A 115,343-nucleotide genomic window follows, 5' to 3' on the forward strand; every position below is an offset into this window, starting at 1 on the left:
TCATAACTTCCCTTGCCTCATAAGAGAAGTTATGATAGGCTAGTTTATCTTAATTAGTAACTCAAGTTATTTTAGCGTTGCCGATATGGTTTGGGAATTGTGCCAAAATTGTCATTGCGAACGACTACAAGGAGCGTGGCAATCCAGCAAAACAATACTACTCCTATTATTATCCTTTCTCTTCTTTTCAAATCCGGCTATTGCTGATTCTGAAATAGCTGAATCCTTTAAATGTTCAAAACTTTTTCCTTACTTTGAAAAAAAATTTAATATCCCATCTAATATGTTACATTCAATAGCTTTAAAAGAATCAGGAAAAAAACATACAACCCGTAAAATTAGAGTAGTATGGCCTTGGACGGTAAATGTTGAAGGAAAAGGCTATTATTTTAACACGAAAAGAGAAGCCGTAAGTTTTGTTAGAATAGAGCTTATAAAAGGGCGAGAGAGTATTGATGTCGGATGTATGCAGATTAACTTAAGACATCATTTAGGGGCTTTTAATTCCCTTGAACAGGCATTCGATCCAAATAATAATGTTCGTTATGGTGCAGAATTTTTACGTTCAAAATACGATCAGCTAGGAAGCTGGTACAAAGCTATAGCACATTACCACTCAGCCACTCATTCTTTAGGGTTTAAATATAAGCAAGATGTAGTTAAAATAGCAAGTAATATGGCTCTTTATAAAGCATCCTTACATAGTTATCTAAATAATAATGAAGAGGCTTTAGAAGATACAATTCCGGTAAATAATAACAAAATTCAAAAAAAATCACTTTTTAGTGGCAATAAAAGATACAGAAGTAGTATTATGGTACCGATTCCTGCTAAAATTAATTAAATTTTATGAGTATACTCGTTGAACTTAAAAAATTGGCTACGTCATCCTACAATTACTGCGGTACTCACGTATTAAGTATACGCTGCGTTCCTCGTCTTGTGGATTCCTTGCTCTTTTTCAAGTTGAACTTCGTATACCAGCTTTTCATTTACTTTTTAATATTAGTAAGTGCGGTAAAAGTAAATGCCGATCTTAACAATATTCAAGATAATTTTGAATATCAGGAAGAGCAGCTAACAATAGAATTACCTTGGAGCGACTGTACCGAAATTCATAAATTATTAGAGGAAAAATTATCTTTTTCAGAACAACAAATAAAAAAAGAAAATAAAATTCATGAGAAATATAAGCAATTTTATTTAAAACATAATAATCCTACTAATTTTTCTATGCAATTTCTTGAGAAAAAATCTGAGACTAATGGAGTAGAAACTTTAATATCAGGTTTTTTAAAATTTTGTGAAGATAATTTCCAAACTAGTAAAAGTAAATCTAATTCCCTAAATTATTATATTAAAAAACAACAAGATCAATGGTTTAATGATATAAGAAACGAGAATTACAAAATATATTATAGAAAAAAATACGAAGATAATATCTTTAGAAATAATTAATTTATTTCAGCACTTGATTCATATATTATTTAATTTATATTAACTATAATAATATACAGGGTTATTTATGTTAAAGAAATTTATATTAGTATTGTTGTGTATAAGTAGTTATAAATCTCTAGGAGAATCTAATAAGACCGAGAACAATATTTCAGGGATAGAAAGAAAAAAAGTTTCTAGTAATGATAAACAACTAAAACCTGTCTGCTTAGAGCATTTGGATCTAACTTCGGATTTAAATCCTTTAGAAAAAAGCCTGTTGAGTTTAGAACCTTTATCGCCTAATAATAAAAATACGAAACCTATAGTTGTAGGTATTCAAGAGAATTTTGAAGGGCTAGATAGAATTAAAGGGGATGATATTCGCACTGCAAAACAGAGAGAACTTATTCAAAATAGTTGGTTAAGAGGAGATCTTATTTCTCGATTCCCGACTAACACTTTAGGTCAAAAGATAGAAGATAAATGGAAGGGATTATATATTCAACAGACTAAAGCTAAAAAATCATCGAAATAATGCAGTAGAGGGGATAAGTAACAGCTTATTTATCAAGTATGCAGCTAATGATATAATAAGTCGATTAGGGATGATTGATAAGGATTTTTCGGATATTCTAGAAATATCGGCTAAATGCGGTTACCTTACAAAATTGTTAAAAACTACCTACCGAAATGCCAACATTACTGCAACGGATATGTCACCTTTATTGCTTGATTCATTTAAGCATGATCGTAAATTATTAATTAGACATCTTTCCAAACCAGCTTATAGAGAGGAATTTAAAGGATACACGGAACGCAGCACCGCAGCGTACACGCTAGTACGTGAGGATGCGAGTACCGGATCGACGTCTAAATTACCTCTAGAAGCGAAGTTTGGAAAGATGTCTATTGATGATGAAGATTTAGAATTTCCAAACGACTCCTTTGATTTAATTATTTATTCATTAGGATTACATTGGATAAACGATGTGCAGAGTTTTCTATCTAATATAAGAAAATTTTTAAAACCTGAGGGTATTTTCATAGGTAACTTTGTCGGCGGAAATAGCTTAAAGAATTTACGGAAATCCTTAATAGATGCCGAAATAGCAAGTGGTTTTAAACATTCTCCTCATATTTCTCCATTTATTCATTTTGACCATGTCCCAATGCTATTATCACAAGCAGGATTTGCCGAAGTAATTGTTGATTATGAAAATATAGAGCTAAAATTTGATAATCCTTTAGCTTTAATGAGAGAAGTAAAAAATATCGGTGAGTCAAATTCACTAAATGCTAGCCATAATTACGCTATTTCTAAAAGGATGTTTTCTTTACTGCAAAATTATACAAACGGTTTTGAAGATAATATTACTTTAATTAGTTTTATTGCTTCGCCAAATAAGAATAATATAAGATTAAAGTTGTTATAAAGGCGATAGTGGTGTATGGTTTATGTCATTCCTAGCTAAAAGCAGGAATCTAGGCTTTTTTGTTGTCACCCCGTGGCTTGACCACGGGGTCCAGTTAAAAATGCTAAATTATTAGTATTTTAAGTTGTTTTCTGGATACCGTGGTCAAGCCACGGTATGACAACAAGAGGATAATATAAGGTAAAAATATGCAAGAATTTGATTTAGTGGTAATAGGTAGCGGTCCGGCCGGTTATACAGGTAGTATTAGAGCTGCTCAGCTAGGTATGAAAGTAGCGTGTATCGAGAAAAATGATACTCTCGGCGGTACTTGTTTAAATATAGGATGTATACCGTCGAAAGCTTTGCTTAATTCCTCCGAAAAATATGAGGAAGCTTTAAAGCATTTTGAGAGTATAGGTATTACTACAGATGTAAAATTAGACTTACAAAAAATGCTCGCTAATAAAGATAAAGTAGTTTCTGACCTTACAAAAGGGATAGAAAGCTTATTTGTTAAGAATAAGATTACTAGGATTAAGGGGGAAGCTAAAATTATCTCTAGCAATCTTGTTGAGGTAAATAAAGAGCAAATTAAAGCTAAAAATATCCTCATTACTACAGGTTCTAGCGTGATAGAAATACCGAATATTAAAATAGACGAAGAGTTTATAGTTTCATCTACCGGAGCTTTGAAGCTTTCTAAAGTACCTGAGAACTTAATAGTTGTCGGGGGGGGATATATAGGCTTAGAACTCGGTTCGGTTTGGCGTCGTTTAGGTGCTAAAGTAACGGTTATTGAGTATGCACCGAGCATTGTGCCTATGCTTGATAAGGAAATTGCTACGCAGTTTATGAAGCTACAGCAAAAGCAAGGGATAGAGTTTAAGCTGAATACCAAAGTGTTATTGGCTGAAGTAAAGTCAGGAAAAGTAAATCTGACAATAGAGGAGGGCGGTAAGAGTTCGGTAGTAACTAGCGATGTGGTATTAATGGCAGTAGGCAGAAAAGCCTATACGCAAAATCTAGGGCTTGAGTCTGTCGGCATTATTACAGATAAGCAAGGTAGAATAGAGATTAATGAACAGTTCCAAACAGCAATTTCAAATATTTACGCAGTCGGTGATGTGGTAAAAGGAGCTATGCTTGCTCACAAAGCCGAAGAAGAGGCTGTAGCTGCCGTGGAAATTATGGCAGGGCAAGCAGGGCATGTTAACTATAACTTGATTCCAAGCGTAATATATACTTATCCTGAAGTAGCAAGCGTCGGTGAAACGGAAGAGCAGCTAAAAGAAAAAGGCATTAATTATAAAGTAGGTAAGTTTCCGTTTTTAGCAAATAGTAGAGCAAGAGCAATCGGTAGTACGGAAGGGATGGTTAAAATTCTTGCCGATAGTAAAACCGATAGGGTTTTAGGAGCTCATATTATAGGAGCTGATGCAGGTACGCTTATTGCCGAGCTTACCGCTTATATGGAATTCGGAGCAGCTTCGGAAGATATAGCAAGAACCTGCCACGCCCACCCGACTTTAAGCGAAGCTATAAAAGAAGCAGCACTTAGTGTGGATAAAAGGACGATTAATATGTGATTATACTCGGTTAATTTCAAAAATTGGCGTCGTCGTCTAGCAAGTTCTGCGGTACTCACGTATTAAGTATACGCTCCGTTCCTCGCCTTGCAGACTCCTTGCTCTTTTTGAAATTAACCTTCGTATAACTATAAAACTACTTAATAATGAACAAACAAGAGCTGCGGCTTTATTTCAAAGATCTTTTAATAAAAAACCAAGATAAGATTAATTCCGACTTAGTCAAAAACTCCCTAATCAATAAAATTAGCCGATTATTACAGGAGTTAAAAGTGCAAAATGTCGGTCTCTATTATCCTCTAAAATACGAAATTAACTTACTTGAAATAACAAATTTACATCCTGAAATAAAATTCTTCCTACCTAAAATTATAAAAAATGAGATAAAATATTGTCCTTATAATTATAACGATCAGTTGGCTTTAGGGGCTTTTAAAACCTATGAGCCTATAAATAATGATTTTTTTATTCCTGAGTTAGTTATTATCCCAGGGCGTGCGTTTAGCAATGAGGGTTACAGACTTGGATACGGCAAAGGACATTTTGACCGATATCTTAATAATAACCGAAATATATTGGCTGTCGGAGTTTGTTTAAAAGAGCAGTTAATAGATAATTTTCCTGTTGAACCTCATGATCGTAAACTTGATTTTATTCTATGTCATTCCTGCGAAAGCAGGAATCCAGGAAAATAACTTCAATATTGATACAGAGGTTACATAATTTGATAAAATAAATATATAAAAAACTTGTTTTTATATATTTATTACTGGATTCCCGCCTCCGCGGGAATGACATACAACGAGCCACGCAACAAATACCACGCGAGAATGACATAGGATAAGATATGGTTGATATAATAAAAAAAATTGTCGTATTGTTCGGTGTACCTCTTGCTTTTTTTGCACAAGCAGTTGGAAATTGGCTAGAAACAGGACAAGTATCCGGCGATACTCAGACTAGAGATATTTGCTTTCAATTAGCATTGATAGGAGTAGGGACACTTATCCTCGATCAGGCATTTAGTAACTTGGCTGATGATGTATACAATGAATATGTCAAAGTAGTACAAGATAGTGAGATACAAGTTACATTAGTTGGCTAATTTTTTTCTATTCATATATAGGCTACAAATTATTTGATTTGTAGCTTTTTTCTTATAAGTTATTACACAAACTTATTATTCCATCTTTATATTTTTGTTTGTGTAAATATTTGCTTTTTAAATTTAGATTTTTAAAATCCTTGTGATTCAATGGCGGGTATTTACTAAGCTTTATTAAATCTTCATCTAAAATAAAATGCTTACGAGGAATATTTATAGTTTGTGCATTCTCTTCACGATAAGCTGCAAGCATTTGAATTTTACGGTTAAAACTCTCATCATCACTTCTATATTTTATTTTTTTCCACGCATTTTTCGGCTCAACCTTATAATTTTTAACATCTAATAAAGAGCTAAGAGTAGTTTGATATTTATTAGTTAAATTATTTCTAATAATTATATTATTTAGCTCTTTATATATCTTATACAAATACTCCACATCTAACATTGCATAATTTAACATATCTACTGTGATAGGGCGTTTTAGCCAGTTAGATTTTTGGTGGGTTTTATCGATAGTAATACCAATTAGCTTATAACAAAGGTCATCATAGCTTAGCTGTTTACCGAATCCGCAAATATTTGCTGCAATTTGTATATCAAAAACATTAGAAGGTAGTGTTTTAAATAAATTATAGAAAATCTCTAAATCTTCACGAGGAGCATGAAATATTTTAGTAATATTATTATCTGCAAGCAACTTATTAAAAATATTCAGATCTAAATTGCTTAATCCATCAATTATTCCGCAATATTCTTCTGCTTTAACTTGAATTATACTAAGCTGAGCATAATAGGTATAGCGACGCTCAAATTCCGTATCTATGCTTAAGCATGTCTTATTTGCTAACCTGTTACAAAATTCTTCTAATGTTTTTTGATTATCAATAATTTGCATAAAAGTTATAGTAAATTAAATAGTATTAGGTGCAATTTCTACATCATCTTTTAATTTTTTAAAAACATATCTCATACCGTAAATGGGTTAGCATTAGCGGTATTCGTTATATCCTTAAAAAAATAAAATATTTCCTATAAATCACACCTAATACTATTTAATTTACTATATATTATAAAGCTCCGATAATTTTTAAGAAAAGATTAGTGTGAGATAACGACAAGACTACTTCAAGACCGATTAAAATAATAATAATCCACTCAAGCTTAGTAGAATGTTTATAATTAAGGTCGTTTGATAGAATGTCTAAAAGCTCGTGAATCATATTAAGACGATGATTCATTATATTTTGTCGTATTTCTATATCTTGAAACGCTGCCGTCATGAGATATAGAGGCTCATAGCTTGGACGACGCCAAAAGAATTCTGGAGTATCGAATATATCGCTATGCAAACTGATTGAATAACGTTCGCTAAATAATATACCTATTTGTTGCAATATCTCTTTTTTAGAAAGCGATACGCTACCGGTTCTAGCTAACTCCTGCTGTATAGGAGTAGTTTGAGAAATTAAATTACTAACAGATTGCTCAAGAACGCTAAGTTTAACCGACTGTGCAAGAGCATGAGAAATAGAGAGCTTAACAAAAACCGATTTATCCGCTAAAATTATTTTGTTTTTCTCTTCATCAATAAAGGTCTTTTCGACTTCCGTATTATATTCAAAATAAATATAATCGGATACCGGCTCTTTAAGCTTGTTCACGGTTACTAAATCGGTATCGCTTAAAACTATTTTTTCTTGAATTTCATCGCCGCCCCAAATAGTTACGCAGCCAAAGGGAAAGAAAAATATCTCTATAAAATCAGAATCTTTATTTATCTCTTTCCGAATATATAAAACATCGTCAAAATGTTGAGGCTCAAGACCAATCTTTTTTAAATTAGTAACTAGATCACTTATCTTATATTCGGAAGAAGTACAGTAAGATGAACATCTCATGATTATTAAGTTTAATTTATATAAATTTAGAGTATAGTAGTTAGGCACCTATAAAGTCAATAATATTATAATTATGTATGAAATATTAAGTAATAGAGAGATTATCAAAATAATAGGCGTGGATTCGGGAAAATTCTTACAAAATCTTGTGACTAATGATATTTGTAAGAGTAAGTATTGCTATACCTATTTGCTTAATAATCAAGGAAGGTATCTATTTGATTTTTTTGTGTATGTTCTAAGTCTTGAAGAAATTTACCTTGATATTGATAAAAGTAGTAAAGCAGCTTTGATAGATCATTTAAACTTCTATAAATTTCGTGCTAAAATACAAATAATAGATTGTAGTGAAGAATATGAAATTGTCTACTCACCTCAAAAATTAGATATAGACACGCTAGTCACAGCTCGTGATCCGAGATATGCTAAGCTTGGTTTTCGTTCTATAAGTGAGGTCGGTGTCATACCGCGGCTTGACCGCGGTATCCATAGTAATATTTACGAGATCCCGTGGTCAAGCCACGGGATGACAATATACCTTGAAGATAAATATAATTTCGCAATAATAGACGGTGTAGAAGATTTAATCATGGATAAATCTATTCCAAATATGTATGGTGCTGAGGAGTTAAATGCAGTTAGTTTTGACAAAGGCTGTTATGTTGGACAGGAAGTAATTTCAAGAGCTAAATATCAAGGGGTTATAAGAAGAAAGATATATAAAGTTACGTCGGAAGAAGATTTATTCTCATTAGTTAAAGATGAAGAAATACTCGCAGATAACGAGAAAATAGGCGTAATATGCTCAAGTTATCGTAATAAAGCAATCGCCTTAATCAGAGAAGAAAAATATCTTGCCTGTAAAAAATCTGATATCACAGTTAAAGGAATTAAAATAAACTTATCTCTCGCACCTTGGTATTAAATAATAGTTAATTTTTTAATAATTACTTGACGCTCATTAAGTTTTCACGTATTATATCTATTATAACTAGACGCAAACCATATTTCATGGTATTTTTTATAAAAAATTAATATAAATTGGATACTTTTATGACTACACCTTTTCAACTTATACAAGAATTTAAATTTACTGAGGCTGTTGGGTTATTAGCATCAACTAATGTAAATGAGCGAGGAAATATAATATTTCAGCTAAAAAAAGCTGATGGTACCCTACTTCCTTACGCGGCAATTAGTGTTAATGCTTTAGAAGCTTTATGCTTTATGAACTCTGTATTATCTCTAACTTCTAATTCTTTAGAACAATTAAACGGTAGAGGGATGATATTAAAAAATTGTATTAAAGCTGCATATAATAAAATGAAAAATTATGATAATACGATTTGGGATGGAAGAGACAATAATGGTAATACTACAGCTCAGTGGCTTGCTTGGGGCGGAGCTGCAAGAGAGCTTAAAGATTTGTTAAATATATATCCTGATCTTATAGAAGACGAGAAAAATCTTCCACGTAATGCTTTTAATGTAACAATGGAAGTAGGACATTTAACTGCTAATCAGAAAGAAAAAATATATGAAGTTTTAAGTGATATGGGGCTGGCTACGCCACATAAAGCAATAAGATTAGGAAAGTTAGATGCTGCATATAATGTATTAAATGCAAATAATGTAAATGATATAACTACAGAAGCTTTAAAGATTAATAATGTGCAAGTAATGAGTAATACAAAACTTACCCCATTTACTGCAATTTGTGCGTTATCTCACATAGAGAATTTGCAAAGTAGTATCCAAAAATATGCTTTAGAAATGTTTGAGAAAATGAAAAATTTTTCTATTACTGACTGGAAACTAAAGGATTCTGCGAATTGTACTTTGTTTCAATGGGGAGCTTGGACAAACAGTCCAAAACTAGTTGAGGCTTTTGGCAATCTTGAAAATTCGCAAGAACTTATTAAAATAGAACAACAGGTTCCTAGAAATGTTTTTGATGTAGTTATGGAACAACCCCATATAACTGAGAAAGAAGCAATAAGTCACATTTTAATTTCTAAAGGAATATTTTTGAACAATATAGACAAATTTTTTACTGCACTTAGCAATGCTAAATTGAAAGATATAATATTAAAAGAAATAAACAAACATCCTAAGGAAATATTTTCTCAAGTTGCAGATAAAATAATTACTAAATATGGCGAATTACTCACTGCTCTTAAGAATGCCAATGTTCGTGATAATAATATGATTGCAAAATACATGCAAGAAGCTAATGAAGTAATTACTGAGATATTTAAGAAAGAAAAAATAGATGTTAAATTATTATTACAAAAAGAAATTGCACCAAATACTAACTATGAATCTACGTTTTTACACTGGTTACTAGAGCTGGGTAACAAAAATTTAGAAAATCTTGTAAAACAGTATGATCAAGAAAAGCAATTCAATTTTTACGTAAAAGATAGTAGTAATATTACCGTAGCAGAATGGATTGCTAATTATAGAATGGATTTGTTAAAATATTTAGCGGATAATGGGTATTTGAATTCAGATAATAAAGATGAGAATATCAAAATATTAACTGCATTAATAACAAATACTAGTAAAGTTAATCTTTCAAAGGAAATTGCTCCTTTAGTTAAAAGTTTAACGGAGCATGAGCCTCCTTTATTTTATGATAGGCTTGATTCGGTAAAAGACGCTATTAATAATAAATCAACTACTTTATCAGGTTTTCCATTAGTCGATTTTCAGTTATGCTTAGGTTACATAAATAACTATGAGTCTAAAATGGAAACCCTAGGAAATGACTTTAATCCTTATGATTAGAAGAATTTGATAATAGTCTTATATGTCGTTCCTGCATCGTCATTGCGAGGAGCGATGCGATGCGGCAATCTCATCAAATATCCTGAGATTGCTTCGTCAAAACTACAGTTTTTCCTCACAATGACGGAAAAACCAAGCCATACAACAACACCATACTTTTTTAACTCCACAAAAATATTGTTTGTTTCTTTTTTTATCTTTATTATTATTTGCATAGAAAATCCCTATAACTTAACTCTATGTCAAATATAGATCTCCTCATTTTTACTAGCTTTTTAGCGATTAATTTGCTAGTTGGACTTCTAAATATCAAAAATATAAAAAATATTCGTGAATATGCGATAGGAAAAAGGAATTTTTCTACAGGGACGATAGTCGCAACTCTTATTGCTACTTGGATCGGTACTAGTACTTTTTTAATCGATAATTCAAGAATATATACGGACGGGTTATTTTACTTATTACCTAGTATATTCGGTAGCGTCGTTAGTTGGTTATTAATTAGTTACTTTATAGCTCCTCGTTTTGAGAATTTTTTGGGTAGCGTGTCAGCAGCAGAAATAATAGGGGAGGCGTATGGCAATAAAGTTCGTATTCTTACGTCGATAGTTAGTATATTAATGTCTATAGGTAGGATTGCCATGCAATTCCACGTAGCAAGTTTAATATTACAGCTATTCTTTAATATTTCAAATTTTTACATAGATTTATGTATCGCAACCATAATAATAAGCTATTCTGCTTTTGGCGGGGTAAAATCGGTTACTTTTACCGAAGCCGTACAGTTTTTTACCTATAGTGCAATTATTCCGGTAATAGGAATTGTCGTATGGAATGTTTTTAGCGATCCGCAGATAGTTATAGACTCAAACGTACAAACTCGTTTGACTGATTTACAAGGATTATTTCACTATACTAGTCCTAAATTTTGGATTTCTTTAAATATTTTTATATATTTTGCAATTCCGTCGCTTGGTCCTTCAATCTTTCAAAGAATATTGATGGCAAAAGACACAAAGCAAATATCAAAAACATTTTTTATTTCGGCAATTATTTGTCTTTGCTTATCTGCCTTATTTATTTGGATTGTAATATTATTATTATCTCAAGATCCAAGTGTTAACACTAATGAACTGTTTTTACGGATTATTAAAAGTTATATAGGATTTAAGGGGTTAATTGTCGGTGTTATTATGGCAATGATAATCTCAAGTACTAACTCTTATATTAACGTTGCAGCAGTAACTTTTACCAATGACATCATTAAAAAGACTTCTCTAAAGTATAATTATATAACCGCAATTACTATAGGATTAATAGGTTTTATTATATCACTCTATACGAAAGATTTAATAAATCTATTTCTATTGTTAACTAGTATATATTTGCCGCTAATCACTTTGCAGTTAATTTTGTTAATATATGGTTTTAAATCAAGTGCCAAAAGTTTTTTTATCGGTATGATTGCTGCAATATTAACTATTATATTGTGGCAGATATTTTCTTTAAGAGCGGTTTTAGGTATTTATCCGATATTGCCCGCAACTATCGTAAATTTAATCTTTTTCCTTGGAAGCCATTATATTTTAAAGCAACCAGGAGGGTTTAATTCTTTAAAAGAGCCGCTAGCCGTTAAAATAATCAAGCAAGAGAGAAAAAGAAAATTTTTGACTTTATTTCGTGATCTTAAGAATTTTAATATCTTTAAATATTGGGAAAGTACCCTACCAAATCAAGAAATTACTTATAGTTATGTCGGTATATTTATTTTAATATCGATGTTCTCATCTTTATATACCACCTCAGGTAGTAAAATAATGAACCATTTGGAGATATATAATATTATTTACCATACCACCCTTATCACTGCTGCAATATTAATCACTTACCCTTTATGGTCTTTAAAATTTAAAAAGAATTATATTATATCTTTATCTTGGTTTATTGCTACTTTCGTTATATTAATATTTTTCGGTAGTTTACTTGTTATATCAAATAGTTTTGATCAGCTGCAATTAATGTGTTCGATAATTAACTTACTTATAATTGCAACGATATTCAGGTGGCAAGCTACTTTACTTATGACCGTTACAGGCGTGTTTGCTAGTATAGAGTTTTATAAATATTTTATGGATGAGAAGTTATTAATTAGCATAGATAGTTTTCAATTCAAAGTAATATATTTCCTAACCTTATTTAGTAGCCTTTTAATAGTATTCTTAAAACCAAGGCAGGAGCAAGAAAGATTAGTTAACCTAAAAAATACTCATTTAGGTAATAGAGTTAATTATAGAGAACAGGAATTAGAGAAGTTACTTGATTTGAAACATGAGTTCTTACGTAATATAAACCATGAAATCAATACGCCGCTAACCGGTATTATTAGCCTTGGTGAAACCTTATGGGCTAATTATGATAAATTTAATGAAGCTCAGCGTCGTGGTGCCGTAGAGATTATAGCTAAAAGCTCTATTAGATTAAATAGCTTGATAAATAATATTCTAGATTTTTCAAAATTATCCAGTCTTAATTATGAACTAAATAAAGAAAATATAAACTTAAGTGAATTGCTACATGAAAGGATTAAAATATGTAAGAAATTATATCTAAACGGCAAAACCTTAAATTTTATATCTGATATTGAAGAGAATATAATATTTAACTGTGATCCTCATTATATTAAACACACATTCGATAATCTAATAATTAACGCTATTAGCTATTGTAGGGAGGGAATAATAAAAATTGATTTACAAAAGCAGAAAGACAGTATTGTATTCAGTATAAAAGACGATGGAGTAGGAGTGCTGAAAGAGGAATTGCAGAGTATATTCGGTGTATTTGTCGTAGGCTCTAAAACACGCACACCGGCAGGCGGCAGAGGAGTAGGGCTTGCATTATGTAAGAAAGTAATAGAACTGCACGCCGGAAAAATTTGGGCAGAAAACGATAAACAGGGTAAGACTCAGTTTATTTTCACGATGCCTTATACTTAGATAGAACTTCAAAAATTGGCTACATTTTTTTTAATCTTGAAAGTTTTTAATATATGTGCTACAATGTAGCTACATTATTAAAAGAGAATTTTATGTCTGTTGGTTCTATTGTTCGAGCTCGCATTAATGAAGACGTGAAAGAAGAAGCAACTGTAGTGCTTGCTGCTATGGGACTTACTGTATCCGATGCTGTTCGTATGCTTCTATTTCGTGTTGCTCGTGAAAAAGCATTACCGTTTGAGCCTCTTATCCCAAATGATGAAACAATTAAAGCTATGAAAGCTGCAAGAAGCGGCAAATTAGTTCATGTTGGTAATATAAATAATTTGTTATCTGATTTAAATGAGAACGATTAAACGTACTGCACAGTTTAAACGTGACTATAAACGTGAAAAACGTAGAAAACACGGAATAAATTTGGATGATATTTTACTGAAAGCAGTTAAGTATTTAGTTGCTGATATAACATTACCTGTACATATGAGAGATCATGCTCTTATAGGTAATTGGAAAGATTGTAGAGATTGTCATATTAAGCCGGATTTAGTATTAATTTATAGAAAACCTAATACTGACACATTAGAATTAATACGACTAGGTTCACACAGTGAACTTGGTTTTTAATTATTTTGGAATAAAATAATTCTATATAAAAATCCTTATCTATGAAAAAAATTATTTTTAACAAACAACGAGATTTGATATCAATTATAGCACCGGCGTCAGGTTGTCCGGATGCTAGCGATAAACTAAAAGAAGCTATTAAAATACTAACTTTGCATGGTTTTAAAACTTTAATAGATGATAAGATTTTTTTAGGTGATGAATTGCCCTTTTTCGCGGCTCCTAAAGAGGAAAGGCTAAGAATGTTTAAAGAAGCTATGGAAAATGAGCAGGTTAAAATAATTTGGGCTTTTCGCGGTGGATATGGATGCAGTGAATTTGTAGAAGATTGTTTTAATATAAAGCAAAAAGGGGATAAAATCCTGATAGGCTATAGCGATATTACCGTTTTGCATTTATTACTAAATAACCATTATAATATCCCAACTATACACGGTTCAGTATTAACCTCGTTACTACCGCCTACTAATCAGGCTATTATGCCTATAATAGATATTCTTGAAGGGAAAAAGAGTGAAATACAACTTATACCTATAAATAAAATTAGCGAAGAAAATATAACAGGCAAGATAACAGGCGGCAATTTAACGGTTTTTAGCAAATTGATAGGAACTTCTATTGACCTAAAAAAGGGTAATATATTACTGCTTGAAGATATTAATGAAAAAGCCTATGCCGTGCATCGTAATCTAGTTCAATTAAAAAATGTTGGTATATTTGAGGGCATAAAGGCAATAATTTTTGGTGATTTTACTAAAGGGGATGAGTTTGTAGAACAAGCTATAAAAAGTTTTTGTTTAAATCATATTCCGCATATAGAAGCTTATAAAGTAGTAGGAATAGGGCATGGAGAGGTAAATCATCCGGTTATTATGAATCATGAAGTAATTATAAACAGTAATGTTTTAAGCTTTACTACCCCTTTTGAAATAGTAGAAAACAAATGATAAATTCTATCAGAATAGGTACAAGAAAAAGTCCCCTTGCTTTAATACAAACTAATTTAGTTATTCAGCGAATCAAACAATATTTTCCTGATATTAATTGTGAAATAGTACCAATTATTACTAGCGGGGATTTAATCCAAAATAAACCATTATACGATATAGGAGGTAAAGCTTTATTTTTAAAGGAAATAGAGCAAGCCTTGTTTGATAAAAAAATTGACTTAGCCGTTCATTCTTTAAAAGACGTACCCGGTAGAATACCTGAAGAGCTAGTAATTGCCGCTGTTTTAGAGCGTGAAGACCCTAGAGATGTTTTTGTATGTTTAAATTATAAATCCATAGAAGAACTGCCGCAAAATGCCGTAATAGGTAGCTCGGCAGTACGAAGAAAAGCATTCATCCAAAAAATAAGACCGGATTTAAAGGTAACGTTTTTTAGGGGGAATGTTGATTCAAGAATAAAAAAGTTAATGACTGCCGAAGTTGACGCAACGATTTTAGCATATGCAGGGCTTAAAAGGCTAGGGGCGTTTAATCCGGAGTATTGTCACCTTATAGATTATGCTCAGATGCTGCCGTGTATAGGGCAGGGAGTCATTGCAGTTGAAATACGACAAGATGATAATGCTATGCTTGAGATATGCAACCAAATTAATCACCTTCCTACCTTTGAGCTAATAAAACCTGAAAGAGCTTTTTTAGAATATCTATATGCTAATTGCCGTACACCGATTGCTGCTTACTCTAAATATTTAGATGCAGATAATATAAAAACCGATTTCATGTTAAGTAACCTTGACGGTAGTAAAATAACCTTCCATACTGAAACCACAAATACAAAAACCTCAAAAGAAGCAGCTATAAAAGCCGCTAAGGTGATGTTAAATCAGCTAGACGAATAGACTTCTTAAATATCTAAATTTGAAAGGTATTATCATGACAATACAAATAAAATTTTAGTTATTACCTAATATCTCAGTATCAGTTTGATTTATTGATTCATTGAATTCTATAAGCGAACTTTCTGCTGAAATTTGTTTTTCATCAGTAAATTTTTTATTAAAAATATACTAAAAAGGAATTTTAAAAATGCAATAGAAATTCAGCTAAGAATATAAATTAAGTAACGTATAATTAATAATTGTAATGAGTAGGGTTTGGTGGTAATGATATAGTAAAAAAATTAATTGAGGTATTATATGAAAACGATTTTACTTGTAGCACTACTTAGTTCTCAATATATAGGTGATAACAGTAATGCATTAGGAATTAGAGCAGCATTAAATGAGGGTTATAAGAACAAAGGTTTTGAAGTTGAGAATGTTGATATAAAGATTGAAGAATTAAAGAATACTCAAATAAATACTAATCAGGCAGAAAAGCAAGTTATCTTTATAGGTGCAGGACTTGATGGGATCAAAGGATTTGATATCTTAAAATCAATGAAAAATAATAGTAAATTTATTTGGAGCGGGCATCAGCTACCGGTAGAAGTAAAGGATAATTTAGAAGTTTTAGATACGATATCATTACCTTTTTATGCTTTAAACGAAGAGCAAAAAACACATATTAAGCAAGCAAATCCTGAAATTAAATTAATAGAAACTATAGGCATACCTCATAACCTTACACGAGAAGAATGCATAAATGATTATAATGATTTTAAAAATAACGGAAAGATCCCTGCTTCTCCTAACGGTTATATAATTACTTGTTTAGCAGGCGATGCACAGGATTCCCAAAGAAATATAAAATTTTATACAGAAGATGAAGCATATGAGTTAGGAAAGCAGTTGGCTAAAATTGCGAAAGATAAAAATATGATACTTTTAGCAACTAACGGTCCTAGAACCGGTCAATATAATCCGGAAACTAAAGCAAAACTTTCAGTACACAAACAAGAAGATCAATTAGATAAAGTTAGTCAAAAATTCTTAGAGGGAGTTAAATCCGAAAAAATAGAACCAATATTTGAAAATTTTGTATTTGGAGTAAAAAGTGTATTTAACGGGTATTTAGGGGCAGCTTTAGAAAATCCACAAAGCATCGTAATTATTCCAGGCGAATTTTCAACCCAAGTGACCATAGGTACAAATTTATTGCCAGGGCAAGTATATATTAAGCCTAATCAGGCAATGAATGATATACATGAATTACAAGTAAATAAATTATTGGAAAAAGGAATAAAAATATTTAATGGTGATGAAAAAGCATTAACTCCATATCCCTTTACTATAATTCCTAATGATGCGAATATAATAGCAGAGCAGTTTATCGAATCTAATGATACTAAACTAATGGGCGATATAGAGTGAGAATAAGTTAGTAAACCTCTTTGGAAATTATCCTTCTATAGGGGCGATTTGTACGTTGATCCGGTACTCGAATCCTCACGCACTAGAGGTGCACTGAGGTTCGAGGTGAAGTATTTTCTTCAAATTCCTCTCTAAATCCTCGTTTCTGAAGAGGTTTATTACATGGTACAAAAATAGACTTTAGATAATTAGATATATACTCCATGAAAACGATTATAGAGATAAAAAAAGATTATTTAAGAGATATGGACTTATATCCTCTTTCTCTTGGGCAAGAGGGAGAAACTACAAACCCTCAACCGGATAAATGTAATAATTTTAACTATAGAAAAAATGATGGAAGCCCAACGTATTTAATGCAGCATTACACGTTTGTTGATTTTAATGAGACGATAAAAATATTTACTACTAATGAGTCACTATCAGCTCATTATGTTATAACAAGCGATGGTACGATTCAAGAATTTGTTGCTCCGCAGTATAGAGCTTACCATGCAGGACCGGGTAATTTGTCTATAGGTTCTAAATTAAATCCTAATTTAGCTTCTAATATAATAAAAGACGATCTGAATAGTTGGAGTATAGGAATTGAGAATGTTAATAACGGAAACGAAGAATTTACACCAGAACAGATAGAAGCTAATGTCCTGTTGTGTGAGCATTTATGCAATATGTATTCTTCTCTTAATCCTAAGCTTATGCTAAGCCATGCAGATTGGCTTTATGACAAAATTGATCCAGGTCCATATTTTCCTTACGAATTATTAGCAAATTCTAGCGAGAAATATGAGGTAACACGAAATTTTGGTATATATCCTAGAAAAGCTGAATTACAGTTAAAACAAAAACCAGAAGAGGTTTTATCTTATAAAGAGCAAGCAGCTAGAGAAGATATAGAACATTATCAATCTTTATTAAGAGAATATGGTTATGATATAGATGAAGAAGAAAACGGAGTATTGGGTACAAAAACCTTACAAGCTGTATTAGCGTATAACCTTCATTTTAATGGACCTGAAATACTAAATGATGAGTTAAAAAAACAAGCATGGAATGATTTATGGTGTAATTTCAGTAATTATGAGACACGAATGTTATTAAGTCAATTAACTGAGAATGATGTAAAATGTTTGGCGGATATTTTAGATCAGTACTAAGAGCTCATTTATCTTAAATATCCGATATTTAGGGATTTTAAATCAATATGTGATCATAATCTTATTAACTTATAATAAGCCTAATTCATTTATATCTTTTGTCAGCCCTGACAATTCTTCATTAATTCGATCAAAGCAACTTAACCAAGGAAAATGTCCTGTACCATGTAGCTCAATTATTTTGATGTTAGGACGAGACCATTCTGTATTTCCCAAAAATAATTTAATAGGAAGTAATCTATCGTCATGACTTCCAATAATTAACGTCGGTAATTTTTCAGGTATCCAGCTATGTTGATACCAGTTATGAAACTCTTGATCACCCCATATTCTCGTTTTTATATTATACGGACTCAATTCTAGTATCTTCGTTCCTTCTGTGATTTCGTGTTCACAAAATATATATGGGATATTTGCATAAAAAAACTTCTTTAATTGATGATCCGTTGGGTTTGTATATAACTCCTTTAGATCATTGCTTATATCCGGTAAATTATATTTAGTAGCAGCTTCTTTTATTAATCCAATCCAACTATTATCCGGAGCACTATTCATTATAACTAAGCCTACTAATAATTTTTCTAAACTATCTATGGTTAACGCAAACATACCGCTAAAAGAATGGGTAACAAGTATACAAGGGTGTAATTTAGTTACTACTTCTATTAAACCGGACTTCCAATCTTCATAACTTATTTCTTCAGTATTACGATTATCACCATCTCCAGGAAAATCTCCTATAAATAATGAGCCTTGTAAATCCAATCTTGCCACGAAATCAATCAAATAATTAGCTCCCATACCAGGACCACCAGGAAGAAAAAGCCAATTAAGTTTATGGACATTGTCTTCTTTTAATTTATTTAGCCTATAATTTTTTATAAATGAATAATCAGTTTTTATTTCTTCCTCTTTCATATAAATCCCTTATATTGTTTTAACAAAAATAACTATGTATACTAAAAGTATATATAATTCGTTATATAAATTCAACTTATATACCTTGTTTATCTAAGAAAGGTTGCAAAAGAATATTATAACTAGAGAACATTTTTATAAAGACAAGCACAATTAAAAGAGCACCAAGACAGTATAGACGATAGATTATTTAGAAAGCTCCTAGACTTTATTTGTGTAACGACAAATGCGTATAAAACTTTTAAAGGTTCGACAACTACCGAAAAAAAGGAATTTTTAAATTCTGTATTTACGAACCTAAATTTGAAAGGCGGAAACCTTGATTACTTCTTGGCTTTCCCGTTCGATAAGCTACAAGAATTGGCTAGTTGTCCAGACTGGCGGATAGGGTGGGATTCGAACCCACGGTACGGTTGCCCGTACGCCAGTTTTCAAGACTAGTGCCTTAAACCGCTCGGCCACCTATCCAAGAAGATTCATACCAAATAATCTTATATATTTCAAGGGAAATCTTGAAATATATAAATTTAAATTACAAATCCGAATTGCTCTTTAACTTCGTTAACCGTTTCAGAAGCCCTAATTCTTGCTTTTTCTGCTCCAATGCGTAGTATTTTTAATAAATATTCTTTATCATTCATTAATTCTAAATATTTATCACGTATCGGTTGTAGATTTGTAATAATAATTTCTGTCAAATCTTCTTTAAATTTTGCAAAACCTTGGTTCTGATAATTATTGATTATTTTTTCTAAACTTTCTTCGGATAAACTTCTATAAATATCTAATAAATTACTAATTTCCGGTCTTGTTTCTTTATCATAGCTAACAAAGCTTAAATGATCGGTTTTGGCTTTTTTTATTTTTTGATGAATAAGATCGTTATCGTCTTTTAAATTGATACGGGAAAAATCCGAAATATCAGATTTACTCATTTTCTTTAATCCATCCCGTAAGCTCATGATTCTTGTACCTGTTTCACTAATTAAAACCTCAGGAACTTTTAGAATTTCTTTATCAAATCTCCTATTTATCACCCCTGCAATATCTCTTGTTAGTTCTAGATGCTGTTTTTGGTCTTCACCGACAGGCACTATATCGGCTTTATATATCAATATATCGGCTGCCATAAGTACCGGATAAGAAAATAATCCAAGGCATGCTTTCTCTTGATCGCTTCCGGCTTTATCTTTAAATTGCGTCATTCGCTTTAACCATCCAAGCGGTGTAACACAATTTAGTAGCCAAGCAAGTTCTGCATGCTCTTTTACCATACTCTGGGCAAAAATCGTTACTTTGTCGGGGTTAAGCCCTGCTGCTAAATAAACGGCAAGAACCCCCATAATTGAATTATTAAGTTCTAAGGGCTTAATATCAACCGTGATAGCATGCAAATCCGCTAAGAAGAAAAAACAATTATATTCTTCCTGCATTTTAACCCAATTTCTAATTGAACCTAAATAGTTACCGAGATGTAAAGAACCGGTTGCTTGCACACCGGAAAGAACAGTTTTTTTCATTATAATACCTTAATTTATTTTACTCGCTATAAATTTATGTTATATATACTCGATGAACTTGAAAAATTGGCTACGTTGTTTTTCATTTTTAATCTTCACGTAAATTTAACTACGCTGCGGTTAAAAATCTCAAAACGCCTTGCTCTTTTTCAAGTTGATCTTCGTATACTAATTATATTAATTTTTTGTTAAATTATGCTTTGGCGTTTAAGAATTTTATCATTTTACGGATTATTATCATTATTCACATTTATTTTTTTTCTTATATGTTACATACCCGTAACATTTTTCAATGTCAACTATCAAATAAGATACAGAATTGCCATTATTTTTTCTTATGCTTTTGTGTGGCTTGCAAAAATTTGTTGCGGTCTTAAATATGAAGTAGAGGGGCTTGAGAAATTACCGAAAACAATCTCAGTAGTCGTGTCTAATCACCAATCCTTTTGGGATCAAATGTTTATGCAGCTAATTATCCCTAAACATTCTTGGGTATTAAAGCGTGAATTATTTAACATACCTTTGCTTGGTTGGGGGCTTCGGATGGTTAAACCTATTGCGGTTGACCGTGGTACTAATAGCTCGGTTGCTCAGATTTTAAGAGAAGGTCAGGAAAAAATAAAAGAAGGGCTATGGTTAATAATATTTCCGGAATCAACCAAAGTCCCACCTGATAGAACAGTAAAATTTAAGCCAAGTGCCGTAAAGCTTGCTTCAATTACTAAAGTTCCAATTGTAATGATGGCTCATAATGCCGGTTTATTTTGGCCTAGAGGGTTTTGGTTTAAGCAGCCTGGAACTATAAAGGTAAAGATTATAGGTGTAATAGAAAAAGAAGAAATAGAACAAACAGACGTACGTATACTTAATGACAAGGTTGAGCAAATTATTAACAGTGAAAAGCAAAAATTATTAAATTAATATTAGGTTTTAAAAATAATTAGTATTATCATAAAATTACAACCTAGTTCTTATGGAGGTATTTATGGTAAGTACAGCACCGTTAAAATTAATTGCAGTTATCGATAGTAAGCAAATGATGCTTTACGACGCGTTGGGGATTAAAATTACTACTAATAAACCTTTAAAATTATCTTTGGATTTAGAGGAGCATCACCACCATAGAGAAAAAAGACAAAGCCTTTACCAAAATAAATCTACACCGGCTTCGTTATTTGAGCCGCATACTTCGCTAAAAGATATAGAACATAAAGAAGCAGCAAGGAGCGTTATTAAACATCTAGAGAAAGTAACTACCGCTGATCAAGCTAAATATAAGGAATTGATTATTGTAGCAGAACCGCAAATGCTTGGATGTATTAGACAAGAGCTTAAAAACGGTTTAAAAAAGATGATTACTAAAGAAATTGCTAAGGATTTAGTGCAACATAGTGCAGATGCAATAGAGCGAGCAGTATTCTCTTAGATAATAATGAATAGCAAATTACAAAAGTAATTTGCTATTGGTCTTAAAATAAATCGGAATGAGTGCCGGTACGATATAAAATAATTATATCTTTTTTTATTTCATATATTAATAGCCAATCAGGTTCAATATGACATTCCCATTTTGGGTAATGATCACCTGTGAGTTTATGAGGTCTATATTTTTGTGGTAAAGTAATATTGTTTATAAGCATATTCACTATTGCTTGTATTTTTTTGATATTTTTACCTCTTTTAACCAATCGTTTTTAATCGCGATTAAAAATTACTGTAGAGTGAATTTGTTTCATTTAGCTATGTCGTCTAAAAATTTTTCAAATTGTTTTAAATTATAGCTTTCAAACTCACCGTTTTCTGCCTGCTTAAATGATTCTAATGTTTCTTTATTAGGAATCTTAATATGTGGTTTGAAAGGCAAACCACCGCTATTTATACATTGATTTAGGAATATCCTCATAGCTTCCGACATAGTCATCCCCATTTGCTTAAATATTTCTTCTGCTTCTGTCTTTGTATCTGCTGAAATACGTAATCTAATATCTACCGTATTCATAATATAACTCTATTCAATTATTATCCGCTATTCTAGCATATATGGCGGCATGCGTCAATACAATCGATTATTTAGTGATAGTGTTTTAAAATATAAGAATAGTTGCACTAATAAGAAAAAGTGGTAAAATATCATATCAAACAAATTAAATATTATGAATAATTATGCCGCAAATTTATTTTAACGGTCCGAAAGGACGAATTGAAGGAAGATATGCAAAAGCTACCTCACCTAATGCTCCTATTGCATTAGTTCTTCATCCTCATCCTTTATATGAGGGTAATATGAATAATAAAGTAGTTTATAATGCCTATAAAATTTTAGCAGATAACGGTTATACCGTCTTACGTATTAATTTTAGAGGAGTAGGGGGATCGCAAGGTAAATTTGATAATGGAGTCGGTGAAGTTGTGGATGCTGGGGCAGCTCTCGACTGGTTACAGCAGAATAACCCAAATGCTCAGTCTAATCTGATATTAGGATTTTCTTTCGGAGCATGGATAGCTATGCAGCTTGTAATGAGACGTCCGGAAATAAATCATTTTATTGCTATTTCGCCGCCGGTTAATACAATTCATAAATATGACTTCTCATTCCTTTCACCTTGTCCCATCCCGGGATTTATATTACAAGGAGATAATGATAGTATAGTATCGGCAGATGATGTAAAAGACCTAGCAAATAGATTATCTAAGCAACAATCCCATATTAAAGTTGATTATAAAATTATCAATGGGGCTGACCATTTCTTTCGTTATAAAACTGAAGAATTTTCTAAAGCAATAAATGATTATTTAATAACGATCCAATCTAATTATCATCACCATAATAACAATGTAAATGAAGAAATTAGTAAGAGCCAAAAGAAACTATTTTTATATTAGGTTTTGTCTTATCCGTCATTGCTAGAAGACGTTGTTGTGTAGGTACCCAAGTCGTCATTGCGAGGAAGTTACGTAAGTAATTGACGAAGCAATCCAGTTATTATTTTTCTGGATTGCCATGCAGCCTACGGCTGCTCGCAATGACGATTTGCTATCCACATGGGAATGACATAAAAGAATCCATACAACAACCCCTATAATTCTAAATAAGCTTCTATTGCCAAAATTAATATTTCATCTTTTTTAGCATCTAACTCTTGAGTTAATTCTTCGTAAATTTGCCTATCTGATAGAGAAGTAAATTTTTTAAATAGCTGCACTAATTTTAAAGATGGAGTAATACGAAAAGCATCTTTTAATATTTTGGTCTTTTTATTAATATTAAGCTTATCATTTAAATTAAAGTAAAATTCTAGTAATTCGTCATTATAAAAATTTAAATCTATAGCTGTTTCCAAATAATCTATAGCATTAGCTGTATTATTACTTTCTACTTCTTGCTTTGCTGCTAATAAATAATACTCAGCAATTTCCGGCATAGACTCATGTTTGTGAAATTTTGCGAGCTTATTTGTTATAAAAGTAAATTTTGTCCATAGAGAAAGTCTAGCGTAACAACGCATTAAAGTAATTAAATTGTCACTATCAAGTTCATTGAAATTATAAGCCTTTGTTGCGTAATTTTCTGCTTTCTCATACAAGGATTTATCATAATAAAGTTTTGCTAGGTTTTTGCTACCGTAAAAAACAAATTCTTTAGATGTAATAAGTTTTTGAAAATAGGAAATTTTTCTATCTACATCCTCTTCAGTTACGGCTAAGATTAAATTATGGAATTCTTGTGAATCTTTTAGATCTTCAGAAGATAAATTTTTGCGGGCAATAGAAGCAGATTTAGCTTTATTATTCATAATATATTCGGCAAAAGCTAAAATTAAAGTATATCTATCATGATTAATTTTTCGTTTATTAAAAATATTATGTATTTTAGACGGTAAATCGATAATTAATATTAAAAATCTAATTACAATAAAACAAGAAACTAATGTTAATAATCCTAAAATAAGACTAAAGAATAAAGTAGTTTCAATATTATAATCGTATAAACTAATAAAAACTTTTGAATCAAAGCTCTCTATTAAAGTAAATCCGAAATAAAGCAATAAAAAAGCAGCACATATTAGCAATAACCTAAACATCTTTATTTACAAACTCCTGCATAAATTTTTCTGAATAAAGAAAATCGATTAGATAGTTTAATTTCTCTAAAATTAGAGCTTTATCCTGTTCTTTTGTCGTTATATCGGAAGGTTTTTTCTCAATTTTGATAAATTTCTCTAGCCATTTATGATTAATGGGGGAAATTACTTTCGTACTACTTGATTTTGAGAAAAGATAATTATTATTATATGCTTCTAAGTTCGTTAAAATATTCTTTATATCTATAGGTAACCAGTTGAAATATACTGTTTTTAGTTCTTTACTATAATCCTTATCTTGCATGAAATTATATACTAATAAATTTACGTTTAATAAGTAATTAATATAATCTAGAGTAGATATTTTTGAAGTATCTGCGGTATAATCAAGTGATTTGAATATGATTACTTTATCATTTATCGCTTTCCTATTAGCTATAGGCTTTGCTTCTTGCTCTTTATCTCTGGATGAAACTGAAATAGTTTCTAGTTTCTGTTCAGGCAACGCTTCAGGAAACTTTAAAGAACTTACGTAATTTAAAAGCGACTTAGTAGATAATAGAGGGGCTACTTCCTTTTCTTCTGCAGTATTTTCTTTATTTTCTACTGCTTGATCAGGAATTTGACTTAAATCTTTATTTTCACTTTTAAACAGTTTTAAAATATCGGCTCTATTATGATAAAAAGTAAAAGAAGATAAGACAAATATTACTATTGCTATAAAAAAGATGTTTTTGCTTTTAAATAAACTATCAAATTTTTGCATTTTCGGATAATAACTTGATTATATCGTTATGGTTTTGATCATCACAATAAACCACATTTTTTATAAAAGGTCTAACTATATTTGCGACTTTCAAACTTATAGCTACAACTAAACTATCTTGTAAGTATTCTAGTAAATTATTTTGAAGTAATAATCTTAAAAAAGTTTTAGCACTATTCTGAGAATAAAGAAGTATAAAGTCAATATTGTTTTCAAATTCTTTTACAATAGATACGGGCAACTCATTCAAATATTCTACATTATAAATGATATGTCTAGCTATTTTATTAGGCAAATCTTTAGTAATTTCATTTGAAGATAAATATATAGCCTGCTCATATAAATCAGGAGGAAAATGCTTAATCAAATCTTCCACGTTTTTAGCGGTATAGACTACTTTCTTGCCTAATAATCGTTTTGACTTACTACCTACTACCCAAATATCTTGCTTTAAGTCATATACCTTTGATACTTCAAGATTTGGTACGTCAAATTTCGGGATTCGCCTGTGCTCACGTATTTTTATACGCTGTGCAGACTCACCGCTTATTTGACTTCCAACGTTTGAAGTATCTGCGGTATACTTAGCTAGGATATTTGCCGCATATTTACTAGTAATTATTATATTTGAATAATCGTTTAAAATATCAATATTAAAATCTAGGGGTTCATATTTAATTAAAGGACAATGAATATAACGTAAATCTAAATTATATTGATTTATTTCCTTTATAGTTTCATTATTTTCTTTAATGCTTCTAGTTAATAAAACCGATTTCATACAATATTTGTACCCCAATATAAAAAGCAACCGCCCAAATAATAATAGCAGCTATTTTATTAATTATGGTTAAAATCGTACTACTTTTATTTAGCTTTCTGATATTATAACCTGCAACTGCTAAAGAAAAAAACCATATCCAAGATATAAGTATACAAGTTAAGTAAACATAATTTTTGCAATACCGTTATACTTTAAAGCACTAGTACCTATTACTATAATCGTATCCATAATTGCATGCGGATTTAATATTGACACCGATATAGCAAATAATATTTGTTTTTTAGCTGAAAAAGCCCCGGAATTCGTTGTAAGATCAATAGGCGGTTGATTCCAAGTATTATATCCCATATAGAGTAAAAAAATAAATCCAACAATAAATATAGTTAATTTTAATGTAGGAATTTCAAAAATTATCAAAGATAGACCAAGAACGGCAATACATATAAGGACAGTATCACACACCGAAGCAGCTATTATACTAGGTAAAGCTTTTTGAAACTTTGGCTGTGTAGCCCCTTGGTTGAATATAAAAATATTTTGTACTCCAAGCGGTATAATCAAACCTAGAGCTAAAATTATTCCATGTAAAAAAGCATTTAATATGTCGTTCATTGTAATTTATTTTTTATTTTTAATAATATCAACAAAGAGGGGATAGTTATAATAGTAGTAAATAAAAAGAAATTTTGCCAGCCGAAATTTACTACCATATAGCCTGAAATTATAGGAAAAATTGAGCGCGAAATCCCCATCATTGATGAAAGAAAAGAATATTGGGTAGCTCGGAACTTACCTTGACAGAGTGAAGAAATAAAAGCAATGTAAGCTGTCATTGTCATACCGCCGGTAATACTTTCTATTCCTATCGTAATAAATAATAATAAAAAGTTTTTACCGTTTATTTCAAGAAAAATAAATAAAATATGTCCTAAAGCGTGAATAATCCCAAATAAAAATATACTATTTAATATATTTTTATGTTTCATAATAAAGCCGCCAAGTAGTCCGCCGATTATCGCTCCTACAACACCCCAAAACTTTCCAACACTTGCTATTTCAAAAGCATCATACTCTAGATGAAGTAAAAACGGATTAATCATAACATTGATTAAGTTATCCGGTAATCTATATAATACTAAGAAAATTAATATAAGAATAATGAAATAAACAGAACCTATAGGTTTTAACGCATTATATATAAAATTTATTATGTTTTTTTTATTTTGATTATTTTTTATATCATTCTTGATTATCTGTATATGTATGTTCTCGTTTAAATAACAATACTTAATTCCTACAATCAATAAAATTAAATAAATAAATATTAAGCCGGCAAAGATTTTATATATTTCATTAAATGTAAAATAAATAGATAAATAAATAGCTCCGGAACCGGCTAAAAGCATACCGACCCGATAACCGAATATATATATTCCTGAAGTAAAACCAAGCGACTCTTTAGGTACTATTTCCGTTCTTAAAGCACTTAATATAGTATCTTGGGCGGCACTAAAAAAAGAAATAATTAAAGCCGTAAAGGTAAATAATACTAGATTAGTACGAGGATCTAGAAAGCTGAAAATATATATAAGAAATATTAACGCAGTACTAGTTAAGCAAATCCAAGCTAATCTATGACCGAATATTTTGTTTAAATATTTAATTTGCAGAGAATCAAATATTGGTGCTAACAAGAAATTAATAGAGTAGGGGAGAGTTATAAATGATAATATACCGATTGTTTGCAGTGCTATATCTTCTTTAGCAAGCCAATAATTTAAAGTATTACCGGTAATCATTAGATTAAAACCGCTAATAAGCCCAAACAACCAAATAATAAGTAAATGAGAGTTATTTAACATGAATTTTATATATGTATTAATTTTATGATGTGGGTCTTATTGCATGATTCGGAAAACCTACTCGATGTCATCCCCGCATAGGCGGGGATCCAAAAAAATAACTTCAATAAGTTTTTTATAGATTTTACTGGATTCCCGTCTACGCAGGAATGACATAAAACGAGCCATATAACAAAGCTTATGATGTGCGACCATGACAATTGTTGTGACACTGTCACAACAATTTGTTGAGAAGGATATAATTTGGAGAATTTAACCATACGTGAAAGGTTAGCAAAATCAAAACCATTGCCGTATAAAATTGTTAATCTTTTAGCTATTTGTGATAATATTTGCTCTCCATACTCAGCTTTATTATTAGGTGTAAGCTGTTTTTTAGAAGGCATTGTTATTTGATAAAATTAAAATGAATAGTTTAAAGTATATACGATTTAAGTTAAGAAGAGAAAGAAAAAATAGTTATAATCTTTTAGTTAAATTGATAATACGCCTTTAATATAAGCATCGCCACTTGTAATAATTATTGCTCTTTTTGTTATTAATTGTTAAAATCCGTACATTAATTTTTTATAAATATAAATGTCTCGTACGAATTTAATATTATCCTTTTTTATTTTTCTACTGATAATAGTTATTACTACTTTTTTCATAAGTAATTACAGAATGCATAAAAATACAAGTTGTGTTATGGATATTGGGACTTATAGTTATAAAAAGTTCTATAGTATAATACGTGAAGATCAATTAAATTTTGATCTAGTACTTGAGCAATTAGAAGATAGCGAAACTTTAAACTCAAGAAATAAAGCAAGGTTAGAAAAAATTTGCTCTTTTCAAGTAGAAGACGGAATGGTACGTTTAGAGGTAGCAAAGGGTTATGATTGCTTATTATCTAGACAAAAATGCTACTCTAGTTCAGCAATATAAAGCGATTAAAAACGGTAGTTACGGTTTAGATACTTTATATACTAAAAAAGCTGCGATTAATTTAGCTAAACTCATTATTTTAGGTCACGAAGGAAAAGTAAAAGAAATATTAAAAATAATGATGATTTCCTAAAATATTATAGCGGTTATACAGCGGATGAGATTCCTTTTTTAAATAGTTTAATCTCTCTTAATATACCGGAACTTACTGCTAGATGCTTATATAGGCTTAGCTTAATTCACTTACTAGGCAGGTCATCTTTTAATGAAAAAACTATACAAACTGATTATAAGCTTGCTATAGAAGAAATACAAAATGTAATTAAGTTAACCGGTATAAGACAAAATAACATACTCGATATAGCATTAACTATTAATGATAAGTTTGCTATTCATGCCGGTGCAGTAATAGCCTCTAGTTTACTAAATAGCGATTTAGATAGTTTCTATAGATTTCATATTGTTATGGATTCTAATGACCATGTTAGTCAAGAATCAATGGAAAAATTAGCTTCCATGAAATATATCCGAGATTATTCTATAGATTTTACTACTTTTCCTGAAAATATATTAAATCAAGCTTTAAAAGATAAGAAAATAAAATTTTCGGATAATTGGCCTAGTTTAGTAATGTATAGGTTATATTTTGATCAAATCTTTCCTCATCTAGACTCTATATTATATCTTGATGCGGATATTGTAGTGTTGCATGATTTGAATTCTCTTAAAAAAATAGATATGAGTAATTATATTGCCGCAGGTAGCATCGATACAGGTATTACATATTGTAATCATAAATTGATAAAAGAATGTAAAAGAAATATGGCTCATTCTTACAAAAATAGCGGGATAGTATTTTTAAACTTAAAAAATATGCGAGAAAAACAAACTGAATCTGCGATATTAGAAACTATAAAAAAATCAGAATGTGACTTTTCCCTTCCTGATCAAGATGTGTTAAATATAGCTTTTCATGATTACATTTATCCTTTGTCGATGAGATGGAACTTTTGTACATATTTTGAGAATCAAAGCCCTTATTTTTCTTACTTCATTTTACACTATGCAGGACCTAAGCCATGGACTACCGATAAGCATGAACTATGGAAGACAAATCAGGACAAATTAGATAAAATCACAAAATATTACTGGCAATATAGAGAAATAACACCTTGGAGTAGTATAAATTAATTATTTTAATTGACTTTAGCACTTAAGAGATTTAAAAGTTAACTTTAATATGTAAGGTTACAATAAAAATGTTACCGCCTAAAATTTTCTTTGAAAAAGTTAAAGAAATAATTTGGCCTATAGAAAGGAAAGAATTAAAGCTATTTATACCTATGGCTTTAATGATGTTATGTATCCTTTTTAATTTTGGGGCTTTAAGATCTATCAAAGATAGTTTAGTAGTACCCTCTATGGGGGCCGAAATTATTAGTTTCTTAAAATTATGGTTAGTATTACCCTCGTGCGTAATTTTTACCGTACTTTATGTTAAGCTTAGTAATAAATTAAATTTTGAATATATTTTCTACATTATAGTCGGCAGTTTTTTACTATTTTTCTTATTATTTGCCTATATTATTTATCCCAATCAAGATATTTATCATCCTAATGATGAAATGATAAATAATTTAATTGCTTCATACCCTAATTTTAAATGGTTCATTAAAATAGGTAGTAAATGGAGTTATGCACTGATGTATATTTTCTCGGAATTATGGAGTGCAGTAGTCATAAACTTAATGTTTTGGCAGTTTGCCAATCACATTTTTGATACCTCTAAAGCTAAAAGATTCTATCCAGTTCTTGGAATGGTCGGTAATATAGGTCTTATAATAGCAGGCAGCGTACTTGTCTTTTTCTCAAGCGGGCAGGATGTCATTGATTCAGAATTATTACCGGATTCTTTTAATTCATCTGCCGGAAATGCTATAATGCTTCAGCCAATCATGTCAATTATTGTTGCTGCAGGAATAGTTGCTATGCTTCTATTTAGAATAATAAATAGATTTATTTTAACGGATTCCATAAATGTTTTAGATACAAAAAAAGTTACGGCTAAAACGAAAACAAAACTTTCGGTAATTGAAAGTATCAAATTAGTAATTCACTCAAAATATATAGGTCGTATTGCTTTACTAATAATTTGTTATGGATTATTAATAAATATAGTCGAAGGACCTTGGAAAGCAAAAATAAAAGAATTACATCCAAACACTATAGACTATGTTAACTTTATGGGCAGGTTTAATATTTGGATGGGGATATCATGCGTTACTTTCATGGTAATAGGCAGCAATATCCTTAGAAGGCTCGGTTGGCTCATTTCTGCATTATTAACTCCTATTATGTTGTCTATTACCGGCTTGATGTTTTTTATCTTTATAATTTTTATTGAAGAAATAGGGGCATGTTTCGGTGATTTTAATCTTCTATATGCAGCGATTATTGTTGGAGCTATTCAGAACATACTTAGTAAATCGTCCAAATATTCATTATTCGATTCAACAAAAGAAATGGCGTATATTCCTTTATCTTTAGAGCTTAGAACTAAGGGAAAAGCTGCCGTAGAGGTAATAGGTACTAAATTCGGTAAATCGCTTGGAGCATTTATCCAGTCTTTGATATTTATTATTATTCCGACTGCTACCTTTGATTCTATTATAATATATTTATTAGTAATTTTTATAGTTATGATGAGTTTATGGATTTGGAACGTTATAAAATTGAATAAGGAATATATAGAGCTGTGTAAATAAAAGTCATTGCTGGGTGTCATACCGTGGCTTGTCCACGGTATCCAGTAAAACAACTAAAAATACTAATAATATTAGTATTTTTAACTGGATCCCGTGAATAAATCACGGGATGACAACTGAAACAATTTAAAGATGAAAAAAATTCTTAAAATAATATTATTTATAACTATCTTTATTATACTCGCATATAGTGGGCTATGGTTTGCTATTATGTTCTCTTTATCACACTCTATAAATCAAAAATATGCCGATACTAACCTTAATATAGAAGAGGCTGATAATAATCCTAATCAGCAATATCTTATTAAATTTTCTAAAGTTCAGCCATATGGTTTTCCTTTTAAATTAGGTATTTCGGTAATTAATTGGCAAGAAGAGAGTATTAATAGAGCAATTGAATTCACCACACCGATAAATATCGGTTATGATTTACTTAAGCAGAAATTATTTATAAATTTTTCCGGAGAAGCATTCGGAAAATTTAAGCCGGTTCAAAGAGGCTTTGGAGTAAGATTTTATAATGAGAACTGTATATTATCAACAAAAATACCGTTAAATTTTAAATTATTTGAAATAGTACGATCAAAAAAAGATTTATTTGAAGTTATAAATTTAATAGAAAATATTAAATTTACTTCCGGTAAAACAGAAATTTTTGACTTAGTCGATAATCAAAAATTATATGAAGAAGATCATACTATACTTACTATGTTATTTGACAAAAGTAAGTATTATATAAGTAAACAGGATTTCCTTGATAATATACCGCAAAAATTAGAAATTTATTATGAAACCGAAATAGTAAAAAGTAACCTTGAAGATAGAATAATACCTGCCGGCTTATTATTATATAGACCCGCTTGGAATAATAATTTCAAATTTTCCGGTAATTTCTTGATTAGTACTAGTAGTTTGAATTTTAAAAATATTGCTAAAGATTTAACAATTGAAGTTACTAATGCAAAAATAAATAGTAATAACTTTGAAAATAATATTAATTTATTATATAAAGGTAAGTTAAACGATTTCGGCAATAATAATATTGATCTTTTGATAGATTCGCAATTTAAGCTAAAACCGGGTTTTATAATAGGTTCATTAGAATTTATAAAGAAATATTACGATAGGCAAACCTATCTGTTTAAACTTTCCGATAATAATCTATATAAAGATTTTAATAATGAACTAAGCTATATTTTAAATAATAATAAACAATATAATTTTAGTATTTTTGAAGATAGGCAATATAATTTTAATTTAAATATTAATTTAGTTACTGAATTAAATAAATTAACTAGAGCACAGATAAATGCTTTAAGTCTATATTCAAACGCATCGGGATTTAATATAACAAATGAAACTATAGTAAATGCTCTTAAAGATTCTTACAGTAAAGGTACGATAGTAATTAATGATTACTCCAAAATAATAGATGTTTTAAGTCTATATGTATATAGCGTAGGTGATTTTAAAAACTTATCCAACGAGAGCAAAGAAGTATACGGAGATGCTCTAAAATCATTTTTAAAAACCATTTCCGATCACCCGAATTCATATAATTTAATTGATGCTAGCATTGAGTATGAGTTTAATTTATCCGATTTAAACAAAGCTAAAATAGGTAATATAGATGATATAAATAAAATTATACCTTTATATTATTTATCTTTATATCAAGCAGCAGTAAAAAAAGTGAAACCCGGTGAAAATGTAAAAGAAAAAATTATGGAGTTAATTCCTAATATCAATCAAAAAATATTAGAGGAATGTATACTCGATGAATTTTAAGTGTCATACCGTGGCTTGTCCACGGGATGACAGCGATGAAATTGATCCACGCAATAATACCTTCTCGCAATGACGAAAAAATTTATAAAAATACCATGAACATTATAGTAAAAATACAGCAAGATTTAAAAGATGAAGTAACTAAGTTAAACGATTTAATCATTAGCTGTTTAAAAAGTGATGAAGAGTTAATAGAAAAGGTCGGTAAATATTTACTAGAGGCGGGTGGTAAAAGAATTCGTCCGCTTTTAACTATAATAACCGCTAAAATGTTTGATTATAAAGGTGATAACCATATAAAGCTTGCAAGTGCCGTTGAATTTATTCATACCGCTACATTACTTCATGATGATGTAGTAGATGAAAGTACCTTAAGAAGATTCAAGCCCACGGCTAATGTTATTTGGGGGAGTAAAACAAGTATTTTAGTGGGTGATTTCCTCTTCAGCCAATCTTTCAAATTAATGGTAGCTTCCGGCTCTATTAAAGCTATGAATGTTCTAGCTAAAGCTTCGGCAATTATTTCCGAAGGGGAGGTAGTACAGCTAGTTAAGCTAAATGAGCGACGCATTATAACTATCGAAGAATATCAGCAAATAGTTAAATCTAAAACCGCCGAACTATTTGGAGCTTCTTGTGAAGTTGGAGCTATTATAGCAGAGCAGGCGGATCATATTTCTAAAGATATGCAAGACTTTGGGAAATTACTCGGAACGATATTTCAGGTTATAGATGATGTACTTGATTATTTGGGTAATGATAAACAGGTCGGTAAAAATATCGGTGATGATTTCTTAGAAGGAAAAGTTACATTACCGCTGATTTTTTTATATAATAAGCTAGAGCAAGATAAGCAGCTTTGGCTTGAAAATATAATTAAATGCGATAAGCGTACTAATGATGAGTTTATACAAATACGTGACTTAATGATAAAGCATGAAATCTACAATGAAACAGTTAATTATTTGAGTAACTTAGAAAATGAAGCAAATAAATTATTAAATAAAATTCCGGTTCAGAATATTTATAAAGATTATTTGTTTTCGATTATTAGATTTATTTTGGATCGCTCTTATTAATCGTTGTTGCGTATAGGTTGTCTACATAGATATTCAAGACGTCATTGCGAGGAAAAACTGTAAGTTTTGACGAAGCAATCTCAGGAGCATTATTTCATGAGATTGCCACGTCGCTTCGCTCCTCGCAATGACGATTTGGTATCCGCACACAATAACGAATAACAACATTTGCATTCGTAGCTCAGCTGGATAGAGCATTGCCCTCCGAAGGCAAAGGTCGTTGGTTCAAATCCAATCGAATGCACCATCACTATAATAAAGCAATGAATCTAGATAACAATAAATTTGAAAATGTTTTAATTAGTGAACATATAAAAGAACATTTACCAATAAAAGAACATTTACCAATATATTCATTTTCCATAATATAGATTATGGAACTTTTATAATTGCACTAATATATATATTAATGCCCTTTCATGCGATGCTCAAATTTAGTCCTGTCGAAACTTCTTTCAGCTTTACCCTCTTTATATTTACTTTTTTGATTTAACTTCAGTAATCATAAAGCTTTCAATTTTTTGTCTTTTGCAATAAATTCTTCAATACCAAAAATTGGTGTGTGCTTTGGTGGCCAAATAATTGCAAGATCGTTAGTTGAGCCGTAAGCACCTCCTGTACCGGTTTTATTGCCAACTATCCAACCATTTGGAATACTTGAACGAAAATCTCTTTGAGGTCTATCTAAAGTTTTATCTGCTGGCCAATCATTATCCTGTCTAAACGAGGTATCGCCTATAGAGCGGGCAAAATCATTCATGCCCTGAATGCCACCAATTGTTTTTAATAAAAGATTCATAGCTGTATTATCAGAAAAACTTATTGCAGCAGAACACAGTTCTTTAACTGTCATTCCCTCAGAAACATGTTTTTCCGTGATAGGACTCCATCCACCTAATTCAAAATCTTTTTTTGAATAGGTAATTCTCTGTAAAAGCAACGAAGGATCTGACATGCTCTTTTTTAAAACTGCAGCAACACCTATTGTTTTAGATGTACATTGAGTGGGGAAAATTTCATCAGCACGATATTTTATAATATGCCCATTTTCTGTATTAATAGCAAAAACACCTAAACGCCCTTCAGTATTAGATTCAATGTTTTTTAATTTATCTGAAACAGAAGAGTTAGTTTCAGCGAATGCGTTTAAAGTAACTCCAAAGAAAGGTAGCATTACCAACAGAATTAGCTTTGTTATATTTAATAAGGATGATTTAAGCATTTTTTTTTATAATTAAAATATTGAAAATTGACGAATGGCTGGGACGGGAGGATTCGAACCTCCGAATGACGATACCAAAAACCGTTGCCTTACCACTTGGCGACGTCCCAATGTAGAAATTAGAAATGTATAGACTTTATACCAATAAATAGCGGAAACGTCAATTACAATAATGATTGTAAAAATAAATTTATTTCATTATTAAGCCAATCCCTCGCTTGCGGAGATAATAAATCATAAATTTTAGCTCTAATTTTGTTATAATATTCCTTAATATAATTTATTTCATCAATATTAAGTAGTTTCACATCAATCAATTTACTAGCATAAGGTGCTAGGCTTAAGGTCTCAAACTCAAGCCAACCATTATTTTCTTTTACATACATTAAATTCTCGATTCTAATTCCGTATTTTCCCGGAATATAAAAACCTGGTTCGTTAGATAAAATCATACCTGCTTTAAGTATTGTTTTATTACGAATATTTATGCTTTGCGGTCCTTCATGCACACTTAAGAAGGTCCCTACCCCATGACCAGTACCGTGTGGATAATCTAGCATTTCTTGCCATAAATATTGCCGAGCTAGTATATCAAGATTAGCTCCTGCGATGATATTTTTTGGGAATATTGCTTTAGCTAAAGCAATATGTCCTTTTAGTACTTGCGTATAACGCTTTTTCTGCTCATCAGTCGGCGTACCTATCACGATTGTCCTTGTTATATCGGTAGTAGCACCTTGGTACTGACCCCCAGAATCTATTAGTAATATCCCCTGCCCTATAATTTTTTTAGCACTTTCCAGAACAGCTCTATAATGAATAATGGCACTATTCTTCTGAAATCCGCAAATAGCAGAAAAACTATCCGAAACATACCCCTCTTGTTTAGCTCTATATTCGGTAAGTTTTAAACCGAGGGTGTGTTCGGTCAATTCGTCATTGTGAGCATTCATAGAATGCGTAGCAATCTCATTATCCCTTTCTGAGATTGCCACGTCGACACTTTGTGTCTCCTCGCAATGACGGATATTTTTATCCAAATCAGCAAAAAACTCGCATAGAGCTACTGCATCTTTAATATGAAAATCAATTGCATGTTTAATTTCTACATCATTCTTACACGCTTTAAGCGTTAAGCATGGATCGGTAATTTTTCGTACTTTTTTATCAGCTATTAAATCCATTATATGAATAGATGCTATAGTATCATCAATAAAAATATTGTTATGACTCTTTAAAATATTTTCAAATTCTTCTTCCGGTAAAATTGTTATTTCAGGACGTGCATTAATAATTTTGGCATCGATTCTTGTAGGATTTATAAACAAATATAGTTGTGTAGAAGTGAGTATAACTTTTGCAAACATTAAAGGCGTATAAACAACGTCACTAGCCCGCAAATTTAGTAACCAACATATGGAGGAGCTGTCTAGAATGATTAGGGCATATTGCTCGGTGTCATCCTGCGGCTTGACTGCGGGATCCAATGACAAAGATAAAATTTCACGACATTTACTTATTTTATCAGTATAACTAACACCCGCAAATTTAATATCATGTAAATAAACTTTAGAGTTTGGCTCTGATGGCTGATTATGCCAAATCTTATCAACTAAATTTCCGTTAATCTTCTGAAAATTGAACTTTAAATTTGATATGGCGGGATAAGTAAATAATTCAGGATCGTAACCTATTTTTATGTCTTTACTAAAATTAGATATATCTTTTAAATCAAAAACCTTAAAGACCTCTAAATCAAGTTCTTTGTTTGCTTGCTCTAAATAACGCCCGTCGGTAAAAAATAATGCTGAATCCTTATATATGATAACCATGCCGTTTGAACCGGTAAAACCTGTGATATATTCAAGCCTTTTAGCATAATCGGGTACATATTCACTCATATATTTATCGTTAGACGGTATTATATAACCGTCTATATTATATTCCGTGAATAAGTTTCTAAGTAGATTAATGCGGATTTTTGTCATGTTTATTAGTTCTCTTATGTCGTTCTCTTGCTTGCGAATCGTCATTGCGAGGAAATTACGTAAGTAATTGACGAAGCAATCTCAGGATGTTTAACTAGATTGCAGCAAAGCTTCGCTCCTCGCAATGACGGTTCAATAGACAACGCTCATAGACGGGAATGACATTTATACCATAAATAATATAGAGGTATCCCTGCCACTGTAAAGGAGCTAGCTATAATCAGAGTTTTAATAGGTGTTTCATAGATAACCCATACACAAAAGATAATCGATATTATGGCTATAAGTAAATAATAATAAGAAAAATTTTCTTTTGAACTAAAAATCACCTTTAAGAAAGCTAAGCTACAAATTAAATAGACGAATAAGAATGTTATTGCCGAAAAATCTATTATTTGTGTAATCTGTTTTGCAAAATTATCATTTGCCGTAAAGACTAAGAAAGGCACAATGCCAAGGCAGCTTACAATAATTCCGTAAGTTGGAGCGTTATTGCTATTTTTCTTAGCAAAAAATTTCGGTAATAATCCGTCTTCTGCAAGCCCAAGAGCTATCTGTCCGCTAGTTAGCACCCAAGCATTGAGTGTACCTATACATATAATCGAGGCTATAACCGTAATTACGCTTGACCATTTACCCCCAAATAATAATGTAGCGGCATCGGCATAAGGAGCTTTAGAGCTAATAAGTTCAGAAGCAGGGATTAATCCCATTATACCTATGCTATTGATAATATATAACACCGCCACGCAGAAAGTTCCAACTATTATGGCTCTTGGAATGGTTTTTGCTGGATCTTTTACCGCTCCTGCCGTAGTAGTTGCACACTCAACACCGATAAATCCCCAAAAAGTGAGAAGTGCAACTCTTCCCATAATAGTTGGAATGCTTAAAACTTCTACTTCCTCGGCAATAGCTATATTATCTATATTAAAATGAGATAATGCACATAAACCTACTATTAACAAAGGTACAAACTTCAGTAATGTTAAATAAAACTCTGCTTTTCCTGCTACTTCAGGACCTTTTAAATTTAAGACCGTAATAGCAGCTAATAATATTATCTGTAATATTAAATCTAAAATCGCTTGTGATTTAAAAAAAGGTGTTAGATAACCTATCGCTGAAATAACAACTATACTAGTACTGACAAAGGATATAACCCAGTAAGTCCAACCGGTGAAGAAAGCTATCTTATCCCCGAAACTCTCCCGTACATAAACGTGCGGACCACCTGTTTTAGGAAATTTTGCACAAAGGGTAGAAAACACGAGTGCTATACTCATAGCACCGAATAATGAAAGTACCCAACCCCAAATGCTGTATATACCGAACGGTGCTAAACTTAACGGCAATATAAAAACGCTAGTACCGATTTGACTGCCAGTCACTAAGGCAAAAACTGCCCAGAAACCTAATTTTTTTGACATATAACCTAATTTAAAGAAACAGCTTTAAAATAGCTGAAATAATGATTTTTAGCAATAGATAAAAAATCGGCTTTTTATGGGTGTGCTGTAATTGCTAGAATAGTGATGTTATCAAAGAATTTTAAAGGTCATCATCTAAATATTTACTGAAATCTTCTATAAATTTAACTTGTCCTTTAGCAGAATCTTTAATACCGTTATTTTAATTGTGTTAAGGGCTTTTTATTATTAAAGAGCCAATTTTCTTTAAAGGTACAGCGTCATTCACAAAGCTTGATACAGGCGAATTTTTCGAGTTAAGTCTGTGCTCACGTACTATTGTACGCTCCGCAGACTTACTATTAAATTCATCCTGTCTGAAGCTTTGTGAATTTAGCTGTATTTCTGTATATGGTTCGACCGGTTTTAATATACATGTTTGAGTCATACAAATTATATTTTAATCAAGTGGGATTCGTAATCTACACAATCATTCCATCTAATAATTTACCTAATATTTCTGGCTGATTACCTAAAAAACAATTACCATTCGGATTTTCATAGAATACAATTTCATTATCCTGAAACTTATCTAAATGTCCGGTTGTGTTTGTATTATTAACATATTCATAATGCCCGCTAGTATCTTTTCCACCTGTAATATGACTGTTTTTTAAATCATATATTTTCATAGAAAAGCAAAAATATGAAAATATTTTTGCGAATATCTCTTGAAAGGTAGAGGCTGCTCTTAAATCAAAACCTATATTTTCTATATTCTCTGCAATAATGGAAAAAGGGACTCCTTGATTATTAAATTTAAGATTTCCTCCAACAACGGCAGCATTAGAATCTAGAGCTTTAATATTGCTGACATTTAAAACATATTCAGCAGATTCTAATCCGTCAACTTTAATATTGTAAACCGAATATCCATATTCTTGCTCAATCTTTATTCCCTCCATATTATCAAGGTCATGTACTTTATTACCTTGAATTATTTTGATTCCATGCTCATTTTTATTAAATAATATAAACCGTCCTTGGTGAAATTTAGACAAGGTTAAAAACATCCGAAGTAGCAAATCAGATGAAAAATTAGAAAACATCATATTACCTAGATGGATCTGTTTATAATACTGAAGATCAAGGAGAATGTAAGGGGCATTTGCTTTAATATCTTGTAGTGATTTTACTATTGCTTCTAGAATAGAGCTTTTATCAACTTCGATATCAGCATCTCTCATCAGTTTAATTTTAGCCCTGTTTTCTTTTTCTTCTTTACTAAGCGTAGGAAAGAGTACAATTCTTTTTTCTAGTTCTTTTTGTAAGCTTTCAATATTAGGTGAAAGATAAGAGAATATTTTATTATAAATCCAGTTTAACATATTTTAATTATATAATTGTTATGTACTAAAAGATTTGCCGCAGCCGCAACCTGCTTTTTATGGATGTGCCGTAATTGCTAGAATAGTTATGTTATCTTTGTTTGGTCCGTAATGCCAAAAAATTCTATAAGCAGCAGGAGTATTATTTTCAGCATAAGCTTCAAATATTTCCTCTCCGTTATTTCCTTTAACAGATTTATATTTATGGGTATTTAAACTAGGATGGCGAGGATTTACTTGTAGATATGCCAGTGTTTTTTTCACTGCTTTTAAACGTTTTTCTAATCCCTTATTATTTTCAAGTTCTTCCAAATCTTTACTAGCCTGAATAGTAAAAAGAATTTTAAAGGTCATCATCTAAATATTTACTAAAGTCTTCTATAAATTTAACTTGTCCTTTACCAGAATCTTTAATACCGTTGTTTAATTGTGTTAAAGCCTTTTTATTATTAAATAACCAACTTTCTTTTAAAGGTATTTCCGTATAGGGTTCTAAAATAATTTGTCCTTTTTTACTATTAACAATAACATGAAAGCTACTTACCCCTTTAGCTAATTTACCAAGTGTTATTCTTCCTTTAGTATCCGGTTTTAATATACATGCTTGTGTCATATAAATTACTTTTTATATCATATATATACTCAAATGATTTAGAGAATTGGAATGTAAAACGAGAAGCAAGTACGCACAGCCTATATTTAATAGGTGAGCATGCGAGAGTCCTCCGAAGTTTTACAGAAACAATTCTAGAGAGCAGCAGAGTATACTTATAGAATAATACATAGTGGGTAATTAATCAAGTGGGATTATACACTAAAAGATTTGCCGCAGCCGCAATTAGCTTTTTCGTTGGGATTGGTGAAAGTGAATTGGGATTTGAATTTAGTCTCTACATAGTCCATTTCAGAACCTAGAATATACATTAATGCCTTTGGGTCGATTAGTATCCGTACGCCCTTTTCTTCAACTACTTCATCGAATTGATTTTTACTATCGGCATATTCAACATAATAAGTCTGACCGGCACAACCGCCTGACTTAACCCCTACCCTAATACCAAAGGTAGGCTTGGCTCGTTTTTCTATTAGCAATTTTACTTGCTTTGCAGCAGAATCAGTTAATGAAATAACATTTTTCATGTTTTAAAAGTCTTTTTTGCTTTCTTTTTTCTGTTTGTAATCGGCTATAGCTGCTTTTATTGCATCTTCAGCAAGTAGTGAGCAATGTAATTTTACCGGTGGAAGCGACAATTCTTTTGCTATTTCGGTATTTTTAATCTCTCCAGCATCATCTATCGATCTTCCTTTAACCCATTCAGTTACTAAAGAACTTGAAGCAATAGCCGAACCGCAGCCGAATGTCTTAAATTTAGCATCCGTAATAATACCATCATCATCAACTTCGATTTGTAACTTCATAACGTCACCGCAAGCAGGAGCTCCAACTAGTCCCGTTCCGACGTTTTTTTTCTCTTTATCAAGTGACCCAACATTACGAGGATTTTCATAATGATCTATCACTTTTTTGCTATAAGCCATTGTTATTCTCTTTTTATTTTTATAGGGCGTCATACCGTGGCTTGTCCACGGTATCCAGAAAAAAGCGAGATAAATCGAGCTTTTAACTTTAAAAATTATTTTTTAATTACTGGATACCGTGGACAAGCCACGGTATGACAGCGTTAATGTGCAGCCCACTTAATCTTCTTCAAATCAATACCCTCTTGCATCATTTCCCAAAGAGGACTTAATTCTCTTAATTTATCGATTTTTGAACATATTAAATCTACTGCGTAGTCAACTTCCTGCTCGGTAGTAAATCTACCTATGCCAAACCTGATCGAAGTATGGGCAAGCTCTTCACCGATTCCCATGGAACGCAAAACATATGACGGCTCTAGAGAGGCAGAAGTACAAGCAGAACCGGAGGAAACCGCCAAATCTTTAATAGCAAGGATAATTGACTCTCCCTCTACTCCGGCAAAGCTTAGATTTAGATTGCCTTTATATCTTTGATCTTTATCGCCGTTTAAATAAACTTCTGAAATTCGGTTGTGTATATTATTCAAAAACCTATCAAATAAGTAATTTACGTGCTTAGTATCTTTTTCCATCTCACTATACGCTATTTCAGCAGCCATGCCAAGCCCTACGATTAAAGGAGTCGGTAATGTACCCGAACGCATCCCTCTCTCCTGCCCACCGCCGTTTATCAGCGGCGTAACACGCACACGAGGTTTTTTCCTTACATATAAGGCACCTATTCCTTTCGGACCGTAAATTTTATGCCCTGAGATACTAGCAAGATCAATATTAAACTCGTTAACATCAATTGGAATTTTACCGAATCCTTGAGCAATATCGGAATGAAAAAAAACGGCTCTTTCACGGCAAATTTTCCCAATTTCCTTTAAAGGCTGAACAACACCTATTTCATTATTAACCGCCATAACTGAAACTAACATAGTCTGATCAGTAATGGCATTTTTTAGAGTTTCTAAATCGATTATTCCATTTGGTTTAATTGGTAAGTATGTGATTTTTATACCTTCTTGCTCTAAGTGCCTGCAAGCGTCAAGTACGCATTTATGTTCACTGACTATAGTAATAATGTGATTCTTTTTATTGCCGTAAAATTTTGCTATTCCCTTTATTGCAAGGTTATTGGATTCGGTTGCACCGGAGGTAAAAATAATTTCTTTAGCATCCGCTCCTATTAACTTTGCTACTCTACTCCTTGCCTCTTCAACGGCGTTTTCTGCTTCCCAGCCGAAAGAATGACTACGTGAATGAGGATTCCCGAATTTGGTAGTGAAATACGGCAGCATCTCATCCATTACCCTTGGATCTAGTGGGGTTGTTGCCTGATAATCCATATATATCGGCAAGGTTAAATTGTTTAATTGTTGGTTCATATGGTTTATTAAATTAATTTTTTTTTGTCATTGCGAACGACTGTAAGGAGCGTGGCAATCTCGTCAAATATCCTGAGATTGCTTTGTCAATTACTTCGTAATTTTCCTCGTAATGACGGAGTTGGAAAGTTCATATTCGTAAATTTCTTCAAAAGCTTCTATAAAAGCCTCTATATCACTTACCGTATTAGTATGGCTCAAAGATACTCTAATAGAGGAGTTTGCCTCTTCTTCTCCTATACCCATATTGGTTAATACGTGTGATTTAGATATTTTTCCTGATGAGCAAGCAGAGCCGGAACTTATGCAAATATTACGTAAATCAAACCCGATTAATTTCACTTGTGCATCCGTATTCGGTATAGTAATTAAGGTAGTATTAGGTAATCTCGCTACGCTATTACTAACAATATTTACGTTTGGATATTCTTTTAATTTTTTCTCTAAAATTTCTTGTAAGCTTTTGATTTTTATATATTTTTCTGAGATATCTTTTGTTATTAATTCAGCTACTAAACCAAAACCTGCAATAGCTAAAACATTTTCAGTACCTGAGCGTACTGACTTTTCCTGCCCTCCTCCTATAATTATTGGAGTAACTTGAAAGTTAGAGTTAGAGATTAAAGCAGCACCACCCTGCCCCCCTCCTATTTTATGCCCTGAAATTGTCACAAAATTTAATCCTAATTCTTTGATATTTATAGGTATTCTACCAAAACCTTGCACTAAATCGCTATGAAATCTAGCATCATATTTTTTAGTTATTTTGCCTATCTCCGCTATATCTTGTAAAACTCCGCTTTCATTATTAGCCATCATTACAGAAACTAGTTTTTTACTAGTATTACTTTGAGCTAACAACTCTTCTAAATGTTCTAAATCAACTAGCCCTTGCGTATTAACTCTTATAATTTTAATATTTGGAGCATGCTTTATATGGTTATATATCGATAAATGTTCAATAGCTGAAATAAAAATATCGCCGTCGTAAAAATTTTTCATTATTAAATTATTACTCTCAGTCCCTGATGAGGTAAAAGTAATATCATATTCTCTAGATGATAGGGTTATACCAAGAGCTGTCGCTATTTGCGAACGTGCCGTTTCTATAACATTCTTAGCAAATCTACCTGAGCTATGTGCTGATGAAGGGTTAAGCTCCTTGTCCATTAAACTTATGATATATTCTTTAATCTTAGGATCGATGAAGGTAGTAGCATTATGGTCTAAATATATCATATATTTAAATAATACTTAGCTCTAAAGCATCTTTAATTGAGATATTTTCAAAATAATCTCTAATATGCTTACCAAGACCTTTCCATAATTTATGCGAATTACATTTTATTGTATCAGGTACACAAGTTTTAACTGACTTCTTATAGCAAGTAGTCATTATAAAATTTTCGTTAACAGCATCCATAATATCGGAAATTTTTATTTCTTCTAGGTTACCTATTAAAACATATCCCCCTTTCGAGCCTCTAATAGCCTTAACTAAATCAGCTTTTTTAAGTTTAGAAAATATCTGCTCTAAATAGTTAAGCGATATATTTTGTTTTACGGAAATTTCATTCAAAGTGACCGGTTCGGCACTTGATTTTGCAGCCATTTCAAGTATTGCCATTACGGCATATCTTCCTTTCGTCGTCAGCATCATATAACCAACCTATTAAAACTTAAAATTGTTTTATATCTACAATACCCAAGTAATTTAGTCAAGTATATAATTATATTATTTAATAAAAAATTAGCTTGTTAATATAAACTATTATAATTATGACTAAAAACATCTATATTTTAGAAAAATTAAAGGTTTTATTATATTTAATTTTTTGTTTTGAATTAACTTCATGTATAATAACTCCTGAATCTCCTCGCTATCATCCAACAGTAATAAGTTTCACGCCGGCAAGCTGTAGTTATAAATTACTCTTTAAATGATTTACAAGAAGCTACAAACCTTGCTCAACAATTTTGTAGCACGATAAATAAAGATGCACAATATACAGGAACACAGTATATAAAAATTGCTGAAGCTGGATTTTTTTCAAATGAAATTCAAGCTCGTCATGCTTTCTTTAATTGTGTAGAGTCAAGTAGAAGTGGAAAAGATGGTCAGAATATCATAAATAACTTTAAATGAATTCTTCCTTATATATAACTCGACAGGCTCTTGTTAATTTGCCAAATAGCGACAAATACTAAACAAGTTGTAAACATTTGTAGTAGCTGTAATAATATGCTTAATTCCGGTATTAATATAATAATAACCGGTTGTAATATTATCGGGACTCCGCTTGAAAACATTACTAACCTTATAGAAGTTTGTATTGAAGTTTTAGTAGTAAGTAAATTAGCTAAGCTATATACTAATAAAACTATAATACTTCTCTCTAATAAGAATGTTACAAACCAAAATAATATAATAGCCGGCATACCGAAATAAATAAATAAATTTGGTGCATATAATAAATTATCGGCAAAATATTTTTTTATTATTTCAGGAGTTAAAATTACTTCATTTTGTTTGAATATCTCAGAATAGTTAACGGTACTTGGGAAATTTTTCTTAGTATTGGCTACAATTAAATTTATCTTCAGCTTATTCTCTTCAAGTACAAACGGTATTTTGCTTTTTTCTTTGTTAGAAACTTGATTTTTTGTATCAATGACAACTATTTTATTGTTATTCTTGCTATATAGATATATAGGCCCTACTTCTTCAACTGAAATTTTTGAATTATTATATTTAATTTCCGGTAATTGATTGATAATATATTCAATGTTGTCTGTAACTTTTGATGATTGTATTCCGTTAAAATAATCTTTTAAAGTTATTATGTAATTTAATATAAAAATACAATAAATTATTGATGGGATAAAAGATAAGGTAAATAAATATCTTATTCCGTACCCTTGATAGTTTTTATATACGTCTTTATAAAACTCTATAGAGCTAATTGATAAACGTAATTGACGGAGTAATGCACTTAATCCTCCTAATATAAATGATAATAAATACATGTATAAGTAATTTATTTAAGTTTCTCATCCTCTTCCTTCTTTAATCCGGTTGAGGTAGCTATTAAGTCAGTTCTTGCACAGGCTTTGATTAAATTTTTGGCTATATTAATTGTGATTTAAGTATTTTTTCTATTTCTATTATATCATTTTGACCAAATTTGGTCAAAGTGTAGAATAAAATTAACTCTATTTTGTATGCCATTATAAAACACTAAAGGATATATGAAAGGAAATTTTTTGTTTTTTATTACTTTTATATGATATTCATAAATATTTAACATATATCTAAATAACCGAAAAGCCATATAATAGTGTGTGACACGAGGTTATATCAAAGAGTTATTTCCGCTAGGCAGGAAACCATCTATGTCACTAGATGAACCTAAGGGTACGAAAAAGAGCTACCCTGATGATGTGATGAAATACCGTTAAGCATAGGGAAAATCTCGTGAGAGTAATTCCCATGATAAAGATATCTGATCCTTATGCACGATTCTTAGGAGAGTTACAATTGCTGCTTATGGCTTTGCATTTATTGGGTGTCAGAAGAGATTAACATTAAACAATATTACTATTTTCACCCTTCTCATCCTGCACGTAAAAATCATTTTTTTTATTCAATATATCATCACGGTTTTTGTATAGATATTCAATAAACAAAATAGAGTCCTTTAAAGCTAGTTGCACGGCTACATTGTCCTTATCATCTCTTTCTATAGGACCTACAAGTTCTTTAACCTTATTAAATGTTTTTTCTATATTAGCTCGAAATTTCGAAGAATAAGAATTTGATATATGTATTTCTTGCATTTTTTTGGGATTTATTATTTCGTTTTTACGTTCTTGGGTTTTATTAATAGCTATTTTCTTTAAGTTATCGTCTAAATCTTCCATTCCGATTGTATTGCGAATAATATCGTTTATACTAATTACTTTATTTTCCTCTTTTCTCTCACGCCTTGCTTCTACTATACTGCAAGCCAAATTTTTTAACTCATCTATTAAGAGATTTTTCATTATTAAATCTAGACTTTTCGATAATATTTTTATTATACCCTCTTTCTCATTAATATTATTTTTAAATATTTTAGTTTCAGCAATACAGCAAGCATTTATGATATTTTTTATATTCCAATAAAATGTATTACAGTAATCGTATAATAATGGGTTTTCTTGTGCTAAACTTTCAACTTCTCTAAAGATTTCTGCTTTTTGTATTGTTCCACTATCTTTTAGTGTTTTATCGTGGCTATCTATCTTAATTTCATGGGCATCTAATCTTTTATTTGCTCCAGCATCTAGTAATTTAAAATTACTGGTTTCCAACCTTATTTTCGCATCTTGAATTATTTCGGTTGCAAACTTAAGCTTACTACTATGTTTAAATATCCGCTTTTCTTCTTCAAGCTTAAGCTTTTCATTCTTAATAAAGCAGTTAAATTGTTCTTGGGATTCTAATTCGTTAAATAGTTGCCCTCTTAGTTCTTTGTTAATTTCTGCTGGATAAATGGTTGCTATTTTCTTTAAATTATCCTCACCAAATTTATATATTAGATGTTCACCGAAAATACTTCTTTTTTCTAAGAACATTACGAACTTATCTTTATTATCACCTGCATAAGATAAAAGATATTTTTCAGTAGAAAGTTTGGTGTTGTCATTTGCAATACTACTTACGTAATTAATATCACTTGCCGCTATTTTAAGAGCTAAACCTTTATTCAGGAATAAAGGTTTATGCGTTTTATACTGCTCTACTAGCGGATCATCTGTTTCCGCAAGTAATTTAGTTGCAAACTCTTCTAAACTTACTATTTTGCTTGCTGAATTATCGGTTGTAAATATTTCATAACTTCTATCTTCGAATATTATCTGACCTTCTATTCCCGATTCTTTACTAACCGATACCGTAAAAGTAAAATTATATTTCTTTATACAATTTAAAATAAACCTACTCTCGTACTCATTTATAACACCGCTTTTTAATATGCTTTTACATATTTCTTTTAAAAATATTCGTGTTTCACTTATATTCGGTAGTTCGTTAAAACTCTCAGTAAACCATTCTATCACTTCAGGGTTTTTACTTTTTTCGTACTCTTGAGTAAGGTGGTGGGTTATTTTGTGTAGGGTGGTTTGGGCTTCTAGGTATAGTTCTTTGTAATGGTCTTTTGTTTTAGTTAAATCAATTATTGTTAATAATTCATTAATTGGCTTATAACTAGCTTTATTAAGTGGTATTACATTCACTACTTCAATTAAGCTTATAGCAGCTGCATAATTAATATCATCTTTATGATCTATAATTCTATTTTTTATGAAAGCAAAGGCTTTTTGAGTTAAATTTGATTTTATTTTTACTATCTTTGCAATACTCCTAGTGGCCTCATACTCAACGTTATAAGTGTTATGAGTTGCAATTATCTCTCTCAAAAAAGTAAAGACTTGCTGGGCTAAACTTGGTGCTCCCTTTACTACCAATGCTATATTTCTAATAAATTCAGACCTGATATTATATCCGGTATCAGGATTTGTAATTACTAATTTCAAGAAAACAAATGCTTCTTCGGCTAAACTTGACGTCTTTCTTACTATTTCTATTATGCTTCTAGTAACTGTGGGCTTAATATACTGGTTAGTTTTAGGATTTATAATCACTATTTTTAAAAAAGTAAATGCTTCTTGGGTAGGCATTACTTTTGCTATTTCCGCTATACTTCTAGTCGTTTCAAATTTGACATCGCTGTTAGCTTTAGGATTTGTAAATAGCTCTTTCAAGAAAGTAAATGCTTCTGGTACCAAGCTTGGCATCATTATTACTATTTTCGATATGTTTTGAGCAGCTATGGATTGGGTATATGGATCAATTTTAGAATTTGTAATTACCCCTTTCAAGAAAGTAAATGCTTCTAAGGCTAAATTTGGGTTTATTTTTACCATCATCGCTATACTTTCAATAGCACTAGGCTTAATATCATAGTCATTGTCAGGATTTATATTTATAATTATCACTTTCAAAAAAGTAAACGCTTTTTGTGCCAAACTTGATGCCGCTCTTGTTATTTCAACCATACTTTCAATAGCTCTAGCCTTAATCTCATATTCATTACCGGAATTCGTAATTATTACTTTTAAGAAAATAAATGCTTCTTGGACTAAATCTAACTTTACATTTGCTATCTTTGCTATGCCTTTAGTAGCTTCAGACTTGCCCTCATAGTTAATTTTAGGATTCGTAATTATTCCTTTCAAGAAAGTAAATGCTTCCGAAGCTAAATTTGGGCTTGTTTCTACTATCTCTACTATGCCTTCAGTAGCTACAGATTTAAGATTATTTCCAGCATTAGGATTCATAATTTCCTCTCTCAAGAAAATAAATGCTTCTCGTGCTAAACTTGGTGTCAATTTTATTATCTCAGGCAAATTATTAGCGATTACATGCTTAACCGCACTATTAGGATTTACAAGTAGCTCTTTTAAAATAATAATTGCTTCTTGAGTAGGTATTGTTTTTACTGCCCAAAACAAGCCAGAGGCAGCTGCAAACTTAAGCTCATAGTTAGGTTTTATAAGTAGCTTTTTTGAGATAGTAATTGCTTTTTGAGTAGGCATTACTATTAATATTTTAACCAAACTACTAGTAATTAAAGTTTCATTTAAGAATTTATTATTTAGTTTGTGTACTTGATTTAATACTTCCTCGCCCAAATCAGGTACAATAGTTATTATTTTGGCTAATATTATTTTTATATATTTATTTAATATCTCTTTATTTAATAACGGTACTATTTTTTTTAAACTTTCTCGTACTACTTTTTCATCTATTGTCTCATCTAATATTTGTGCTAATTTTTGTAATACTAACTCCTTTAATTGCTTATTTTTAATTTTTAACAAGCCGATTAATCTTGTATAAACTTTAGTTTTACTACCCCATTCATTTCTATTTGCTAAGCCTGTGATTATTTCTGTAGATGTTTTAAATTCTTGAAATACAGCTTCTTTATTTTGTAATTTTTCATTTACTGTTTTAATTATTTTTTCCGATAAATAGCCGCTGTCTATTATATGTTGTTCCCAAATTGTAATATCTTTTAGTACAATATCATCTATTAAATTTTGGATTTGTGTTAGATTTGGTATCCTGTTGTCAAATTTCCCATTAATTTTGCTTTGAGCTAACAAGTGCATTAATAATATAATCTTTCTTTCAATTCCTAGCTCTAATATTCCGTTAACGTTACATGTTATGGCTTCCCAAAATATTTCTATTAACTCTTGATTATCATCATTATTTACTATTCCGGCTAAAAACTTTAAAGTCATTAGATATTTGGGGTCGTTTCGATGCTCACCTATAAAAGCTGCTTTTTCGTTTTTAGTATGATTATCTAATAATTGATTTTTTAAACGGAGTGCGGCTAAAAATTCTTGAAATGTTAAATGAATAAATTGATAATTTATTCCTTCTCTTTTTAATAATCCTTGTTCTATAACTTCATCTATATCTAATGTATCTCTCTTATCTTCTACTAATTTCCTTTCAACTAATTTACCTGTTGCAACGAGTGACTCATAGGCTATCTGCTCTAAAAATCTCATTATGTTTTTTAAGTGATTATTAGCTTCTGTTTTATTCTTATATTTATGCTGGGTTTTTGCTAGATGCCTATTATTAAGCCAACTTACTACTTCATGATATAGTTGACTTATATTAAAATCTTCATCACTGTTTTTTTGAAATTTATCCCTTATATCTTTATCGCTCCAAACCAAACATATTAATGCAGTATTGATAGGAACTACGCATATTTCTTTTATTTGGCTATGAGTATCCAAAAAGCTTTTTAATTGCACTCCTAACTCTTTATCATACTCAAAATTTTTATTTACATATTGCTCTATTCCCTCACTATCCCAGCCTGTATTTTCTACTTTCCGCTCAAACCTGTTACTCATTTCTTCTACAACCGCATTAGGTCTAGAAGTCATTATTACGTTTTTATATTCTAATATTTTATCTATTAACTTTTTAAATTCATCTCGAATATTTAAATGTGCTACTTCGTCATACCCGTCAAGTAATAACAATATCTTATCTTTATTTTGGATATCCATTATTTCTTTAACGCTTAACGTACTTTCACTACCGCCTAAACAATAATGGATAAAACAATTAAGCTTACTTTGAGATAAATTATTAATATCAAAATACCCACTATAACCGTCTTTCCAACTTTCATTTAACAATTCCTTTAACTTAACTCTAAATACGTACTCAAATTTATTATTCCATAAATTTCCTTTTCCCCATTTATAAGATAGATAATGCATTAACGTGGTTTTACCTATTCCTGCACTACCGAGTAATAATACTTTACCTATATCTGATTGAATTCTGCTTATTGATTCAGCTATATTTTTTATTTCCGATTCACTTTTATTAGGTAGATTCCTGCGAAGTATATCAAACTTTTTTTTCTCATTTTTTTCTTCGTTTAGTAATTCAACTATATTATCAATCTCATCATACTTATTAGGTAGCTCTTTCTTAAGCAGCTCCCTTATCTTTTTTCCCGTATTTATAGCTTTAAAAATTTTCTCTATTTCTACCGGTTTCTTTTCTCCGACAACTTTATCGCGTAATGCTGCTTTATCTGCTTCATCGCTTTCACTCAGTAATATCTGTAATTTTACATAATATTCCTCTAACGATTGAGCTTTGATTTTCTCATCTTCTATTAGCTTTGGTAAAGTATTGTGAGAGCTATATAAGGTTCTTAACTTGTCAGTTAATGATTTTGAAGTAGAAAGCTTCATATTTTTACTTAATGGTAGAAAATATATTTGTATTAGAAAACCTAATTAGATTAAAACAATTATAGGTATGAGTTTAAGAATTTAAATTTGTTTAAGCAATTTAAAATTGATTAACCAAAATAATTTATTTTTTTATTTATTGCAACTAATAATTATCAAGTTGCAATAATTATTATGGGATTAGAGCTAAGTAAAATTTTACGAAGAAAATAATTTTAATTAGGGGTAGTATTAAAGTTCAATATTATATATAAGTTTGTTGATAAAAAATGATTTATTTACTAATATCTATATTTCCATAAATAATATTAGTTTTATATGCTACTGCTACTTCCTGAAATAACTTTGACTTTAATAGCACTTTTAGGGCAGTTTTTTGCCGTAATGATCCCAAATAAAAATAGAATTATTTCTAATATCATTATTTTATTATGTATATTATCAATTTTTCTTACCTTTAAGTACTCAAGCTATGAAGGAGTATGGTACTCATTTGCTACCGGAATAAATATCGGTATTAGTAAAAGCATAGTACTGCTATTCACTATTATATCCATGATTATATACCGTGATTACTCTATTCTTGTTGCTGAGGAATTAAAATTTGAATTTATCACTTTAATATTATTATCGGTCGTAGGTATTTTTGTTGCAATTTCATCACGGAATTTTCTATTATTATTCTGTGGTATGGAGCTTACTGCTTTAACTTCATATGCACTTGCAGGATTCAAATTAAATGATATTAAATCATCGGAAGGTGCTTTAAAATACTTTATCTTAGGTAGTTTAGTTAGTTGTTTATCATTATTCGGGATTTCTTTTATATACGGATTCGGCGGAAGCCTACAATTTGAGGATATCTTATATAAACTAAATGATAATTCTGGGATGAATCTTGGTTTAATAATCGGTATTGTATTATTTTTAAGTAGTATTTTCTTTAAACTCTCAAGCGTTCCACTCCATTTTTGGGTTCCTGACGTATATGAAGGATCACCGATTAGTTCGGTTACTTATTTCACCGCTGCCTCAAAAATAGGTATGGTTATTGTTTTATTAAATATTAGCAAATTAATTATAGGTAATTACTATCCTATTAATTATAATTTAATAAAGATAATTGCTATATTATCTATGCTGTTTGGAGCTTTTGGAGCTATTCGTCAAACTTCTCTAAAAAGATTAATGGCTTATAGTACTATTTTAAATATCGGTTATGTATTAATTGGCGTTCTTCTGCATAATCAAGAAGGGTATAAAGCAGCTTTACTATATATTCTAATATATGCGGTAGGAAGTATAGGATTTTTTACTTGCTTAATCATGCTAATCGGTAAAGACGCCGATAAAGCTAGTTTTAAAACTATACAAGGAATTGCAGAGAACCATAAAACTATAGCTGCCGTAATTAGCATAGTTATGTTCTCGATGATCGGAATTCCTCCTCTCACAGGATTTTTTGGTAAATATTACCTTTTTTACCAAGCAATTAATCAAGAAGAATTCGTATTAGCTTATTGTGGTATTTTTACCAGCGTAGTTGCTGCTTTTTATTATCTTAAAGTAGTAAAAGCCATGTATTTTTCTAAAAAGATTGAGATAATTAAGCTTCCTATGCAATATGGGCTTTTACTGATTAATTACTTAGTTGTAGGCTTCTTGTTGCTCGGTTCATTTATTATCTCGTTTTAGCCGGTGTAGACTTTTTATTAACAACATTAGACGAAGTAATTTTTGTAGGCTTCATAACCTTTTCTTTTAGATTCTTTATATGTTTTAGATCTTCTTCATCTAATTTTAATAAATCTTGGTCTTTCTGTTTAGCTTTTCTAACCAAACCTAATTGACTTGGAGTAACACTAACAATATCATCCGTTCCGACTTCTTTCTTAAATTTTTCTAGAGCGTCTACATATTCTCTATTTGTATCTATATTTGTCTTTACAGATTTTTGTTTTGGTTCTTTCTTTATTTTATCAGAAGAATCAGCTAAATTTCTTTCATCTTTAATATCTTCATTTAAACTTTTTATTGTCTTTATTAAATGTTTTTTCGCACTATCCCTAATACCGAGTATTTCTAAAATTCTTGCAAAACTAGTAGTAATTTTATTTCTTAATTTAAGTTTTTGTCCTCCTTTTTTTCTTTCTTCATAATTAAGAATTTTCTCAAAATAATCAGGATAATCTTTCATTAATGTTTTTAATCCTTGCTCTTTCACTTCGTAATAAGGAAAACTATATTTTTTAGAAATTAAACTATTTACTTTAATTTCTAAGCCGTATTCCTTTAAGGATTCTTGCCTTTTTTTCATTGTATCTATTAAACTAGCCTTAATTTCTTCAGGCGTTATTTCTTTAGACTTTTTATTATTAAATTTCTTTGGCATTGCTTGTTTTGCAAATTCTGCAATTGCTTCATTACTATAATATTTAGTTAATTCATCAAAACTTTTATCAATGGTTTTGCTTAAATCAATTTTAGAAGCTGCAAGTAAGCTATCGGCAAAATTAGGATTTTTTGTTCTTAAATTAGAAGGGAATTCTCTAAAATGATTAGTGGAACCGAATCCAGGCAAATGTTTGGCTCTTGAATGCGGGTAGATATTATTTGTTAAATTATCAAAACTACCGGCAAAATCAATTCTTACTAATTTAGGTAAAGTTTTTGGATTTTTTTGATCTCTGATAACTCCTATATTTCCAACATGTATATCAAAATCGCCGATCAATAAACTTGCCGGCATAATGTTTTCAAAGTTCTGATACTTAATTTCCTTAAAAGCATTTTCTAAGGTTCTAAATAATTTATTTCTAGCTCCCATAAAAAGCGGTCTACCACCGTCCTTTCTAAACCAAGAACTCGGTTTAGTTTTAGCAGACATATGTTTATCCATGTCCACATACATATCACTACTATAATTCTCAAAAAATTCAGATTTGACATATATTTGTGAATCAACGGCTTTAGATTTATTAAAATCATCAGGAGCAATTAAATTAACCTTTGCTCCATTTCCGGGACTTATAGCTTCAAAAATTTGGGATCCTAAAAACTCGGCTATATTTTTTGAGCTTGAAGCCTCTTTTTTTATCATCGCCGTAATTTTACCGTCTGAGCTTTGATATACGCCGCCATGCTCTCCTGCTTCATTAGCTCCGCCTCCTTTAGGCTTTAAAAAATTCCAACCTTTAAATACTGATTTTTTATCTTTAGTCATTTTTTTCTCTCCATAATACAAAATTTGGATTTAAGTATATTTAATTCCAATTAAATAAAATATATATTATATATACGAAGATCAACTTCAAAAAGAGCAAGGAATCCACAAGACGAGGAGCGGAGCGTATACTTAATAAGTGAGCACCGCAGTACTTGTAGGATGACGTAGCCAATTTTTGAAGTTCATCGAGTATTATTTAATATTTCAGCTACTTCAAGAGCAGCATAGGTAAATATACCTGTTGCACCGGCACGTTTAAAACTAATTAATGACTCCATCAAAGCTTTCTCCCAATCAATTGCCCCTGCTTCTGCTGCAAATTTTAACATTGCATATTCTCCACTAACCTGATATGCAAAAATTTTAGCATTAAAATTATTTGCCGCTTCACGAATAACATCCAAAAACATCATACCGGGCTTCACCATAACCATATCGGCTCCCTCTGCTATATCATGCTCAATCTCAAGCATTGCTTCCTTAATATTACGTACATCCATTTGATAGCTTGATTTATCTAAATAATTCTTTTTATTACTCTTAACAGCATCACGAAACGGACCGTAAAAGCTTGAAGCATATTTAGCGGCATAAGCAAGAATTCCAACATTTATAAACCCCTCTTTGTCAAGATATTCCCTTATAGCCCCGATTCTTCCATCCATCATATCGGAAGGTGCAACAATATCTACTCCGGCTTTTGCTAGCACTAATGCTTGATTACATAAAGCTCTTACCGATCTATCATTATCAACTTCCCCATGATGCACAATACCATCATGACCGCTTGTAGTATAAGGATCAAGTGCTACATCGCATATTATACCAATATCGATATTAGCGTTTTTAATGCTTCTAATAGTTCTACATATTAAATTATCTAAATTATAAGCTTCATCGGCATTTTCACTTTTTAGACTTTGATCAATACTAGGAAATAATGCAATAGCATTAATACCTAGCTCTGCTGCTTTTTTTGCCGTCTCTACTATTTGATCTATAGAGTAGCGATATATACCGGGCATAGTTTTAATTTCTTGTCTTTCATTATGTCCTTCAACAACAAATAAAGGCAACACTAAATCATTAACCGATAAGCTACTTTCGGCTATTAATTCTCTAAGCCAAAAAGCTTTTCTATTTCTTCTAAGTCTAATAAGGGGGTACATAAAATTCACATCTCATTTTAGTTAATAACTTGGATTCTAATATATAAAATATATAACCTAATTATCTTATAGTAAAAATATTGCATTACAAAAAGAAATTTTGCTTGCAATTTATAAAAAATTTAAGCAAACTAACGAAAATAAAAATATGGTTTAATTATGTAAATAAATATAGGAGCTTAATATGGCAGAAGATAATATTCCAAAATCAGTAAAAGATAGAATAAAAGAGTGGGAAAACAAAACAAATATGTCAGATACCCCACCAAAAAATACAAAACCGGCTGTTCCTCCAAAACCTACTCCTGAGAAAATAAAGGAATGGAACGAGACACATAAAAAAGAGACTGACTTAACTACACATTCCCAAGCACTTGATATATTTGTTGATAATCCATCTCCACAAGTGGAAACCCAAAAGCCTATTATTTTTTCAAAACCCGCTCCGGAACAAACAAAAGTATCGGAAGAAACACCTAAAAAACAATCTAATTTAAGCATACAAGAAAAAATAGAGAAATTTTTTAAAGATCATAATATTGATACCAAAGATGCTTTTATTCCGGAATTTAGCCGCTATATAGAATTAAGCAATTCTATGGCAGGAAAGCGTCTTGACGTTACTGTTAAAGCTTATGAACAATCATTAGGTCGACTAATAAATCAAGTAGGAGTACCTCAAAAAGAGTTTGTTTCTTTTATAGAAGATGATCTAATAAAGAATCATCCGCACAAAGATAAATTTGAGAAAATCAATCAACATTATAAATTACCTGAGCCACCTAAATTACCTGATATAATTGATAATCTTAGAGAATTAGTAAACAATGATGATATAATAGGTCATTTAAAACAAAGTAGAAAACACATTGAATTTAAAGAAAAAGTAAATAACCTTATTCAAATTTATGATGATAATAAACATAATCCAGCTGCTATAACTAAAGTTGAAGCAAAACTGAAAGAGGTAGGTAAATGGTGTGAAGAAACTACAAAAATGGATAATAATCCTATTTGGAAAAATATTGGTAATTTTATAAAATATTCATTTACCGGAGATAAAGCTAAAGCTGCTTTTTATAAAGATGCTATAAAAAATTCTACTCAAAATACTAAAAAAGCTATAGCAGAAATACAAAAATCTCTTACTAATCCTTCCCCTCATTCATCTAATGTACCACCATCGAAGAATAAAGGAGAAAGATATAGAAGCTAATAAAAACTTTTAGGATCAATATCTATTTTTAGATGGCAAAAAGAAGGAATTTTTATAAGGCTTAGCCAAAATTTTAAATATTTCTGCAAATTAAATTTCTTATCGGCTATAATAAGTATCCGGTAACGATATTTACCGGCGAGCTTTGACATTAATGAGCTTGCCGGTCCTAAAATTTTCACGTTTGCTTTTGGTGCAATTCGGACCATAGCTCTAGCAATCTCTAAAATTTTAGACTCATTGGAACCTGATAAAATTATCGATGCTGTTTTAGAAAATGGCGGCATATCTGCTGATTTTCTTATTTCAAGTTCATTTGCAAAAAAACTATCTTCATCGCCGGCTTTAACATAACTAAAAATTATATTATCAGGATAATAGCTTTGTAAATATACTACACCTTTACCATCACCCCTACCCGCTCTACCGCCTACTTGATGCAGTAGCTGAAAAGTTCGCTCAGATGCTCTAAGATCGGCATTATTACTACCAAGGTCAGCATCTATTACTCCAACTAAAGTAAGATTCGGAAAATGATAGCCTTTCGTTATCATTTGCGTTCCTATTAATATATCAATTTCTAGATTTTCCATTTGATGTAGAAGCTGTGCTATTTTTTCAGGGTTTTTAGCATGATCTTTACTTATCACCGCAATTTTATTCTCAGGAAAGAGTGCTTTCGCTTCTTCCTCTATTCTTTCTATACCTGGACCACAGATAGTTAATGTTTCATCCTCTAGACATTCAGGACAAGAACTAAAAATTTTACTTTGATAACCGCAATGATGACATTCAAGTTTTTTAGTCGCTTTATGTACTACCATCCAAGAAGAGCAGAATTTACAGGTAAATCTGTGACCGCAAGCTTTACATAGCATGAGCGGAGCATAACCACGCCTATTAAGAAATAATAATACTTGCTTTTTATTATCTAAATTATCTTTGATAGCTTCTATAAGAAGCTTGGATAAATAGGAATTCTTAGCTAGCTTTTCTTTAGTCATGTCGATTATTTCTATATTTGGCAAATCGACATCTTTATATCTATTAACCAATGTAACCAGTTGATATTTACCTGTTTCTATATTATATATCGTTTCAATAGACGGTGTTGCCGAACACAAAACGATTTGTGCTTTATCAAATTTACCTCTTACGATGGTCGTATCCCGAGCATTATATAATATACCGTCATCTTGTTTATAGGAATCGTCATGCTCCTCATCTATAACTATTAAACCAAGATTTTTAAAAGGTAAAAACAAACTACTTCTAGCCCCAATTACTACTTTAACTTTATCGCTTAATATACCTCTTAAAATCATTTTCTTTTGAGCTTTGGTAACGCTTGAGTTCCATATGATAGGCTCAAAACCGAATCGCTCTATAAAACGATTAATAATTTGTGTACTTAAAGCAATTTCAGGCAGCATAATAAGCACTTGTTTACCTTTTACTAAGTAATCTGCTATTAGATGAAAATATATTTCTGTTTTACCTGATCCCGTAACACCTTTAATAAGTGTTGGCTTATTACTTTCATTCAAAATTGTTACTGCTTGTTTCTGCTCTTCCGACAAATCAGGTAGCACAAAGCTATTATTTACTTTCTGCTCTTTAACTTTAATCGGTTTTTCAGCAATATCTATAGGTAATACTAACTTGGCTATACTCCCAAGTTCTGACATATAGTAGCTACTCATCCATTTAATTAATTCTAAAACTTCTGAAGTAATACTTAAATCTAGCGGTACTTTTTCTTTTACGGTTTTTAGTCTCGATGCTTCAGGAATAGTAGCAAACTCCCATACTATGCCGGTTAATTCTTTACTTCTAAAAGGCACGATGACAAGATCGCCGATATTTAAAACTAAACTTTCAGGGATTAAATAATCTAGAGGGAATAATTTTGCTGCCGGTAATAATATTTTTGCTATTCGCATATATAATGTATTTTATAATTTTTTTTTTATTATATACTAAACTGATAAATTATAGAAACCTAGATGAATAAAGATAAAAAAATTATTATAGCAATTTCCGGAGCATCAGGTGCTATATACGGTATTCGTTTGCTTGAAGTACTAAAAGAACAAAATATCGAAACTCATTTAGTTATTTCAGAGGGAGCAGCTCTTACTATAAAGCTTGAAACTAAATATTCTATAGATGAAGTTAAGCTACTTACAAATTATTATTATGACGATAAAGATTTAGGTGCTACTATTTCAAGCGGCTCTTTTAAAACTTCAGGCATGATAATAGCCCCTTGTAGTATGAAAACCTTAGCAAGTATCGCTCACTCAATGGAAGATAGTTTAATTAGTAGAGCGGCAGGTGTTGTACTTAAAGATAGACGAAAACTTATTTTAATGATCCGTGAAACGCCTTTGCATATTGGACATTTAGAAAATATGTTAAAAGTAGCGAATTACGGCGGTATCATAGCACCGCCCGTACCGGCTTTTTATAATAACCCTAAAGCAATAGATGATATAGTAAATCATTCTATTACTAGAGTTTTAGATTTTTTCGATATTGAAACTAATTTAATTAAACGCTGGGGGAGTGTTTAATTAAAAATTGGTTACTAAAAATAATAATAGTACTATTATTATTTTTAGTATAATATATAGTTATATATTATTTTATGGTTATGGTATATATATGATAAATAGTGCTAAAATAACTAAAGGCGGTAAAATTTCTCTTCCAGCCTCATATCGGAAACAATTACATTTAAAAGAAGGTGATAAAGTAATATTTACTCTCAAAGAAAATGAAGTAGTAATTTCTCCATTAAGTTTTATGTTAAAGAAATCTCGTAATATTATTAATAAATATTATTCACCCGAAGAAAGTTTAGTAGATAAACTAATTGCTGAACGCAAACAGGAAGCAAAAAATGAATAATGTAATATTTGATGCTTCCACTCTCTTAGCTCTAATTAAAAACGAAACTGTTAATCTAGAATTAGAAAAATTCTTAGGAAATATATACATGTCTTCTGTTAATGTTTCCGAAGTAGCAGGAATTTTGTTAAAATCTGAAATGTCACTTCACGAATGTAAAAATGCTATAGAACCGTTGATTAATTCCGTTATTAACTTCGATCAAGAACAATCTTTTCTTGCTGCCTCGATTAAAAAGCAAACCAATCACTTAGGCTTATCACTTGGAGATCGAGCTTGTATTACACTTGGTTTAACTACTGGCTATCCTATATATACTGCTGATAAAGCATGGGCTAATGTGCAATTAAATTGTAAAATTATACTTATTCGTTAATTACTATAAATAAACAACAATGGCACGTAATAAAATAAATAATGACAAAAACATAGCTGCTAACGAAGAAGCAGATATTCCTATACCAAGGGTTTTACCTTCAAATATTCAAGCAGAGCAAATGCTAATTGGGGCGATTTTAACCAACAACGAATTACTAAATTACGTATCGGAATTTTTACGTGATGAACATTTTTTTGAGCCTATTCATCAAAAAATCTATAACGCAATTGAAAAAATTACCGAAAAAGGTTTGATAGCTACACCTATTACTTTACGTAGTATGTTAACTCAAGATGAACTATTTCAAGAAATAGAAGGAGCGGAATATTTAGCAAAATTGATAACTATGTCAATGATGGTAATAAATCCGATTGATTACGGTAAAATAATATATGATTTAGCAATAAAGCGTAATTTAATAAATATCGGTGAAGAAGTAGTAAATAATGCCTATAATTCTTCATTAGAAGTTGAAGCAAAGGAACAGATTGAACATGCCGAAGCTAAACTTTACGATTTAGCTAGCGAAGGCTTAAATGAAAAAAGTTTTACCAAAATCGGTATATCTATTTCAGAATCCCTTGCTAGCATCAATAGAGCTATGAAAAATAACGATCACGTAATCGGTATATCTACCGGTTTGCTTGATCTAGATAATAAATTATTCGGCTTTCATAATTCCGATCTTATAATTCTTGCAGGACGTCCATCGATGGGTAAAACAGCATTTGCTATAAACCTTGCACTTAACGCCTGTAATAATATGCGTCTTAAAAATATTAGGGATAATCAAGAAGTTCAGTCGGTAGGTTTTTTCTCTTTAGAAATGTCCTCAGAACAGCTAACCACACGTCTACTTTCAATGTGTGCAGAAATTGATTCTACCTCTCTTCGTACGGGGATTCTAGGTGAAGAAAAATATAACCGTCTTCGCAAAGAAGCAAATACTTTATCGGAATTACAGTTTTTTATCGATGATACCCCTGCTCTATCTATTTCCGCTATAAGAACAAGAGCTAGAAGAATGAAACGCAAGCATAATCTCGGTATATTATTTATCGATTATTTACAATTAATTAGAGGAGTAAGTAAATCTGAAAATAGAGTTAGCGAGATTTCAGAAATAACCCAAGGTTTAAAGGCAATAGCAAAAGAGTTAAATATTCCGGTTATTGCGTTATCTCAGCTTTCGAGAGCGGTAGAACTACGTGAGGATAAAAAACCTATGCTATCCGACCTTAGAGAATCAGGAACTATAGAACAGGATGCTGATATAGTAATGTTTATTTACCGTGAAGAATATTATTTAACAAGAAAAGAACCGGCAGCAGGCGATGCTAAACATGCCGAATGGTTAGATAAGCTCAATAAAGTATATAATATTGCCGATATAATTGTTGCAAAACATCGTAACGGACCGGTTGGAAATGTTCCGCTTTATTATGATAGTCAATTTTCTAAATTTGGTAATTTGGAGAAAAGAACTTTTAATTCTGTTTAATTATAAGCACTATCGTGATCTGTAAATATTGCCAGTAACACAAGATAGTTTCCATCTCTATAAGCAGTACCACGATATTTTTGAGAAAATCTAAATGAATAAATATTATTATCTTTTGAAGTTATTTTAGAAGTAATCAACTCCCATTTTATACCTTTATCCTTATATAATTGATCCCAACTTAATTGTTTGATTTTTTTTAAAGCAGAAAGTAATGCATGTTGTTCTATCTTTTCTAAACTAAATAACTGTTCTTGAAAAGCAGGGTAGTTCATATCTAATAATATTTTAGTCATGCTTTATAGACTCTAATATTTCATCAAAATTTTCACGTCGTTTATTTTTTTCTACCCATTTTATTGCTTTATCAAGCACCTCATTATTATTGTTCTTATAAAGCCACATCTCATTATCAGGAATAAACTTACCAGGCTTTATTATTATAGTACCATCACTTAAGGTTAAAACTTGTATCTGTTTTCCTGCGTATTTTTTTCCTAATGAGATTTGCCCGTTATTTCCCACCTGTTTAATTGTTTCTATATTATTTCCTATTATCATAATATTTATATTTACAAAATTCCTATTTTTCAATATTACAATATTTGTATTTATAAAGCAATAATAAATAGCTTTATTATTATTTAGCTAATATGTTAACAAGTTCATAGCCCATTATAAGCATTCCGACAATTACGCATATAATAATTAGATATTGTTTTTGCAATTCAGGATAATAAAAATTCTTTATCTTTGCTTTATATAACAGATAAACCGGTAATAAAATTGCAATTATTACAAGAATCATACCGGCAAACCCTAAAATTGTAATAAAAGCATTAGGTACTACTACTGCTACAATATAAGCCGGTAATATAGTAACAATAGAAGCAGTCATATTACGAATTACTACATTCGGTATCGAATTCATAAACATAGTTTTAAGGGAATCACATAGCCCTACTCCTACTCCGAGTATTGAGGTAGCGATAGCAAGAGTTGAAATTATCCAAACTAATAATTGCACGGACTGCCATTTTGCTATATTACTTAATTCCTTAATTAAATCTCCGACTTCTACATTGCTTGTGATCATTTGTTGGTAAAATGTTGGATTACTATGATTTACTACAATAAGAATACTACAAGTCCAAATTATATATACTATGGCAGGAATTAAGCTTCCAAACAAAAACGCCGTCTTTAGCATTTTAGCATTTTTGTTACAATAATTAGTTAAGGTATGGAAGATTACTTGGAAACCAAATGAAGTAAAAACTACCGGAGTTACTACGCCCCATATAGATATTTCTTTATAATTTGGTGAGAATAAAGGTAAATTATCCCACTGAATCATGGAAACAAGTCCAATAACTAAAATTGCAATTATTATAAGTAACCCGATAAATAGCACTCGATTTATATAATCTACTAACTTTAGAGGTAATAATAATATTAGAATGCTAATAATAACATACCATGCTCCTATATAAGTTATACTTGTATCTAAAGCTAATAACTTCTGTAATATTGAAGAACCTCCATATATAAATACTGCAAGTAAAGCATATGAAAGGAGCTTAAGGCTTACCGTACCAATGATTTGAGCAGTATGTCCTGAAAAATATTTTCCAAGTGTCCCAAGTGTTAAGCCTTTACCAGCTTGAAGATTAAGCTCTAGATTAATTAAAGAAGTATAATACATTATAAACCAAATTATAAACATCAATATTATACTAGGTATTATACCTAATTTTGCTAATACCATCGGCAGTGCTATCATACCGCTACCTATACAAGTACCTGAAATTAACAGGATTGAACCAATAAGTTTTTGCATAATTTAATGAAAGTTAGGTTGAAGAAAAAAGTATGTAATTTTTGCTAAAAAGAAAATCAGCTAAAAAAAGAAGATAAGATTTTAAAGAAAAAAGTTTTGATAAGTAAAATTAACATTCGTATAATTTTGTTAAATCATATGTAACGATGTAGTATAATTATATTAATAATTTATGTCAAATTATTAATATTGCTTTTTAGAGGTATTTTTATATATTCTTATTAGACATCTTCCCAAACCACTGTCATCCCGTGGCTTGACCACGGGATCCAGTTAAAAATACTAAAATTATTAGTATTTTTTATTGTTTTTATGGACCTAGTTAGCAAGCCACGGGGTGACAGAGTAGGTTTTACCGGTCCACGCAACAATGCCATGCGAGTCTAGGCTCGACGTATAAATCACCTCAGAAGCTGGTTTGGAAAGATGTCTATGAAATTTACTATATTTAAAAATGCAGAGATTAGCCAAAATAATTAGTAATGCAGGAATATGTTCTAGGCGTGATGCTGAAAAGCTGATACTCGAAGGGCAAGTAAAAGTAGACGGCATTACAATTTTATCACCGGCTACAAATGTTGATATTAGTAATCAAATTGAAGTATCAGGCATATTAATCAATCAATCGCAAAAACCAAGGCTTTGGATTTATTACAAGCCTGTCGGTTTAATTACCACTCATAAAGACCCTTTATCTCGTAAAACGGTGTTTGAACAACTAACCGGTTTACCTCGTGTTATTTCAATAGGTAGACTGGATTTAAATAGCGAAGGTTTGTTATTACTAACTAATAGCGGTGACTTAGCTCGTCAGTTTGAGCTACCCTCAAATAGGTTAAAGCGAGTATATCATGTTAGGGCATATGGGAAGTCTGATATTCTACTAAAAAGCGATTATAAAAATTTAGAAATTGACGGGATATTTTATAATCCTCATTCGATAAAGTTACTTAAGCAAAATAAGAGTAATTCTTGGTTTGAAGTAGTTTTATTTGAAGGAAAAAATCGGGAAATTAGAAGAATATTCGAGTATTTTGGACTAAAAGTTAACAAATTAATTAGGATTCAATATGGTAGTTTTACAATAGATAATCTAAAACCCGGAGCTTATAAAGAAATAAATAATAAAATACTGGAAAAATAATTAGTAATGTGTTATTATTAACGCATTTTATAATCATATAGAAAACATATGACAAATCTTAATATATATAAATGTGAAGAAAAAGACTTAAACGATTATCTTGGTTATATAAAAGATAACCCTAGTGTCTCATTAAATGATTTTATCAAAAATAAATATTTCGCTGAAGATAATGATAAAATTATTATTACTAGCTTAGAAAATATGGAAATTAACGCAGATTTAGTCAATGCTAATTTCCAAGGTACAATATTAACAGATGCCGTATTTAATAATTGTGACTTAACAAATACCATATTATGTGATTCAGATTTAACAAATGTAAAATTTAATGATTGTACATTTATCGGTACCGACTTTAGAGGAGCAAATCTTCATTACACAGACTTTAATTATAAAGATTATGATTATGATAACTATAAAATCCCCAATCTAAAAGATAAAATACGAGATATAAAACTATCTTTTTCAGATCTTGAAAGATTAAATAAATATATAGATAAGGATTTAGAAAAAGAACGCATTAAAGAAGTAGTTATAGATGAAACTACAAATAAAAAGAAATATATTTTAGCTACGGAAGACGAAGAAACTTTACATACAGTTAAATCAAAAGAGCTAAAGACTAAGCAAGAAGAGTTAGAAACTCTAAAGCAAAACCTAGATAATCCTGGGATTGCTACCAATCTTTTAAATGCTTTTTGGAATAGTGCAGAAACTATTGCTCAAAACCGACAAAATGAACTAGCAAGAATCAATAAGTTACAGCATGAAGTAAATAAATTAGAAACTGAAATATATGCTTTAGATAATCTTAGAATGTTCTGCGGTAACGGTCTTGCAGATATTTTTGAGCAGCTAAAAAATGAAGAAATACAAATAAAACTAGACCCATCATATATTATAGGTTCGACTGCCAAAGAGCGTGATATACCGAAAGAATATATAAAATTAACTTCTGCCGAATTTGATCTATATTTAGCTGAAGCAGCAAAACAATCTGACACAAAATTATCTCTTACCGATTTTGTTAGAAAACAAAAAAATCTTTCAAAAGATACACATATAATCCCTGATCTTTCAGAAATTAATTTATCAGGTAAAACCCTTACTAATCTTAACCTGAAGAATACATTATTTGCTTCAGCTAATTTAGAAAATATTAAAATTTCGGATTGTAATTTAGATTTTACTAATTTTGAAGGAGCTAATTTACAAAATGCCGTTTTTCAAAATGTTACGGCTCGTAACGCAGGATTTCTTTTTGCTGATCTTAAAAATAGCAAAATTGAAAATAGCGATATGTCGAGAGCTTACATGCCTAAAGTAGATTTATCTGAAGCAGAGGTAACAAATAGCAAATTTAATGCTGTTATGATGGTTAATGCCGATGCCGAAAAGTTAATTATTAAAGATTCAGAATGGAAAAATTCTAATCTTACCGGTATATCACTTGCTTATGCAGATATGCAAAGAGTTCAAATGCAGGGAGTAGTTTTAAATAATGCACTTCTAGATCAAGCAAATATCGTTTCTACTGATCTTGAAAATGCTTTTATGAATAATGCACGTGCGTTAGAAGCAAAATTCAAAGAGCAATGTAACATGCAAGGCATAACTGCAAGGAATGCCTATTTTAGCGATGCTGAATTTGAAAATATACTATCTTTAAAAGAAGCTGACTTAAGAGAAGCTATAATGCAGCGTGTTAAACTTAAGAACGCTGATTTAACAAAAGCAAACCTTGATAAAGCAAATCTTGAATATGCCGATCTTACAAACGCTACGCTTACTAATGCAACCGCACAATTTGCTAAGTTAAGTAATGCTACTTTAGAAAAAGCAGAAGCTGAAGGATTAAATATTTCTGATGCTATTGCTAAAAATATTAATGCTAAGGAAGCTAACTTTAAAAATGCAATTATGCAGCGTGCCGATCTTACTAAAGCCGATTTCACTAAAGCGGTGCTTGAAAATGCCGATATGCAAGCAGTAGAAGCAGCCGAGGCTATATTTAAAGAAGCAAATCTAAAACAAGCAAATCTAAAAGCAGCAAATCTAGCTGGAATTAATAAAGAAGGAGCAGATTTTGATAAAGCAAAAATCAACGATGCTACAAAGATGCATGATACTAAAGGTGAGGCTAAAGGGAATTTAGATCATCAAGATAAAGACGGTAAAAAAACATCTGTCAATGTTAACGAACATGCTAAATTACAAGATAAAATTCATGCAAGAGAAAAAAGCGGTTGGTTTCTGAAAACCGGAGTAGGACAGCTTTGTACAAAAATTGCTAAAACTACTACATCAGGAATTAGCAGCGTAACAAATTTTTTAGCAAGTAAGAAATTTTTAGTAGGGCTTGCCGTAGTAGCGGGTCTTGCAGTAGCAGCTGCACCTTTTGTAGCGATGCCTGTATTATTGGTCACCGGCACGGCCCTTGCTACTAAAGCTGTTATTCTAGGAGCAGGTATTTTAGCCGGAGGTCTAGTCGCTACCGGAACTTATAAACTTACTCAAAAACCTTTACGCAATCTTCAGAAATCATTTGAAAATTTGACTAGCAGTATAGATAAATATATCTCACCGCCTCCTGAAAATATTGATGAATTAGTAACAGAAAAACAACAAGCAAGACAAAAAGCTGAAACAGAAAAATCTAAAGAAAGGGAAGAAAATTTAAATAATGTAAATAATAATATTGATAAAGCTAAAGAACAAGATATTTTAAAACAAGCACAAAATAATTTAAACCAAGAAACACCAAAAGTAGAAATAAAAGAAAAGAAAGATAAAACTGTAGAAAAACAACAAACAGAGCCTGGTAAATTTGCAGCAAAATTTAAGCCTAACACTAAAGGCAAAGGATTTGTCGAAAAAATAAAAGACAAAAAAAAAACCAAATTCAACAAAAGAAGCATATAACTAAATAAGTGTTAAAAATAATATCCGGTAAATATAGAAACCAAATTATACCTACCGCTAAAAATATCAAATATCGACCTTCCACCGGTAAGCTCAAAGAGGCAATATTTAGTATATTAACCTCCGGTGAGTTTACCGGTAATAAATTATTTAACGAAACTACTCACATTCTCGATTTATTTGCCGGTAGCGGTAGCCTTGCTTTTGAAAGCCTATCAAGAGGAGCAGGTTTTGCTACCTTAATTGATATTGATACATCCTCATTAAAAATAGCAGAAGGATTTGCTAAATCTCTAAACATTGAAAATAATGTTAATTTGGTTAATATTAATGCTTTAAATCTACCGAAAGCTGCCAGACATCTTTTTAAACCAGCTTATAGAGAGGAATTTAAAGGAGACACGGAACGCAGCACCACAGCGTACACAAGCGTACGTGAGGATTCGAGTACCGGATCGACGTCTAAATTACCTCTAGAAGCGAAGTTTGGGAAGATGTCTAATGAATCATTTGATCTTGTATTTATAGACCCTCCTTATCATAAGGATATAGTGCCTAAAGTAATGAAATTGCTGATAAAAAATAACTGGCTTAGAGACGGTACTATCATAGTTATTGAGATGGCTAAACTAGATGATTATGTTTTAGATGAAAATATTGAAATTTTACGTGAAAAACTATATGGTAAGAGTAAGCTATTGGTTTTAAGATATTCCCTTGCAAAATGAAAGTTTGGTAGACGAAGATCAACTTCAAAAAGAGCAAGGAGTTCACAAGACGAGGAACGGAGCGTATACTTAATACGTGAGTACCGCAGTACTTGTAGAACGACGTAGCCAATTTTTGAAGTTCATCGAGTATACAATGACCAAAGACAAAAAGCATTATATCTGTTCTAACTGTGGAAATACTAGTCCTAAATGGTCGGGGCAGTGCTTTGACTGCGGTGTATGGGGTAGTATTGTCGAAGAGATAGTAAGTACAAATAAAGCAATTGTTAAAACAGGTAGCAAACAAGATTTCGATAAGCTTTCAGGTCACGTAGCCGAACAGTTACGCATCCCTACCCCTATAGGTGAATTAAATAGAGTACTAGGCGGCGGTTTAGTGCTTGGTTCTGCTATATTAATAGGAGGAGACCCTGGCATAGGCAAATCTACTTTGTTATTACAACTAGCAGCAAGTAACTTTGCATCAAAGATGAATTGCTTATATATAACGGGCGAAGAATCATTAGACCAAATAAAATTAAGGGCCATAAGGTTAAATCTAACTAACTATAATACCGATATTTTAGCAGCCACTAATTTGGAAGATATTATTGCGAGTATAGAAGCTAATAAAAATAATATTGATTTAGTAGTGATTGATTCTATTCAAACAATTACCACAAAAGAATTATCCTCGCCTCCAGGCACTGTTTCGCAAATTCGTACATGTGCGAATGAGCTTGTCAATTATGCTAAGCAAAATAATATAATTATTTTATTAAGCTGTCACGTAACTAAAGACGGTCAGCTAGCAGGTCCTAAGATACTTGAGCATCTAGTTGATACGGTGTTATATTTTGAGGGAGATCATAATAATCATTTCCGTATTTTACGCTCATATAAAAATCGTTTTGGCGGTGTGGGTGAAATAGGAGTATTTGAGATGAGCGGCAGCGGGCTTATTGAAGTAACAAATCCGTCTGAACTATTTTTAATGAAGCGAGAGCAGAACGTTATAGGTACATCTATTTTTGCAGGAATTGAAGGTTCAAGACCGTTACTTATGGAAGTACAAGCCCTTATAGTACCTTCAAATATGGTAACTCCTAGACGCTCTGCGGTGGGCTGGGATGCTAACAGGCTATCAATGATACTTGCCGTACTTAGTAGTAGGATAGGACTTAACCTTGCTAATTATGAGGTATATTTAAGCATCGCTGGAGGGCTTAAAATTGCCGATCCTGCTTCTGATTTAGCAGTAGCAGCGAGCTTAATATCTGCTGCAACCGGCAAAGCTGTACCCGAACATAGCGTCTTTTTCGGTGAAATAAGCTTATCGGGTGAAATAAGAAAAACCGCAAAAGCAGAAACAAGAATAAAAGAAGCCGTAAAACTTGGATTTAATAAGATTATCTGCTCTAAACTTGAAAATTTAAACTATGATTTTATATCTTCCGTCTCACATTTAAAGGATTTAAAAGAGATAATTAAATGAGTATAGTTTATGAAATAAGAAACTTGGAAGAAACACGTAATTTTTTATCTAATGTAGAAGAGCAGATAATATTAACAAATCCTGCCTCTAGCATAAAATATTACGGTATGCTAGTAATTGATTATATGTTTAAAACTTTAAGTAAAGAATTTCCAAAAAAAGTTTTAGAGCTTACTGTAAATGTAGGAGAGAATCACGCCGCTTTATTTACTGCAATCAAACTAGGCTATAAGAATATAGTATATACAGGGGATTCGAAGGAGGCTAGAAGGGTGTTGGGCGGTTTTGATGTCATTCCTGCGAAAGCAGGAATCCAGTAAAACCTATAAAAACTTGTTTTTATAGGTTTGTTTTATCAAGTATTATTTGTTTATTTTGGATTCCTGCTTTCGCAGGAATGACAACCGAGTTGGATATGACATAGAACCATGAATATCAAAGATATAGGGGTAATAATTGCTAAAAAACCTTTGAAAGAAAATACATTTATTATTACGGTTTTTACTAAAAATCACGGTTTATATTCGGGAGTTGTAAAAGAATCTTCTAAAAAAAGCAAATTTATATATCAAGAAGGAAATATTGTAGATTTTCTTTGGCAGGCAAGACTACACGAACATATCGGCATGGCTAAATGTGAACTCATCAAATCTTACACCGGTTATTTTATCATAAATAAAGCTAAATTATATGCCTTTAATTCCGTTATATCTTTAATCAAAGAGTTATTTCATGAAAGAGAAGAACATTCTAATTTTTTCTCCGTGCTAGTAAATTATCTGGATAGTTTATCAAAGAGTTTTTGTTTCCGTGATTATATTAATTTTGAGCTAGCTTTACTTGCCGAGACCGGCTATAAGCTTGATCTTACACAATGCGGCGTGAGTCATGTTACGACTGATTTAACTTATGTATCCCCTAAATCAGCTAGAGCACTATCATATGAAGTAGGGAAACCCTACAAAGATAAATTATTGATTTTACCAAAATTTTTACTATCAGAGAATAGTGAGATTACATTAGAAGAAAAAAGACAAGCTTTAACCCTAACAAACTATTTTTTTAATAGATATTTATTTCATAATAATAGACAAGTTGAAGCACACCAAATTTTTATGGAATTTACTATAAATAATTCTTAAAGATTCTATATTTTTACTTTTATTTTTCTTATTTGATCATATACTTATTTAAGTAATCACTTAAATAAGTATATGACATGACTAGATTAAGCATAGATATACCAAACGAATTACATCACTTTCTTAAAGTTCATACTGCACATAAAAACGATACTATTATGAATTTTGTAAGAGAAGCGATATATCATAAAATAGAACAGGAAAAAGAATTAAATGCAGAATCAATAAAAATATTAGAAGAATCAGCAAAAGATTTAAATATTAATAAATATTCTTCATATAAAGAAATGTATAAAAAGCTTAATTTAATATGATTCTGCAAACTTCTGGTATTTTATTCTATGTCATTCCCACGAAAGCGGGAATCCAGTTGAGTAAAGCTTCTTAAAAGCTTTACTCAAAAAGAAAACAATATAATAAAAAGACTTTTTTAGCCTAGATTCCTGTTTTCGCAGGAATGACATAAGAGATTTTTCAAAAATTTTCCGGTACACTACACATGTACCGGCACCCATAGTGACTTATTTAAATAATAATCTATGAAAATACTAGCATTTGACACAGCCAATAATACTGCATCGGTAGCAATATCTGAAAATGAGAATATTCTGGCATATATAGAAGAATTACGTCCTTCTATGCAAGCAGAAAATCTAATGCCAATGATAGAAGACGTGATAAAATCAGCTAAATGTTCATATGATGATTTAGATTATTTAGCGGTAACTAACGGACCCGGTAGCTTTACCGGCATTAGAATAGGACTTGCTAGTGCTAAAGGTATATTATTTGCCAAGGAAAATATTAAAGCAGTAGCAGTTAGCAATTTTGAATATGCCTACTTTAGAGCTATAACTCAAGTTAAAGACTATGATAAAATATATGTCTTTTTAAATGCTTATCGCTCACAGCTTTATATGCAAGTTTTTCATAAATCAGAAGAAATAGAAGAGCCGTTATTGATAGATTTCGAGTATGCTATAAAACTACTTGCAAATGAGAAAGGTAATATAGTTTGCTGCGGTAGTGGACTTGAATTTATACATCACCAAATTATACATTTACCGAATATAATAACCTTGCCACGTTTTGCACGAGTTAAAGCATGGGTTATTTGTAGATATATTGCTAATAGATTATCGAGCGGTATGAAGTTAAATAGCTCTATCGAACCGCTTTATATACGCCCGCCTGATGCTAAAATAGCAATAAATTATGTCGCTCCTACTCCTAGTTAAAAGCAACCTTGTTGCATGGCTCAGTTTTTTTGTCATCCCGTGGACAAGCCGGCGTTGTTGCATGGCTCAGTCTTGCCTTTGTCATCCCGTGATTTATTCACGGGATCTAGTTAAAAATACTAATATTATTAGTATTTTTAGTTGTTTTACTGGATACCGTGGACAAGCCACGGTATGACACCCAGTAGGTTTTTTGATCCATGCAACAAAACTGCTAAAAACAGGAATCCATTTTTTGTCTACCATAAGATAGGTTGACATAAGAGCTTTATTATAAATATACTACATCATCACTTTCATAATCAAAGAATCCAAAATCATTACCTGATAACTTCGTAGTAAAATCACTATTAGAGAACCCTACTTGATTGCCTGATACTTCTATTTCATCTTCATAATCAGAGAACCCGGAATCACTATCAGATACTTCATCTGATTCTTGCTTTGCACACTTCTTGTTATATATAAGGGTTATTATTTGTTGAATTAACGATCCTGATAAACTATGACTATCAACAATTCTTTCTAAATCCTCATCCGAAGTATTATTAATTAATTTTGCCAATTTTTCATATGTAATCTTAATTTTATCTAATTCACTATCAGGCGTATTTATAATTTCTTCTAATAATTGTTGATTTTCAAGCTGCTCTACAACCTCTGCACCATGAATTAAGATCATTATTTGTTTAAATTTTTCTTCAGGTAATAAAGATGATATCTCTGACAATGTCTTTGATAAGTTTTGATCTGATATACTATCAACGATTCTTTCTAAATCTTCATCTAAGGCGATATTAATTATCACTGCTAATTTATCATTTGGAATACTATCAATTATTCTTTCTAAACTTTCATCTGAAGTATTATGAATTAATTCTGCTAATTTTTTGGTCTTAATTTTATCCAATTCATTTTCAGAAATATTTAAAATTTCTTCTAATAATTGCTGTTTTTCAAGCTGCTCTACAATTTCTTCATCGTCCATTAAGGTTGGTATTTGTGTAATTTTTTCAAAAGGAAGCAAAGGCAATATCTTTGGTAAGTTAATATTAATGATTCTTACTATACTTTCATCTGAGGCGTGAGAAATTATTGTTGCTAGCTTATCATTTGAAATATTACTTATGATTCTTACTAAATTTTTATTTGGAATAATATCAAGCTTTTCTGCAAATTTTTCTTCTCCTGCTAAAATAATTATATTTTCAATCCATTCATCAGAAATATCCTCATTTGATAATTTTTTTAGTTCCTGCTCGGTAAGTTCTTCTAAAGAAAGATTATTAGGATTTTCATTAAATAATTTATCCAACTTACCTTGTGTAATTAAATCTATTACTTTTTCAAGATGCCAAGGCAAAATATAATTAACTAATTTTTGTGCTTGCTCATCGGAAATATTATTAATTAATTTTGCCAATTTTTCATATGTCATCTTTTCAAAAACTTCATCTAATTCATTTTCAGAAATGTTTAAAATTTCTTCTACTAACTCATTATCAGAAAGAGTTTCAAGTTGATCTAAGAGATTAAATGTTTCTTCAGCTTTATTATTTAAATAAGAAAAAACTTTATTACTCACAAGATTAAAAGTTTCAGCAACTTTAGAAGAAAGAATACTAGATGTATTTTTTATAATATTAAAACTCTTTACTCCAAAATCATAAACTGTTTTTAATGATGAACTAAATGTACTGAAAAAGCCTTTACTTTCAGTTGTGTTAGTTATGCTTGCAGGTGTACCGATTATATTATCAGCCTCATTCATAATATCAGTATATTTGATTTGAGAGATGCCTAGCGTATCTTTATACCCCCAAATTTTTAATTCTTCATTTGAACGATAATTAAATTCATCGTTAGCAAGATAAGAAACTGGCTTTGGAGAAATATTATGTGGGATTAAATTTTGTAACTTATTAAAAATTGATATTATTGCCATAATTCTTCCTCATTTCTTATTATAATAATCAGCGTTGCATTATAATAGAAATTATAAGGAGGTCAAGGTAAAGGCTAATAATTATTAACTTTTTATTATATTTTACTTAAAATTGATTAATTTACCAAAGAGGGATGTTCTACTAAATATCTTTTGCACGAAAGCAGAGTATTGTTGCGTGGACCGGTAAAACCCACTTGTCACCTAGTTCGCTTGACCATGGGGTCCATAAAAACAATAAAAAATACTAATAATTTTAGTATTTTTAACTGGATCCCGTGGTCAAGCCACGGGATGACAGAGCTAAAACTGATCCACGCAACAATGCCACGTGAGTACCGCAGTACTTGTAGGATGACGTAGCCAATTTTTGAAGTTAATTTTCGTATATACTCAAATGATTTCAATAATTGAATTTTATTTTGAAAGGTGAGCACCCGCAGCCTATACTTAATAGGTGAGGATGCGAATCCTTGATAAAATGAAATAGCAATTCTTGAAAGCAGCAGAGTATATTATAATTGTCTCTGTTCTTGAACTAGCTCAAAAACTTCAACTGTGTCTCCTTCTCTAATATCTTCGTAATTTTCAAATGCTATACCACACTCATATCCTTCTCTAACTTCTTTAACTTCATCTTTAAAGCGTTTTAAAGTTTTGAGTTTTCCTTCATGAATGACTACATTATCACGTAATAAGCGTACGCCCGCTCCTTTCTTAATAATACCTCTAGTAACGTAACTACCGGCAATTTTCCCGATTTTGGTAATATTAAATATTTGTCTGATTTCTACGCTTCCGATATATTGCTCTCTAACGATCGGATCAAGCATACCGCTCATAATGGCTTTTACGTCATCAATTAAATTATATATTATACTATAATATCTAATATCGACTTTTTCTTTTTCTGCGGCAGTTAAAGCATTTGCCCCTGCTCTAACGTTAAAGCCGACAATAATAGCTGAAGAAGCATGTGCAAGAGATACATCGGATTCCGTTATCGGACCTACGCCGCTATGAAGTATACGAAGCTTTATTTCATCACTCGGTAATTTTAATAAGCTACCTGAAATAGCTTCAACCGACCCTTGGACATCACCTTTAATAATTAAAGGTAATTCCTTAATTTTACTATTACCGGAAGCTTTTAAAAACAAATCCTCTAAACTTGAACGCGGTGCAATAGATATTTTCTTTTCTTTAGCAAGACGCATTCTATATTCGGCTATATCTTTTGCTTGTTTCTCGTTTTGTACTACGTTAAATTTATCGCCGGCAAAAGGTACTTCGTTTAAACCTTGAATTTCTACAGGAACAGACGGTGTTGCTTCCACTATTTCTAGCCCCTTATCATTAGTCATCTTTTTAACTTTACCGTAAGAGCTACCTGCTATTATAATATCACCGTTTCTTAAAGTACCTCGCTGAACTAATATAGTGGTTAGCGTTCCTCTTCCTTTTTCGATTTTTGACTCGATTACAACACCGGCAGCCGAACCGAAAGGACTTGCTTTTAAATCCTGCATTTCTGCAATTAATAAAATTGCTTCTTCAAGTTTATCTAAGTTAATTTTCTTTAGTGCCGAGATAGGAATAACCATAACGTCACCACCTGCCTCTTCGCCTATAATTTCGTGGACATATAATTCGTTCTTTACACGCTCAATATCAATATCAGGCTTATCAATCTTATTAATAGCTACAATTATAGGAACGCCCGCTGCTTTCGCATGATTAATTGCCTCAACCGTTTGCGTTTTGATTCCATCATCTGCTGCGACCACTATAATAACTATATCTGTTACTTTAGCACCTCTTGATCGCATTTCCGAAAAAGCCTCGTGACCCGGAGTATCAATAAAAGTAATCGCTCTACCGTCTGCAAGAGTTACTCTATAAGCCCCGATATGCTGGGTAATCCCTCCAGTTTCACTTGCAGCAATATCCGTAGATTTAAGAGCGTCAAGTAATGATGTTTTACCGTGATCTACATGCCCCATTACTGTAACAACCGGAGCACGCATTCTCAAATCTTCAACCTTATCATCACTAATTAAAACATTTTCAACATCCGATTCTTGAACTCTTTTTACCGTATGTCCTAAATTTGTTGCAACTAGTTCCGCCGTATCGGCATCTATTGTTTGGCTGGCATTTGCAAGAATACCGAGCTTCATTAATTCTTTAATTACATCTGCTACTCTTTCAGACATAGCATTTGCAAGATCACCGACTCCGATAACTTCCGGTATCGTCACTTCTCTATATACTTTCTCAGGTGCTTGTGATACTAATTTACGCTTTTCTTTTTCTCTAGCTCTTTTTATAGAAGCAAGACTTCTAGTTCTACCGCTTCTGCTTTCGTCGTCGCCAAGCATATTGAAAAGATCGGCTTTTTTGAATTTTTTCGGCTCTTCTAGCTTAATTTTTGGTGCGACTACTTTATTATCTGCTGTTTTATCTAATTCTTTCTCTGATTCTATACCGTAACGTGTTCGCATTCCTACTAAAGGAGACTTTACAAAAGTTTCTTCTTTCTTTTTAGATATTTGTGACAGTGTATCTTCATCACCTTGAACGATTTTAGCACTAACTTCTACTTTATTTTCTTCAGTGTTTTGCTGTTTTTGTTCAACTTCAGTTTCTAGCGTTTCTATTTTTGAGTTAACAGATTGGTTAATACTTGCAAGTTTACTTAAAGTGCTTATTTGTGAAGGGTCATTTAATTTAGATTGCTCAGCAGCTTTTTTAAGAATAGATAAACGTCTGTTAAATTCTTCCTTATTAGCATCAATAACAGTTTGATCTAAGCTATTTCTTTCTTTATTTAATGAAAGGGTAGTAGTACTACCGGTAGAGCTTTTTCTAACTTCTACTAGCGTTTTAGATTTAGCATTAACAAAGCTTTGAGCTCCTGTAAGAGAGTCAAAAGACTTATTAAGCGATAATTTTGAATTGCCAAGTGTCAACTTTTTGGGTTTGATTTCCTGGTTATCCGTCATATTTAAAAACCTTTGTGTTTCTGTTTTTTTCGTCATTAGTAAGCTGTGGATACCAAAGTCGTCATTGCGAGCAGCCATAAGCTACGTGGCAATCTCATCAAATATTCTGAGATTGCTTAGTCAATTACTTACGTAATTTCCTCGCAATGACAGAAAAACTGACCCCCACACCATCCTCTAACTATCCTTTAATTCACTATGCTGTCTAGCAGTTTTAATCAGTAATTTAATATTTTCGTCCGTTATATTAGAATTTGGAGCTAAATTTTTAAATTCATTTACGCTCATCTCTCCTAAATCTTCTATGGTCTTTATACCATATTCGGCAAATTTTAATATTAATTCAAGCGGTAATTCTAATATATCTATTAATTCTTGCTCAACTCCTAGATCCTCTAGCTTTTTGATAATCTTTTCATTCTTAAGGTCGACGTAATTAATAGCTCGATTTTTGATCTCTACTGCAAGTTCTTCCTCAAAGCCTTCGATTCTTGTTAAAGTACTAATCTCACTACTAGCAATTTGTTCTACTGAATTAAATCCCGTTACTGATAAAAGCTGACCTATAACCTCTTCAACATCTAAAGCTTCCATAAATAATTCTGTAGAATTTACGAATTCTTCATTTCTCCTTGTTGATTCTTGCTCTTCAGTCATTATATCGATATTCCAACCTGTAAGCTTAGAAGCTAAACGAACATTCTGCCCTCTTCTACCTATTGCAATACTTTGATTTTCTTGCGAAACTACTACTTCTACCTTATGCCTATCCTCATCAATCAAAATTTTTGTAATTTCCCCGGGTGCAAGCGGTGCAAGAGCATTAACTATAAACTGTGCAAGATCATTACTCCATAATACTATATCAATTTTCTCTCCGTTTAACTCATTTGTTACGGCTTTTACTCTATTACCTCTAATACCTACGCATGAGCCTACGGGATCTATACTACTATCCGAAGCAAATACCGCTATTTTTGCTTTTGAACCGGGATCACGTGCTACTGATTTTATTTGAATAATATCTTCAAGAATTTCAGGTACTTCTAGCTTAAATAGCTTAACCAGCATTTGGTTATCTACTCTAGACAAGAAAATCTGCGGTCCTTTTGTTTCTTGCCTTACATCCTGTACATATGCTTTTATACGATCATTAGGTTTAAAATTCTCACCCTTAATTAATTGATCTTTTTTTATTATTGCTTCAGCACGACTCAAGTCAACTATTATATCACCGTATTCTATTCTCTTAACTATCCCGTTTATAATTTCGCCTTTTCTATCTTTAAAGTCATGATATTGCTTTTCACGTTCAGCTTCTATAACACGTTGAGTTATAACTTGTTTTGCAGCTTGAGCCGATACTCTAGCATGATCAATAGGCGGTAAATATTCATATATCTCATCACCGATTTTAGCTTCCGGATTCTTTATTAAAGCTTCTTCAAGTGAGATTTGCGTTAAGTAATCTTCTACATCTTCTACTATTTTTAATATCCTTAAAAGATTTATCTCACCGGTTTTCCTATTTATCTGAGCTTTAATATTATATTCATTACCGTATTTTTTTCGTCCTGCTACTTGTACCGCTTGTTCAACCGTTGAAATCAAAATTTCTTTTGATATTCCTTTCTCACGAGCTACAGAATCTATAATCTGTAAAATTTCTACATTACCTATATTAGACATACATTATCTCTTATTGCTTTAGGTTCTTGCGTACAATTTCTAAAAAGATTTAATTTTGGTTATTTTTTTAAAATACCTCAAAATAGCCAATCAATTAGAAACTTTCACAGAACCTAGTAATTTTTTAAATACTTCTTCAGTTAAAACTAGATTAGCATTTTTAATTAAATCATAATCAATTAGTACTTCTTGTTCTTCACATTTTAAATATATTTTATTATTTTCGGCTTTAATTATTTTACCCTGATAACGAGTTTTGCCGTTCAATAATTCTTTAAGTTTGATTTTAACTTCTCTTCCTAAAAATCTATTATAATTTTCAAACTTTACTAACGGACGTTCAAGACCGCTTGATGCTACCTCTAAAGAATATGCATCTTCTATTAAATCTTCAACATCTAGAATAGCGGAGATAGTCCTACTTGCTTTAGTACAATCTTCCACAGATATTTTTTCACCGTTTAAGCTATCAATTAATATCTCGACTACTTTAGGGTTAACCCCTTTAAACTTAACAAGGACTAACTCAAATCCCATATCCGTCAAGGATTCTTCTATTACGTTTGTTATTTGTTGTTCAATAGTTTGCATATTTGACGTTTATAACAAAAAAGGTGGGATAAACCCACCTATCTATAATTTTTATAATGCTTATCCGTAACGAAAATACACTAATTAGAATATATAAGCAATATTTAACTTTATATTTTTGTAAAACTACATATTTATAAATGGGCAAATACTTGATAACCCCTCTTGTCCGCTTAGAGATGGATCATAGTCTCCTCCTGATGAACAAAATTCTTCTATATGAATCTGAGTATACATAACCCCCATTTTCTCTTCTAATATATGTTGCACATGATTGTTAAAAGAATGAGGACCGCAAATTTCATAGATTTCGCCTTTTAACATGCCTAATAAAAATTCTTCAGCTATTCTACCGGTATGATAATGTATATTATCGTTCTCATTAATATTATTATAACTATCTTGAGTATAAAATTTATCATAGTGAATTTCAGTATCGCATATTGCTGCAATATCAGTTAATTTTTTTACAGCTGCATCTAATTGAAATGTGTCACTGTTTTTATTTTTAGTAGAGTGAATAATGTGAATAACGGCGGGAAGCTTAACATTTTCTTCATTTGTTATACTATTAATTCTAGAAATAGAATGACTTTCTCCCGACCCGCCGCTTATAAGAACAAGATCTTTATTGTTTTCTATACCCGATTCAATATACGAAGGATGTACTTTTACCAGCTGATTTTCAGAATCAAATAGATAATTTGTTACAGTTCCATTAGGATTTTTCTTTATTAGACATTCATAATAATAACCTTCTTCATCATGACCGGTTTTTATAACTGTAAATTCACTGTATTTTTCTCCTACTTTAACAGTAATAACCTGCCCATGTTTATGCGGTATTACTTTTTGTTCATTTTGTCTATAAAATTTTATTTTTGCTGTATTTTTATCAGCACTTTCTATTTCAATTTTTATTTTATGACTTTCAAAACTCTCTATATTATACTTTTCTTTTAATTCATCATATTGCTTCTTTTCAGCACCTACAAAATGCTTTCCTACTATATTTAATATTTCCGTTACCAGCTTGTTACCCTCATCTACATTTGATATAAGCACTTCAGCAACAGGTTGATATAACTCTGAAGGAATATTACGCCCTACATGTATACCGACAATTTTTGATACCGCATTTTTAAATTTATGATCATTCTCTAATGCTGATTGGATTACTTCTAAAAGATCTACTTCATCTGTTTCACTATATGAACTTAAAACCTTTAGAATACTACTGCCGGTAAGATTTAAAAAATTTTTCATTGCATTTGGCTGTATTCCTTTCTCAGGTTTTTCAGTATTAAAACTATTACTATTAAAAAATTCATTTACCACTGCTTCATATTTAGTTGCTAAATTTCCATAAAAATTTAAAGATTTAGTAATATCAAAATTCTTAAATAGCTCAGCAGCTTTTCTTATTTCTTTCACTATAGTTGTTCTAGACATAATAACTCCTTTTTTAATAATATAAATTTGAAACTTGTATAATATGTATTTAAAATACATATTATAGTAACTAGACTTATATAGACGTTTTTTTGTATATTCAAGGTAAAAATAAATAAAATTTTTATGCAGTTAACAAGTTTTACTGACTACGGATTACGTAGCCTTATATATCTTGCTTCAAAACCGGAAAGAGTTTGTAGTGTAAAAGAGATATCAGAGTACTATAGTATTTCCCTTAATCATTTGGTAAAAGTGATCCACAGATTAGCACAATTAGGATATATTAATAGTAGTAAAGGAAAAGGAGGAGGAATTAAGCTAGCATTTAGCCCTTCTTCCATGAAATTGGGAGATATAATAGAAAAATTAGAACCTAATATGGATATAGTAGAATGTTTCAATAAAAATACTAATAGCTGTAGAATTACAAATTCATGCCAATTTAAACATTTTATTAAAGAGGCAAGTGAAGCATTTATAAAAACATTGAATAATTATACATTAGAAGATGCAATGATTACTAAAACAATTCAAATTAAGGATAAAAAATAACCGTTTTTCTTTTTCCGCATATTAAAAACTCCTTATTCCCTTTAGCTCCTAGTATTGGACTTTCTATTATACCGAATATTTTAAAATTATGCTCTTTTTCAAGCCAATCTTTGATCTTATCGCATACTTTTTGATGTAAGAGAGGATTTTTAATAATTCCCCCCTGCTCTACTTCATGCTTTTCGACCTCAAACTGCGGTTTTATTAAAGCAATAAGCATGCAATCTTCTTTAGCTAAATTTAGTGAAGTCGGTAATATAGTAGTTAAACTAATAAAGCTGGCATCACAAACAATTAAATCAGGCTTCATTGTTATTTGCTTATCGGTTAAATATCGTGCATTAGTCTTCTCAAGCACTTTAATTTGTGGATTGTCCCGTAATTTAGGATGAAGTTCGCCATAACCGACATCTACGGCAAAAATTAATTTTGCTTTACGCTCAAGTAACATTTCGGTAAAACCGCCGGTGCTACTACCTATATCAATACAAACTAAATTTTCAGGATCAATTTTAAAATAATCCAAAGCAGCAATTAATTTTAATGCACCTCTTGAAACATAGTTATGCTTCGGTAGCTTTACCTTGATATCGTTGTCATTTATATTAACCTGTATCCCAGGCTTAATTAACTGCTCATGCTTATTATGTACTTTACCTTGGATAATCAAGCTTCGTGCTATAGTAATATCTGTTACAAAACCTTTTTGCAGCAAATATTCATCAAGCCTTATTTTGGTCATAATAATAAACTAAAGCTCTCAAACCCTAACTAATATATGTCTTTTTTTGCCGGCAGAGAGTTTTATAACATTTTTATCAAGTAGGAAAGTAGTATTAATTATCATATTCTCATCTGTAACTAGCTCATCATTTATTTTAGCACCATTCCCTCTTATAAGTTTGCGTGCTTCTGATTTAGAGCTAGCAAGACCTGCTTCATGAAATAACTCATACGCATTAATACCAGCTTGCAATACTTCCTGCTCTAAAACAACGGTAGGTAAATTTTCATCGATTTGCCCTTCTTCAAATATCTTTACCGCAGTTTCTAGGGCTGATTTTGCTGCCTGCTCTGAATGACAAAGCTTAGTTAGCTCATAAGCAAGCTGTTTTTTAGCTGCATTAATATCTTCAGCCGCTAAACTCTCAAATTTTGTAAATTCTTCACGAGTTAACTCGCTATATAATTTAGCGAATCTAATTACGTCGGCATCTTCACAATTACGCCAATATTGGTAATAATCATACGGGCTTAGCAAATCTTCATTAAGCCATACTGCTCCCGCCGCAGTTTTACCCATTTTAGCACCGGAAGCGGTCGTAAGTAGTGGCGTCGTCATACCGAATACTTCTTTACCGCTTATTTTACGAGTTAAATCCGCTCCCATTACGATATTGCCCCACTGATCGCTACCGCCAAGTTGCAAGCTGCAATTATAATGCTTACTTAAATAGTAAAAATCATAGGCTTGCAACAACATATAGTTAAACTCTAAAAAGCTTAAATGCTGCTCACGCTCAAGCCTTAGTTTGACCGAATCCATAGTTAGCATACGGTTGATCGAAAAATGAACGCCAAAATCTCTTAGGAAATCTAGATAATTGAGCGAATCTAACCATTCTGCATTATCAAGCATTATAGCATCACTTTCACCATCACCGAATTTGATAAATTTTGACAATGACTTTTTTATACCTTCAGCATTTTTAGCTATATTCTCTTTCGTCAAAGCTTTACGGGCTTCATCTTTACCTGAAGGGTCACCGATTTTACTTGTACCGCCGCCGATAATTACAATAGGCTTATGCCCATGTTGCTGAAGTAAACGCAATATCATTATCTGCATTAAACTACCTATGTGAAGCGATGTAGCAGTACAATCAAAGCCTATATAAGCGGCTATTTTTGTTTCTTTCGTTATAGCAGTTAATTGATCCAAATCGGTACATTGATGGAAATATCCTTTGTTTATAAATTCTTCTATAAAACTCATATATTATTTCTTATTTTTTAAAAATTCTTCTTGTTTTTTTTGTTAGTCATTTTCCTTACATGTATTTTTGCAGCTTTTTGCAATAAATCTATTTCACTTTTATCATCAATTTCTTGCTGCTTTTCAAAATTATCTTCAATATCTTGTTCATAAGGATCTAGTTTGATACTCATAATACAGCCATTTTCAATATTTAGTTTATTATAAAGCATGTAAAGACTTTGTCTATAGTTGATATATTAGATTATCCTGCGGATGGTTCTAAATGGGTACATTGGATTTTATGAAAGAAATTTATTTAATCTATTTTTAGTTCTCTTTGCATCATAGGAAGTAAAATATAAATAAAAACAGGTAATAAAGCAAATTTAAGCAAAAGTGTAAAATTAAATAATATTGCTGGATTTTTTATTATAGGAAAAGTTTTATAAAAAAAGAATAACATCGTGAAACTAATAATTATCCCTATAGTTTTTTGAGCATTATTTAAGGTCAAATCAGAATTATATTTAAAGCAAATATATATGATACCATAACTTGCTAAAGTGCCTATCGGTAATAAAAGCAGTAAAGGGAAAGAATCAGCTTTCCATAAAAAGAAACATATACCTATCACAAAAGCCAATATACAATAATAAGATTTAGCACTATTTTCCCATCTACTTATTTGTGCTTGCATAAAATTACTTCTATAAACTAAAACAATTAATACTCCAAAAATCATACCGCCTATAACATCATATATACTATGTACTCCAAGATATAGGCGTGAAAGCATAATATTAATAATCATTGCGATAGATATTATTTTTAACGTTTTTGAATTAAATGACAAAAATATTATCATAAAGAAAACAGTAGCTACCTGTACATCCCCACTAGGAAAACCAAATGATCCATCGTTAATAGGTAACATATGTAATGTACTAGGCGGGCGAGGAATAGAAAAAGTCTTTTTAATAATAACATTCAATAATGTTGCAAATGATATAAGCCAGCCTAAATCTAAAAATAATCTATTCCTTGGATTTAACCAATAGGCAATCGCAATAATTGTAATGTAAAAATAATCACTAGCGAAAAAAGGAAATATTTTAAACCAGCTAGTTAACATTTCGCTTCTAAAACTTAATATCCATTCAGGCTCTAGTGTAAATAACGTCATTGCTTAAGGCTTATGGTTAAGTGGTATAGAAAAATTCTATCTCCAAAAAAATATCATATATATATTTCTTTTCTTTTAAAAGCGGTATTACATCCTCTTTTTAAAATAAGTTTAGAATTAATAAAAGTTTCTTATATAGTAAATAAATTATTAACAATATAGAGTATCTTGAAAGTAACAGTTTAATATTTCTAACTAATATTTTAACTTAACTTAATTTTAATTAACTTGTTTGACTTGATAAATAATGGTTTAATACAATAACAGTCATTAAATATAGGGGATTTATGTCAATAGAAGATAAACACATTCTAAACAAGCCAACACGTAAGTGGAAAGAAACCAAAAAAGATTCGAAAAAGCCTTCTAAATCTCCTTTAAATCAACCAACAAAAAATTTAGCAGAACTAAAACCGTATAAAAGCTCTATTGAAACAGCTGTAGGTAGACAACCAACACCGGAACAAGAGCCAAACAAACCGCATCAAGGTTATGCAAGCTCTATTGAAACACCTGAAGTACCGGTCCCCCAAACAAAGCCTATTTCAACCAAACCTCCACAAGTCGTTGCAAAAAACTTAAATTTTGCTAGCAAGAATCCCGTTACGGCTATAGCACAAAAATTAATAAACAAATTTACGACAGGCAACCAACCAATACATAAAACTAGACAATCCCCTACTCCATCAGCTAGCCCTACTAATAAATCAACTGGCAAAGGCCAGGGTAATAGTAGATAAAATTTTTATTTTCTTATCCGATGTCATACCATGACTAATGTTGCCTGCGTGGATTAGTTTTCCGTCATTGCGAGCAGGCATTGTTGCGTGGATCAAAATCCCCTGTCATCCCGCGACTTGATCGCAGGATCCAGTTAAAAATACTAATTTATTAGTATTTTTATTTGTTTTACTGGATACCGTGGACAAGCCACGGTATGACAGCCAGCAGGTTTTCCGAGCCATGCAACAACGTCAATACCTCCTCGCAATGACGATTTGGCATCCATGCAATAAGCTCTTGCCCGTCTTAGCTAAGAATAACATCCGCAACCTATCAATAAGACCTTTTCACAGAAAAATCATCAATGTATTTTTAATCAAATAAGGAATTATTAATTTTTTAGTAATTTATTAATAATTCCTCTTGACATGTGACAGGTTATTAGTGTATAATGCACCTTAAGGCAAAAAAGAAACTACTAACAACGCATTATAATATTTAGTCGGAATATATTAATTGATTATTACTTTCTTAACTAAATATTAAATTTAATCAAAATTTTTAAAGGGGATAAATTATGTTTAACTTTTTTTCAAAAAATACAGATTCTAATAATATACCATCAGAAGTAGTAAACAAAGTAGTAAATAATACGACTACATATGCAGGAATAAAAGTTTCTGACGCAACATATAACTACTTTGCAAGTGCTACGAAACATTTTGCAGACGCAACAACGGCTGCTGCAAGCTGTGGAGCTTATGCTGCTTTAACTGCTACTTACGCTGCTAAAACAGCTATTCAAGGTGTTCTTGGACTTTGTGCTTACAAAGAATTTGCTGCTGAAGTAATGACTGGCCATGCCTTTGGTCTCGTTATGCCTGAAGTTATAAAAACTGTAGTAGGTGCAGCTGCAAGTGCTATTTATCACCATCCTACAGCTGTTATGACAACTTTTGTCGCAGCAGTAGTAGCTTCACCGGAAAATGCAGCAAAAACTGTAGAGAATGCAGCTTGTACAGTGATGAAAGCAGCAGAGTGTGCATATCACGATGTAGCTGGTATAGTAAATGTAGCAGCAGGTATTGGACATTTTGTTTATGATAACTTACCAAGCTACAGCGAAATGGAACTAGCCGGTAGCGATAGCATGGAAGTAGTAATTCCATGGATGGGAGCTGTTGCGTAAATCTCTAAAATAGCTGATAACTAAAAAAACCTACTCGTGTCATACCGTGGCTTATCCACGGTATCCAGTAAAATAAATAAAAATACTAATAATTTTAGTATTTTTAACTGGAGCCCGTGGTCAAGCGAACTAGGTAACACAGTGAATTTTACCGATCCACGCAACAATGCCATGCGTACATAACATAAAACAATCGATACAATAATACCTACTCCCTCCCAAAAACCTCTCTCTAAAATATTCTCACGTGCTTTTTAAGTAGTAACTTAATAATATTTAACTTAGTTTAATTTAAATTAACTTGTTAACAGCGTTAAATAGTTGAATAATAATTTAATAGAATTAGTAAATAAGTTAGGGGCGTTATTATGTCGAAAGACAACCAACCAACTAAATCACCTATTACTGAGAAGCAGATTAAAGAAATTATTAATGGTGCAAGAAACGACATACGTGATATAGAAGGTTATGTTCTAGGGCAATTAAAAAATCAAATAATAGCAGATAAAAAACCTATAGATATCAATAATGAAGATTTTAAAAAAGCTTTTAAAGGAACATTTGAAGCTGATCCTAATGAAACTTCTACCGTAGAAATAGACGGGAAAAAAGAAGTGGTAAAAAATAACGTTATAAATGTTCCGGCAACAATACTTGCAATAACCGAAAAAATCAATGACGCACAAGATAGAGGAGCTTCATCTAATAATTTTGCAGAACTTAAACAAGAAATGGAAAAGTTTTCTACTGAATTTCGAGAGGCTTTTACTTCTAATGAAAAAATAAATAATCTAATAAAAAATCGTTTTAAACAAGAAGTTATAAATGAAGCTGTACCTTTTAGTGAATTAATAAACGGTCAAGACGCTCAAATGAATATGGGCGAGAAAAAAAACTTAGTTAACAATATATATAAAAATATAGAGATACCCGACAAGTTATATGAAGATATAGTTATAAATGGAAATAATAGCCTTAAAGATCAGCTAGTAGTAAAGATTATAGGACCGGAAATAAAAAAAGCATTTGGCAATCCCCCAATTACTCTTAAAACTAGCTCGGATATACCTTATGAAGTCACAACTTTAGACAAAAATAAACTAACACCCCAAAATATAGAAAACTTTACCAAAGCAGTAGATAATAAGCTTAAAGAGTTGAATGACAGACTAATACTTAATAAGAAAATATTTGAGGATTTAAAACAACTCAATACTTCCATTAGTGATACTCAAATTAAGCAATTTGAAAATTTTTTATCCAAATTAGATACCCCATCTTTAAAACACCATGAAAACAGAATGGCTATTGTCTTGCATGGTATACATAAGAAAGCTGAACTTTCACCTTTGGAAAAAATTTATACAACAATTACAGGACAAAGCCAGGAAGAATATCAAGCTAAAAAAGTAGAAAAGATTTTAACAATGGAACATCTTAACTATAAAGTTATAGATGATACCAAAAGCTATAAAAGCTCACTTCAAACACCTACTCCGGTACAAATAAAGCAAGAAAAAACAAAACTCGTAAAACAAGCTTTAAATACACCGTCTAAGGCAGCTAGGAGTAATCAAATTCAAGCACCTACTTCAGTACAAACGCAAGAGAAAGCAAAACACGTAAGACAAGCTTTAAATACACCGTCTAAGGCACCACCTAAACCTGCTAGGAATTTCAAAACTCCAAATCAAACACCCAATACCTCTAAAGATAGTTCAAAACAGCATGAAAGATAATTTTCTTCAACTGATAAGATATTGACTCAAACTTTGTAAGGCTTGCCTATGCTATCATATCACGGGACAGTTTTTGAAAAGCCCTCTATGTTATCCCTGCGAAGACACTTGAGTGTCAACTTAAAAGAGGTGTCATAACGTGTTCAAGCCGATCTTGTTGCATGGCTCGTTTTATGTCATTCCCGCGGAGGCGGGAAGGAAGTAAAAACCTATAAAAAACTTGTTTTTTAGGTTTATTTTACCAAATATGTAACTTCTATATTAATATTTAAGTTATTTTTCTGGATTCCCGCCTACGCGGAAATGACATAGAGCAGATTTCTCGAGCCATGCAACAACGCTGGTCAAGCCCCACGGTGACAACAGGAAATTGATCCACACAGGCAATGCCCTACTGGAATGACATAGAATAAAAACGGTCCAGTTACCTTACTGATATCTGTTATATTTTATAATAATAAAATTTTATTTCGTTGTTTTTAAAGGCATCTTTTTTATTCCTAAAACCCTTTTTCAAAGAGCTACAGGAAAAATTAATATTACCAGCTTGAGCCGTGTCTGGTCCTTCATTTTTTATTTTCTCTATATCCTTACTACTTGGTACTACAACGGCAATATGCCCTGCTCTTTTTGGGTTAGCATTTTTATATACGGACACAACAAAATATCCTTGATTAGCAAATTTTTGTGCTTGAATAAAATTATCATCACGATTTCCTGCTTTAACAAAATTCCATCCGTTCTTTATTCCATCTGTTTCAAGCCACTCAGCTTGCTTATTTGATAAAGTAGGTATAAATTCTTTATCGCTTTCAGGATGAGGAAGTAGAGACTTATTGGGAAGACCCAAGGCTGCACTAGCGGCATAAGCAAAACAACTACAATGAGTCAAACGCTTTAACTTAGGAGAGTTATATTTTTCCGTTTCTTCTAATAAAGTTTCTCCCGACTTACAATTTATTACATTACCTTTCTGCCATTTTTCCTCAACATTTAAAGAATTAATTACCTCTAAATTTTTTTTAGCAGTTTCTGATATATTATCTGCTCGTGCAGTCATATTAATACAAAGTAAGCAAATTATAATTAATTTTATTTTATTCATTTTTTTCTCATATTAATTTATGAACCTCTATATACAATATATAATATGATAATTCAACTATTAATTGTAATTTTTTATATTTTATTATTCAGAGAAACATAAGAACACTCTATGTTTCTTGACAAATGCTATGCTTTTATATATGCTTCTTCGTATATTAGCAACAAGAAATAAGGCTTAGAAATAAGTACTTCAAGCTTAGCACCCGTAGCTCAATTGGATAGAGTATATGACTACGGATCATAAGGTTAGGGGTTCGACTCCTCTCGGGTGCGCCATTCTGCATTTTTCAGTATTTCTACAAACTTATTAAACGACAGACGCCGCATAAAATCAAGCTTTTCAGATCTTAATGTTAGATTCACAAAAACTAAAGGTGGTATAGCATAATTCATAAAGCTTCAGACAAGATGAATTTAAATGCGAGCCTGCGAAAGCCGTTAAAAATACGTGAACACAGCCGTAAGCGTGAGATTTAAGTAAGAAAGAAACACATGTGTTCCCAGGAAATAAAGATTTTCTCCTATGTAGAGTTATCTTCCAGTTGAGATATTTCTTTTTAGCTTACTGTTTAAAGCTTTCCGTTGTATCATACTATTACCTTTAGTGCTTGCTTTTATGTTAACCATTCCTGTTGGAACGGCACTTCCAATATTTAAAGCTTTCTGCAGTATTTTTCTAGGTATGTGACTAAATCCTATGTCATGTTTTTTACTGTTTTCTAAGTTTTTCTCTAAATTAATCACATGACTAGAGCCGACACTTGCAATCACATTATATCCTTTACCACGAATCTCATTAATTACGTCTGTCATATATTGTTCACGATTCTCATTATAAAGCGGTGTATTTTTTAAGTGTTCTAAATTCTTACCTTCTAAGCTGATAATTTTGATTCCTTTTTCTTTAGCCGTTTTATATAAAATAGCGTCTTGTAATATAGGTGTATTTTCTAGTTCTACAGGTAGTTTTATAGGAATATCAGGATTTTTTTCATTATACTCTAATATAGTTGCTATTTTAATTACGTCTTTCATACCGAGATTTTCGCCATATTGCTTACGTTCAATAGCTATTACCGTATTTTTATTAATTCTACCATTTTGAATTTCTGAAATTAAAGTTTGAGTATTTTTTGTGTGGTCAGTTAAGTGATTATGTTCTACTCTAATTTCTACTGAGCCTATTTTTGCAGCTTCTTTTGTATCAATTGCTTTAAAATCTATATTTGCCGTAATTACCGCTTCCCTATCAAACTTATTCAATACCTCTTTATTATCATTTACGGCAGCTAAACGCTCGGTTAAATTATATTTTCCATTTACATTTAGCTCTTCTTGTAATAATAAATTAGTAAGGTTTTCTTTTTCGAGGCGAGTAAGATTACTAAATTTCAAGTTTTTGGGTAGATTCAAGTCGGTTGCTTTAGGTTTTTTACTTGACTGTTTCTCAACATTGCTACTAGGCGACTCATCTTCTATACCACCTAGTGTTAACTCTTCATTCTCACTAGAACTATGTTTTCGTTTATTTGTATTTATGCTAGAATTTTTACTTGGCAACTCAATATCGATAGGTAATATGCTCCTATTAAATATTAGTTCTTGCTCACTACTACTGCTGGATAATAAGTCTTGAGAAGAATTAGAGCTTTTACTTGGTAATTTACTGTTGCTAAGTAGTTCATTTTTGTCGTTCTTCACATCATCATTATCACGTTTTATTTTATCTGTATTGGTATTACTACTAGATAGATCAAATATGATATTATTCCTATTAAATACTAGTTCTTCCTCACTACTATTCCTAGATAATAAGTCTTGAGAAGAGCTAGAGCTTCTACTTTGTAACTCTTCAATACTATTAGGTGTAGAGCTCATTTCATCACTCTCTATATCATTAATAGCAATAGAGCTTGGTGTATCTTGAGGTGATTGTAATAATGATGATTGAGCTCTGTTGTCAGGTGGTTGAAAGCTGGAAATATTTAACCAATTTCTGCGATTTATTACTAATTCCTCCTCACTGTTACTATTATCATGTGATAAAGTTGAAAGTTTTTGTGGTGGGGTTTGTGTGTCCTGGTTAGGTGTGCTATCACTAGGAGTTACTATATCTTGGTTAAGTTTTGTACCGGCTTTTAATTGCTCTTTTTTCTTCCTTTCTTCGGCATTGATTATTTCTTTTATTTCTACTAAGGAACTGAGATCAACATTGAGTGCTGCCGGTAAAATCTCAATTATCTCATTTTTTAAGTCATCATTTTCATGAGCTTTCTTAACATCATTAAAGTCTTCCACAGACCAAGTAGGCATTTTCTCGATTTCATTAGAAGTAACTATATAACGCACTCCTCCGGTAATATCTTGTTTTTTTTCTATGTTAAAATTAGAATTCTGCAGAAATTTTTCTGCAGTTTCTGCATAATTCATGGGAGTAGATATATGATATTCATATTTATACTTCTCTGATTCTTGTTGTATATTACTGAGTTCTAAATATAACTTAGGCTCATTATGCTTAGTAATTGAAAATGCAGAGTTATAATCCAATATTTCACATCCCGCAATTTCCGAAGTTGAAATAGATTGCAGTGTCGTATTCAATAAATTATTAATTGATTTAAGTTCTGATTCGTGTCTATGATGAATAAGTGGTTTTATAATATCTTGTAATTCCTGATTAAGTAATTTGTTATATGTACCTATGACATACTTTTTAGCAAATTCATTTTTTCTGGCTTCGTCTGCTTCTTCACGAGATGAAAATTTGTATTCGTTAAAGTTATGGATAAAGTTTATTGCTGTTGTAGGGTCAATAATATTTTTATATATTATTTCTGCATTTTTTAAAGCATATATACCACAATTAACATCAACACCCTTATTAGTTAAATGTCCTCCTTGTTCTTTTGAGTTATTTACAATGGGTTTTACAGTTTGGCCATTAGAATACATTTCTGCCGCTTTCTGAATATCTTTTGGACAATCACCTCCCATAGAATCTTTATAAAGTAGTACCACTTGATCCTTTTCGTCTTTTAAAATAGCAAAACTTGTCCAATGTCCTATCCCTCCAGGTATATTATAAATTCCTATTATAGGCTTATCTAATAGCGGAAATTCGTTTTGAATATTTTTTATGTTTGTGTCATTATCTTTATCTTGGTCACTATTTTGATCTTCAACAAAAATTTTAAAATTTACTTTTGTTTTATCTATCAATTGAGGACTAATTGCATCAAAATCACTATATTGATAAAGATAAGGAAGAATGTCCGGTTTACTTATTCTTTGATTATAAGCATTTTTTTTATCTTCTAGGTTGGGGTCATTTTGTGGACCGGGCTTGTCATTTTTTTTCTTATTTAGTTGTTGTTTTTCTGAAATAAGACGTTGAAGAAAGTCTAACGATATATCAGGATGGACTAATAGCTTTTGATATAACTCATTTGCTGAAAGACTTTGCAGAGTGTTTTCTTGTGCATGAACAAGATCTGCTTGCAATTTTTTTATTTCCTCCAATGCTGAATCAAGTGTAGTAGATACATTTGGTTGTGTTGTAGAAATGATAGGCTGTATTTGTGCTGCAGGAAAGGTGGAGTCATAAATTGCAGCAGCAATTATCTTTTCCCTAGGCTCATTTTTTTCTTCAGCTTCACTAGAAGAAGTGTCAGCTGTCAATTTCTTTTGTCTCTGTTTTTTTAAAGGTTCATTTTCTTTATCTTTTCTCTGTTCTTTCTTCGGATTTATTTTAAGCGGGGTATCCTTAATCTTTAATTCCCCTTTTCCAATATATCTTACTATACCGTTGATTGCTATTTTCTTCTCCTGTTCTGATAAAGTGTTATATTTTTCATATGCTGTTTTACCTAGAAAATCTTCTAACCACTTAGGATTTTTTCTTATAGCATCTATTAAAGCCCATTCATATCCTACTCCATTTCCCCCTCTAGTAGTAATATTAAGCGGTATTAAGTGTTTTTGTTTATTCTTATCGGTAAAATGAAAATTTACATTTTTCGTTTCTTTATTTATAACTAAATCACAACTAATACAACAAAGTTTAGACAATCCTATGTATATTTCTTCACTTAATTGATTATCACGAACTTGAAGTTGTTCTTTTATATATTGTATTATTCTCATTTCAGCATGAGCTTTATCGCTAAGTGGACCATCTAATACAATTTTATATGGTTGTTTTATAGCTTCAATAATTGAAGGGGCAAATTTTTTACTTGCATCAATAATATCAGGGTTTAATGCATCTTCTAATTTCATCAAATCTCTTCTAGCTCTAGCTACTGCCTTAACTACTTTTGGACTTGCCCCGGTTACTTTACAGACTTCTTGTTGAACCTCTTGATTATTATTCGGATATTTTTCTAGTTCTTGCAAAATGCGTGGTAATATATCCTTATGGTCACTATTATTTTTATAATAATATTGTGCAGCATCTAGAAGTAGCTCTTTTCGTTGAGTAGATAGATTTTGTTGTTGTAGAAAATTTTTTTGCTCTTCTTTAGGCAAAGCTGTGTGAGTAGTATAATCTTGTAAATATTTAAAAACTTTTGTGGTATGTGTCTCAATTTGTTCAACTTTCTTTGTGTTAACACTAGAATTATGTAATTCGTTGAACGCTACTAAAATTTGTTTGCCATCAAAACATACGGCACTACATTGGCTATTATATTGAATTAACCTACCTAAGGCATCAAAGCGTCTATTTTGTAAAGGAGTATCATTTTCTTTTATAATCTTTGAGTTAAGTCGAATACGGAAAGCATATGCAAAATTCTGTAGATTTGAGTTGTTGTTGTCATTTAATAGTTCCTGGGTAGGGTTCTCTTCAGCAAATCCAACATGAAATGCCATATAAGGAACAAGCTCTTTTGGAATAATCTTTTCTGTTTTACCTGCTAAAACCGCTAGAACTGCTAATTTTTCAAAACTTTCATCGAGGGCTTCACTATTATTTTTGTGTACTTCCCTATAGTATTCAGTAAGGATTTTTAAGGCAGCTATAGATATAGATTCGTTTAATATAATACTTCTTAATAAAGTCTCTCTCGATTTTTTATCTCTTATGATATCCTCTACTGTCTGGCTATCTACATATTTAACAAACTCTAATTTTAATTTTTCTTTCTGTGCATTTGTTAGATTTGCCATATAAATATTATTTTATAATTTTAATTATTTTCTCCTAAAGCCTCAACGCTTTCCTCAAATATTGAATTATCAATATCATTACCGTCTATTAAAATCGTCATGTTACCTGGAATGCTTTTTAAACTTTCCGCACCCAAATTGGTTATGTTATTATCTCTTAGATCTAATTCCTTTATATGTTGTAGGTGATCTTTGTGATAAAGAAATACTGTAGCAAGATAGGCAGCTCCTAGATCTCCTAATTTAATATTCATAAGAGCTAATTTTTTTAGAAAATTGTTTTTTTGTAGCATGTTTGCTATTGCTTCAAAACCTAGATCTCCTATTTCAATATTATTGCTTATTAGTAAAGTTTCTAACGCTTTATTTTCGATTAATGCAGTAGTAAGTTCTTTTATATTATTATGGGTTAAATTATTGTCATTAAGATTTAGAGTTTTTAACCATGGATTTAATTTTAAAGCAGATGCTATATATTTTATTCCATCCCCTAAGTTATTTTTGTTTAAATCTAAAGTGTCAATGGGGGTTGAGGTTAAAAAACTTCCAATTACTTCTGCACTTTTTTCGGAAATTCTTGTTTCATTTAATATTAATTCTTTAATATATTGATTAGCCATTAAAGCATGAAGTAACTTTATGACTCCCTCGTTTCTAAGGTTATTATACCCTAAATTTAACGACATTAATTTTGCACTGCTAATATTATTTGCGATAATTTCTATCCCTTCGGCAGTAATATTAATTTGTCCTATATCTAAGGATTTTAACGGTAGTTTTGAATGAAACAACTCACTAATAATTGCTGCTCCTTTATTTCCTACTTCACTACTACCTAATGCTAAAGAACTTAAATTAGGGTGATTTTTAATAGCATCTATTAATATTCTTAAATCTTCTATTTTCAGCGAAATAGAATTTAAAGATAAATATTCAAGGGAGGTATTATCTGCTAAAGCATCGATAAGAATTTTTATTTTTTCACTATCTAAAGAAGTAGAATTCAGGTTTAAATGTGATATTTTATTTAACTTTACAATTTTGCTTAGATTTTTTATATCCTCGTTACTAAGGTTGCTGCCATATAAATCAATTTCTTTTACTACAGTATTTTTCTCTAAAGTTTTAATTACAATTGACAAAAAACTACTATCTTCTTCATACGGTAGTTCTACACGAACAATTTCAGGATCATTATTCTTAATTTTCTGCAACAATAAATCATTTCGGCTGAGGTCAGTTTTTTGTCTTTTGGGAGACTCATCTTTCTTAAAATCATCTATGCTAGGTAAAACTGTTTGTTCTAAAGGACGTTTTAAATCTTCTCTTTTCTTTAACTCTTGTGCCACTTCTCTCATATTAAACTCTTGTTTTAAATTAATAATATTTTTCTAATTCTGTATTTCTATTTTAGAATTATTAATAAATTACTAAATTTTTAACATTTTTTCAACTTATATTTTATTTTTATGAGATTATACTGATAATCTCTTCTAATTATATTTAAGTAATTAAGTTAGATATGGTTTGAGAATTGTACGAAATTTTTAATCTTGCAGTGAATGGAAAATATGTTCTAATTAGCAACGTAAATTGATCTTTCATGATAAGACTCCCTATTAAGCACTAATAAGTCAAACATAACTATAAATATTATTGCCATTACTAATTATAATTAAATCATAATCTGACAACAAAAATAGTAATTTATTCTGACTTTATACTTTACTAGGAAGCTAAGCTAGATGAGTATTTATTTTTAAAATAAATCATAAGATATTTATATAAGTTAACATATAAATTAAATATCCTCAAATGTAATCTAAATAAAAAGTAATATAATTTAATAAACTGTAACTTTTTTAGTTGCAGCTGGTGGTTTCATTTCCAATGATTAAATACTTTTAATTGGGTAGCGGCACCACTATATACAGTACCGGACGACTTTTAAAAAGCCCTCTATGTCATCCATGCAAGGCATTGTTGCGTGGACTGATTTTCCGTCATTGCGAGAAGAATTACGTAGTAATTCGATGAAGCAATCCAGTCAAAAATTCTGATTTACAGAATTTTTTAATCTTTTCCTGGATTGCCTCGTCGCTTCGCTCCGGCGTTGTTGCATGGCTCGGAAAACCTGCTGGGTGTCATACCGTGGCTTGTCCACGGTATCCAGTAAAACAAATAAAAATACTAATAATATTAGTATTTTTAACTGGATCCCGTGAATAAATCACGGGATGACAACAAAAAAATCGAGCAATGCAACAACGCCCTTCGCTCCTCGCAATGACGGTTTTAGTATCCACGCAACAATGCCTTGCATGGATGACATAGAGGGCTTTTTAAAAGTCGTCCGGTACTATGACTACATAGTTACTAATATATTTAAAGTTAAAAAATTATTTTGTTATTGCAATTTTTTAATTTTTACTGTAATTGTAATCAACTATTATTAATAACAATAGACTTATTGCATACGTAGTTAATAAAGAGGAATTTGAAGAAAACACGAAGCACAGGACCGCAGCATACATTATAGTACGCGAGGATGAGGGGCTAGGATTGACATACAAATTACCTTTAGAAATAAGTTATGCAATAAGTCTAATAAAAAATAACTTTTTATGGAAGATATAAGCTCTTGGAAAGAAAAGTTTGAAGTTTGCGTTTATGCTAAGAAACTACTTGATAAACTTGAATATTTAAACACTAAAGTAAAAAAAACTGTAGACCTTGAAGAAATTAAAAAAGGCATTTTCTATGCTCGTAAATATCACGGTTCTCAAATGCGTCAATCCGGCGATCCGTATTATTCGCACCCGATTGAAGTGGCAATTATGCTTGCGGTATTTGTAGCTGAAGAAGCTCCTAAACTTTATACTTCTAACATGATAAATGCTGCTCTACTTCATGATACTATTGAAGATACAGAACTTACCGAAGAAGTCATAACTACAATTTTTGGGCTAGAAGTTGCAAACCACGTAGAGGGTTTAACTAGAATCAAACCTTACGGAAAAATTAGTGCCGAAGAAAGCCTCAATTTATTAATTCAGCAAAAAAGATATGATACAGCTCTTATAAAATTATTTGATAGAATCCATAATATACAAACATTAGGAGCTAAATCACCTGAGAAAATAGAAAAGATACTGAATGAAACCCTTAAGGCTTTTCTAATTATTGCTGCTTATCTTGAGGTATATAGTATAGAAAAAGAGCTGATTAGGCTTACTAAAGTGTACTGCTTAAAGCCTAAAAACGCTATACCTTTTGGGGATAATTCCCAGCTACTATCTCTAATCCTCTAAAATGATTTATACCAAATATATACCCTAATGAGACTGGAAGCATAACAATTAATAATCCCCAATAATTAAATAATTTTATTAAATAAATCATTCCAAAAGAAGTAATTGCGTATATTAAGGCACGTGCTGCTGCATACATAAAAGTACTATATGTAAATCTTTTAAAAATTGGTAAATGTTTAAAAAATATAGCAGCAGCCGGTTCTACTCCCGGAGCGAATGCTACTAAAAATGATTGAATACACAGTAAAGTAAAAGGAGTTTTAACGCAAAATATCAATAGGTATGGACATATTAATACAAAAACCAAAAACATTATTGATACAAATTTTAGAATTTTTAAAGGATGTATTTTATAGCTTAAGTAAAGTAATACAAAAAAACTGGCTAATTCTGATAATGAGACAATAAAATTATGATTAATAATTTGCTCTGGATTATAATTAAACGAATGTTTTAAAATATCGCTACAATGTACATAAACAAAGTAGAAACATATAGGCCATGCACAATTTATTAAAAATATAGCAAAAGCCGTTTTCTTATTAACTTTTTCATTCCAAACTACACTAGTTTTTAAAATTTCAGGATCCTTATTAATCTCAATCATAGCTTTTGTTAGTCTAAGCTTTGCGTTAACAAACTCAGGTGTTTCTCGAAGCTGTTTTCTTGCTACTGTTCCAACTAAAGCAACTACAGCTCCAATAACAAAAATAATACGCCAATTAATACCTAGGGAGAGTATTAACGATGCTACCCCTAATGCACAGTTTGTGCCAAAAGTAGAAAAACCAGCTATTAATGAGACGATAGGATATTGTATTGGAGGAGCAGTAATTTCCGTTAAATATAATTCTGCTCCAACTTTTTCACCCATCGATGACATACCCTGCACTATACGACATAATGTAAATATTAAGGCTGCTGTAAATCCTATTTCTGCATATGTTGGAACAACCGCTATAAGTAAACACGAAAGTGCCATTAAGAAAGTTGTAATTATTACTGTAGTTTTTCTTCCTATATTATCACCTATCCAACCGAATATTAAAGCTCCTACCGGTCTAAAAACAAAAGTAGCACAGAAAGAAAAAGCAGCAAGAAGAGAATGAGTATACGGGTCTGATTTAGGGAAGAAAAGCTCGTTAAGAAGTACTGCCATATGCACATACAACATAAGATCAAAATATTCTAGAAACGTACCTATTGAAAGAAGACCTACTGCCTGCTTTTGTTCACTTGTTAAATTTCTTTGTTCTTTCTCGTAGCCACGCATAAATTCTTTACAAAAAATTAAATTGTAAAGAAAATTATACTGTTTTATATAAAAGTCAATAGGAATTTTCGCTTTATACGATAAATAAGGAAATGAAGTGCAACTTAACCTACTTCATATACTAATGCGTTGATCTTATGTGAATATGGCATAACCTCACCGATAGTGGAAAACTAAGACCTACTAAAAACCAGGTTAAATAAAATTTATAGCCCAAATATTGTTTGAATAAATAATTAATATATTCAATCAAAGCTACTGAAGCGACAATTATAGCTAAATTAATAAAACGATTTAATTTTGATTGAGGAAGATCAAAATATTTATAAAACAGCCCCCAAGAAATAGTAAAACCGAGTAATCCCCAAAATACCGTCCATACCCAAGCAAGACAATTCACCTCAATAACTTTAAGATAAGCTACCATCGGTGCGGTTAATAGCCATAAAAACACTCCAAACATATAAGGATATTTTTGAATAATCTCTTCTTTGGTTAAACTATATATAACAGCAATAACCATTATTCCGATTGTTATAGATGCAATAATATCAACCGGATAATGATAGCCCTTATAAATCAGCGAAAATCCTATACCGGTTAAAATCATTACTATTATTATTCTTAATAAGGAATATCTAATATTCGCAAAAAACCAACCGTAAAATACTACACCACTGCTCATATGACCGCTAGGGAAAGCAAAACCTTTAATATTTAGAGCAGGATTTAAAGGTATTTCAAATGTATATTTTAATAATATATTTAAAATTGTAGTGAAAAGTAATACACAAATAGCTTGTGCAAATAGCTGCCTCCTAAATATAGTAAATCCGAGTATTATGATAATCTCATAACAATATTCTTGTCCAAATAACAAAAAAAATTTTGTTAAATATTGAAAAAAAATATCCTTATTCATTGCTTTACTTAATTTTATTTATATATAATTGAAGTTATCATAAATAATAAGCTATAGATATGAAAAATATTTTTCGCAAATTTGTATTTGCTATTTTCTTATGTTTAATAAATTTACAACTAATTGCTGCAAGCTTTAACGAAAAAATACCTTTATATTTTAAGTTAACTAATGAAAATCTGTTAGCAGGACAAAATTCGTTAAATATTGACCTTTGCGACTCTAGAATTAAAGAATGGTGTACAAAACCGCAAAGAGAGCTAGGGCTTAACGGAAAAAGAATGAATGATTACATATCTATTTCGCCTGATATTAAAGGAGAATGGCGATTTGGCTGGTGGTATAACATAAATTTTACTCCAGAAAGCAATTTTGCAGCTCATCAAACTTATAAGATTACTATCGAAGATTATATATTTCCTCAGTTTATCGGTCTAAAAAGTAATAATATAAGTTTTACAACTTTACCTCTACTTCCTGTTATTAAAGAAATGAATTATCTACAGGATAATATCGATATTTCTAAAAAATTCGTTCAAACTAAAATAGCCTTTAACTACCCTATAGAGCCTAAAACTTTAGAAGAAAGAATAGAATTTATAAAATCTTCAACCAAGGAAAAATTACCGTTTTCTATCAAATTCAACACATATAATACGGAAGCTACGATTATTACTAATATACCACCGCTTACAGATAAAGAAGATACAGTTTCCGTAATTATAAAAGACGGTGTTAAACCTCTATATGGGGGAGAAATTTTTACATATAAAAATGTAGAAGATCAAAATAATAAGACGCCGAATAATATAAGATATTCTTATAAAGAAAATGTATTAATTCCAAGTCTATCCTCATATTTAAAAATCACTAATAGTACTGCTACAATTGTTAAAGATGATAAACTAAAACCGGAACAGATAATTATAATTACTACAAATACACCGGTTTCGGGTGAGGATATAAAAAAACATTTAGAGTTATTTTTATTACCACAAGATAAACCGGCTTTCTTAGGAGTTGCAGACAAAAAAAACTATAACTGGCAAAGTCCGAACGAAGTAACGGCAGATATCCTTAAATCGAGTGAAAAAATAAATTTTGAGCTTTTGCCTTCCGTTCCAAGCATTACTACCACGCATAGTTTTAAAGTAGATACGCTGCCGAAAAGAGGATTGCTTGTTAAAGTAAATAAAGGTGTTAAAACATCAGATAATTTAACACTTGGTTCAGATTACTCTCAAATAGTACAAATACCGGACAACCCTAAAGAAGTTAAGCTAATGTCCGACGGCTCTATTCTTTCATTAGCTGGCGAAAGAAAGCTTCCCGTATATTCACTTGGCATAGATAAATTATATGTAGAAATCGATAAGATTAATCAGCAAGAAATTAATCATTTAATCAGCCAAACAAATAGATATAATATTTTCCAAAATCCGACTTTCATAAATGAATATAATTTTAATGAGTATAATATTTCTGAAGTATTTCAAGAGGAAGTAATAGTTAATTCCCCCAATTTAAATTTACCTAATTATACTGATTTAGATTTCAGCAAATATTTTAATTTAGAAGAAGCAGGCAGCTATTCTAAGGGATTATTTCTAGCAAAAGTTTATGCTAAAGACAATAATAATAACATTATATCTCAAGATAAAAGATTAATTTTAGTTACCGATCTTGGTTTTATAGTAAAAACCGATAAAAGCGGAACACATCATATATTTGTTTCTTATATCAGTAACGGTAAACCGGCCGGTGGCGTTAAAGCAGATATTATAGGACTTAACGGTGAGGTGTTAGTAAGCAGCAAAACCGATAGTAAAGGACATGCCGTTTTATCAAATATAAATGATTTTACAAAAGAAAAAGCTCCAGTGGCTTATATATTAACTACTAAGGATGATTTTTCGTTTATGCCGTATAGTAGAATTGATAGGCAAGTTAATTATTCTCGGTTTGATGTAGCAGGAGCCGTTAGTTCCGATCAAGGGTTAAAAGCTTATTTATTTTCTGATCGTGGCATCTATAGACCAAGCGAGCAAGGCCATATAGGTATTATGCTCAAACAAACCGATTGGCAAGGAAAATTTGACGGCTTACCTTTAGAAATACAAGTAACTAACCCTAGAGGAAAAGTAATAGATAAAAGTAAAATAGCTCTAGATGCAGAAGGATTCGGCGAATATTTATTCTCAACGCTTGATGATTCCTTAACCGGTTTATATAATATAAGCTTATATTTAGTAGGAGATAAAGGCAGCAATAACTATCTTAATAGCGTATCTGTCAGGGTTGGTGATTTTCAGCCTGACCGCATGAAAATAAACATAAACTTCAATAACTCACAAGATGAGCTATGGACTAATCCAAAAGACCTCAAAGCAAATGTTAACCTTGTAAATCTTTATGGCACTCCTGCAGAAAATAGAAAAGTTAGCGGCTTTATTGATATTAGACCTACCGAGTTTTTCATACCTAGCTTTAAAGAATATAAATTTTATAGTAGCAAAGGAAATAAAGAGTTTTTTAACGAACGTTTAGGAGATATTACTACCGACTCTACAGGTACGGCAAATTTTGACCTTAATCTTGAAAAATATTATAATGCTACTTTTAATCTAACATTTTCAGCAGAAGGATTTGAGCCTGACTCAGGAAGAAGCGTAAACGCAAGCAAATCGCTTATAGTTTCACCTCTGCCTTATATTATAGGATTTAGAAGCGATAGCGATCTAAAATATATTAAGAAAAAAGCTGCTTCAACAATAGAATTCATAGCCATATCAAATAAAGCAGAAAAAGTAGCTGTACCTAATTTAACTCTTAACTTAAAAAAGATTAATTATGTAAATAACTTAGTAGCAGATAGTAACGGTAATTATTCTTACAGTTCAGTACCTATTGAGACTAATATATCTTCTAACAAGGTTAATATCGCAGCAAACGAAAGCTATATTTATAAAGTGCCTACTAAAGAAGCAGGCGATTACGTTATTTACTTAACTGATAAAGAAGATACAATCTTTGCTCAAACTGAATTTTCGGTAATAGGTGAAGGAAATGTTACAGCTAATTTAACAGACAAAGCAAATTTAAAAGTTAAACTTGATAAAGATGATTATAAAGCCGGCGATAACATTCTTTTAAATGTTATAACTCCTTATACAGGTTATGGATTAATTACTATCGAAACAGATAAAGTACATAATTTTGTATGGTTTAAAGCTGACGAAAATAATAGTATTCAAGAAATAAAAATCCCTGATGGTTTTGAGGGTAAAGGATATGTAAATGTACAATTTATAAGAGACATAGAAGCTACGGAAATCTTTATGTCACCGTTTAGCTATGCAGTAGTACCGTTTACTGCGGGCATTTATAAACATAAACAAGATATTGAATTAACGCTTCCTACAAAAATTAAATCAGGCGAAAAATTAACAATTAATTATCGTACTGCAACCCCAGGTAAAATCATAATATTTGCCGTTGATGAAGGGATATTATCATTTGCCGGTTATCAGACTCCCGACCCGCTTAATTACTTTATTAACGATAAAGCCTTGGAAGTCCGAACATCACAAATCATGGATTTAATATTACCTGAGCGTCCTTTATTAATGAAAGCTTATATGGCGGCTCCTGCCGGAGACGGTTTTATAAATGTCGCTCGAAACCTTAATCCGTTTAAAAGAAAAAGCCAGCCTCCGGTAGCATTTTGGTCAGGAATTTTAGAAGCAGATCTTGATGAGAGAGAAGTCACATTTGACATACCAAGCTATTTTAACGGCACTTTAAGAGTTATAGGGGTAGCCTCAAGCCTTGACGCTATAGGAACTTCCAAAGCTGATTTATTAGTCCAATCCGAGCTTATTATCAATCCAAATTTACCTTTATTTGTAGCTCCGAATGATGAATTTACAGTACCGGTTACAATCTTGAATAATCTACAAGACTCAGGTAATGCCCAAGTTTTTGTAAATATTGAAACAAGCGAAGGACTAAAAATATTAGACTATCCGGCAGAAATACAAATAGATGAAGGTAAAGAAGCAACCATTAATGTTAAATTAAAAGCAACGGATAAACTCGGTTCGGCAGATTTCAAAGTCACGGCTTCTATAAATCACCTAAAGCCTAGTATAATATCTATGGCAGTAGTGCATAGCTCAGAATTAACTAGTACTACGAGCGTTCGTCCTGCTAGTCCGAGCGTTACAACAGTTGATACAGGCTTTATTACAGACAACAAAGCTAATTTAAAAATCTTGCGAGATTTATATCCTGAATTTGCTAAGCTGCAAATTTCCGCTTCTAAATCACCGCTAGCTATTATTTCCGGCTTTAAAGATTTCCTAGATAATTATCCTTATGGTTGCACTGAGCAATTAATAAGCCAAAATTTTGCTAATGTTTTATTATATAATGAACAAGAGCTAGTTCAGATTCTTAAAACTGACCGCAAGAAAATGGATGAATCCTTATCGAAAGCATTTCAAACCCTATCGGAACGCCAAAATTATGACGGTGGATTTAGGTATTGGAACAATTTTAACGACGATTCTGACCCTTTTATTTCCGTTTATGCTATACATTTCTTAAGCGAAGGGATAACTAGATATTTAGCCGTTCCAAGTGATATTTTTAATCAAGGTATTTACTACTTGGAGAATATGGCTAACAGATCAATAAGCTCCTTAGATGAAGCAAGAGAAAAGGCATATGCGGTTTATATCCTAACAAAAAATAGCGTTATTACTACAAGCTATATTGCAAATATTTTAAAATATTTAGACGAGTACCATAAAAATACATGGCATGATGATTTAACTAGCGTTTATTTAGCTGCTAGCTATAAAATGCTACAAATGAATGAAGAAGCGGATAAATTATTAGATAGATTTACTCTAAATAAACCGATACCAAAAACAGACTATCAATATTATAATCCTCTAATAAAATATAGTCAGTATTTATACTTAATTTCTCTGCATTTCCCTGAAAGACTCAAAAACTTTGACCCAAAAATTGTACAGGATATCGCTCTTTTTGCTAAGGATAACTATAATAGTCTATCGGCAAGCTACGCCATTATGGCAAGCCTTGCATATGCTGATAAGATAAATAATGTAGATGAGGCTACTATTAAGGTGACTTCTACAGGTAAAGAAGTTACTTTAAAAGGCGATAAAGTGATGATTGCTGAGCTGTCAGTAGAAAATAAGGATATAGACTTAACATCCTCAAGTAACGGCTTTTTCTATCAGCTTTTAACTTCAGGCTATGATAAGCAATTAATAGAAAATAAAGAGATAGTTAAAGGCATAGAGATAACCAAAAAATATCTTGATGAAAATAATAAAGAAATCAGTAAAGTAAAATTAGGTGATAATATTACGGTGGAAATCACTATGAGATCAGCTAGTAATAAAACCTTAAGCAATATGGTGATACTTGATTTATTACCGGCAGGTTTTGAGCTTTTACCGGATAATAATAACGTAAATATATTAGCACGAACGCAGGAAGTAATGATATGGAAACCGATATATATCAATAATCGTGATGATAGAGTGATGATTTTCGGTACTATTTCTGATCAAAAAATGACATATCAATATAAGATTAAAGCGATTAATAAAGGTATATTCGCAACTCCTGCCATTTATAGCGAAGCTATGTACGACCCTCAAACTTACTATCGTGGTGTTATAGGCAATATTATTGTGGAGTAGAATGTATGATAAAAATTACAAAAGCCAAAGAGGCTTATGTTTTAGGGAGAATTATTATCGCCTATTCTACTACAAATGCTTATTATGGAAGAGAAGAAGCAAATATATTTGGTGATAATGTAACTTTTGCTATAGTAAATCCTATAGCAGATATATGGACTTCATATGTAGGCAATAATAGTTGTGACGGTGAAATAGTATTAAAACTTGATATATTTAGCAAAGCAGATTCCTATTATATACCTACGTTGTTGAGCAATGAAAATTTAAAAAATAGCGGTGTCGATTATTTAGATGTAAGATATGCTACTGCCAAAGAAATAAATACATTAAAAAATTTAGTTCAAACTAATAAGATAAAACTTGGGGATCACAAGCAAGAGCAAGCATTGAAAATTTTAACAACTTATTTAGCAGAGGAAATACCGCCTCATCCACATTTATGGCTTCCCGTTAAAGAAGGATTTGTTCAATATTGGCAAAAAATAGACCTGTATAAAATTCTTGAAGAAGATGCACTAACTACTTTAGGAAACACAGACGATCAAATGAAATGTAAACTATGAATGCAACAGAACTATATGAAGAAAGTTTAGCATATGAAGGAAGCAGGCTATTATATCGATGCTATGTTAAAATATGTTAATGCCTTAACTTTCGATAGAAAATTAACTGTAGTTTATAATAAAATAGGCGATTTATGGAGTAATTAGCAAATTAATTTCTTGTTTTACCGCTTTAGCATATTTTTGAAGACTTAAAAAATTAGGAAGATGATGCCCACTTTCCATTCTTGCTATTTGAGCCTGAGAGGTAGACATTTTTTTAGCAACATCAGCTTGAGTCATATGTGATGCAAGACGGGCTTTTATTAAAGCCTTTGCTATCTCAAATTCTATTTTTTTTTCCTCATAAGCTTTCGCTACTTTAGAGTTCAATAATAACTCTTTTTTAAACTCATTAAAGTTTTTCATTAAAACCTTCTTTTAATCTAGTTTTAGCTATTAAAATGGCAGTTTTAGGAGTTTTTTTCGTTTTCTTGACGAAGCTATGCAATATTACTATTTGCTTGTCTTTAGCTAAATAATATATTGACCGTGCTATATTATCTTTACCACATAATCTTAGCTCCCAAAACTTATCCTCTATATTTTTTGTATGCGGCATCCCTACATTATATAGACTAAACTCAATCAACAATTCACATACGTATAAAAAATCAGCTTGCAGATCATAACTAAGTTTTTTCACTTCTTTTTCTGCAGCTTTATTTATAAATGTTATGGTCCATTTTTTCATATGAGTAATATATCATATATGATATATTACTCAATAACTTTTTATTAAAACTTAAAATTTTTATTTTTTGACTCTTAAAATACTCTCAGTTTCTCGATCGTTTTTGGATCTTTTGCAAGTTCTAAAAATATTTTCCGCTCATATTCTAATAACTCTTCCTCATTCGTTTCGTTATGTTTATCAATAATATTTTGGAACTCAGCAAGTACTTTATTTTGTAGCTCATTATATTTTGACGTATCTATTTCATTTGCTAAATTTATTTTAGGCAAAGTAATTTTATGCGGAATCGGTACTATCTTTTTAGATATGTTTAATTTTAAAGCTTCATCTAAAATATAATGCTTGTTTATATTTACTTGTATATTCTCTATATCATAATCTGCTTTAAAGTAATCTGCCGAGCTTGTTTTATTCTGCTCTATAATATTTCTGATATTTCTAATTAATTTAGCTTTATCTCCCTTGCTTCGAGCAAACATTTCAGTAACACCGCCCCATCCCGGTATTAAACCGACGCCAAGTTCTACAAGTCCAGTGCTAAGTTCCTGATTTGCTACAATATAGCTTGAGTGCAATAGTAGCTCACATCCACCTCCAAGTGCTACTCCTTTAGCACAACTAACAATATGAATCCCTGAATATTTTAAGTGCAGCATAGTTTGCTGTCCAACTTTTAATAAATTTTCTAGATCATGAAAATTATCGTCTTCAATATAAGAAAGAAGAAGCTTTAAATCTGCACCGGCAGAAAAATTATTTCCTTGCGGATAAATATAAAGATTCTTGCCGTCATTTTCGGCTTTACTTGCTGCTTCTTGTAGCAAATAAAACACATTATGGTTTAAACAATTCATTTTTGTAGTAATAATAAAAATGAAATTCTCACGATAATTTATTAGCTTTGCAGAATCATTTTCTAATATTATCTGACTCTCTTTTAAAATATCCTTGTGAGGATTAAATTTTTGCTTATCAATTTTTTGATATTCTTTATTGGATAAATATGGAGGAAGCGAGAGATGCATTAAATCAGCATTTTTAATTACCGAATCCCAACCGTCTTTAGCGGCGATAGTCAATAATTCAAATGGACCGTATTTCCAGCTATAACCAAGCTTCATAGCAGCATCGATATCATAGATATTATCGGTTACAGATGGTACTAAGCTTACTAAATAAATATAAAATTCCGTGATAATTTCGGTAAAAAATTTACCGTAAACCGAATTGCTTGCAAGAAGCTCATCAAGGTTATTAAACTCTGTCTCTACTTTTTGAACAGAGTTATAAGATAAATCATTTATATTGATAACTTCCTTAATTTTCTTACCGTTTGATACCGATAAGCGATAAAATCCACCGCCGCCTTTACGCCCAATTAATTTCTGCTCAATCATCTTATCAAGAACAGGGGTATTTACATATATTTTATGATAAGCATCATTTGAGTCAAGAGAGGCAACTAATGAGCTTGAAATTAACTTCATTACGTCATGTCCGATAAGATCATATAAACCGAAAATTCCCGTACTAGGTAGTCCCAGACATGAAGTAAATATTTTATCTATAGTAACAAAATCAAGTTTTTGATTTATCGCTTTGCGAACCACTAATTCAAGTAAAAAACACCCTACTCTATTAGCAATAAAACCGGGCGTATCGTTACATTTTACTATAGTCTTACCAAGCATTTTGCTTAAAAACCCTGAGACTCTTTCTATTACTTCAGGCTTTACCGTAGGGTCTATAATTAACTCAAGCAGTTCCATATATCTTGGCGGATTGAAGAAATGCGTAATAACGAATCTAGATTTAATATTATCCGGTAAATTTTCTTTGAGCCTTTTAAGCGGTAATGTAGAAGTATTCGAAGCAATAATTGCATCTTCTTTAAGATAAGGAATAATTTTGCTATATAATTGGTGTTTGATTTCTAACTTCTCAACAATAACTTCAATAACTAGATCACATTCTTTAATTAAATCTAAATCATGTTCCAAATTACCTAGAGTAATGAAATTTGCTTTATCCGGAAAAGACAAAGGAGGAGGTTTTTGTTTATGCAAATTTTCCACGGCAGTTTTGACTATTTTATTCGGATCATCGGAATCTTTAGCGATAATATCAAGTAATACGACTTTATGAGACGAATTAGCAATCAACGCTGCAATCCCTGAACCCATAACTCCAGAACCGATAACACAAACTTTCTTTATTTCATTTTGCATAAATTACCTTCTGTGTCACCCCGTGGCTTGACCACGGGGTCCATAAAACAATTAAAAAAGACTGGATACCGTGGACAAGCCACGGTATGACAGATGAAAAATCTAGGTCATAGCAACACTCATCACATATACCGACCCTGCCCCCGCTTGTTGTAAAATTTTAGCACATTCATTTATAGTAACACCGGTGGTAACGACATCATCGACTAATAAGATTTTTTTACTTACAATATTATATTTTGTGTTAAATTTGATACTACCATTTATATTATTTTTGCGTTGTTTTCGTGAAAGAAAAGTCTGAGACTTGGTCCATTTTGATTTAGTTAAAATATCGGCTTTTAACATTTTATCGGTAACTTTTGCAATTTCAATAGCTAGAATATGAGCAGGATTATACATTCGTAGTAACCTCTTAAATCTATTCATAGGTACAGGTATGATTAAATCAATATCTTTTATATCCTCGCTATATCTATTATATAAAAGCTTCGCAAAGGTCTTAGCAAATATCGTCTTATCCTGATATTTAAACTGATGAACTATTTTTTTGCTATGCTCATTAAACTTAAATAAGCTACGTGCTAAATTATAATTAGGTTTGTTGCTATAACAATTTCCACAAATACAGTTATCTAAAATTTTTATACTAAATCTTTGTCCACATATACTGCAATAGGGTCTTGCTATAAACTCGAGCTTCTTCCAACAATCGCTACAAAATTCACCGTTCCCCCCTAATATTTCCGAACAGCTTAAACATCTCTGCGGCAAAATATAGTCTATTACACTATTATAAGCTTTAACTAACAATCAAACGCCTCTAGAAGATTCATGATGTTTTGAAGCATTTGGTGTTGATTGCGATGATGGTGAGCTAGTACCATAACGAACCCCCTTACCGTGTGACAAATTCTCTTGCATATGGTGTGCTTGCTGCTGTGCTTGCCCACGTGCCTTGTTTTGTTCAGGTTTTACTTTATTACCAACATTTAGATTTATATAAGATGGAGATATTTCTTCCTTTTTACCGTATATTTCTTTTAAATCCCCAAATTGCGATTCAACAAAATAACCGACTCCTGCTTTTACTGCTGATTTAGCTTTTTCAAAATTAGTTTTTTCAGCAGGAGGAGCGAATTCAGGTCTCTCTGCAACCTTTGCTCTAGTTACATTAAAATGTTCTTTTAACTGCCCCTCACTTAATTGATCAATTTTAGGGGTTGTAGCTAAAAACTCTTCTAAGGCTTTGGTATCTATTTTTGCTTGCCTTTCTTTTTCAAGCAAGTCTTTCTTATCTTCATAATTTCCTATTGATGTTTTTAAACTATTTATTTGGTTTATTTTATCTTTTTTTCGTTCCATACGTACTAATTTTGTGTCTGCTTCACCTATAACATTACTTCCTCCTCCAATAAAACCAGCTGCTAAACCGGTTATAATACCACCTGCTGAACTTGCTTGTGCCACTAATGCTGCTACTTCTAAAACATTATCCCGAACTGCCTTTAAAATTTCTTTAGTTCTCGTAGTATTTAACTTTTTAGGTTCAGGAGTTTCTTGATAAATTTTAGGTAATTTAGTATCCAAAAAATTTTTAAGTGCAGAACTATCTTTTCCTTTATCTATTTGAGTAGCAACTACTAACTCTGCTTGCTTTACATAATTAGCTTTAATATTTTCTCTCTATCTAAATGCTTATCTTCTCTTACTTCTAAAGTTTCTTTTCCGACATTATAAGCAACAGCTGATAAAGAAAGTGCAGCAAGACCAAGTCCAACTGGCGTCGGGTTAAGGGCTAACGACACCATGACACCACCAATTTTTGCCGTACGTTTTACTGCCTTACTCCCCAATGTTTTATATGTTGTCTCTAATACATTTACTGCCCTTTCAGCACCCGGTAAAGTTTTTATTTTATCAAGCACCTTATCGACAACACCGGGGCTTGGTGCACCTTTTTCTTTAATTTTTGCACCTTGCTGAAGTTTATCAACCGGATCATAAGCTTTTGCTACTTTTTCTCCAACGTTAATTACTCCTTCTACTATATGAGTAGGATTAGCGATAACTTTACTACCCTCCTTTACCACTTCGATTGCTACTCCACTTGCAGCGATTCCGGCACGAGCGACTCTAGCACCGTAAAGTGCCGTATCCTCTTTCAGCGTTCTTTTTCCTGCCGGCTTATTTTGCGATTGCCGTTCCCGTGGAGGCTCAGAAGCTTTTGTTTGTACTACTTCTAAAGGCTCTACTCTTTCAGGGGTATTTATTGAAGATTTAAGCTTATTATCTTCTGCTGCATTTTTTACTCCTTCTTCAGGAGTATTAATAGATGATTTACTGCTTAAATTTTCTTTACTCATGAATATCTCATAAAATTATATATCATTGTCGTCCCGTGGCTTGACCACGGGATCCAAAAACAATTAAAAAAGACTGGATCCCGTGGAGGGGCCACGGGATGACATATTATCTCTTCCCCATCGCATAGTTAGTAATCAAGGTTTTTACAGGTTTAAAATTATTTATCGCCTTAAATCCTATTTGTCTTAAACATCTTAAATTTTTGGAATAATTTGAAAAAATATTATTTAACTCATCAGTCAGCTTATACATAATAAAATTATCCTCTTGCCTTAGCTTTTGATATTCTTGTAATGTACCATTATTACTAACAATTATACTCAAAGTCTCTATATCCTTTATACCCTGATTAAGCCCCTGTCCTGCTAAAGGATGTACTGTGTGAGCAGTGTCGGCAATAAGCACTATCTTATTATGAAAATATCTATTTGCTATACGAGCTTTTAGCGGAAAACTACTAATCTCACTATCAATAGTAACTTTACCTAGGGAATTACCAGCATTTCTTTGAGTTAAAAATCTAACTTCTTCTACGGGCAAATTAACAATTAAAGCAGCCTGATCAGGAGAAGTCGACCATATTACGGATGAAGTATATTGATCTTTTAAAGGCAGCAAAGCAAAAGGACCAAGCGGCAGGAAATGCTCCATAGCACAATTTTCATGCGGCTTTTCATGCTTAATATTAAATGTAAGGGCAGTTTGATAAGGTTTCTCAATTTCATTAGCAAAGTAATGAGACCTCACTTTTGAATTTGCTCCGTCACATATAATTAATAAGTTACATTTAATTTGTTCGTCATCAAATTTTATAATCGAGTAGTCATTATGACTTATAACTTCTTGATATTGTTTATTATCAATTAATGTTATCAATGGATTATTAGTTACTTTTGATAATAATATTTTTTTAAAATCGCTATTTTGAACTACATAGCCGAGCAAACTATCATCATCATTTCGTAAGTCTAATATCTCGGATGCTTTATTGTCGACTACATATACATCTTGCATTCCTGCAACACATTCTTCCAAATCTTTCCATATATCAATAGAGGATAAGAAATTTTTAGAATGCGGCGTTAAAGCAGTCGTTCTTATATCTTTAAAAAACTCCGGGCTTTTTACCGATTTACTCTCAAATATAGTAGTTTCTATGCCTTTTTTTGCAAAAGAAAGAGCAGTTAGCATACCGCTAAGACCACAACCTAAAATGATCGTATTAATCTGTTTTGTTTCTATTGGAGTCATGTATAAAATATTTTAAATAACCGTTTGTTGCTATAAAGCTTAAAAGAAAGTAAATAATTGCTATATCCAAATATGAACTATTTCCTGAATACAGCCCTAAGCAACAAATAAACAAGCTAATAATAGCCGTAAAACTGTTTAGAATTAATAGCTTAGTAAAAATATCCGTTTTTCTGATAAATAGGTAGGTTATTAAGCAAATAAATAATGAAATAATAATTAGAAAGATGTTAAGCATAATTTTTAAAATTGGTTTTTCCGTCATTGCGAGAAGAATTACAAAGTAATTCGATGAAGCAATCTCAGGATTTTTGCACGAGATTGCCACGTTGCTTCGCTCCTCGCAATGACGATTTGGTATCAACACATCATCATTATATATAATCCCTTACAATCTTACAAACTGCAAATAAAATTAATTAAAATTCCTTAAATAATTTTAATATTATGTAATCTAAGAGGCCATCAGTAAATAAATTTTAACTGGTGGTCTCTAGGCCAACCTTTACATTATAAATAGCTATTGTGACAAAAATGTTATAAAAAAATGTTGCTTTCTTTTACATTCGGCATTAACGTATATATTTAGGTTCTTACATACGATTTCTAAAAAGATTTAATTTTGGCTATTTTGTGCTGCAAATTATAAGATTTTCTTGAAATATGAATAACTAATTCTTTCAAAAATCTTATTAATTTTTGCTAAAAAATATCGTAAAACTAGTAAATCAATTAGAAATTGTACGCAAGAACCTAGTATTAATATTTTTAAGGTAAATTGTAATGTCACAACTAGATGTTTTAATAGTAGACGATGAAGAGAGTATACGAAATCTCATTGCTGCAAATTTGAAAGATGAAGGTTTCAATCCTAAGGTTGCCGCTAATAGTACTCAAGCCCTTAAAATACTTTCCGAAAAACCGGTCTCTGCAGTTATACTTGATATTTGGCTTCAAGGAAGCGAAATTGACGGGCTTGGGATTTTAGAGATAATTAAAAAACGCTATCCTTTAATGCCGGTAATAATTATTAGCGGTCACGGTACTATAGAAACAGCAGTAAATGCTATAAAAATGGGTGCTTACGATTATATAGAAAAACCTTTTAATAATGATAAATTAGTTATTTTACTTAAAAGAGCTTGCGAAGTAACAAAGTTAAAACGCGAAAATATAGATTTAA

The 115,343-nt window shown here is 31.2% G+C and carries 94 protein-coding genes, 4 tRNA genes and 12 pseudogenes (1 of these 110 only partly in view); 49 read left to right on the plus strand and 61 right to left on the minus strand.

Going from position 1 to position 115,343, the window contains the following annotated elements; translation table 11 throughout:
• Positions 1-85: 85 nt before the first annotated feature.
• The 7 genes from H6P87_RS03945 to H6P87_RS03975 all read left to right on the plus strand — a co-directional run bounded on the left by H6P87_RS03945 (position 86) and on the right by H6P87_RS03975 (position 5,546).
• Entirely contained in the window at positions 86-844 is a 759-nt protein-coding gene (locus H6P87_RS03945; protein WP_202068358.1) for a lytic transglycosylase domain-containing protein, read from the plus strand.
• A gap of 122 nt (positions 845-966) precedes the next feature.
• Positions 967-1,458, plus strand: a complete 492-nt coding sequence (locus H6P87_RS03950; protein ID WP_246437697.1) for a DUF2532 domain-containing protein — start codon at positions 967-969, stop codon at positions 1,456-1,458.
• A gap of 67 nt (positions 1,459-1,525) precedes the next feature.
• Positions 1,526-1,975, plus strand: coding sequence for a hypothetical protein (locus tag H6P87_RS03955; protein ID WP_202068360.1), 450 nt, complete (start codon positions 1,526-1,528; stop codon positions 1,973-1,975).
• 70 nt (positions 1,976-2,045) lie between these two features.
• On the plus strand, positions 2,046-2,873 hold the full coding sequence (locus H6P87_RS03960) for a palindromic element RPE1 domain-containing protein (protein WP_202068365.1): 828 nt from the start codon (positions 2,046-2,048) through the stop codon (positions 2,871-2,873).
• A gap of 188 nt (positions 2,874-3,061) precedes the next feature.
• Positions 3,062-4,441, plus strand: coding sequence for a dihydrolipoyl dehydrogenase (lpdA, locus tag H6P87_RS03965; RefSeq protein WP_202068367.1), 1,380 nt, complete (start codon positions 3,062-3,064; stop codon positions 4,439-4,441).
• Positions 4,442-4,587: 146 nt separating this feature from the next.
• Positions 4,588-5,136, plus strand: a complete 549-nt coding sequence (locus tag H6P87_RS03970) for a 5-formyltetrahydrofolate cyclo-ligase (RefSeq protein WP_202068369.1) — start codon at positions 4,588-4,590, stop codon at positions 5,134-5,136.
• Between the two features lie 152 nt (positions 5,137-5,288).
• Positions 5,289-5,546, plus strand: a complete 258-nt coding sequence (locus tag H6P87_RS03975; protein ID WP_246437699.1) for a hypothetical protein — start codon at positions 5,289-5,291, stop codon at positions 5,544-5,546.
• A gap of 52 nt (positions 5,547-5,598) precedes the next feature.
• On the opposite strand, the gene H6P87_RS03980 is transcribed toward H6P87_RS03975, so the two are convergent.
• Together H6P87_RS03980 and H6P87_RS03985 are read right to left on the minus strand one after the other, a co-directional pair.
• Complete coding sequence (locus tag H6P87_RS03980; RefSeq protein ID WP_202068370.1) at positions 5,599-6,444, minus strand: ribonuclease D; 846 nt, start codon at positions 6,442-6,444, stop codon at positions 5,599-5,601.
• Positions 6,445-6,616: 172 nt separating this feature from the next.
• Positions 6,617-7,408, minus strand: a complete 792-nt coding sequence (locus tag H6P87_RS03985) for an RMD1 family protein (protein WP_202070118.1) — start codon at positions 7,406-7,408, stop codon at positions 6,617-6,619.
• Positions 7,409-7,520: 112 nt separating this feature from the next.
• On the opposite strand from H6P87_RS03985, the gene ygfZ reads away from it, so the two are divergent.
• The gene (gene ygfZ / locus H6P87_RS03990; protein WP_202068372.1) at positions 7,521-8,372 is read left to right on the plus strand and encodes a CAF17-like 4Fe-4S cluster assembly/insertion protein YgfZ; all 852 of its coding nucleotides are present in this window, start codon (positions 7,521-7,523) and stop codon (positions 8,370-8,372) included.
• A 128-nt stretch (positions 8,373-8,500) separates the two neighbouring features.
• Positions 8,501-10,237: a hypothetical protein gene (locus H6P87_RS03995; RefSeq protein ID WP_246437703.1), complete on the plus strand. Its 1,737-nt coding sequence runs from the start codon at positions 8,501-8,503 to the stop codon at positions 10,235-10,237.
• Here the strand turns inward: H6P87_RS03995 and H6P87_RS04000 are convergent.
• Positions 10,234-10,452, minus strand: a complete 219-nt coding sequence (locus H6P87_RS04000) for a hypothetical protein (protein WP_202070172.1) — start codon at positions 10,450-10,452, stop codon at positions 10,234-10,236. The genes H6P87_RS03995 and H6P87_RS04000 overlap by 4 nt on opposite strands.
• A gap of 24 nt (positions 10,453-10,476) precedes the next feature.
• On the opposite strand from H6P87_RS04000, the gene H6P87_RS04005 reads away from it, so the two are divergent.
• The 7 genes from H6P87_RS04005 (at position 10,477) to H6P87_RS04035 (ending at position 18,276) form a co-directional block, all read left to right on the plus strand.
• Positions 10,477-13,233, plus strand: a complete 2,757-nt coding sequence (locus tag H6P87_RS04005) for a sodium:solute symporter family transporter (protein WP_202068376.1) — start codon at positions 10,477-10,479, stop codon at positions 13,231-13,233.
• A gap of 92 nt (positions 13,234-13,325) precedes the next feature.
• Positions 13,326-13,589 carry a type II toxin-antitoxin system RelB/DinJ family antitoxin gene (locus H6P87_RS04010; RefSeq protein ID WP_202070119.1) on the plus strand — a complete coding sequence of 88 codons (264 nt, stop codon included), beginning with the start codon at positions 13,326-13,328 and terminating at the stop codon, positions 13,587-13,589.
• Positions 13,576-13,857, plus strand: a complete 282-nt coding sequence (locus H6P87_RS04015) for a type II toxin-antitoxin system YafQ family toxin (RefSeq protein WP_202068378.1) — start codon at positions 13,576-13,578, stop codon at positions 13,855-13,857. Before H6P87_RS04010 ends, H6P87_RS04015 begins: the two co-directional genes overlap by 14 nt.
• Before the next feature lie 41 nt (positions 13,858-13,898).
• Positions 13,899-14,804 (plus strand): LD-carboxypeptidase, encoded by a 906-nt coding sequence (locus H6P87_RS04020; RefSeq protein ID WP_202068380.1) that lies wholly within the window; start codon positions 13,899-13,901, stop codon positions 14,802-14,804.
• Entirely contained in the window at positions 14,801-15,706 is a 906-nt protein-coding gene (hemC, locus tag H6P87_RS04025) for a hydroxymethylbilane synthase (protein WP_202068382.1), read from the plus strand. Before H6P87_RS04020 ends, hemC begins: the two co-directional genes overlap by 4 nt.
• Before the next feature lie 297 nt (positions 15,707-16,003).
• The gene (locus tag H6P87_RS04030; protein ID WP_202068384.1) at positions 16,004-17,119 is read left to right on the plus strand and encodes a hypothetical protein; all 1,116 of its coding nucleotides are present in this window, start codon (positions 16,004-16,006) and stop codon (positions 17,117-17,119) included.
• Positions 17,120-17,322: 203 nt separating this feature from the next.
• The gene (locus H6P87_RS04035) at positions 17,323-18,276 is read left to right on the plus strand and encodes an N-acetylmuramoyl-L-alanine amidase (RefSeq protein ID WP_202068391.1); all 954 of its coding nucleotides are present in this window, start codon (positions 17,323-17,325) and stop codon (positions 18,274-18,276) included.
• A 69-nt stretch (positions 18,277-18,345) separates the two neighbouring features.
• Here the strand turns inward: H6P87_RS04035 and H6P87_RS04040 are convergent, their stop codons facing one another.
• The 3 genes from H6P87_RS04040 to trpS form a co-directional block, all read right to left on the minus strand.
• Positions 18,346-19,194: an alpha/beta fold hydrolase gene (locus H6P87_RS04040; protein ID WP_202068393.1), complete on the minus strand. Its 849-nt coding sequence runs from the start codon at positions 19,192-19,194 to the stop codon at positions 18,346-18,348.
• 378 nt (positions 19,195-19,572) lie between these two features.
• Positions 19,573-19,662, minus strand: a tRNA-Ser gene (locus H6P87_RS04045).
• 59 nt (positions 19,663-19,721) lie between these two features.
• The gene (gene trpS / locus H6P87_RS04050) at positions 19,722-20,714 is read right to left on the minus strand and encodes a tryptophan--tRNA ligase (RefSeq protein WP_202068395.1); all 993 of its coding nucleotides are present in this window, start codon (positions 20,712-20,714) and stop codon (positions 19,722-19,724) included.
• A gap of 195 nt (positions 20,715-20,909) precedes the next feature.
• Here trpS and H6P87_RS04055 point away from each other — a divergent pair, with 195 nt between their 5' ends.
• Together H6P87_RS04055 and H6P87_RS04060 are read left to right on the plus strand one after the other, a co-directional pair.
• The gene (locus H6P87_RS04055; RefSeq protein WP_202068397.1) at positions 20,910-21,635 is read left to right on the plus strand and encodes a lysophospholipid acyltransferase family protein; all 726 of its coding nucleotides are present in this window, start codon (positions 20,910-20,912) and stop codon (positions 21,633-21,635) included.
• 64 nt (positions 21,636-21,699) lie between these two features.
• Positions 21,700-22,140, plus strand: a complete 441-nt coding sequence (locus H6P87_RS04060; RefSeq protein ID WP_202068405.1) for a host attachment protein — start codon at positions 21,700-21,702, stop codon at positions 22,138-22,140.
• 43 nt (positions 22,141-22,183) lie between these two features.
• Here H6P87_RS04060 and H6P87_RS04065 read toward each other — a convergent pair whose 3' ends face one another.
• On the minus strand, positions 22,184-22,354 hold the full coding sequence (locus tag H6P87_RS04065; RefSeq protein WP_246437705.1) for a type II toxin-antitoxin system YafQ family toxin: 171 nt from the start codon (positions 22,352-22,354) through the stop codon (positions 22,184-22,186).
• A 92-nt stretch (positions 22,355-22,446) separates the two neighbouring features.
• The gene (locus H6P87_RS04070; protein WP_202068407.1) at positions 22,447-22,713 is read right to left on the minus strand and encodes a type II toxin-antitoxin system RelB/DinJ family antitoxin; all 267 of its coding nucleotides are present in this window, start codon (positions 22,711-22,713) and stop codon (positions 22,447-22,449) included.
• A gap of 164 nt (positions 22,714-22,877) precedes the next feature.
• Here H6P87_RS04070 and H6P87_RS04075 point away from each other — a divergent pair, with 164 nt between their 5' ends.
• Complete coding sequence (locus tag H6P87_RS04075; RefSeq protein ID WP_202068409.1) at positions 22,878-23,597, plus strand: alpha/beta hydrolase; 720 nt, start codon at positions 22,878-22,880, stop codon at positions 23,595-23,597.
• A 194-nt stretch (positions 23,598-23,791) separates the two neighbouring features.
• On the opposite strand, the gene H6P87_RS04080 is transcribed toward H6P87_RS04075, so the two are convergent.
• The 6 genes and pseudogenes from H6P87_RS04080 to H6P87_RS04105 all read right to left on the minus strand — a co-directional run bounded on the left by H6P87_RS04080 (position 23,792) and on the right by H6P87_RS04105 (position 28,594).
• Positions 23,792-24,796 (minus strand): heme biosynthesis HemY N-terminal domain-containing protein, encoded by a 1,005-nt coding sequence (locus tag H6P87_RS04080; protein ID WP_202068411.1) that lies wholly within the window; start codon positions 24,794-24,796, stop codon positions 23,792-23,794.
• Positions 24,789-25,562 carry a palindromic element RPE2 domain-containing protein gene (locus H6P87_RS04085; protein WP_202068413.1) on the minus strand — a complete coding sequence of 258 codons (774 nt, stop codon included), beginning with the start codon at positions 25,560-25,562 and terminating at the stop codon, positions 24,789-24,791. Before H6P87_RS04085 ends, H6P87_RS04080 begins: the two co-directional genes overlap by 8 nt.
• Positions 25,549-26,343 carry a uroporphyrinogen-III synthase gene (locus H6P87_RS04090; protein ID WP_202068415.1) on the minus strand — a complete coding sequence of 265 codons (795 nt, stop codon included), beginning with the start codon at positions 26,341-26,343 and terminating at the stop codon, positions 25,549-25,551. The genes H6P87_RS04085 and H6P87_RS04090 overlap by 14 nt, the downstream gene beginning before the upstream one ends.
• Positions 26,321-26,958: pseudogene (locus H6P87_RS04095) on the minus strand (LysE/ArgO family amino acid transporter). Before H6P87_RS04095 ends, H6P87_RS04090 begins: the two are co-directional and overlap by 23 nt.
• Positions 26,955-28,208, minus strand: a complete 1,254-nt coding sequence (locus H6P87_RS04100) for an AmpG family muropeptide MFS transporter (protein WP_202068417.1) — start codon at positions 28,206-28,208, stop codon at positions 26,955-26,957. The pseudogene H6P87_RS04095 and the gene H6P87_RS04100 overlap by 4 nt, the downstream one beginning before the upstream one ends.
• Positions 28,209-28,213: 5 nt before the next feature.
• Complete coding sequence (locus H6P87_RS04105; protein ID WP_202068419.1) at positions 28,214-28,594, minus strand: DUF1016 N-terminal domain-containing protein; 381 nt, start codon at positions 28,592-28,594, stop codon at positions 28,214-28,216.
• Between the two features lie 277 nt (positions 28,595-28,871).
• On the opposite strand from H6P87_RS04105, the pseudogene H6P87_RS07345 reads away from it, so the two are divergent.
• From H6P87_RS07345 to H6P87_RS04145, 6 genes and pseudogenes are all read left to right on the plus strand, one after another.
• Positions 28,872-30,326: pseudogene (locus tag H6P87_RS07345) on the plus strand (glycosyltransferase family 8 protein).
• A 68-nt stretch (positions 30,327-30,394) separates the two neighbouring features.
• Entirely contained in the window at positions 30,395-31,900 is a 1,506-nt protein-coding gene (gene tlc3, locus H6P87_RS04125) for a nucleotide exchange transporter Tlc3 (protein WP_202068427.1), read from the plus strand.
• 132 nt (positions 31,901-32,032) lie between these two features.
• Positions 32,033-33,688, plus strand: a complete 1,656-nt coding sequence (locus H6P87_RS04130) for a hypothetical protein (RefSeq protein ID WP_202068429.1) — start codon at positions 32,033-32,035, stop codon at positions 33,686-33,688.
• 95 nt (positions 33,689-33,783) lie between these two features.
• Entirely contained in the window at positions 33,784-34,767 is a 984-nt protein-coding gene (locus H6P87_RS04135; RefSeq protein WP_202068431.1) for a polyprenyl synthetase family protein, read from the plus strand.
• 170 nt (positions 34,768-34,937) lie between these two features.
• Positions 34,938-35,014 (plus strand) — tRNA-Arg (locus H6P87_RS04140).
• Positions 35,007-35,138, plus strand: coding sequence for a hypothetical protein (locus tag H6P87_RS04145; protein WP_265738126.1), 132 nt, complete (start codon positions 35,007-35,009; stop codon positions 35,136-35,138). Before H6P87_RS04140 ends, H6P87_RS04145 begins: the two co-directional genes overlap by 8 nt.
• A gap of 131 nt (positions 35,139-35,269) precedes the next feature.
• Here H6P87_RS04145 and H6P87_RS04150 read toward each other — a convergent pair whose 3' ends face one another.
• The 16 genes from H6P87_RS04150 to H6P87_RS04225 all read right to left on the minus strand — a co-directional run bounded on the left by H6P87_RS04150 (position 35,270) and on the right by H6P87_RS04225 (position 52,536).
• Positions 35,270-35,989 carry a serine hydrolase gene (locus H6P87_RS04150; RefSeq protein ID WP_202068433.1) on the minus strand — a complete coding sequence of 240 codons (720 nt, stop codon included), beginning with the start codon at positions 35,987-35,989 and terminating at the stop codon, positions 35,270-35,272.
• Between the two features lie 35 nt (positions 35,990-36,024).
• Positions 36,025-36,099, minus strand: a tRNA-Gln gene (locus tag H6P87_RS04155).
• Positions 36,100-36,153: 54 nt separating this feature from the next.
• Positions 36,154-37,977: an aminopeptidase P family protein gene (locus tag H6P87_RS04160; RefSeq protein WP_202068435.1), complete on the minus strand. Its 1,824-nt coding sequence runs from the start codon at positions 37,975-37,977 to the stop codon at positions 36,154-36,156.
• Between the two features lie 146 nt (positions 37,978-38,123).
• On the minus strand, positions 38,124-39,407 hold the full coding sequence (locus H6P87_RS04165) for an APC family permease (protein WP_202068437.1): 1,284 nt from the start codon (positions 39,405-39,407) through the stop codon (positions 38,124-38,126).
• Positions 39,408-39,618: 211 nt separating this feature from the next.
• Complete coding sequence (locus H6P87_RS04170; protein WP_202068439.1) at positions 39,619-39,834, minus strand: palindromic element RPE3 domain-containing protein; 216 nt, start codon at positions 39,832-39,834, stop codon at positions 39,619-39,621.
• Positions 39,835-39,868: 34 nt separating this feature from the next.
• On the minus strand, positions 39,869-40,774 hold the full coding sequence (locus H6P87_RS04175) for a hypothetical protein (protein WP_246437729.1): 906 nt from the start codon (positions 40,772-40,774) through the stop codon (positions 39,869-39,871).
• A gap of 57 nt (positions 40,775-40,831) precedes the next feature.
• On the minus strand, positions 40,832-41,128 hold the full coding sequence (locus H6P87_RS04180; protein ID WP_246437730.1) for a hypothetical protein: 297 nt from the start codon (positions 41,126-41,128) through the stop codon (positions 40,832-40,834).
• On the minus strand, positions 41,118-41,387 hold the full coding sequence (locus tag H6P87_RS04185; RefSeq protein ID WP_202068441.1) for a hypothetical protein: 270 nt from the start codon (positions 41,385-41,387) through the stop codon (positions 41,118-41,120). The genes H6P87_RS04180 and H6P87_RS04185 overlap by 11 nt, the downstream gene beginning before the upstream one ends.
• A gap of 194 nt (positions 41,388-41,581) precedes the next feature.
• The gene (locus H6P87_RS04190; protein ID WP_004998325.1) at positions 41,582-41,914 is read right to left on the minus strand and encodes an iron-sulfur cluster assembly accessory protein; all 333 of its coding nucleotides are present in this window, start codon (positions 41,912-41,914) and stop codon (positions 41,582-41,584) included.
• 3 nt (positions 41,915-41,917) lie between these two features.
• A complete protein-coding gene (gene iscU, locus H6P87_RS04195; RefSeq protein WP_202068443.1) occupies positions 41,918-42,313 on the minus strand; it encodes a Fe-S cluster assembly scaffold IscU in 396 nt (131 codons plus the stop codon).
• Between the two features lie 143 nt (positions 42,314-42,456).
• Entirely contained in the window at positions 42,457-43,689 is a 1,233-nt protein-coding gene (locus H6P87_RS04200; RefSeq protein WP_202068450.1) for an IscS subfamily cysteine desulfurase, read from the minus strand.
• Positions 43,690-43,779: 90 nt separating this feature from the next.
• On the minus strand, positions 43,780-44,928 hold the full coding sequence (locus H6P87_RS04205; RefSeq protein WP_202068452.1) for a cysteine desulfurase family protein: 1,149 nt from the start codon (positions 44,926-44,928) through the stop codon (positions 43,780-43,782).
• A 4-nt stretch (positions 44,929-44,932) separates the two neighbouring features.
• Complete coding sequence (locus H6P87_RS04210; RefSeq protein WP_202068455.1) at positions 44,933-45,349, minus strand: Fe-S cluster assembly transcription factor; 417 nt, start codon at positions 45,347-45,349, stop codon at positions 44,933-44,935.
• Positions 45,350-45,843: 494 nt separating this feature from the next.
• Positions 45,844-46,716, minus strand: a complete 873-nt coding sequence (locus tag H6P87_RS04215) for a DUF1189 family protein (protein ID WP_202068460.1) — start codon at positions 46,714-46,716, stop codon at positions 45,844-45,846.
• A 143-nt stretch (positions 46,717-46,859) separates the two neighbouring features.
• On the minus strand, positions 46,860-47,021 hold the full coding sequence (locus H6P87_RS04220) for an Rpn family recombination-promoting nuclease/putative transposase (protein WP_371920387.1): 162 nt from the start codon (positions 47,019-47,021) through the stop codon (positions 46,860-46,862).
• 253 nt (positions 47,022-47,274) lie between these two features.
• Positions 47,275-52,536, minus strand: coding sequence for an NACHT domain-containing protein (locus H6P87_RS04225; RefSeq protein WP_246437740.1), 5,262 nt, complete (start codon positions 52,534-52,536; stop codon positions 47,275-47,277).
• A 318-nt stretch (positions 52,537-52,854) separates the two neighbouring features.
• Here H6P87_RS04225 and nuoN point away from each other — a divergent pair, with 318 nt between their 5' ends.
• Positions 52,855-54,231, plus strand: coding sequence for an NADH-quinone oxidoreductase subunit NuoN (gene nuoN / locus H6P87_RS04230; RefSeq protein ID WP_202068462.1), 1,377 nt, complete (start codon positions 52,855-52,857; stop codon positions 54,229-54,231).
• Here the strand turns inward: nuoN and H6P87_RS04235 are convergent.
• Both H6P87_RS04235 and hemB read right to left on the minus strand, forming a co-directional pair.
• Positions 54,218-55,759 carry a hypothetical protein gene (locus H6P87_RS04235; RefSeq protein WP_202068464.1) on the minus strand — a complete coding sequence of 514 codons (1,542 nt, stop codon included), beginning with the start codon at positions 55,757-55,759 and terminating at the stop codon, positions 54,218-54,220. The two genes, nuoN and H6P87_RS04235, sit on opposite strands and share 14 nt — an antisense overlap.
• Positions 55,760-55,944: 185 nt before the next feature.
• The gene (hemB, locus tag H6P87_RS04240) at positions 55,945-56,931 is read right to left on the minus strand and encodes a porphobilinogen synthase (protein WP_202068475.1); all 987 of its coding nucleotides are present in this window, start codon (positions 56,929-56,931) and stop codon (positions 55,945-55,947) included.
• A 184-nt stretch (positions 56,932-57,115) separates the two neighbouring features.
• Between hemB and H6P87_RS04245 the strand changes: the two genes are divergently transcribed.
• Complete coding sequence (locus H6P87_RS04245; RefSeq protein ID WP_202068478.1) at positions 57,116-58,147, plus strand: hypothetical protein; 1,032 nt, start codon at positions 57,116-57,118, stop codon at positions 58,145-58,147.
• On the opposite strand, the gene H6P87_RS04250 is transcribed toward H6P87_RS04245, so the two are convergent.
• Positions 58,144-60,090, minus strand: coding sequence for a primosomal protein N' (locus H6P87_RS04250; protein WP_202068483.1), 1,947 nt, complete (start codon positions 60,088-60,090; stop codon positions 58,144-58,146). The genes H6P87_RS04245 and H6P87_RS04250 overlap by 4 nt on opposite strands.
• Positions 60,091-60,153: 63 nt before the next feature.
• Here H6P87_RS04250 and H6P87_RS04255 point away from each other — a divergent pair, with 63 nt between their 5' ends.
• The 4 genes and pseudogenes from H6P87_RS04255 to H6P87_RS04270 all read left to right on the plus strand — a co-directional run bounded on the left by H6P87_RS04255 (position 60,154) and on the right by H6P87_RS04270 (position 62,940).
• On the plus strand, positions 60,154-60,723 hold the full coding sequence (locus tag H6P87_RS04255; RefSeq protein WP_202068485.1) for a UbiX family flavin prenyltransferase: 570 nt from the start codon (positions 60,154-60,156) through the stop codon (positions 60,721-60,723).
• A gap of 91 nt (positions 60,724-60,814) precedes the next feature.
• A pseudogene (locus H6P87_RS07350) lies at positions 60,815-60,904 on the plus strand (AbrB/MazE/SpoVT family DNA-binding domain-containing protein); the annotation flags it as partial.
• A gap of 148 nt (positions 60,905-61,052) precedes the next feature.
• Positions 61,053-61,436, plus strand: coding sequence for a type II toxin-antitoxin system VapC family toxin (locus H6P87_RS04265; protein ID WP_202068487.1), 384 nt, complete (start codon positions 61,053-61,055; stop codon positions 61,434-61,436).
• A 19-nt stretch (positions 61,437-61,455) separates the two neighbouring features.
• Positions 61,456-62,940, plus strand: a complete 1,485-nt coding sequence (locus H6P87_RS04270) for a replicative DNA helicase (RefSeq protein ID WP_202068488.1) — start codon at positions 61,456-61,458, stop codon at positions 62,938-62,940.
• On the opposite strand, the gene H6P87_RS04275 is transcribed toward H6P87_RS04270, so the two are convergent.
• From H6P87_RS04275 to H6P87_RS04285, 3 genes and pseudogenes are all read right to left on the minus strand, one after another.
• Positions 62,937-63,236, minus strand: a complete 300-nt coding sequence (locus H6P87_RS04275; protein ID WP_202068494.1) for a hypothetical protein — start codon at positions 63,234-63,236, stop codon at positions 62,937-62,939. The two genes, H6P87_RS04270 and H6P87_RS04275, sit on opposite strands and share 4 nt — an antisense overlap.
• Positions 63,229-63,501 carry a hypothetical protein gene (locus H6P87_RS04280; RefSeq protein ID WP_202068495.1) on the minus strand — a complete coding sequence of 91 codons (273 nt, stop codon included), beginning with the start codon at positions 63,499-63,501 and terminating at the stop codon, positions 63,229-63,231. The genes H6P87_RS04275 and H6P87_RS04280 overlap by 8 nt, the downstream gene beginning before the upstream one ends.
• 181 nt (positions 63,502-63,682) lie before the next feature.
• Positions 63,683-64,780: pseudogene (locus H6P87_RS04285) on the minus strand (amino acid permease); the annotation flags it as partial.
• 454 nt (positions 64,781-65,234) lie between these two features.
• Here H6P87_RS04285 and H6P87_RS04290 point away from each other — a divergent pair.
• From H6P87_RS04290 to tsaB, 8 genes and pseudogenes are all read left to right on the plus strand, one after another.
• A complete protein-coding gene (locus H6P87_RS04290) occupies positions 65,235-65,924 on the plus strand; it encodes a pseudouridine synthase (RefSeq protein ID WP_202068500.1) in 690 nt (229 codons plus the stop codon).
• A gap of 48 nt (positions 65,925-65,972) precedes the next feature.
• Positions 65,973-68,853: pseudogene (locus tag H6P87_RS04295) on the plus strand (pentapeptide repeat-containing protein).
• A 4-nt stretch (positions 68,854-68,857) separates the two neighbouring features.
• The gene (locus tag H6P87_RS04300; protein ID WP_202068508.1) at positions 68,858-69,577 is read left to right on the plus strand and encodes an RsmD family RNA methyltransferase; all 720 of its coding nucleotides are present in this window, start codon (positions 68,858-68,860) and stop codon (positions 69,575-69,577) included.
• Positions 69,578-69,713: 136 nt separating this feature from the next.
• Positions 69,714-71,054 (plus strand): DNA repair protein RadA, encoded by a 1,341-nt coding sequence (gene radA / locus H6P87_RS04305; protein ID WP_202068510.1) that lies wholly within the window; start codon positions 69,714-69,716, stop codon positions 71,052-71,054.
• Entirely contained in the window at positions 71,051-71,374 is a 324-nt protein-coding gene (locus H6P87_RS04310; protein ID WP_202068512.1) for a hypothetical protein, read from the plus strand. Before radA ends, H6P87_RS04310 begins: the two co-directional genes overlap by 4 nt.
• A gap of 108 nt (positions 71,375-71,482) precedes the next feature.
• Entirely contained in the window at positions 71,483-72,196 is a 714-nt protein-coding gene (gene recO / locus H6P87_RS04315; protein ID WP_202068514.1) for a DNA repair protein RecO, read from the plus strand.
• 77 nt (positions 72,197-72,273) lie between these two features.
• Positions 72,274-72,510, plus strand: a complete 237-nt coding sequence (locus H6P87_RS04320) for a hypothetical protein (protein ID WP_202068516.1) — start codon at positions 72,274-72,276, stop codon at positions 72,508-72,510.
• A gap of 225 nt (positions 72,511-72,735) precedes the next feature.
• Entirely contained in the window at positions 72,736-73,434 is a 699-nt protein-coding gene (gene tsaB / locus H6P87_RS04325) for a tRNA (adenosine(37)-N6)-threonylcarbamoyltransferase complex dimerization subunit type 1 TsaB (RefSeq protein WP_202068523.1), read from the plus strand.
• Between the two features lie 109 nt (positions 73,435-73,543).
• Here the strand turns inward: tsaB and H6P87_RS07545 are convergent.
• The 6 genes and pseudogenes from H6P87_RS07545 to H6P87_RS04350 all read right to left on the minus strand — a co-directional run.
• A pseudogene (locus H6P87_RS07545) lies at positions 73,544-73,640 on the minus strand (permease); the annotation flags it as partial.
• A gap of 755 nt (positions 73,641-74,395) precedes the next feature.
• Positions 74,396-75,379: pseudogene (locus H6P87_RS04330) on the minus strand (hypothetical protein); the annotation flags it as partial.
• Positions 75,380-75,894: 515 nt separating this feature from the next.
• The gene (gene infB / locus H6P87_RS04335; RefSeq protein ID WP_202070123.1) at positions 75,895-78,384 is read right to left on the minus strand and encodes a translation initiation factor IF-2; all 2,490 of its coding nucleotides are present in this window, start codon (positions 78,382-78,384) and stop codon (positions 75,895-75,897) included.
• A 177-nt stretch (positions 78,385-78,561) separates the two neighbouring features.
• A complete protein-coding gene (gene nusA, locus H6P87_RS04340; RefSeq protein ID WP_202068525.1) occupies positions 78,562-80,073 on the minus strand; it encodes a transcription termination factor NusA in 1,512 nt (503 codons plus the stop codon).
• A gap of 90 nt (positions 80,074-80,163) precedes the next feature.
• Complete coding sequence (rimP, locus tag H6P87_RS04345) at positions 80,164-80,664, minus strand: ribosome maturation factor RimP (protein ID WP_045813160.1); 501 nt, start codon at positions 80,662-80,664, stop codon at positions 80,164-80,166.
• A gap of 126 nt (positions 80,665-80,790) precedes the next feature.
• Positions 80,791-82,116: a hypothetical protein gene (locus H6P87_RS04350; protein WP_246437745.1), complete on the minus strand. Its 1,326-nt coding sequence runs from the start codon at positions 82,114-82,116 to the stop codon at positions 80,791-80,793.
• 126 nt (positions 82,117-82,242) lie between these two features.
• On the opposite strand from H6P87_RS04350, the gene H6P87_RS04355 reads away from it, so the two are divergent.
• A complete protein-coding gene (locus H6P87_RS04355) occupies positions 82,243-82,671 on the plus strand; it encodes an Rrf2 family transcriptional regulator (protein WP_202068527.1) in 429 nt (142 codons plus the stop codon).
• Here H6P87_RS04355 and H6P87_RS04360 read toward each other — a convergent pair.
• The 4 genes and pseudogenes from H6P87_RS04360 to H6P87_RS04375 all read right to left on the minus strand — a co-directional run bounded on the left by H6P87_RS04360 (position 82,655) and on the right by H6P87_RS04375 (position 85,832).
• Positions 82,655-83,413 carry a TlyA family RNA methyltransferase gene (locus tag H6P87_RS04360; RefSeq protein WP_202068533.1) on the minus strand — a complete coding sequence of 253 codons (759 nt, stop codon included), beginning with the start codon at positions 83,411-83,413 and terminating at the stop codon, positions 82,655-82,657. The genes H6P87_RS04355 and H6P87_RS04360 overlap by 17 nt on opposite strands.
• 18 nt (positions 83,414-83,431) lie before the next feature.
• Positions 83,432-84,667 carry a tyrosine--tRNA ligase gene (gene tyrS, locus H6P87_RS04365; RefSeq protein WP_202068535.1) on the minus strand — a complete coding sequence of 412 codons (1,236 nt, stop codon included), beginning with the start codon at positions 84,665-84,667 and terminating at the stop codon, positions 83,432-83,434.
• A 50-nt stretch (positions 84,668-84,717) separates the two neighbouring features.
• A pseudogene (locus H6P87_RS04370) lies at positions 84,718-84,840 on the minus strand (CopG family antitoxin); the annotation flags it as partial.
• A 125-nt stretch (positions 84,841-84,965) separates the two neighbouring features.
• Positions 84,966-85,832 carry a phosphatase PAP2 family protein gene (locus H6P87_RS04375; RefSeq protein WP_202068542.1) on the minus strand — a complete coding sequence of 289 codons (867 nt, stop codon included), beginning with the start codon at positions 85,830-85,832 and terminating at the stop codon, positions 84,966-84,968.
• Between the two features lie 287 nt (positions 85,833-86,119).
• Between H6P87_RS04375 and H6P87_RS04380 the strand changes: the two genes are divergently transcribed.
• The 3 genes from H6P87_RS04380 to H6P87_RS04390 all read left to right on the plus strand — a co-directional run bounded on the left by H6P87_RS04380 (position 86,120) and on the right by H6P87_RS04390 (position 89,483).
• Entirely contained in the window at positions 86,120-86,572 is a 453-nt protein-coding gene (locus H6P87_RS04380; RefSeq protein ID WP_246437747.1) for a hypothetical protein, read from the plus strand.
• A gap of 560 nt (positions 86,573-87,132) precedes the next feature.
• Complete coding sequence (locus H6P87_RS04385) at positions 87,133-87,744, plus strand: hypothetical protein (RefSeq protein ID WP_246437750.1); 612 nt, start codon at positions 87,133-87,135, stop codon at positions 87,742-87,744.
• A gap of 368 nt (positions 87,745-88,112) precedes the next feature.
• On the plus strand, positions 88,113-89,483 hold the full coding sequence (locus H6P87_RS04390; RefSeq protein ID WP_246437752.1) for a hypothetical protein: 1,371 nt from the start codon (positions 88,113-88,115) through the stop codon (positions 89,481-89,483).
• A 442-nt stretch (positions 89,484-89,925) separates the two neighbouring features.
• Here H6P87_RS04390 and H6P87_RS04395 read toward each other — a convergent pair whose 3' ends face one another.
• Entirely contained in the window at positions 89,926-90,588 is a 663-nt protein-coding gene (locus tag H6P87_RS04395) for a hypothetical protein (protein WP_202068545.1), read from the minus strand.
• Between the two features lie 201 nt (positions 90,589-90,789).
• Here H6P87_RS04395 and H6P87_RS04400 point away from each other — a divergent pair.
• Positions 90,790-90,866: transfer RNA gene (locus H6P87_RS04400), tRNA-Arg, on the plus strand.
• Between the two features lie 3,336 nt (positions 90,867-94,202).
• Here the strand turns inward: H6P87_RS04400 and H6P87_RS07360 are convergent.
• The 3 genes and pseudogenes from H6P87_RS07360 to H6P87_RS04415 all read right to left on the minus strand — a co-directional run.
• Positions 94,203-95,762: pseudogene (locus H6P87_RS07360) on the minus strand (hypothetical protein); the annotation flags it as partial.
• A gap of 20 nt (positions 95,763-95,782) precedes the next feature.
• Positions 95,783-96,055, minus strand: coding sequence for a hypothetical protein (locus tag H6P87_RS07550; protein ID WP_410528058.1), 273 nt, complete (start codon positions 96,053-96,055; stop codon positions 95,783-95,785).
• A gap of 237 nt (positions 96,056-96,292) precedes the next feature.
• Positions 96,293-96,979 (minus strand): annotated as a pseudogene (locus H6P87_RS04415) (leucine-rich repeat domain-containing protein); the annotation flags it as partial.
• A gap of 1,267 nt (positions 96,980-98,246) precedes the next feature.
• Here H6P87_RS04415 and H6P87_RS04420 point away from each other — a divergent pair.
• Positions 98,247-98,372, plus strand: a pseudogene (locus tag H6P87_RS04420) (palindromic element RPE1 domain-containing protein); the annotation flags it as partial.
• 14 nt (positions 98,373-98,386) lie between these two features.
• Complete coding sequence (locus H6P87_RS04425) at positions 98,387-99,073, plus strand: HD domain-containing protein (RefSeq protein ID WP_202068547.1); 687 nt, start codon at positions 98,387-98,389, stop codon at positions 99,071-99,073.
• Here H6P87_RS04425 and H6P87_RS04430 read toward each other — a convergent pair.
• Both H6P87_RS04430 and H6P87_RS04435 read right to left on the minus strand, forming a co-directional pair.
• A complete protein-coding gene (locus tag H6P87_RS04430; protein ID WP_202068549.1) occupies positions 99,027-100,349 on the minus strand; it encodes an MFS transporter in 1,323 nt (440 codons plus the stop codon). The two genes, H6P87_RS04425 and H6P87_RS04430, sit on opposite strands and share 47 nt — an antisense overlap.
• A 121-nt stretch (positions 100,350-100,470) precedes the next feature.
• The gene (locus H6P87_RS04435) at positions 100,471-101,271 is read right to left on the minus strand and encodes a phosphatase PAP2 family protein (protein ID WP_202068556.1); all 801 of its coding nucleotides are present in this window, start codon (positions 101,269-101,271) and stop codon (positions 100,471-100,473) included.
• A 59-nt stretch (positions 101,272-101,330) separates the two neighbouring features.
• Here H6P87_RS04435 and H6P87_RS04440 point away from each other — a divergent pair, with 59 nt between their 5' ends.
• Positions 101,331-107,012, plus strand: a complete 5,682-nt coding sequence (locus H6P87_RS04440; RefSeq protein ID WP_202068558.1) for an alpha-2-macroglobulin family protein — start codon at positions 101,331-101,333, stop codon at positions 107,010-107,012.
• A 5-nt stretch (positions 107,013-107,017) separates the two neighbouring features.
• Entirely contained in the window at positions 107,018-107,578 is a 561-nt protein-coding gene (locus H6P87_RS04445; protein ID WP_202068560.1) for a hypothetical protein, read from the plus strand.
• 132 nt (positions 107,579-107,710) lie between these two features.
• Here H6P87_RS04445 and H6P87_RS04450 read toward each other — a convergent pair whose 3' ends face one another.
• From H6P87_RS04450 to H6P87_RS04490, 9 genes and pseudogenes are all read right to left on the minus strand, one after another.
• The gene (locus H6P87_RS04450) at positions 107,711-107,986 is read right to left on the minus strand and encodes a helix-turn-helix domain-containing protein (protein WP_202068562.1); all 276 of its coding nucleotides are present in this window, start codon (positions 107,984-107,986) and stop codon (positions 107,711-107,713) included.
• The gene (locus H6P87_RS04455; RefSeq protein WP_202068564.1) at positions 107,973-108,311 is read right to left on the minus strand and encodes a type II toxin-antitoxin system RelE/ParE family toxin; all 339 of its coding nucleotides are present in this window, start codon (positions 108,309-108,311) and stop codon (positions 107,973-107,975) included. The genes H6P87_RS04450 and H6P87_RS04455 overlap by 14 nt, the downstream gene beginning before the upstream one ends.
• Before the next feature lie 74 nt (positions 108,312-108,385).
• Positions 108,386-110,542: a 3-hydroxyacyl-CoA dehydrogenase/enoyl-CoA hydratase family protein gene (locus H6P87_RS04460; protein ID WP_202068565.1), complete on the minus strand. Its 2,157-nt coding sequence runs from the start codon at positions 110,540-110,542 to the stop codon at positions 108,386-108,388.
• A gap of 102 nt (positions 110,543-110,644) precedes the next feature.
• Positions 110,645-111,355 (minus strand): ComF family protein, encoded by a 711-nt coding sequence (locus tag H6P87_RS04465; protein WP_246437754.1) that lies wholly within the window; start codon positions 111,353-111,355, stop codon positions 110,645-110,647.
• Positions 111,356-112,132 carry a hypothetical protein gene (locus H6P87_RS04470; protein WP_246437756.1) on the minus strand — a complete coding sequence of 259 codons (777 nt, stop codon included), beginning with the start codon at positions 112,130-112,132 and terminating at the stop codon, positions 111,356-111,358. It abuts the gene before it with no gap.
• Between the two features lie 68 nt (positions 112,133-112,200).
• Positions 112,201-112,635, minus strand: a complete 435-nt coding sequence (locus H6P87_RS04475) for a hypothetical protein (protein ID WP_246437758.1) — start codon at positions 112,633-112,635, stop codon at positions 112,201-112,203.
• Between the two features lie 8 nt (positions 112,636-112,643).
• A pseudogene (locus tag H6P87_RS04480) lies at positions 112,644-112,908 on the minus strand (hypothetical protein).
• Between the two features lie 106 nt (positions 112,909-113,014).
• Entirely contained in the window at positions 113,015-114,160 is a 1,146-nt protein-coding gene (ubiH, locus tag H6P87_RS04485) for a 2-octaprenyl-6-methoxyphenyl hydroxylase (RefSeq protein ID WP_202068567.1), read from the minus strand.
• Complete coding sequence (locus H6P87_RS04490) at positions 114,132-114,398, minus strand: monovalent cation/H+ antiporter complex subunit F (RefSeq protein WP_202068577.1); 267 nt, start codon at positions 114,396-114,398, stop codon at positions 114,132-114,134. Before H6P87_RS04490 ends, ubiH begins: the two co-directional genes overlap by 29 nt.
• Before the next feature lie 545 nt (positions 114,399-114,943).
• Between H6P87_RS04490 and H6P87_RS04495 the strand changes: the two genes are divergently transcribed.
• Positions 114,944-115,343, plus strand: the 5' portion of a protein-coding gene (locus H6P87_RS04495) for a sigma-54-dependent transcriptional regulator (RefSeq protein WP_011271221.1). The gene runs 1,028 nt beyond the window's last position; the window shows 400 of its 1,428 coding nt (coding positions 1-400); its start codon is at positions 114,944-114,946; its stop codon lies off the right edge, out of view.

Origin of the sequence: Rickettsia tillamookensis, assembly GCF_016743795.2 — a bacterium.
Classification (GTDB): domain Bacteria; phylum Pseudomonadota; class Alphaproteobacteria; order Rickettsiales; family Rickettsiaceae; genus Rickettsia; species Rickettsia tillamookensis.

What these genes read in the sequence shown, in the direction of transcription:
- H6P87_RS03945 (WP_202068358.1), top strand. Translation starts at nt 86, where the DNA reads ATGGTTTGGGAATTGTGCCAAAATTGTCATTGCGAACGACTACAAGGA.
- H6P87_RS03955 (WP_202068360.1), top strand. Translation starts at nt 1,526, where the DNA reads ATGTTAAAGAAATTTATATTAGTATTGTTGTGTATAAGTAGTTATAAA.
- H6P87_RS03960 (WP_202068365.1), top strand. Translation starts at nt 2,046, where the DNA reads ATGATTGATAAGGATTTTTCGGATATTCTAGAAATATCGGCTAAATGC.
- lpdA (WP_202068367.1), top strand. Translation starts at nt 3,062, where the DNA reads ATGCAAGAATTTGATTTAGTGGTAATAGGTAGCGGTCCGGCCGGTTAT.
- H6P87_RS03970 (WP_202068369.1), top strand. Translation starts at nt 4,588, where the DNA reads ATGAACAAACAAGAGCTGCGGCTTTATTTCAAAGATCTTTTAATAAAA.
- H6P87_RS03975 (WP_246437699.1), top strand. Translation starts at nt 5,289, where the DNA reads ATGGTTGATATAATAAAAAAAATTGTCGTATTGTTCGGTGTACCTCTT.
- H6P87_RS03980 (WP_202068370.1), bottom strand. Translation starts at nt 6,444, where the DNA reads ATGCAAATTATTGATAATCAAAAAACATTAGAAGAATTTTGTAACAGG.
- ygfZ (WP_202068372.1), top strand. Translation starts at nt 7,521, where the DNA reads ATGTATGAAATATTAAGTAATAGAGAGATTATCAAAATAATAGGCGTG.
- H6P87_RS03995 (WP_246437703.1), top strand. Translation starts at nt 8,501, where the DNA reads ATGACTACACCTTTTCAACTTATACAAGAATTTAAATTTACTGAGGCT.
- H6P87_RS04000 (WP_202070172.1), bottom strand. Translation starts at nt 10,452, where the DNA reads ATGCAAATAATAATAAAGATAAAAAAAGAAACAAACAATATTTTTGTG.
- H6P87_RS04005 (WP_202068376.1), top strand. Translation starts at nt 10,477, where the DNA reads ATGTCAAATATAGATCTCCTCATTTTTACTAGCTTTTTAGCGATTAAT.
- H6P87_RS04010 (WP_202070119.1), top strand. Translation starts at nt 13,326, where the DNA reads ATGTCTGTTGGTTCTATTGTTCGAGCTCGCATTAATGAAGACGTGAAA.
- H6P87_RS04015 (WP_202068378.1), top strand. Translation starts at nt 13,576, where the DNA reads ATGAGAACGATTAAACGTACTGCACAGTTTAAACGTGACTATAAACGT.
- H6P87_RS04020 (WP_202068380.1), top strand. Translation starts at nt 13,899, where the DNA reads ATGAAAAAAATTATTTTTAACAAACAACGAGATTTGATATCAATTATA.
- hemC (WP_202068382.1), top strand. Translation starts at nt 14,801, where the DNA reads ATGATAAATTCTATCAGAATAGGTACAAGAAAAAGTCCCCTTGCTTTA.
- H6P87_RS04030 (WP_202068384.1), top strand. Translation starts at nt 16,004, where the DNA reads ATGAAAACGATTTTACTTGTAGCACTACTTAGTTCTCAATATATAGGT.
- H6P87_RS04035 (WP_202068391.1), top strand. Translation starts at nt 17,323, where the DNA reads ATGAAAACGATTATAGAGATAAAAAAAGATTATTTAAGAGATATGGAC.
- H6P87_RS04040 (WP_202068393.1), bottom strand. Translation starts at nt 19,194, where the DNA reads ATGAAAGAGGAAGAAATAAAAACTGATTATTCATTTATAAAAAATTAT.
- trpS (WP_202068395.1), bottom strand. Translation starts at nt 20,714, where the DNA reads ATGAAAAAAACTGTTCTTTCCGGTGTGCAAGCAACCGGTTCTTTACAT.
- H6P87_RS04055 (WP_202068397.1), top strand. Translation starts at nt 20,910, where the DNA reads ATGCTTTGGCGTTTAAGAATTTTATCATTTTACGGATTATTATCATTA.
- H6P87_RS04060 (WP_202068405.1), top strand. Translation starts at nt 21,700, where the DNA reads ATGGTAAGTACAGCACCGTTAAAATTAATTGCAGTTATCGATAGTAAG.
- H6P87_RS04065 (WP_246437705.1), bottom strand. Translation starts at nt 22,354, where the DNA reads ATGCTTATAAACAATATTACTTTACCACAAAAATATAGACCTCATAAA.
- H6P87_RS04070 (WP_202068407.1), bottom strand. Translation starts at nt 22,713, where the DNA reads ATGAATACGGTAGATATTAGATTACGTATTTCAGCAGATACAAAGACA.
- H6P87_RS04075 (WP_202068409.1), top strand. Translation starts at nt 22,878, where the DNA reads ATGCCGCAAATTTATTTTAACGGTCCGAAAGGACGAATTGAAGGAAGA.
- H6P87_RS04080 (WP_202068411.1), bottom strand. Translation starts at nt 24,796, where the DNA reads ATGTTTAGGTTATTGCTAATATGTGCTGCTTTTTTATTGCTTTATTTC.
- H6P87_RS04085 (WP_202068413.1), bottom strand. Translation starts at nt 25,562, where the DNA reads ATGCAAAAATTTGATAGTTTATTTAAAAGCAAAAACATCTTTTTTATA.
- H6P87_RS04090 (WP_202068415.1), bottom strand. Translation starts at nt 26,343, where the DNA reads ATGAAATCGGTTTTATTAACTAGAAGCATTAAAGAAAATAATGAAACT.
- H6P87_RS04100 (WP_202068417.1), bottom strand. Translation starts at nt 28,208, where the DNA reads ATGTTAAATAACTCTCATTTACTTATTATTTGGTTGTTTGGGCTTATT.
- H6P87_RS04105 (WP_202068419.1), bottom strand. Translation starts at nt 28,594, where the DNA reads ATGCCTTCTAAAAAACAGCTTACACCTAATAATAAAGCTGAGTATGGA.
- tlc3 (WP_202068427.1), top strand. Translation starts at nt 30,395, where the DNA reads ATGTTACCGCCTAAAATTTTCTTTGAAAAAGTTAAAGAAATAATTTGG.
- H6P87_RS04130 (WP_202068429.1), top strand. Translation starts at nt 32,033, where the DNA reads ATGAAAAAAATTCTTAAAATAATATTATTTATAACTATCTTTATTATA.
- H6P87_RS04135 (WP_202068431.1), top strand. Translation starts at nt 33,784, where the DNA reads ATGAACATTATAGTAAAAATACAGCAAGATTTAAAAGATGAAGTAACT.
- H6P87_RS04145 (WP_265738126.1), top strand. Translation starts at nt 35,007, where the DNA reads ATGCACCATCACTATAATAAAGCAATGAATCTAGATAACAATAAATTT.
- H6P87_RS04150 (WP_202068433.1), bottom strand. Translation starts at nt 35,989, where the DNA reads ATGCTTAAATCATCCTTATTAAATATAACAAAGCTAATTCTGTTGGTA.
- H6P87_RS04160 (WP_202068435.1), bottom strand. Translation starts at nt 37,977, where the DNA reads ATGACAAAAATCCGCATTAATCTACTTAGAAACTTATTCACGGAATAT.
- H6P87_RS04165 (WP_202068437.1), bottom strand. Translation starts at nt 39,407, where the DNA reads ATGTCAAAAAAATTAGGTTTCTGGGCAGTTTTTGCCTTAGTGACTGGC.
- H6P87_RS04170 (WP_202068439.1), bottom strand. Translation starts at nt 39,834, where the DNA reads ATGACTCAAACATGTATATTAAAACCGGTCGAACCATATACAGAAATA.
- H6P87_RS04175 (WP_246437729.1), bottom strand. Translation starts at nt 40,774, where the DNA reads ATGTTAAACTGGATTTATAATAAAATATTCTCTTATCTTTCACCTAAT.
- H6P87_RS04180 (WP_246437730.1), bottom strand. Translation starts at nt 41,128, where the DNA reads ATGACCTTTAAAATTCTTTTTACTATTCAGGCTAGTAAAGATTTGGAA.
- H6P87_RS04185 (WP_202068441.1), bottom strand. Translation starts at nt 41,387, where the DNA reads ATGACACAAGCATGTATATTAAAACCGGATACTAAAGGAAGAATAACA.
- H6P87_RS04190 (WP_004998325.1), bottom strand. Translation starts at nt 41,914, where the DNA reads ATGAAAAATGTTATTTCATTAACTGATTCTGCTGCAAAGCAAGTAAAA.
- iscU (WP_202068443.1), bottom strand. Translation starts at nt 42,313, where the DNA reads ATGGCTTATAGCAAAAAAGTGATAGATCATTATGAAAATCCTCGTAAT.
- H6P87_RS04200 (WP_202068450.1), bottom strand. Translation starts at nt 43,689, where the DNA reads ATGAACCAACAATTAAACAATTTAACCTTGCCGATATATATGGATTAT.
- H6P87_RS04205 (WP_202068452.1), bottom strand. Translation starts at nt 44,928, where the DNA reads ATGATATATTTAGACCATAATGCTACTACCTTCATCGATCCTAAGATT.
- H6P87_RS04210 (WP_202068455.1), bottom strand. Translation starts at nt 45,349, where the DNA reads ATGATGCTGACGACGAAAGGAAGATATGCCGTAATGGCAATACTTGAA.
- H6P87_RS04215 (WP_202068460.1), bottom strand. Translation starts at nt 46,716, where the DNA reads ATGTATTTATTATCATTTATATTAGGAGGATTAAGTGCATTACTCCGT.
- H6P87_RS04220 (WP_371920387.1), bottom strand. Translation starts at nt 47,021, where the DNA reads ATGGCTTTTCGGTTATTTAGATATATGTTAAATATTTATGAATATCAT.
- H6P87_RS04225 (WP_246437740.1), bottom strand. Translation starts at nt 52,536, where the DNA reads ATGAAGCTTTCTACTTCAAAATCATTAACTGACAAGTTAAGAACCTTA.
- nuoN (WP_202068462.1), top strand. Translation starts at nt 52,855, where the DNA reads ATGCTACTGCTACTTCCTGAAATAACTTTGACTTTAATAGCACTTTTA.
- H6P87_RS04235 (WP_202068464.1), bottom strand. Translation starts at nt 55,759, where the DNA reads ATGACTAAAGATAAAAAATCAGTATTTAAAGGTTGGAATTTTTTAAAG.
- hemB (WP_202068475.1), bottom strand. Translation starts at nt 56,931, where the DNA reads ATGTACCCCCTTATTAGACTTAGAAGAAATAGAAAAGCTTTTTGGCTT.
- H6P87_RS04245 (WP_202068478.1), top strand. Translation starts at nt 57,116, where the DNA reads ATGGCAGAAGATAATATTCCAAAATCAGTAAAAGATAGAATAAAAGAG.
- H6P87_RS04250 (WP_202068483.1), bottom strand. Translation starts at nt 60,090, where the DNA reads ATGCGAATAGCAAAAATATTATTACCGGCAGCAAAATTATTCCCTCTA.
- H6P87_RS04255 (WP_202068485.1), top strand. Translation starts at nt 60,154, where the DNA reads ATGAATAAAGATAAAAAAATTATTATAGCAATTTCCGGAGCATCAGGT.
- H6P87_RS04265 (WP_202068487.1), top strand. Translation starts at nt 61,053, where the DNA reads ATGAATAATGTAATATTTGATGCTTCCACTCTCTTAGCTCTAATTAAA.
- H6P87_RS04270 (WP_202068488.1), top strand. Translation starts at nt 61,456, where the DNA reads ATGGCACGTAATAAAATAAATAATGACAAAAACATAGCTGCTAACGAA.
- H6P87_RS04275 (WP_202068494.1), bottom strand. Translation starts at nt 63,236, where the DNA reads ATGACTAAAATATTATTAGATATGAACTACCCTGCTTTTCAAGAACAG.
- H6P87_RS04280 (WP_202068495.1), bottom strand. Translation starts at nt 63,501, where the DNA reads ATGATAATAGGAAATAATATAGAAACAATTAAACAGGTGGGAAATAAC.
- H6P87_RS04290 (WP_202068500.1), top strand. Translation starts at nt 65,235, where the DNA reads ATGCAGAGATTAGCCAAAATAATTAGTAATGCAGGAATATGTTCTAGG.
- radA (WP_202068510.1), top strand. Translation starts at nt 69,714, where the DNA reads ATGACCAAAGACAAAAAGCATTATATCTGTTCTAACTGTGGAAATACT.
- H6P87_RS04310 (WP_202068512.1), top strand. Translation starts at nt 71,051, where the DNA reads ATGAGTATAGTTTATGAAATAAGAAACTTGGAAGAAACACGTAATTTT.
- recO (WP_202068514.1), top strand. Translation starts at nt 71,483, where the DNA reads ATGAATATCAAAGATATAGGGGTAATAATTGCTAAAAAACCTTTGAAA.
- H6P87_RS04320 (WP_202068516.1), top strand. Translation starts at nt 72,274, where the DNA reads ATGACTAGATTAAGCATAGATATACCAAACGAATTACATCACTTTCTT.
- tsaB (WP_202068523.1), top strand. Translation starts at nt 72,736, where the DNA reads ATGAAAATACTAGCATTTGACACAGCCAATAATACTGCATCGGTAGCA.
- infB (WP_202070123.1), bottom strand. Translation starts at nt 78,384, where the DNA reads ATGACGGATAACCAGGAAATCAAACCCAAAAAGTTGACACTTGGCAAT.
- nusA (WP_202068525.1), bottom strand. Translation starts at nt 80,073, where the DNA reads ATGTCTAATATAGGTAATGTAGAAATTTTACAGATTATAGATTCTGTA.
- rimP (WP_045813160.1), bottom strand. Translation starts at nt 80,664, where the DNA reads ATGCAAACTATTGAACAACAAATAACAAACGTAATAGAAGAATCCTTG.
- H6P87_RS04350 (WP_246437745.1), bottom strand. Translation starts at nt 82,116, where the DNA reads ATGTCTAGAACAACTATAGTGAAAGAAATAAGAAAAGCTGCTGAGCTA.
- H6P87_RS04355 (WP_202068527.1), top strand. Translation starts at nt 82,243, where the DNA reads ATGCAGTTAACAAGTTTTACTGACTACGGATTACGTAGCCTTATATAT.
- H6P87_RS04360 (WP_202068533.1), bottom strand. Translation starts at nt 83,413, where the DNA reads ATGACCAAAATAAGGCTTGATGAATATTTGCTGCAAAAAGGTTTTGTA.
- tyrS (WP_202068535.1), bottom strand. Translation starts at nt 84,667, where the DNA reads ATGAGTTTTATAGAAGAATTTATAAACAAAGGATATTTCCATCAATGT.
- H6P87_RS04375 (WP_202068542.1), bottom strand. Translation starts at nt 85,832, where the DNA reads ATGACGTTATTTACACTAGAGCCTGAATGGATATTAAGTTTTAGAAGC.
- H6P87_RS04380 (WP_246437747.1), top strand. Translation starts at nt 86,120, where the DNA reads ATGTCAATAGAAGATAAACACATTCTAAACAAGCCAACACGTAAGTGG.
- H6P87_RS04385 (WP_246437750.1), top strand. Translation starts at nt 87,133, where the DNA reads ATGTTTAACTTTTTTTCAAAAAATACAGATTCTAATAATATACCATCA.
- H6P87_RS04390 (WP_246437752.1), top strand. Translation starts at nt 88,113, where the DNA reads ATGTCGAAAGACAACCAACCAACTAAATCACCTATTACTGAGAAGCAG.
- H6P87_RS04395 (WP_202068545.1), bottom strand. Translation starts at nt 90,588, where the DNA reads ATGAATAAAATAAAATTAATTATAATTTGCTTACTTTGTATTAATATG.
- H6P87_RS07550 (WP_410528058.1), bottom strand. Translation starts at nt 96,055, where the DNA reads ATGCTACAAAAAAACAATTTTCTAAAAAAATTAGCTCTTATGAATATT.
- H6P87_RS04425 (WP_202068547.1), top strand. Translation starts at nt 98,387, where the DNA reads ATGGAAGATATAAGCTCTTGGAAAGAAAAGTTTGAAGTTTGCGTTTAT.
- H6P87_RS04430 (WP_202068549.1), bottom strand. Translation starts at nt 100,349, where the DNA reads ATGCGTGGCTACGAGAAAGAACAAAGAAATTTAACAAGTGAACAAAAG.
- H6P87_RS04435 (WP_202068556.1), bottom strand. Translation starts at nt 101,271, where the DNA reads ATGAATAAGGATATTTTTTTTCAATATTTAACAAAATTTTTTTTGTTA.
- H6P87_RS04440 (WP_202068558.1), top strand. Translation starts at nt 101,331, where the DNA reads ATGAAAAATATTTTTCGCAAATTTGTATTTGCTATTTTCTTATGTTTA.
- H6P87_RS04445 (WP_202068560.1), top strand. Translation starts at nt 107,018, where the DNA reads ATGATAAAAATTACAAAAGCCAAAGAGGCTTATGTTTTAGGGAGAATT.
- H6P87_RS04450 (WP_202068562.1), bottom strand. Translation starts at nt 107,986, where the DNA reads ATGAAAAACTTTAATGAGTTTAAAAAAGAGTTATTATTGAACTCTAAA.
- H6P87_RS04455 (WP_202068564.1), bottom strand. Translation starts at nt 108,311, where the DNA reads ATGAAAAAATGGACCATAACATTTATAAATAAAGCTGCAGAAAAAGAA.
- H6P87_RS04460 (WP_202068565.1), bottom strand. Translation starts at nt 110,542, where the DNA reads ATGCAAAATGAAATAAAGAAAGTTTGTGTTATCGGTTCTGGAGTTATG.
- ubiH (WP_202068567.1), bottom strand. Translation starts at nt 114,160, where the DNA reads ATGACTCCAATAGAAACAAAACAGATTAATACGATCATTTTAGGTTGT.
- H6P87_RS04490 (WP_202068577.1), bottom strand. Translation starts at nt 114,398, where the DNA reads ATGCTTAACATCTTTCTAATTATTATTTCATTATTTATTTGCTTAATA.